Source organism: Sphingomonas canadensis, assembly GCF_026013525.1.
Classification (GTDB): domain Bacteria; phylum Pseudomonadota; class Alphaproteobacteria; order Sphingomonadales; family Sphingomonadaceae; genus Sphingomonas; species Sphingomonas canadensis.
This window is the reverse complement of the sequence record NZ_JAPDRA010000001.1, coordinates 888,003-999,307: the sequence shown is the minus strand read 5'-3', so window position 1 is coordinate 999,307 and position 111,305 is coordinate 888,003. Positions and strand designations below refer to the sequence as shown.

General features: G+C 69.2%; 109 protein-coding genes and 1 tRNA gene (2 of these 110 cut by a window edge). 60 read left to right on the top strand and 50 right to left on the bottom strand.

What is annotated here, in order from left to right:
• Positions 1-887 carry the 5' portion of a DNA-processing protein DprA gene (gene dprA / locus OM513_RS04850; RefSeq protein ID WP_264942985.1) on the bottom strand. 196 nt of this gene lie to the left of the window's left edge, so only the first 887 of its 1,083 coding nucleotides appear in the window; it begins with the start codon at positions 885-887; its stop codon lies off the left edge, out of view.
• On the bottom strand, positions 880-1,464 hold the full coding sequence (gene plsY / locus OM513_RS04845) for a glycerol-3-phosphate 1-O-acyltransferase PlsY (RefSeq protein WP_264943049.1): 585 nt from the start codon (positions 1,462-1,464) through the stop codon (positions 880-882). Before plsY ends, dprA begins: the two co-directional genes overlap by 8 nt.
• A 99-nt stretch (positions 1,465-1,563) precedes the next feature.
• Here plsY and murI point away from each other — a divergent pair, with 99 nt between their 5' ends.
• Positions 1,564-2,361 (top strand): glutamate racemase, encoded by a 798-nt coding sequence (gene murI, locus OM513_RS04840; protein ID WP_264942984.1) that lies wholly within the window; start codon positions 1,564-1,566, stop codon positions 2,359-2,361.
• A 59-nt stretch (positions 2,362-2,420) separates the two neighbouring features.
• Here the strand turns inward: murI and OM513_RS04835 are convergent, their stop codons facing one another.
• Positions 2,421-2,606, bottom strand: coding sequence for a hypothetical protein (locus OM513_RS04835; RefSeq protein WP_264942983.1), 186 nt, complete (start codon positions 2,604-2,606; stop codon positions 2,421-2,423).
• 238 nt (positions 2,607-2,844) lie between these two features.
• Between OM513_RS04835 and hemA the strand changes: the two genes are divergently transcribed.
• Both hemA and OM513_RS04825 read left to right on the top strand, forming a co-directional pair.
• Positions 2,845-4,089 carry a 5-aminolevulinate synthase gene (gene hemA / locus OM513_RS04830; protein ID WP_264942982.1) on the top strand — a complete coding sequence of 415 codons (1,245 nt, stop codon included), beginning with the start codon at positions 2,845-2,847 and terminating at the stop codon, positions 4,087-4,089.
• Between the two features lie 67 nt (positions 4,090-4,156).
• Positions 4,157-5,314, top strand: coding sequence for an endonuclease/exonuclease/phosphatase family protein (locus tag OM513_RS04825; RefSeq protein ID WP_264942981.1), 1,158 nt, complete (start codon positions 4,157-4,159; stop codon positions 5,312-5,314).
• 16 nt (positions 5,315-5,330) lie between these two features.
• Here OM513_RS04825 and OM513_RS04820 read toward each other — a convergent pair whose 3' ends face one another.
• The 3 genes from OM513_RS04820 to OM513_RS04810 all read right to left on the bottom strand — a co-directional run bounded on the left by OM513_RS04820 (position 5,331) and on the right by OM513_RS04810 (position 7,691).
• A complete protein-coding gene (locus OM513_RS04820) occupies positions 5,331-5,999 on the bottom strand; it encodes a class I SAM-dependent methyltransferase (RefSeq protein ID WP_264942980.1) in 669 nt (222 codons plus the stop codon).
• 5 nt (positions 6,000-6,004) lie between these two features.
• Positions 6,005-7,249: a DUF3419 family protein gene (locus tag OM513_RS04815; protein WP_264942979.1), complete on the bottom strand. Its 1,245-nt coding sequence runs from the start codon at positions 7,247-7,249 to the stop codon at positions 6,005-6,007.
• A 205-nt stretch (positions 7,250-7,454) separates the two neighbouring features.
• Complete coding sequence (locus OM513_RS04810; protein ID WP_264942978.1) at positions 7,455-7,691, bottom strand: hypothetical protein; 237 nt, start codon at positions 7,689-7,691, stop codon at positions 7,455-7,457.
• A 66-nt stretch (positions 7,692-7,757) separates the two neighbouring features.
• On the opposite strand from OM513_RS04810, the gene rpiB reads away from it, so the two are divergent.
• From rpiB to OM513_RS04750, 12 genes are all read left to right on the top strand, one after another.
• Positions 7,758-8,210 (top strand): ribose 5-phosphate isomerase B, encoded by a 453-nt coding sequence (gene rpiB, locus OM513_RS04805; RefSeq protein ID WP_264942977.1) that lies wholly within the window; start codon positions 7,758-7,760, stop codon positions 8,208-8,210.
• Positions 8,207-9,523 (top strand): serine hydroxymethyltransferase, encoded by a 1,317-nt coding sequence (gene glyA, locus OM513_RS04800; protein WP_264942976.1) that lies wholly within the window; start codon positions 8,207-8,209, stop codon positions 9,521-9,523. The genes rpiB and glyA overlap by 4 nt, the downstream gene beginning before the upstream one ends.
• Complete coding sequence (nrdR, locus tag OM513_RS04795; protein WP_264942975.1) at positions 9,523-9,984, top strand: transcriptional regulator NrdR; 462 nt, start codon at positions 9,523-9,525, stop codon at positions 9,982-9,984. Before glyA ends, nrdR begins: the two co-directional genes overlap by 1 nt.
• Positions 9,981-10,724, top strand: a complete 744-nt coding sequence (locus OM513_RS04790; protein ID WP_264942974.1) for an RNA methyltransferase — start codon at positions 9,981-9,983, stop codon at positions 10,722-10,724. Before nrdR ends, OM513_RS04790 begins: the two co-directional genes overlap by 4 nt.
• A 156-nt stretch (positions 10,725-10,880) precedes the next feature.
• Positions 10,881-11,081, top strand: a complete 201-nt coding sequence (locus OM513_RS04785) for a hypothetical protein (protein WP_264942973.1) — start codon at positions 10,881-10,883, stop codon at positions 11,079-11,081.
• A 204-nt stretch (positions 11,082-11,285) separates the two neighbouring features.
• Positions 11,286-11,900, top strand: coding sequence for a 30S ribosomal protein S4 (rpsD, locus tag OM513_RS04780; RefSeq protein ID WP_264942972.1), 615 nt, complete (start codon positions 11,286-11,288; stop codon positions 11,898-11,900).
• 145 nt (positions 11,901-12,045) lie between these two features.
• The gene (locus OM513_RS04775; protein ID WP_264942971.1) at positions 12,046-13,683 is read left to right on the top strand and encodes a M28 family peptidase; all 1,638 of its coding nucleotides are present in this window, start codon (positions 12,046-12,048) and stop codon (positions 13,681-13,683) included.
• Between the two features lie 131 nt (positions 13,684-13,814).
• Positions 13,815-15,458, top strand: a complete 1,644-nt coding sequence (locus tag OM513_RS04770) for a M28 family metallopeptidase (protein WP_264942970.1) — start codon at positions 13,815-13,817, stop codon at positions 15,456-15,458.
• Positions 15,459-15,534: 76 nt separating this feature from the next.
• The gene (locus tag OM513_RS04765) at positions 15,535-16,518 is read left to right on the top strand and encodes an agmatine deiminase family protein (RefSeq protein ID WP_264942969.1); all 984 of its coding nucleotides are present in this window, start codon (positions 15,535-15,537) and stop codon (positions 16,516-16,518) included.
• Positions 16,519-16,606: 88 nt separating this feature from the next.
• Positions 16,607-17,470 carry an N-carbamoylputrescine amidase gene (gene aguB, locus OM513_RS04760; protein ID WP_264942968.1) on the top strand — a complete coding sequence of 288 codons (864 nt, stop codon included), beginning with the start codon at positions 16,607-16,609 and terminating at the stop codon, positions 17,468-17,470.
• A gap of 96 nt (positions 17,471-17,566) precedes the next feature.
• A complete protein-coding gene (locus OM513_RS04755) occupies positions 17,567-17,722 on the top strand; it encodes a hypothetical protein (protein ID WP_264942967.1) in 156 nt (51 codons plus the stop codon).
• Between the two features lie 152 nt (positions 17,723-17,874).
• On the top strand, positions 17,875-18,531 hold the full coding sequence (locus OM513_RS04750) for a sulfite oxidase-like oxidoreductase (RefSeq protein WP_264942966.1): 657 nt from the start codon (positions 17,875-17,877) through the stop codon (positions 18,529-18,531).
• Here the strand turns inward: OM513_RS04750 and OM513_RS04745 are convergent.
• Positions 18,522-18,995: a DUF805 domain-containing protein gene (locus tag OM513_RS04745; protein ID WP_264942965.1), complete on the bottom strand. Its 474-nt coding sequence runs from the start codon at positions 18,993-18,995 to the stop codon at positions 18,522-18,524. The genes OM513_RS04750 and OM513_RS04745 overlap by 10 nt on opposite strands.
• A 98-nt stretch (positions 18,996-19,093) precedes the next feature.
• Here OM513_RS04745 and OM513_RS04740 point away from each other — a divergent pair, with 98 nt between their 5' ends.
• Positions 19,094-19,798 (top strand): VIT1/CCC1 transporter family protein, encoded by a 705-nt coding sequence (locus tag OM513_RS04740; protein ID WP_380916223.1) that lies wholly within the window; start codon positions 19,094-19,096, stop codon positions 19,796-19,798.
• Between the two features lie 27 nt (positions 19,799-19,825).
• Here OM513_RS04740 and OM513_RS04735 read toward each other — a convergent pair whose 3' ends face one another.
• Positions 19,826-20,485, bottom strand: coding sequence for a uracil-DNA glycosylase (locus OM513_RS04735; protein ID WP_264942963.1), 660 nt, complete (start codon positions 20,483-20,485; stop codon positions 19,826-19,828).
• Between the two features lie 23 nt (positions 20,486-20,508).
• Here OM513_RS04735 and folK point away from each other — a divergent pair, with 23 nt between their 5' ends.
• The 3 genes from folK to OM513_RS04720 all read left to right on the top strand — a co-directional run bounded on the left by folK (position 20,509) and on the right by OM513_RS04720 (position 23,395).
• Positions 20,509-21,009 (top strand): 2-amino-4-hydroxy-6-hydroxymethyldihydropteridine diphosphokinase, encoded by a 501-nt coding sequence (gene folK / locus OM513_RS04730; RefSeq protein ID WP_264942962.1) that lies wholly within the window; start codon positions 20,509-20,511, stop codon positions 21,007-21,009.
• A 36-nt stretch (positions 21,010-21,045) separates the two neighbouring features.
• Positions 21,046-21,121: transfer RNA gene (locus tag OM513_RS04725), tRNA-Lys, on the top strand.
• Positions 21,122-21,295: 174 nt separating this feature from the next.
• A complete protein-coding gene (locus OM513_RS04720) occupies positions 21,296-23,395 on the top strand; it encodes a TonB-dependent receptor (protein ID WP_264942961.1) in 2,100 nt (699 codons plus the stop codon).
• A gap of 45 nt (positions 23,396-23,440) precedes the next feature.
• On the opposite strand, the gene OM513_RS04715 is transcribed toward OM513_RS04720, so the two are convergent.
• The 3 genes from OM513_RS04715 to OM513_RS04705 all read right to left on the bottom strand — a co-directional run bounded on the left by OM513_RS04715 (position 23,441) and on the right by OM513_RS04705 (position 26,067).
• Positions 23,441-24,373: an SRPBCC family protein gene (locus OM513_RS04715; protein WP_264942960.1), complete on the bottom strand. Its 933-nt coding sequence runs from the start codon at positions 24,371-24,373 to the stop codon at positions 23,441-23,443.
• Between the two features lie 87 nt (positions 24,374-24,460).
• Positions 24,461-25,345 carry an AraC family transcriptional regulator gene (locus tag OM513_RS04710; RefSeq protein ID WP_264942959.1) on the bottom strand — a complete coding sequence of 295 codons (885 nt, stop codon included), beginning with the start codon at positions 25,343-25,345 and terminating at the stop codon, positions 24,461-24,463.
• Positions 25,346-25,425: 80 nt separating this feature from the next.
• Positions 25,426-26,067 carry a trimeric intracellular cation channel family protein gene (locus OM513_RS04705; RefSeq protein ID WP_264942958.1) on the bottom strand — a complete coding sequence of 214 codons (642 nt, stop codon included), beginning with the start codon at positions 26,065-26,067 and terminating at the stop codon, positions 25,426-25,428.
• A 105-nt stretch (positions 26,068-26,172) separates the two neighbouring features.
• Between OM513_RS04705 and OM513_RS04700 the strand changes: the two genes are divergently transcribed.
• From OM513_RS04700 to OM513_RS04690, 3 genes are all read left to right on the top strand, one after another.
• Positions 26,173-26,838 carry a DUF1275 domain-containing protein gene (locus OM513_RS04700; RefSeq protein ID WP_264942957.1) on the top strand — a complete coding sequence of 222 codons (666 nt, stop codon included), beginning with the start codon at positions 26,173-26,175 and terminating at the stop codon, positions 26,836-26,838.
• Between the two features lie 146 nt (positions 26,839-26,984).
• The gene (locus OM513_RS04695; RefSeq protein WP_264942956.1) at positions 26,985-27,242 is read left to right on the top strand and encodes a helix-turn-helix domain-containing protein; all 258 of its coding nucleotides are present in this window, start codon (positions 26,985-26,987) and stop codon (positions 27,240-27,242) included.
• Entirely contained in the window at positions 27,239-28,969 is a 1,731-nt protein-coding gene (locus OM513_RS04690; protein WP_264942955.1) for a SulP family inorganic anion transporter, read from the top strand. Before OM513_RS04695 ends, OM513_RS04690 begins: the two co-directional genes overlap by 4 nt.
• A 150-nt stretch (positions 28,970-29,119) precedes the next feature.
• Here OM513_RS04690 and lpdA read toward each other — a convergent pair whose 3' ends face one another.
• From lpdA to OM513_RS04655, 7 genes are all read right to left on the bottom strand, one after another.
• Positions 29,120-30,511, bottom strand: a complete 1,392-nt coding sequence (lpdA, locus tag OM513_RS04685) for a dihydrolipoyl dehydrogenase (RefSeq protein ID WP_264942954.1) — start codon at positions 30,509-30,511, stop codon at positions 29,120-29,122.
• A 97-nt stretch (positions 30,512-30,608) separates the two neighbouring features.
• The gene (odhB, locus tag OM513_RS04680) at positions 30,609-31,808 is read right to left on the bottom strand and encodes a 2-oxoglutarate dehydrogenase complex dihydrolipoyllysine-residue succinyltransferase (RefSeq protein WP_264942953.1); all 1,200 of its coding nucleotides are present in this window, start codon (positions 31,806-31,808) and stop codon (positions 30,609-30,611) included.
• A gap of 86 nt (positions 31,809-31,894) precedes the next feature.
• Positions 31,895-34,822, bottom strand: a complete 2,928-nt coding sequence (locus OM513_RS04675) for a 2-oxoglutarate dehydrogenase E1 component (RefSeq protein WP_264943048.1) — start codon at positions 34,820-34,822, stop codon at positions 31,895-31,897.
• Between the two features lie 62 nt (positions 34,823-34,884).
• Positions 34,885-35,775, bottom strand: a complete 891-nt coding sequence (gene sucD, locus OM513_RS04670; RefSeq protein WP_264942952.1) for a succinate--CoA ligase subunit alpha — start codon at positions 35,773-35,775, stop codon at positions 34,885-34,887.
• Positions 35,776-36,333, bottom strand: a complete 558-nt coding sequence (locus OM513_RS04665) for a hypothetical protein (RefSeq protein WP_264942951.1) — start codon at positions 36,331-36,333, stop codon at positions 35,776-35,778.
• The gene (gene mdh, locus OM513_RS04660; RefSeq protein WP_264942950.1) at positions 36,333-37,295 is read right to left on the bottom strand and encodes a malate dehydrogenase; all 963 of its coding nucleotides are present in this window, start codon (positions 37,293-37,295) and stop codon (positions 36,333-36,335) included. Before mdh ends, OM513_RS04665 begins: the two co-directional genes overlap by 1 nt.
• A 193-nt stretch (positions 37,296-37,488) precedes the next feature.
• The gene (locus tag OM513_RS04655; RefSeq protein WP_264942949.1) at positions 37,489-37,905 is read right to left on the bottom strand and encodes a VOC family protein; all 417 of its coding nucleotides are present in this window, start codon (positions 37,903-37,905) and stop codon (positions 37,489-37,491) included.
• A 78-nt stretch (positions 37,906-37,983) separates the two neighbouring features.
• Between OM513_RS04655 and OM513_RS04650 the strand changes: the two genes are divergently transcribed.
• A complete protein-coding gene (locus OM513_RS04650) occupies positions 37,984-38,526 on the top strand; it encodes a winged helix-turn-helix transcriptional regulator (protein ID WP_264942948.1) in 543 nt (180 codons plus the stop codon).
• Between the two features lie 136 nt (positions 38,527-38,662).
• On the opposite strand, the gene zapE is transcribed toward OM513_RS04650, so the two are convergent.
• The 6 genes from zapE to OM513_RS04620 all read right to left on the bottom strand — a co-directional run bounded on the left by zapE (position 38,663) and on the right by OM513_RS04620 (position 44,582).
• Entirely contained in the window at positions 38,663-39,772 is a 1,110-nt protein-coding gene (gene zapE / locus OM513_RS04645) for a cell division protein ZapE (RefSeq protein ID WP_264942947.1), read from the bottom strand.
• Positions 39,769-40,227 (bottom strand): PaaI family thioesterase, encoded by a 459-nt coding sequence (locus OM513_RS04640; protein WP_264942946.1) that lies wholly within the window; start codon positions 40,225-40,227, stop codon positions 39,769-39,771. The genes zapE and OM513_RS04640 overlap by 4 nt, the downstream gene beginning before the upstream one ends.
• Positions 40,228-40,309: 82 nt before the next feature.
• Entirely contained in the window at positions 40,310-41,095 is a 786-nt protein-coding gene (locus tag OM513_RS04635) for a succinate dehydrogenase iron-sulfur subunit (RefSeq protein WP_264942945.1), read from the bottom strand.
• 80 nt (positions 41,096-41,175) lie between these two features.
• Positions 41,176-42,543: a cell envelope integrity protein CreD gene (creD, locus tag OM513_RS04630; protein WP_264942944.1), complete on the bottom strand. Its 1,368-nt coding sequence runs from the start codon at positions 42,541-42,543 to the stop codon at positions 41,176-41,178.
• Positions 42,544-42,642: 99 nt separating this feature from the next.
• On the bottom strand, positions 42,643-43,554 hold the full coding sequence (locus OM513_RS20775; RefSeq protein ID WP_319951597.1) for an ATP-dependent Clp protease proteolytic subunit: 912 nt from the start codon (positions 43,552-43,554) through the stop codon (positions 42,643-42,645).
• 11 nt (positions 43,555-43,565) lie between these two features.
• The gene (locus tag OM513_RS04620) at positions 43,566-44,582 is read right to left on the bottom strand and encodes a C13 family peptidase (RefSeq protein WP_264942943.1); all 1,017 of its coding nucleotides are present in this window, start codon (positions 44,580-44,582) and stop codon (positions 43,566-43,568) included.
• Between the two features lie 174 nt (positions 44,583-44,756).
• On the opposite strand from OM513_RS04620, the gene OM513_RS04615 reads away from it, so the two are divergent.
• Positions 44,757-45,044 (top strand): type II toxin-antitoxin system RelE/ParE family toxin, encoded by a 288-nt coding sequence (locus OM513_RS04615; RefSeq protein ID WP_264942942.1) that lies wholly within the window; start codon positions 44,757-44,759, stop codon positions 45,042-45,044.
• Positions 45,044-45,346 (top strand): HigA family addiction module antitoxin, encoded by a 303-nt coding sequence (locus OM513_RS04610; protein WP_264942941.1) that lies wholly within the window; start codon positions 45,044-45,046, stop codon positions 45,344-45,346. Before OM513_RS04615 ends, OM513_RS04610 begins: the two co-directional genes overlap by 1 nt.
• A 383-nt stretch (positions 45,347-45,729) precedes the next feature.
• On the opposite strand, the gene sdhA is transcribed toward OM513_RS04610, so the two are convergent.
• From sdhA to sdhC, 3 genes are read right to left on the bottom strand one after another with little or no spacing between them, the layout of a single operon-like run.
• Positions 45,730-47,565: a succinate dehydrogenase flavoprotein subunit gene (gene sdhA, locus OM513_RS04605; protein WP_264942940.1), complete on the bottom strand. Its 1,836-nt coding sequence runs from the start codon at positions 47,563-47,565 to the stop codon at positions 45,730-45,732.
• A complete protein-coding gene (sdhD, locus tag OM513_RS04600; protein WP_264942939.1) occupies positions 47,565-47,948 on the bottom strand; it encodes a succinate dehydrogenase, hydrophobic membrane anchor protein in 384 nt (127 codons plus the stop codon). The genes sdhA and sdhD overlap by 1 nt, the downstream gene beginning before the upstream one ends.
• Positions 47,941-48,363, bottom strand: coding sequence for a succinate dehydrogenase, cytochrome b556 subunit (gene sdhC / locus OM513_RS04595; protein WP_264942938.1), 423 nt, complete (start codon positions 48,361-48,363; stop codon positions 47,941-47,943). Before sdhC ends, sdhD begins: the two co-directional genes overlap by 8 nt.
• Before the next feature lie 206 nt (positions 48,364-48,569).
• Here sdhC and OM513_RS04590 point away from each other — a divergent pair, with 206 nt between their 5' ends.
• Genes OM513_RS04590 through OM513_RS04575 form a run of 4 tightly spaced genes read left to right on the top strand, consistent with a single transcriptional unit; the run spans position 48,570 to position 52,982 of the window.
• Positions 48,570-49,958 carry a methyl-accepting chemotaxis protein gene (locus OM513_RS04590; protein WP_406701286.1) on the top strand — a complete coding sequence of 463 codons (1,389 nt, stop codon included), beginning with the start codon at positions 48,570-48,572 and terminating at the stop codon, positions 49,956-49,958.
• A 13-nt stretch (positions 49,959-49,971) separates the two neighbouring features.
• Positions 49,972-51,327 carry a methyl-accepting chemotaxis protein gene (locus OM513_RS04585; protein ID WP_264942937.1) on the top strand — a complete coding sequence of 452 codons (1,356 nt, stop codon included), beginning with the start codon at positions 49,972-49,974 and terminating at the stop codon, positions 51,325-51,327.
• 25 nt (positions 51,328-51,352) lie between these two features.
• Positions 51,353-52,057, top strand: a complete 705-nt coding sequence (locus tag OM513_RS04580) for an SDR family NAD(P)-dependent oxidoreductase (protein ID WP_264942936.1) — start codon at positions 51,353-51,355, stop codon at positions 52,055-52,057.
• The gene (locus tag OM513_RS04575) at positions 52,047-52,982 is read left to right on the top strand and encodes a 50S ribosomal protein L11 methyltransferase (RefSeq protein WP_264942935.1); all 936 of its coding nucleotides are present in this window, start codon (positions 52,047-52,049) and stop codon (positions 52,980-52,982) included. Before OM513_RS04580 ends, OM513_RS04575 begins: the two co-directional genes overlap by 11 nt.
• 200 nt (positions 52,983-53,182) lie before the next feature.
• Here OM513_RS04575 and galE read toward each other — a convergent pair whose 3' ends face one another.
• Positions 53,183-54,184 carry a UDP-glucose 4-epimerase GalE gene (galE, locus tag OM513_RS04570; RefSeq protein WP_264942934.1) on the bottom strand — a complete coding sequence of 334 codons (1,002 nt, stop codon included), beginning with the start codon at positions 54,182-54,184 and terminating at the stop codon, positions 53,183-53,185.
• Between the two features lie 68 nt (positions 54,185-54,252).
• Between galE and msrA the strand changes: the two genes are divergently transcribed.
• Positions 54,253-54,798: a peptide-methionine (S)-S-oxide reductase MsrA gene (msrA, locus tag OM513_RS04565; RefSeq protein ID WP_264942933.1), complete on the top strand. Its 546-nt coding sequence runs from the start codon at positions 54,253-54,255 to the stop codon at positions 54,796-54,798.
• Between the two features lie 13 nt (positions 54,799-54,811).
• Entirely contained in the window at positions 54,812-55,480 is a 669-nt protein-coding gene (locus OM513_RS04560) for an HAD-IA family hydrolase (RefSeq protein ID WP_264942932.1), read from the top strand.
• Between the two features lie 25 nt (positions 55,481-55,505).
• On the opposite strand, the gene aqpZ is transcribed toward OM513_RS04560, so the two are convergent.
• Together aqpZ and OM513_RS04550 are read right to left on the bottom strand one after the other, a co-directional pair.
• A complete protein-coding gene (gene aqpZ / locus OM513_RS04555) occupies positions 55,506-56,231 on the bottom strand; it encodes an aquaporin Z (RefSeq protein WP_264942931.1) in 726 nt (241 codons plus the stop codon).
• Between the two features lie 96 nt (positions 56,232-56,327).
• Positions 56,328-57,266 (bottom strand): L-threonylcarbamoyladenylate synthase, encoded by a 939-nt coding sequence (locus OM513_RS04550; protein WP_264942930.1) that lies wholly within the window; start codon positions 57,264-57,266, stop codon positions 56,328-56,330.
• A gap of 47 nt (positions 57,267-57,313) precedes the next feature.
• Here OM513_RS04550 and OM513_RS04545 point away from each other — a divergent pair, with 47 nt between their 5' ends.
• Positions 57,314-59,008, top strand: coding sequence for an acyl-CoA dehydrogenase (locus OM513_RS04545; protein WP_264942929.1), 1,695 nt, complete (start codon positions 57,314-57,316; stop codon positions 59,006-59,008).
• Here OM513_RS04545 and OM513_RS04540 read toward each other — a convergent pair.
• The 4 genes from OM513_RS04540 to OM513_RS04525 are packed head-to-tail and all read right to left on the bottom strand — an operon-like array spanning position 58,975 to position 61,917.
• The gene (locus OM513_RS04540) at positions 58,975-60,024 is read right to left on the bottom strand and encodes a hypothetical protein (protein ID WP_264942928.1); all 1,050 of its coding nucleotides are present in this window, start codon (positions 60,022-60,024) and stop codon (positions 58,975-58,977) included. The two genes, OM513_RS04545 and OM513_RS04540, sit on opposite strands and share 34 nt — an antisense overlap.
• A gap of 43 nt (positions 60,025-60,067) precedes the next feature.
• The gene (lepB, locus tag OM513_RS04535; protein WP_264942927.1) at positions 60,068-60,916 is read right to left on the bottom strand and encodes a signal peptidase I; all 849 of its coding nucleotides are present in this window, start codon (positions 60,914-60,916) and stop codon (positions 60,068-60,070) included.
• Between the two features lie 23 nt (positions 60,917-60,939).
• Positions 60,940-61,296: a GntR family transcriptional regulator gene (locus OM513_RS04530; protein WP_264942926.1), complete on the bottom strand. Its 357-nt coding sequence runs from the start codon at positions 61,294-61,296 to the stop codon at positions 60,940-60,942.
• An 18-nt stretch (positions 61,297-61,314) separates the two neighbouring features.
• Complete coding sequence (locus OM513_RS04525) at positions 61,315-61,917, bottom strand: nitroreductase family protein (RefSeq protein ID WP_264942925.1); 603 nt, start codon at positions 61,915-61,917, stop codon at positions 61,315-61,317.
• Positions 61,918-62,078: 161 nt separating this feature from the next.
• On the opposite strand from OM513_RS04525, the gene OM513_RS04520 reads away from it, so the two are divergent.
• On the top strand, positions 62,079-63,674 hold the full coding sequence (locus OM513_RS04520; protein WP_264942924.1) for a peptide MFS transporter: 1,596 nt from the start codon (positions 62,079-62,081) through the stop codon (positions 63,672-63,674).
• Positions 63,675-63,779: 105 nt separating this feature from the next.
• Here OM513_RS04520 and acs read toward each other — a convergent pair whose 3' ends face one another.
• On the bottom strand, positions 63,780-65,717 hold the full coding sequence (gene acs / locus OM513_RS04515; protein WP_264942923.1) for an acetate--CoA ligase: 1,938 nt from the start codon (positions 65,715-65,717) through the stop codon (positions 63,780-63,782).
• Positions 65,718-65,836: 119 nt separating this feature from the next.
• Here acs and OM513_RS04510 point away from each other — a divergent pair, with 119 nt between their 5' ends.
• Entirely contained in the window at positions 65,837-66,925 is a 1,089-nt protein-coding gene (locus OM513_RS04510; protein ID WP_264942922.1) for a glycerophosphodiester phosphodiesterase, read from the top strand.
• A gap of 14 nt (positions 66,926-66,939) precedes the next feature.
• A complete protein-coding gene (locus tag OM513_RS04505; protein WP_264942921.1) occupies positions 66,940-67,224 on the top strand; it encodes a hypothetical protein in 285 nt (94 codons plus the stop codon).
• Here OM513_RS04505 and OM513_RS04500 read toward each other — a convergent pair.
• Entirely contained in the window at positions 67,200-67,949 is a 750-nt protein-coding gene (locus OM513_RS04500; protein ID WP_264942920.1) for an esterase/lipase family protein, read from the bottom strand. The two genes, OM513_RS04505 and OM513_RS04500, sit on opposite strands and share 25 nt — an antisense overlap.
• A 68-nt stretch (positions 67,950-68,017) precedes the next feature.
• On the opposite strand from OM513_RS04500, the gene phhA reads away from it, so the two are divergent.
• Entirely contained in the window at positions 68,018-68,884 is an 867-nt protein-coding gene (phhA, locus tag OM513_RS04495) for a phenylalanine 4-monooxygenase (RefSeq protein ID WP_264942919.1), read from the top strand.
• The gene (locus tag OM513_RS04490) at positions 68,881-69,387 is read left to right on the top strand and encodes a DUF6882 domain-containing protein (protein WP_264942918.1); all 507 of its coding nucleotides are present in this window, start codon (positions 68,881-68,883) and stop codon (positions 69,385-69,387) included. Before phhA ends, OM513_RS04490 begins: the two co-directional genes overlap by 4 nt.
• A 16-nt stretch (positions 69,388-69,403) precedes the next feature.
• On the opposite strand, the gene OM513_RS04485 is transcribed toward OM513_RS04490, so the two are convergent.
• Together OM513_RS04485 and sppA are read right to left on the bottom strand one after the other, a co-directional pair.
• Positions 69,404-69,976, bottom strand: a complete 573-nt coding sequence (locus OM513_RS04485; RefSeq protein WP_264942917.1) for a GNAT family N-acetyltransferase — start codon at positions 69,974-69,976, stop codon at positions 69,404-69,406.
• A complete protein-coding gene (sppA, locus tag OM513_RS04480) occupies positions 69,973-71,871 on the bottom strand; it encodes a signal peptide peptidase SppA (RefSeq protein ID WP_264942916.1) in 1,899 nt (632 codons plus the stop codon). The genes OM513_RS04485 and sppA overlap by 4 nt, the downstream gene beginning before the upstream one ends.
• A 256-nt stretch (positions 71,872-72,127) precedes the next feature.
• Here sppA and groES point away from each other — a divergent pair, with 256 nt between their 5' ends.
• Positions 72,128-72,415: a co-chaperone GroES gene (gene groES, locus OM513_RS04475; RefSeq protein WP_264942915.1), complete on the top strand. Its 288-nt coding sequence runs from the start codon at positions 72,128-72,130 to the stop codon at positions 72,413-72,415.
• Positions 72,416-72,469: 54 nt separating this feature from the next.
• Positions 72,470-74,110, top strand: a complete 1,641-nt coding sequence (gene groL, locus OM513_RS04470) for a chaperonin GroEL (RefSeq protein ID WP_264942914.1) — start codon at positions 72,470-72,472, stop codon at positions 74,108-74,110.
• A 169-nt stretch (positions 74,111-74,279) separates the two neighbouring features.
• On the opposite strand, the gene OM513_RS04465 is transcribed toward groL, so the two are convergent.
• Positions 74,280-75,434: a FecR family protein gene (locus tag OM513_RS04465; protein WP_264942913.1), complete on the bottom strand. Its 1,155-nt coding sequence runs from the start codon at positions 75,432-75,434 to the stop codon at positions 74,280-74,282.
• Between the two features lie 187 nt (positions 75,435-75,621).
• Here OM513_RS04465 and pepF point away from each other — a divergent pair, with 187 nt between their 5' ends.
• The gene (gene pepF / locus OM513_RS04460) at positions 75,622-77,499 is read left to right on the top strand and encodes an oligoendopeptidase F (protein WP_264942912.1); all 1,878 of its coding nucleotides are present in this window, start codon (positions 75,622-75,624) and stop codon (positions 77,497-77,499) included.
• A 27-nt stretch (positions 77,500-77,526) separates the two neighbouring features.
• Here pepF and OM513_RS04455 read toward each other — a convergent pair whose 3' ends face one another.
• Positions 77,527-77,856, bottom strand: a complete 330-nt coding sequence (locus OM513_RS04455; protein WP_380916226.1) for an HNH endonuclease — start codon at positions 77,854-77,856, stop codon at positions 77,527-77,529.
• Between the two features lie 2 nt (positions 77,857-77,858).
• A complete protein-coding gene (locus OM513_RS04450) occupies positions 77,859-78,458 on the bottom strand; it encodes an aspartyl/asparaginyl beta-hydroxylase domain-containing protein (protein ID WP_264942911.1) in 600 nt (199 codons plus the stop codon).
• A 63-nt stretch (positions 78,459-78,521) separates the two neighbouring features.
• Between OM513_RS04450 and OM513_RS04445 the strand changes: the two genes are divergently transcribed.
• On the top strand, positions 78,522-79,460 hold the full coding sequence (locus tag OM513_RS04445) for a sulfotransferase family protein (RefSeq protein ID WP_264942910.1): 939 nt from the start codon (positions 78,522-78,524) through the stop codon (positions 79,458-79,460).
• Here the strand turns inward: OM513_RS04445 and OM513_RS04440 are convergent.
• Positions 79,447-80,532 (bottom strand): mannose-1-phosphate guanylyltransferase/mannose-6-phosphate isomerase, encoded by a 1,086-nt coding sequence (locus OM513_RS04440; protein WP_264942909.1) that lies wholly within the window; start codon positions 80,530-80,532, stop codon positions 79,447-79,449. The genes OM513_RS04445 and OM513_RS04440 overlap by 14 nt on opposite strands.
• A gap of 134 nt (positions 80,533-80,666) precedes the next feature.
• Here OM513_RS04440 and OM513_RS04435 point away from each other — a divergent pair, with 134 nt between their 5' ends.
• Genes OM513_RS04435 through OM513_RS04410 form a run of 6 tightly spaced genes read left to right on the top strand, consistent with a single transcriptional unit; the run spans position 80,667 to position 88,849 of the window.
• Entirely contained in the window at positions 80,667-82,055 is a 1,389-nt protein-coding gene (locus OM513_RS04435; RefSeq protein WP_264942908.1) for a TIGR03013 family XrtA/PEP-CTERM system glycosyltransferase, read from the top strand.
• Positions 82,055-84,100 carry an XrtA/PEP-CTERM system histidine kinase PrsK gene (gene prsK / locus OM513_RS04430; protein WP_264942907.1) on the top strand — a complete coding sequence of 682 codons (2,046 nt, stop codon included), beginning with the start codon at positions 82,055-82,057 and terminating at the stop codon, positions 84,098-84,100. The genes OM513_RS04435 and prsK overlap by 1 nt, the downstream gene beginning before the upstream one ends.
• Entirely contained in the window at positions 84,097-85,461 is a 1,365-nt protein-coding gene (prsR, locus tag OM513_RS04425) for a PEP-CTERM-box response regulator transcription factor (protein ID WP_264942906.1), read from the top strand. The genes prsK and prsR overlap by 4 nt, the downstream gene beginning before the upstream one ends.
• Positions 85,445-87,520, top strand: a complete 2,076-nt coding sequence (locus OM513_RS04420; RefSeq protein ID WP_264942905.1) for a tetratricopeptide repeat protein — start codon at positions 85,445-85,447, stop codon at positions 87,518-87,520. Before prsR ends, OM513_RS04420 begins: the two co-directional genes overlap by 17 nt.
• A gap of 40 nt (positions 87,521-87,560) precedes the next feature.
• On the top strand, positions 87,561-88,367 hold the full coding sequence (locus OM513_RS04415) for an ATP-binding protein (RefSeq protein ID WP_264942904.1): 807 nt from the start codon (positions 87,561-87,563) through the stop codon (positions 88,365-88,367).
• Positions 88,364-88,849, top strand: coding sequence for a hypothetical protein (locus tag OM513_RS04410; protein WP_264942903.1), 486 nt, complete (start codon positions 88,364-88,366; stop codon positions 88,847-88,849). Before OM513_RS04415 ends, OM513_RS04410 begins: the two co-directional genes overlap by 4 nt.
• 118 nt (positions 88,850-88,967) lie before the next feature.
• Here OM513_RS04410 and OM513_RS04405 read toward each other — a convergent pair whose 3' ends face one another.
• Entirely contained in the window at positions 88,968-89,387 is a 420-nt protein-coding gene (locus tag OM513_RS04405) for a GFA family protein (RefSeq protein ID WP_264942902.1), read from the bottom strand.
• Positions 89,384-91,168, bottom strand: a complete 1,785-nt coding sequence (locus OM513_RS04400) for an ABC-F family ATP-binding cassette domain-containing protein (protein WP_264942901.1) — start codon at positions 91,166-91,168, stop codon at positions 89,384-89,386. Before OM513_RS04400 ends, OM513_RS04405 begins: the two co-directional genes overlap by 4 nt.
• Before the next feature lie 74 nt (positions 91,169-91,242).
• Between OM513_RS04400 and OM513_RS04395 the strand changes: the two genes are divergently transcribed.
• From OM513_RS04395 to OM513_RS04385, 3 genes are all read left to right on the top strand, one after another.
• Positions 91,243-91,584: a hypothetical protein gene (locus OM513_RS04395; RefSeq protein ID WP_264942900.1), complete on the top strand. Its 342-nt coding sequence runs from the start codon at positions 91,243-91,245 to the stop codon at positions 91,582-91,584.
• Positions 91,585-91,612: 28 nt separating this feature from the next.
• The gene (locus tag OM513_RS04390) at positions 91,613-92,287 is read left to right on the top strand and encodes a response regulator transcription factor (RefSeq protein WP_264942899.1); all 675 of its coding nucleotides are present in this window, start codon (positions 91,613-91,615) and stop codon (positions 92,285-92,287) included.
• A 145-nt stretch (positions 92,288-92,432) separates the two neighbouring features.
• Complete coding sequence (locus OM513_RS04385) at positions 92,433-93,767, top strand: sensor histidine kinase (protein WP_264943044.1); 1,335 nt, start codon at positions 92,433-92,435, stop codon at positions 93,765-93,767.
• An 11-nt stretch (positions 93,768-93,778) separates the two neighbouring features.
• Here the strand turns inward: OM513_RS04385 and OM513_RS04380 are convergent, their stop codons facing one another.
• On the bottom strand, positions 93,779-94,765 hold the full coding sequence (locus tag OM513_RS04380) for an LLM class flavin-dependent oxidoreductase (protein ID WP_264942898.1): 987 nt from the start codon (positions 94,763-94,765) through the stop codon (positions 93,779-93,781).
• Positions 94,766-94,872: 107 nt separating this feature from the next.
• Between OM513_RS04380 and OM513_RS04375 the strand changes: the two genes are divergently transcribed.
• Positions 94,873-95,544: a pyrimidine 5'-nucleotidase gene (locus tag OM513_RS04375; protein ID WP_264942897.1), complete on the top strand. Its 672-nt coding sequence runs from the start codon at positions 94,873-94,875 to the stop codon at positions 95,542-95,544.
• Complete coding sequence (gene dapD, locus OM513_RS04370; protein WP_264942896.1) at positions 95,541-96,350, top strand: 2,3,4,5-tetrahydropyridine-2,6-dicarboxylate N-succinyltransferase; 810 nt, start codon at positions 95,541-95,543, stop codon at positions 96,348-96,350. Before OM513_RS04375 ends, dapD begins: the two co-directional genes overlap by 4 nt.
• Before the next feature lie 9 nt (positions 96,351-96,359).
• Here dapD and OM513_RS04365 read toward each other — a convergent pair whose 3' ends face one another.
• On the bottom strand, positions 96,360-97,340 hold the full coding sequence (locus tag OM513_RS04365; protein ID WP_264942895.1) for a hypothetical protein: 981 nt from the start codon (positions 97,338-97,340) through the stop codon (positions 96,360-96,362).
• A 170-nt stretch (positions 97,341-97,510) separates the two neighbouring features.
• Between OM513_RS04365 and OM513_RS04360 the strand changes: the two genes are divergently transcribed.
• Positions 97,511-98,665, top strand: coding sequence for an aminotransferase class V-fold PLP-dependent enzyme (locus OM513_RS04360; protein ID WP_264942894.1), 1,155 nt, complete (start codon positions 97,511-97,513; stop codon positions 98,663-98,665).
• Between the two features lie 403 nt (positions 98,666-99,068).
• Here the strand turns inward: OM513_RS04360 and OM513_RS04355 are convergent, their stop codons facing one another.
• Entirely contained in the window at positions 99,069-99,497 is a 429-nt protein-coding gene (locus OM513_RS04355) for a CoA-binding protein (RefSeq protein WP_264942893.1), read from the bottom strand.
• Positions 99,497-100,294, bottom strand: a complete 798-nt coding sequence (locus OM513_RS04350) for an Mrp/NBP35 family ATP-binding protein (protein WP_264943043.1) — start codon at positions 100,292-100,294, stop codon at positions 99,497-99,499. The genes OM513_RS04355 and OM513_RS04350 overlap by 1 nt, the downstream gene beginning before the upstream one ends.
• A 295-nt stretch (positions 100,295-100,589) precedes the next feature.
• Here OM513_RS04350 and hflK point away from each other — a divergent pair, with 295 nt between their 5' ends.
• The 7 genes from hflK to OM513_RS04320 all read left to right on the top strand — a co-directional run bounded on the left by hflK (position 100,590) and on the right by OM513_RS04320 (position 108,725).
• Positions 100,590-101,735, top strand: a complete 1,146-nt coding sequence (gene hflK, locus OM513_RS04345) for a protease modulator HflK (RefSeq protein ID WP_380916227.1) — start codon at positions 100,590-100,592, stop codon at positions 101,733-101,735.
• Complete coding sequence (gene hflC, locus OM513_RS04340; RefSeq protein WP_264942891.1) at positions 101,735-102,589, top strand: protease modulator HflC; 855 nt, start codon at positions 101,735-101,737, stop codon at positions 102,587-102,589. Before hflK ends, hflC begins: the two co-directional genes overlap by 1 nt.
• Before the next feature lie 93 nt (positions 102,590-102,682).
• Positions 102,683-104,188, top strand: coding sequence for a Do family serine endopeptidase (locus OM513_RS04335; RefSeq protein ID WP_264942890.1), 1,506 nt, complete (start codon positions 102,683-102,685; stop codon positions 104,186-104,188).
• A gap of 97 nt (positions 104,189-104,285) precedes the next feature.
• Positions 104,286-105,947 carry a DUF853 domain-containing protein gene (locus tag OM513_RS04330; protein WP_264942889.1) on the top strand — a complete coding sequence of 554 codons (1,662 nt, stop codon included), beginning with the start codon at positions 104,286-104,288 and terminating at the stop codon, positions 105,945-105,947.
• Between the two features lie 53 nt (positions 105,948-106,000).
• Positions 106,001-106,198, top strand: coding sequence for a hypothetical protein (locus tag OM513_RS04325; RefSeq protein ID WP_264942888.1), 198 nt, complete (start codon positions 106,001-106,003; stop codon positions 106,196-106,198).
• A 118-nt stretch (positions 106,199-106,316) separates the two neighbouring features.
• Complete coding sequence (locus OM513_RS20800) at positions 106,317-106,637, top strand: PIN domain-containing protein (protein WP_380916228.1); 321 nt, start codon at positions 106,317-106,319, stop codon at positions 106,635-106,637.
• Positions 106,638-106,775: 138 nt separating this feature from the next.
• Complete coding sequence (locus tag OM513_RS04320) at positions 106,776-108,725, top strand: OPT family oligopeptide transporter (protein WP_264942887.1); 1,950 nt, start codon at positions 106,776-106,778, stop codon at positions 108,723-108,725.
• Between the two features lie 59 nt (positions 108,726-108,784).
• Here OM513_RS04320 and OM513_RS04315 read toward each other — a convergent pair whose 3' ends face one another.
• Positions 108,785-110,065, bottom strand: a complete 1,281-nt coding sequence (locus OM513_RS04315) for a glycoside hydrolase family 130 protein (protein WP_264942886.1) — start codon at positions 110,063-110,065, stop codon at positions 108,785-108,787.
• Positions 110,066-110,088: 23 nt separating this feature from the next.
• Positions 110,089-111,305, bottom strand: the 3' portion of a protein-coding gene (locus tag OM513_RS04310) for a glycosyltransferase family 4 protein (RefSeq protein WP_264942885.1). The gene runs 1,054 nt beyond the window's last position; only the last 1,217 of its 2,271 coding nucleotides appear in the window; its start codon lies beyond the right edge, outside the window — the gene reads right to left on this strand; it ends in the stop codon at positions 110,089-110,091.

The window sequence follows — 111,305 nt, the reverse complement described above, 5'->3', positions numbered from 1 at the left end:
CCGAAGGCCACGGGCGGCGCGCGGAGCGCACGCGGATCGATCGGGCGAACCGCCTCCAGGATATCGTCGGCGCTCTGCACCAGCGTCGCGCCCTCGCGGATCAGCAGGTTGCATCCCTGCGCGCGCGGATCGAGCGGGGAGCCGGGCACCGCCATCACCTCGCGCCCCGCCTCTGCGGCGATTCGCGCGGTGATCAGCGATCCCGATCGCGGCGCCGCCTCCACCACCACCGTGCCCAGGCACAGCCCGGCGATGATGCGGTTGCGCGAGGGGAAGAAGCGCGCCAGCGGCTCCGTGCCCGGCGGCTGTTCGGCGACCAGCAGCCCATCCTGGGCGATGCGTTCCTGAAGCTCGCGGTTCTCGGGCGGGAAGGCGCGGTCGATGCCGCTGGCGATCACCCCGATCGTGCCCGTACCGATCGATCCGGCGTGCGCCGCGGTATCGATCCCGCGCGCCAGGCCGGAGACAACCGTCACCCCCGCCTCGCCCAGCGCATGGGCAAGCTGGCGCGCGAAGCGGCAGGCCGCTGCGGAGGCGTTGCGCGCACCCACCATCGCCACGCAGCTCCGGGCGGCAATCCCGCCGTCGCCGCGCACGATCAGCACGGGCGGCGCGCTGTCCAGCTCCGCCAGCAGCGCCGGATAGCCGGGATCGCCCAGGAACAGATAGCGCGCGCCCAGCCGCTCGACGCGGGCGATCTCGCGCAGCACCAGATCGCGATCGGCGATCTGCGGCGCCCGCCCCCCGCCGCGCGCGGCGAGCATCGGCAAGGCCTCCAGCGCCGCCGCCGCGCCGCCGAAGCGCGCGATCAACTGGGCATAGGTGACCGGACCGACATTGGCCGAACGGATCAGGCGGAGCCGGTCCTCGCGCGCGTCCTCAGCCACCCTTGGCGCCGACGCGCGGCTCGGTGCCGCTCAACAGCCGGTCGATGTTGGCGCGGTGGTTCCACACGGTGATCAGCGCCAGGCCGAGCAGCAGGAACACCAGTTCGAACCGCGCGAAGAAGGCGGCGCTGACCGGCGCGCTGACCGCCGCCGTCATCCCCGCCAGCGACGAGATGCGCACCAGCCCGAGCATCCCCAGCCACACCGCGGCATAGACCAGCCCACTGGGCCAGTGCAGCGCCAGCACCACGCCCATCAGCGTCGCCACGCCCTTGCCGCCGCGGAACTTGAGCCACACCGGGAAGCAATGGCCCAGAAAGGCGCCGAGCCCGCCCAGCATCGCCGTGCCCGGGAACAGCGCCTCGGCCAGCAGCACCGCCGCCGCGCCCTTGGCCATGTCCAGCAGCAGCGTGGCCGCGGCCAGCCCCTTGCGGCCGGTGCGCAGCACGTTGGTGGCGCCGATGTTGCCCGATCCGATCTGGCGCAGGTCCCCCGCCCCGCCCAGCCGCGTCAACAGCACGCCGAAGGGGATCGAGCCCAGCAGATAGCCGAGCAGCAGCGCTGCCGTGGCCGGCATCCAGACGACTTCGGTGGTCAAGCGCAATCCCCCTGCCTGTGCGTAGGAAGGCTAGGCGTTCGCATGGGCAAACGCAATGTTCTGAGTTACTTGGCCCGGATGAGCGATTCGCGGCCCGTGCTGTTCTTCGATTCCGGGGTGGGCGGGCTTTCGGTGCTGGCGCCGGCACGCGCGCTGCTGCCGCGGGCGCCGCTGGTCTATGTCGCGGATTCGGAGGGGTTTCCCTATGGCACGCGCAGCGAGGCCGAGATCGCGGCGCGCGTCCCCGCGCTGCTGGGGCGGCTGGCGGAGCGTTACGATCCGCGGCTGATCGTGATCGCGTGCAACACCGCGTCCACCATCGCGCTGGCCGGGGTGCGCGCCGCGCTGCACCTGCCCGTGGTGGGCACCGTGCCCGCGATCAAGCCCGCGGCGGAGATGAGCGTCACGCGCACGATCGGCGTGCTCGGCACCGAGGCGACGGTGCGCCAGCCCTATGTCGACGATCTGGCGGCGCGCTTCGCCGCGGACTGCACGGTACTGCGCCACGGATCGGCCGAGCTGGTGCAACTGGCGGAAGACAAGCTGCACGGGCGCCCCGTGCCGCCCGAACGGCTCCGCGTGGTGCTGGACGGGCTGTTCGGCCAGCCGGGCGGCGACAGGATCGACGTGATCGTCAACGCCTGCACCCATTTCCCGCTGCTGGCGGACGAGATGGCCGCCGTGGCGCCGCATCCGGTGCGCTTCGTCGACGGGGGGCCGGGGATCGCACGGCGCATCGCGCACCTGACCGAGGGGCAGGAATGGCCCGCCGTGCCGCCGCCGGGCCGCGCGGTCTTCACCCGGCTGGACGCGGACGCGCGCGCCCTTGCCCCGGCGCTGGCCCGCCATGGGCTGACGGAGATCGCGGCGCTTTAGGGCCGGTTCGCCTTTGGCGTAATCGGGGGCGGGCCGGCGCGGCCGAAACGGGACAGCCTCTACCGCCCCGGCACGTGCATCCGGACGAGACCTGCCGGCAAGGCGGCTTCCCCGCGCTGGAGCTCGGCATAGTGATCGGCCAGTTCCAGATGGGCCAGCCGCGCGGCGCAATCGGTGCAGCGCGCGGCGTTGCTCCGCTCCTGCCGCTCGCGCCGGGCATAATATTCCAGGTCCTGATCCGGCATCGCGCCGCTCCCATTGGCTGGCGGCGGAAACGGCTGCGCCCGGCTGCACCGATGCAGCCCCGAGGGGCGCGACTCGCCCGCGGCGATGCCATGGTACCACCGATCGCATCGCCCGCATAACGCGGCGCGGCGGCGGCGGAATCCGGGCCGCACGCCCTCGTCCGCGGGCTGCCCATTGGGACAATTACGCAGGCGCCACCCGCTGGTAATCCCCGGTTTTCCGGAGTAGGGAGCGCCCATGGGCACCAGGGACAGCGCGCCGGCGGGGGTCGATTACTCGCGGGTCTTCACGCAGGCGATCGACCGGCTCCATGCCGAGGGCCGCTATCGCGTGTTCATCGATATCCTGCGCAACAAGGGCATGTTCCCCAATGCGCGATGCTTCGCCGGGCACAACGGGCCGAAGCCGATCACCGTGTGGTGTTCGAACGACTATCTCGCCATGGGCCAGCACCCCAAGGTGATCGCCGCGATGGAAGAGGCGCTGCACGACGTGGGCGCGGGCTCTGGCGGCACGCGCAACATCGGCGGCAACACCCATTACCATATCGAGCTGGAACACGAGCTGGCCGACCTGCACGGCAAGGAAGGCGCGCTGCTCTTCACCTCCGGCTATGTTTCGAACGAGGCGACGCTCTCCACGCTCGCCAAGGTGCTGCCCGGCTGCATCATCTATTCGGACGAACTGAACCACGCATCGATGATCGCGGGCATCCGCAATTCGGGATGCGAGAAGCGCGTGTGGCGCCACAACGACGTCGCGCACCTGGAAGAGCTGCTGGCGGCGGACGATCCCGCGGTGCCGAAGGTGATCGCGTTCGAGAGCGTCTATTCGATGGACGGCGACATCGCCCCGATCCACGCGATCTGCGACCTGGCGGACAACTATAACGCGCTCACCTATCTGGACGAGGTCCATGCAGTGGGCATGTACGGCGCGCGCGGCGGCGGCATTTCGGAGCGCGACGACGCCGCGCACCGGCTGACCATCATCGAAGGCACGCTGGGCAAGGCGTTCGGCGTGATGGGCGGATATATCGCGGCCGACCAGACCGTGATCGACGTGATCCGCAGCTATGCGCCGGGCTTCATCTTCACCACCTCGCTCTCGCCCGTGCTGGTGGCGGGCGTGCTGGCCAGCGTGAAGCACCTCAAATCCTCCAGCGCCGAGCGCGACGGCCAGCAGGCCGCGGCCGCGAAGCTGAAGGAAATGATGCGCGACGCCGGGCTGCCGGTGATGGATTCGGTGACGCACATCGTGCCGCTGATGGTGGGCGATCCGGTGAAGGCCAAGCGGATCAGCGACATCCTGCTCGCCGAATATGGCGTGTATGTGCAGCCGATCAATTACCCCACCGTGCCGCGCGGCACCGAACGGCTGCGCTTCACCCCCGGCCCCGCGCATGACGAGGGCATGATGCGCGACCTGGTGGCCGCGCTGTGCGAGATCTGGGGCCGGCTGGAGCTGCGCAAGGCCGCGTAAGACGGCCGTCACATCGGCGTCGCACCTTCGCCCGGCCTGGCCCGGGCGGGACAGAGGGAGGCGACCGATGACGATCATCCGCACGCTGCGCTGGAAGGACGAGTTCCGCGGCAACCCCGCGCATCAGAAGTTCGTGGCCGAACGGCTGAAGGGGCTGAAGGCCGCGCTGCGCGCCCAGATCCACGACGGCACGGGCGAGCGCAGCCTGAGGCTGGCCACCTGGAACCTGATGCACTTCGGCGATGGCGGCGGATATGATCGCACCACCGAATCGATGCTCTACATCGCGGAGATCATCGACCATTTCGATCTGGTGGCGGTGCAGGAGGTCAATCGCGACCTTTCCAAGCTGCAGGAGCTGGTGGACGGCCACCTGGGCGGCGAGTGGGACTATCTGGTAACCGACACGGCGGGCGGGCACCGCGACAGCCCCGGCGCTGGCAACAGCGAACGGCTCGCCTTCCTCTACCGGCGCGCGAAGGTGCAGTTCTGCAAGGAAGCGGGCGAGATCGTGCTGCCCGAAGGACAGGAGATCGCCGCGCCCGGAGAAGCCGGGGGCAGCCGACCGATCCAGTTCGCGCGCACGCCCTTCACCGTGGCGTTCCGCTCCGCATGGCTGCGGTTCAAGCTGTGTACCGTCCACATCTTCTTCGGCGAGGGCGCGGAGGGGCTGGAGCAGCGCCGCCGCGAGATCGAGAAGATCGCGGGCTTCCTGGCGCAACGGCAGGAGGACGAGCGCGACGCGATGATCGCGCGGGCGGCCCAGAACAAATGGGTGCGCCCGGAAGACGCGGGCCGCGACGCCAACTATATCCTGCTGGGCGACTTCAACATCATCTCGCCCGAGCATAACACGATGCAGGCGCTGAAGGCCGCGGGCTTCGAGATACCCACCGCGCTGCAGAAGACCGATCTGGGCAGCAGCCACCATTACGACCAGGTCGCGATCAAGGCCGCGCACCCCGGATTCAAGGTGATCCAGTCGGGCGTGTTCGACATGCTGAAGCACGTCTATCGCGACGAGGACGCGGACCATTATCTGGACGTGGTGAAGCCCCGCCGCATCCTGGAGGACAGCGACGGCAACCCGCGCCCGCGCGACCGGCAGGCCGCCTATTTCAAGCAATATTTCCGCCGCCACCAGATGTCGGACCACAAGCTGCTGTGGTGCGAGATCGCGGTGGATTATTCCGACGATTATCTGGACGAGATCGCGGGCGGCTGATGCGGCGCGGCCGGCTTCAGCCCGCCGGCCTGATCAGCGACGCCCGCCAGAAATAGCCGCGCCACAGCGAACGGAATTCCATCGACAGGCCCTGTTCCCCGGCGATGCGCTTGAGCACCGCGGGCAGCTCGCGCCGCGGGAACACGTGGAAATCGTTGAGCGACTTGAAATGCAGCCGCTTCGCGAAGCCGGGCAGCCGTTCATATTGGCCGAAATCGACGATGTGCAGGCTGCCGCCCGGGGCCAGCGCCTTCGCGCCCAGCTCGATCGCCTCCACCCAGGGGGGGATCATCGACAGCGTGTAGCTCATGAACACGCGGTCCACCTGCGCCAGCCCGAACAGCGTCTGCAGATCGAAGGCGCCGGCATCGCCCTGCGCCAGCGTGATCCGGTCGCTCAGCCCGTGCTTCGCCACCGATTTGCGCGCGGTCTCCAGCATCGCCTCGCTGATGTCGAAGCCGTAGAGGCGGCAATCGGGAAAGCGTTTCGCGGTGAGGATCAGGTTGCGCGCGGTGCCGCAGCCGACCTCCAGCACGGTGCCGCCCCGGGGCACGTCCAGCTCGCGGATCAGCAGGTCACGGCCGATCAGGTAGAATTTGCGCGTGAAATCATAGATGTGGCGATGGAAGGCATAGACGCCGTCCATCAGCCGCTTCTGGTCGGCGCCCTGCTCCCCCCCGGCCATCGCGATCAGGCGTGCGGCTTGAGCGTGTAGAGGTGGATCGCGCCATAGACGGCCGAGCGATCGCGCTTCGTCCAGTCGTCAAGCTGCGCCTGGGGGGCATATTCCCACTGGTTCATCAGCTCGTCGGGGATATGGCCCTTCACCACGTCCGGCATGGCGGCGGTGCGATAGAGCACGCGCGCGCCGGGCTTGGCGGTGCGGGTGATCGCGGCCCACAGGCGGGTGAGCTGCTCGTCGGTCATCCAATCCTGCGCATCGAGCAGGATGTAGCGATCGAGCGACTGGGCCGGCATCGATTCGAGATAGTCGGCCATGTTCTCATGGCGGATCTCGACGCGGTTCGCGCGCGCGACGACATTGGCGTAATTCTCCGCGCGCAGATAGGGCGGCACGGGGGCGTCGGGCGCCTTGCCGTATCCGCGGCCGAACGCCTGCCACGCGAAATAATTGTCCTTCAGCTCGAAATCGCACGCCAGCTTCTCCAGCCGCACCTTCAGCGCGCCGGTGATGCCGCGATGATCGTCCACCTTCAGCAGGTCGTACTGCGCGGGCGGGATGCCGAAGCCGAACAGCGCGGCGGGCTGATCCACCAGCCAGCGCAGGAACTTCTTGTCGAAGAAGGGGGCGAACTTCGCCTCGAAGATCTCGCGCTGCTCCTCGACGGTCTTCGCCTTCAGGATTTCCGACGGATCGATGCGATAGAGGCGCGCGAGCAGGTGGACGAAGCCGATCAGCCCGCCCAGCAGCCCCTTCTTGTAGAAGCCGGTCTTGAAGCCCGAGATGCGCCGGCGGCCGCCCAGATCGCGGCCCTCCCAATAGCGGCGCGTCGCCTCGTCCAGATGCGGGCGGACATATTTCTTATAGGCCTCGATATTCTCGGGCTTGTCGGCCTCGCCGAAGAAGCGGCGGAAGCTGGCGTGATCGGGCAGGTTGAGCGCCGCCTGCTGCTTGAGCTTGTTGAGCGCGATATGCGCGGTGTTCAGGTCAACCGCGGTGACCTGCTTGGGGTCCGCGGTGAGATAGGAGAGCACGTTGCACCCGCCCGAGGCAATGGTGACGACATGGCAATCGGGGGTGATCGCCAGCGCCTCCATGTCCACCTCCGGGTCCTCCCAGATCTGGGCATAGACCAGCCCGCGGAAGGCGAAGGTGAACGCACGCTCCAGGATGCCCTGGCGCGAGAGCTGATCATGGCGCAGCACTGCGCCGCGGACCGCACTGTTCTTCCGCGGCTTGGCGATGGAACCCATCCTGAAACTCCCGGGACCTGTCGGCGCGCCCCCTGGCGCGCGGCGGCGCCGCTTTAGGCGCCGCATGTGACGAACCGGTGTCACTCTTGTGGCACGCGGAAGCCAGAATCAATCCCTGGTTACACCGCCTCCGCCCCCACCGCGGAGCAGCGGGGCGGCCGGCCGGCCGCCCCGGCTTCGAAACGGGCCGGAGCGGCGGCGCGGGTCAGTCGACCTCGTTCGCGATCGCCTGGGTGACGTTGCCGACCGACTCGCCCAGCTTGTCGGTGGCGTTGCCGATCTTTTCGCCCGCGCCGTCGAGCTTGTTGCCCAGCACCGCGCCGGTGTCTTCCATGGCGTTGCCGAAGGATTCGGCGCTGTTGGCCAGCTCGTTCTGCGCCTGCTGGGTGCAGGCCGCGAGCGCGAGGCCGAGGGGAAGGACGGCAAACAGGGTCTTTTTCATCTGCAACTCCATATTGATGTCGTTGGTCTAGCCAACGATACCCCTACGCGCGTAGGGAGCAGCGCCATGCTGCACCGCATCGTCATAGCATCGGATCATGCTGCCTTCAGCATGAAGTCTGAAATCGCCGATTGGTTGCGTGAACGCGGCCATGAGGTGATCGATCTGGGCACGAACGGCCCCGAGAGCGTCGATTATCCCGACTATGGCTATCGCATCGGCGATGCCATCGCCGCGGGCCAGGCGCAGTTCGGCGTCGCACTGTGCGGATCGGGCGTCGGCATCTCGATCGCCGCCAACCGCAACCCGGCGGTGCGCTGCGCGCTGGTGTCCGAGCCGCTGTCGGCGCGGCTGGCGCGCAATCACAACGACGCGAACGTGATCGCGCTGGGCGCCCGCCTGATCGGCATCGAGATGGCCAAGGCGTGCGTGCAGACCTTCCTCAACGCCGAGTTCGACGGCGGCCGCCACGAAGGCCGCGTCCGCAAGCTTACCCAACCGACAAGGAGCCCCGCATGACCAGCAGCGCACAGACCCTCGACGCAGGCGTGCCCGGCGGCGGTTTCTTCACCAGCACGCTGGCCCAGACCGATCCGGAGATCGCAGCGGCGATCGGCAAGGAACTGGGCCGCCAGCGCGACAAGATCGAGCTGATCGCCAGCGAGAACATCGTCAGCCGCGCCGTGCTGGAGGCGCAGGGATCGATCCTGACCAACAAATATGCCGAGGGCTATCCCGGCAACCGCTATTACGGCGGCTGCGAATATGTCGACATCGTCGAGACGCTGGCGATCGAGCGCGCCAAGAAGCTGTTCGGCAGCGCCTTCGCCAACGTCCAGCCGAACAGCGGCAGCCAGATGAACCAGGCGGTGTTCCTGGCGCTGCTCCAGCCGGGCGATGCCTTCATGGGCCTGGATCTGGCGGCGGGCGGGCACCTGACGCACGGATCGCCGGTCAACATGAGCGGCAAATGGTTCAAGCCGATCCCCTATGGCGTGCGGCGCGAAGACCAGTTGCTCGACATGGAAGAGATCGCCCGCATCGCGCGCGAGAACCGGCCGAAGCTGATCATCGCGGGCGGCACCGCCTATTCGCGCTTCTGGGACTTCGCCCGTTTTCGTGAGATCGCGGACGAGGTGGGCGCGCTGCTGCTGGTCGACATGTCGCACTTCGCCGGGCTGGTGGCGGGCGGCGCCCACCCCTCGCCCGTGCCGCACGCGCATGTGGTGACCACCACCACCCACAAGTCGCTGCGCGGCCCGCGCAGCGGCATGATCCTGACCAATGACGAGGCGATCGCGAAGAAGATCAATTCGGCGATCTTCCCCGGCCTTCAGGGCGGGCCGATGATGCACACGATCGCGGCCAAGGCGGTGGCCTTCCTGGAGGCGCTCCAGCCCGAATTCCGCAGCTATGCCGCGTCGATCGTGGAGAACGCCAAGGCGCTGTCGGAAAGCCTGAAGGAACAGGGGCTCGACATCGTTTCGGGCGGCACCGACAACCATCTGATGCTGGTCGATCTGCGCCCCAAGCAGACCAAGGGCAAATATGCCGAAAAGGCGCTCGATCGCGCCTTCATCACCTGCAACATGAACACCATCCCCTTCGATCCCGAGAAGCCGAAGATCGGATCGGGCATCCGGCTGGGCACGCCTGCCGGCACCACGCGCGGCTTCGGCCCGGCCGAGTTCCGCGCGATCGGCGTGATGATCGCCGAGGTGATGGAGGGGCTGCGCAAGAACGGCGAGGCCGGCGACGGCCAGGTCGAGGCGCATGTTCGCGAGCGCGTTTCCGCGCTATGCGCACGGTTCCCGATCTATCCGGAGATGTAATGCGCTGCCCCTTTTGCGGACATGAGGACAGCCAGGTGAAGGACAGCCGCCCCACCGAAGACGGGGCGGCGATCCGGCGCAGGCGGCAGTGCGAGGGCTGCGGCGCGCGCTTCACCACCTTCGAACGCATCCAGCTTCGCGACCTGACCGTGCTGAAGAGCGACGACCGGCGCGAGCCGTTCGAACGCGACAAGCTGGTCCGTTCGGTGTCGATCGCGTGCCGCAAGCGGCCGATCACCGGCGCGCAGGTGGAAAAGCTGGTGTCCGGCATCCAGCGCCAGCTCGAAACGCTGGGCGAGAGCGAGATCCCGTCGGACCAGATCGGCGCGATGGTGATGGACGGGCTGAAGGGGCTGGACCCCGTCGCCTACATCCGCTTCGCCAGCGTCTACAAGGACTTCCGCGAAGCCAAGGATTTCGAGGAATTCGCCGGGAACGTGAGCGAGGCGGGCAAGGGGTGAGCACGCCCGCCGATCCGCCGAGCGCCGCCCCCGTCATCGTTCTCGTCCGGCCCCAGCTTGGCGAGAACATCGGCAAGGCGGCGCGCGCGATGCTCAATTTCGGGCTGGTCGAGATGCGCCTGGTGGCCCCGCGCGACGGCTGGCCCAATCCCAGCGCCGGCCCGGCCGCCAGCGGCGCGGACATCGTGCTTTCCGGCGCGCGCGTGTTCGGCAGCGTGGCCGAGGCGGTGGCCGATTGCGCGCACGTCTTCGCCACCACGGTGCGCAAGCGCGGCGTGACCAAGCCGGTGCTGACGCCCGAAGAGGCCGCGCGCGACATCCGCACCGCCGCCGGGCGCTGCGCGATCCTGTTCGGCCCCGAGCGGTCCGGGCTGGAAACCGAGGACGTGGCGCTGGCGCGCGCGATCGTGACCGTGCCGATCAACCCCGAATTCGGATCGCTCAACCTGGCCCAGGCCGTGATCCTGATGGCCTATGAATGGTCCAAGTCGCAGGCGCTGGCGCAGCCGACGCTGGAGGCGATCGATCCACCCGCGCCGCAGGCCGAGCTGGAGGGGCTGTTCGGCCAGCTCGACACGATGCTGGATGCGACGGGCTTCTATCACCCCCCCGAGCGCACCCCCGCCACGCGGCGGACGCTGCGCACGCTGCTGACCAAACCGGGGTGGAGCGCGCAGGAGATACGCACGCTGCGCGGGGTACTCTCCGCGCTGGAAGGCAAGAAGCGACCACGCAACTGATCAACAGTTCGTCGTATTTGGTTGAATTTGCCAAAAAACGGCGCTGGACTTGTGCGACGCAGCATGGCTAGATCGCGGCATCCGGACGCTATCGCGGACGGTTTTTCCTTCCTCCTCCCATGTTCGGGGACCATCGCGCCCATGTTGTCTGTTGCGTTGCTGCTTTCGCTTGCCTTTCAGGATACTGACACCCGGCCCGCAGCTAAGCCCGAAAAGGTCTGCCGCATGATGGACCCTCCTATCGGATCGCGCCTTGGCCGTCGTAAAGTCTGCAAGACGCGCGAGGAATGGCAGGAGGCGGACCGCGACGCCGTGCGCGCCCTGCGCGATGCTTCGGCAAACCAGCGCCGCGACTGAGGCACGTCCCGGCCACACCGCCGGACGGCAGCAGCTTGACTCTGCGCCCCTGCGCCGCTAGGCGCGCGCCTTCGCAATCGGCCCCGCACTCCGGTGAAGCGGCGGCCCTGCATCTCCATGCGAGAGCAGGCGATACCGGAAACGCGATCAGGCGGCTTCCAGCCTCCGGGTCAACGTTATTGGCAATTGTGTGAAGGATTTCAAATGTCGAAGCGCTCCAGCGCCAAGTACAAGCTCGACCGCCGGATGGGCGAGAACATCTGGGGTCGCCCGAAGAGCCCGGTCAACAAGCGCGAATACGGCCCCGGTCAGCACGGCCAGCGCCGCAAGGGCAAGATGTCGGACTTCGGCCTCCAGCTCCGCGCCAAGCAGAAGCTGAAGGGCTATTACGGCGACGTCACCGAGAAGCAGTTCAAGAAGGCGTATGAGGACGCCTCGAAGATGAAGGGCGATACGTCGCAGAACCTCATCGGCCTGCTCGAGCAGCGGCTGGACATGATCGTCTATCGCGCCAAGTTCGCGCCGACGATCTTCGCGGCCCGCCAGCTCGTCAACCACGGCCACGTCCGCGTCGATGGCGAGAAGTGCAACATCGGTTCGCGCCGCATCAAGCCGGGCCAGGAAATCAGCCTGAGCCAGAAGGCGCAGGAGATGGCGCTGGTGATGGAGGCGCAGAGCCTGGCCGAGCGCGATATCCCCGAATATGTGACGCCCGACGGCGCCAGCAAGGTGACCTTCACCCGCGTGCCCACGCTGGACGAGGTTCCCTATCCGGTGAAGATGGAGCCGAACCTGGTCGTCGAGTTCTACTCGCGCTGATCCCGGCTTCCGGCGACGGAACGGACGAAGGGCGGTCCCGCGGGGCCGCCCTTCTTCGTTTCGGCGCCTGGCAGACGCGCCCGCGGAGCCGTTGCCCGGTGCCGCTACACCTGCCAGTCTGGCGCGAGGAGACGCGAGGAGGCCTATGCTGAAACCCCTGATTGCCGCTGCCGTGGCGCTGCTGGCCGCTGCGATGCCGGCGGGTGCGCAGACCGCCTCCCCCATCGCCGAAGCCACGCTGAGGCAGGTCACCGAGACGCTGGCGTCCGACGCATTCGAGGGGCGCGCGCCGGGCACGGCGGGTGAGGAGAAGAGCGTCGCCTATCTGATCGAGCGCTTCCGCGCCGCGGGCTTGCAGCCCGGATGGGCCGGGGAATGGGTTCAACAGGTGCCGATGGTGGAAACATCGGCGCGGAACATGTCGGCGTTGAAGTTGACGAAAAAAGGCGGATCGCTCGCGCTTTCGCCGGGCGCGGAGATGGTGGCCAACAGCTTCGGCACCGCGCCGCGAATCGCGCTGAAGGACAGCGAGGTCGTCTTCGCCGGATACGGCATCGTCGCGCCCGAACGGGGTTGGAACGACTATGCCGGGATCGACGTGCGCGGAAAGACCGTGCTGATCCTGGTCAACGACCCCGACTGGATGAGCGGCGGCCGCGACGGGCCGTTCGGCGGCGCGGCGATGACCTATTACGGCCGCTGGACCTACAAGTTCGAGGAGGCGGCGCGGCAGGGCGCGGCGGCGGCGATCCTGGTCCACGACCTGTTCTCGGCCGGATATGACTGGGACGTGGTGCGCTCCACCTGGTCGCGGCCCCAGGGCTCGCCGGGGTGGGAGGGCGCCGACGGCGCGATGCCCCCCGTCACCGGCTGGATCACGCAGGAGGCCGCGCAGAAGCTGGCCGCCGCCGCGGGCAAGGACCTGACCGCGCTGACCGTCGCCGCCGGGCAGGCCGGATTCCGCGCCGCGCCGCTGGGGCTGAAGGCCTCGCTGCGCTTCGACAATCGCGTGCGGCGCTTTTCCTCACGCAACGTGATCGGCATGCTGCCGGGCAGCGAGCGGCCGGGCGAGGCCGTGCTCTACATGGCGCATTGGGACCATCTGGGCCGGTGCGAGGCGGAGCTGGACGACACCATCTGCAACGGCGCGATCGACAATGCCGCGGGCACCGCCGGGCTGGTCGCGCTGGCCGAGACGCAGGCGAAGGCGGGGCCGGCGAAGCGCAGCATCATCTTCGCCGCCACCACCGGAGAGGAGGCGGGGCTGATCGGATCGCGCTATTATGCCGCGCACCCGGCCATCCCGCTGGCGGACACGGCGGGCGGGGTGAACCTGGACACGCTGGCCGTATATGGCGCGACGCGCGATTTCATGCTGGCCGGGCCGGGGCTGTCGGAGCTGGACGCGCTGGTCGGCCCGCTGGTGGCGGCGCAAGGGCGCGAGATGGCGGCGGACAGCGCGCCGGGCGCCGGGCTCTATTACCGCTCCGACCATTTCAGCCTGGCGCGGATGGGCGTGCCGATGCTCTACCCGCTGATGGGCGAGGACATGGCCGACGGCGGGCGCGAGGCGGGGATGCTGGCGGTGGGGGGCTATGCCGCCAGCCGCTATCACAGGCCGGGCGACGAATATGACCCCGGCTGGGACTGGGCCGGCGCGGTGCAGGACCTGGAGATCCATTACCGGCTGGGACGGCTGCTGGCGGACGGCACGATGTGGCCCGAATGGAAGCCGGGCGCCGAATTCCGCGCGATCCGCGAAGAGAGCCGGAAGGGGCGATAGGGCGCGCGATCCGGCTGGCCTGCGCCGGGGAAGCGCCCCCCGCCCGAGCGTGCCGCCCGCCCGCCGGGCCGCTTGCCCCGGCGCGCGGGCGCTGCCAGAACCTGCGCCATCCAAGGCTTTAAGGAACAGCCATGCGACTTCCCATGATCGCCGCCGCCGCGGCGCTGCTGGCGGGCACCGCCGCCTGCACCAAGGACAACAGCGCGCCCGCGATATCGGTCGACACGCTGAAGCAGGTCACCGAGAAACTGTCGTCCGACGAGTTCGAGGGCCGTGCCCCCGCGAGCGAGGGCGAGAAGAAGACGCTCGACTATCTGGTCGAGCGGATGAAGGCGGCGGGGCTGCAGCCCGGCAACAAGGGGAGCTGGTTCCAGGACGTTCCGCTGGTCGAGATGACCGCGAAGAACGTCAGCCCGCTGACCTTCACCGGCGGCAAGACGCCGATCAGCCTGACCTATCGTTCCGACATGGTGCTGGGCACCTATCAGGTGGTGCCCAAGCAGGAGGTGAAGGACAGCGACGTCGTGTTCGTCGGATACGGCATCCACGCGCCCGAGCGCGGGTGGGACGATTATGCCGGGGTGGACGTGAAGGGGAAGACGGTGGTCATCCTGATCAACGATCCCGACTGGCAGACGATGGAGCTGAAGGGCGATTTCGGCGGCCGGGCGATGACCTATTACGGCCGCTGGACCTACAAGTACGAGGAGGCCGCGCGCCAGGGCGCCGCCGCCGCGCTGATCGTCCATGATACCGAACCCGCCGCCTATGGCTGGGGCGTCGTCCAGTCGAGCTGGACCGGGCCGCAGCTCGAACAGGATACGCCGGGCGACCATATGGACCAGTCCAAGGCGATCGGATGGATCCAGCAGGACGCCGCCAAGGCGCTGTTCGCCAGCGCGGGCCAGGATTACGCCAAGCTGGTGGAGGCGGCGAAGCACAAGGGCTTCAAGGCGGTGCCCTTCACCGGGATGAAGGCCAATGTCAGCTTCGAAAACGACATCCGCCGCCAGGCTTCCAAGAACGTGATCGGCATCCTGCCGGGCAGCGAGAAGCCCGACGAATATGTGCTCTATTCGGCGCATTGGGACCATCTGGGCCGCTGCGACGCGGTGAACGGCGACGATATCTGCAACGGCGCGCTGGACAACGCATCGGGCACCGCCGCGCTGATCGCGCTGGCGGAGGCGCAGGTGAAGGCGGGGCCGGCGAAGCGCACGCTGGTGTTCCTGGCCGTCACCGCCGAGGAATCGGGGCTGCTGGGATCGAAATATTATGCCGAGAACCCGGTGTTCCCGCTGGCCCAGACGGTGGGCGGGGTGAACATGGACGGCGTGAACCTGGTCGGCCCGGCCAAGGATTTCGTGTTCATCGGCGTCGGCAAGTCCGAGCTGGAGGATTTGGTGAAGCCGCTGGTGGCGGCGCAGGGGCGCACCGTGGTTCCCGAGCCGACGCCCGAGAAGGGCTATTATTATCGGTCCGATCATTTCAGCTTCGCCAAGCTGGGCGTGCCGATGTTCTATGGCGAGAGCGGCGAGGACCTGGTGAACGGCGGCAAGGAGGCCGGAAAGAAGGCGTCCGACGATTATGTCGAGAACCGCTATCACAAGCCGCAGGACGAATATGATCCCAAGTGGAACTGGGACGGCGCGATTCAGGACCTGACGATCTTCTACCAGCTCGGCCGCCAGCTTGCCGACGGCGGCGCATGGCCCAACTGGTACAAGGACGCCGAGTTCCGCAAGATCCGCGACGATAGCCGGGCGGGGAAATAACCCGCCGGGCAGCAGGATTCCTCCCACCGTTCGGGCCCCCTCCCGTTCGGGGGGAGGAATTGCTAGAGCGCGCGGCATGACGCAGACGCTTCCCCCTCCCCCGCCCGAATGGGCGCCGCACGACGCGGTGTGGATCGGCTTTCCGAGCCATGCCGAGCTGTGGCTCGAAGACCTGGCCCCCGCGCGCGCAGAGGTGGCGATGTTCGCCCATGCCGTCCATGCCGGCGGCAAGGGCGAAAAGGTGATCCTGGTCGCCGCCGACAAGGAGGCCGGCGAGGCGGCACGGCGCCAGGCGGGCGACGTGGCGCGCATCGTGATCGAGCCCTTCGGCGACATCTGGCTGCGCGATACCGCCGCGATCATCGGCGGCGACGGCCGCGCGCACGACTTCGGCTTCAACGGCTGGGGCGGCAAATATGCGCTGGACGGCGACGACGACATCGGCGAGCGGCTGGCCCGGCGCGAGCATATCCCGGTCGAGACGCACGGATGGGTGCTGGAAGGCGGCGCGATCGACGGCGACGGCACCGGGCTGGTGGTGACCACCGAGCAATGCCTGATGAACCGCAACCGCAATCCGGGCCTGTCGATGTCCGAGATCGAGCGGCTGCTGCACCAGGACCTGGGGTATCGCCAGGTGCTGTGGCTGGGCGACGGGCTGCTCCATGATCACACCGACGGGCATGTCGACAATCTGGCGCGCTTCATCGGGCCGAACCGGCTGCTGATCCCGGAGGCGACCGACAACGACCCCAACTGGCGCGTGTACCAGGACGCCGCGACCCGCGCCGCGCGAGCGGGCGTGGAGGTGGTCCGCTTCCCCTCGCCGGGCCGCGTGCTCGACGAGGAGGAGGAGATCGTGCCCGCGAGCTACATGAACTTCTATATCGGCAACGCCGCGGTGGTGGTGCCGCAATATGGCCAGGCCAACGACGCCGCCGCCATCGCCGCGCTGGAGAAGCTGTTCCCCGGCCGCGCCGTGACCGGCATCCGCGCCGATCATGTGCTGACCGGCGGCGGCAGCCTGCACTGCATCAGCCAGCAGATCCCGCGGATCTGACGCATCCGCGCCTCCTCCCGCCGGGGAGGAGGACGCGGCCGGCGCGCGGGGGGTGCGAAACCGGGCAAAGCGCATTATGTCGCGCGCCATGACCCAGATCACCGTCGGAGCGCTCCAGCTCGCCTTCACCGATGACATCGACGCGAACATCGCGCGCGTGACCGAAATGGTGCGCGAGGCGGCCGGGCGCGGCGCCCAGGTGGTGCTGCCGCCCGAGCTGTTCGAGGGCGAGTATTTCTGCCGCGTCGAAGACGAGGGGCTGTTCGCCAACGCGAAGCCCGCCGCCGAGCACAAGGCGGTGAAGGCGATGCAGGCGCTGGCCGCCGAGCTGGCGATCCACATCCCCACCAGCTTCTTCGAGGCGGACGGACCGCACCATTACAACAGCCTGGCGATGATCGGCCCGGACGGCGCGATCGAGGGCATCTATCGCAAGAGCCACATCCCCGATGGCCCCGGATATGAGGAGAAATTCTATTTCCGGCCCGGCAATACGGGGTTCAAGGTGTGGAACGGCCCGGGGGCGAAAATCGGCGTCGGCATCTGCTGGGACCAATGGTATCCCGAAACGGCGCGGGCGATGATGCTGATGGGCGCCGAGCTGCTGTTCTTCCCCACCGCGATCGGCAACGAGCCGCACGACCAGAGCCTGGACACCGCCCGGCTGTGGCGCCGCGCGATGATCGGCCATGCGGTTTCCAACGTGGTGCCCGTGATCGCGGCGAACCGCGTGGGAACGGAAGGCGGCGAGAACGGACTGGGCCAGACCTTCTACGGCACCAGCTTCATCGCCGACGAGCGCGGCGACATCCTGGCCGAGCTGGACCGCGAGGAAGAGGGCGTGATCACCGCCGCGATCGACATCGCCCGGGTGAAGCGCCACCGCGCCGCCTTCGGCTTCTTCCGCGATCGCCGGCCGGAGCTGTACGGGCGGCTGGTGCAGGATATCTGAGCGCCGCCGGGGCGTCCCGTTCCTGGCCTCCCCTCGGGACAATCTCGTAGTATCTCCGGAATGGATTGGTGCGACAATGCGCGCATGGCCCGCCGCATGCTCTCACCGGAATATAATCTGCGACGCGCTCAGGAAGAGCGTGAGAAGGCCGCCCGCGCGCGCACCGCGAAGACGCGCGAGGCGCATCTGAAGCTCGCCGAGATATTCGAGCAGCGCGCCGTGGAAGGCATCGACCCGCGCGATATCCATTAAGGCCGGCCTGTTCAGGCGGCGCCGGCCCGCTCCTCCGCCCGGCCACCCATCGGCAGTATCTTGCGGGTGGCCGGGTGGGGGTGCGGGCCGGCGCCGCTTCCACGAATGCGAATCAGGCCATAGGATCGCCGCGATCCGATGCGGAGCGCGCCATGGACGATCCCGAGATTCCCGAAGCCAGCAAGCTCACCCGCTCCAAGCAGCGATGGGCGAGCGAGGGCAAGTTCCTGACCGGCCGGATCGCGCGACCCGGGAGCGAGCGGCTGCCCCCCGGCCAGCATCTTGTGAAGGACTGGCCCGTGCTCGACCTGGGGCGCCAGCCGGACGTTTCCACCGATCGCTGGCGGCTGGAGGTGAAGGGTCTGGTCGAACGGCCGCTGACGCTGGACTGGGCGGCCTTCCAGGCGCTGCCGCAGACGCGGGCGACGAGCGACATCCACTGCGTCACCACCTGGTCGCGCTACGACAACGAATGGCTGGGGGTGCGCACGCGCGACCTGCTGGAGCTGGTCCACCCGCGCGACGAGGCGGCGGCGGTGATGCTGCACGGCTATGACGGGTACACCACCAACGTGCTGCTCAGCGATTTCGCGGCGGAGGACGCGATGATCGTCCATGGCTGGGCTGGCAAGCCGCTGACGCGCGAGCATGGCGGGCCGGCGCGGCTGGTGATCCCCCACCTCTATTTCTGGAAGAGCGCCAAGTGGATCGCCGCGATCGAACTGCTGGGCGCCGACCGGCCCGGGTTCTGGGAGGTCAACGGATATCATATGCGCGGCGACCCATGGGCCGAGGAACGCTATGGCTGATCGGCACCCGGCACGCGCGGGCGATAGCGCGGATCGGGGCCATATGCGTTCTCGCCCGGATTGCCGCTGAACATCAGCCAGCAGAACAGCGCCATCCCGCCAACCACGGGCAGGAACAGCAGGAACAGCCCATGCGCTCCCGAGTCCTGATCGTGCAGCCGCCGCACGGCCGTGGCGAGCAAGGCGATCAACACCGGGATGATCAGGATCACGCCCGCCGCGGAGAGGACGGTCAACGGCACGCTATCGCCCGGGCCGAACAAAGGGCCGCTCTTGCCGCGCAGCAGATCGGCCGGAAGCATCGCGGCAAGGACGATCACCCAGCTCCACAGCAGCATCTCAAGATACTGGCGGCGGCAGGCGCGGCCGCGGAAGCTGAACGTCCCGCGCACCCGGCGCCATAGCTCGCGCCCGCCCGGCATCGTTCCGCCGCGCACATCGCCCCATCGCAAGTCTGCCGCCATCGCCGTTCCCCCCGCCCGATTCCCGGGCTATCCATCCCACAAGCCACCGCCCGGCCCAAGAGGCATGCGGCGACGGAAGGAATCAAAGGGGGACGGCGATGCGCGCGGTGAGCAAACATTCCGAACGGCACCGGGTTACCCGGATCGGCTGGCTGCGCGCCGCCGTGCTGGGCGCCAACGACGGGATCGTGTCCACCGCCAGCCTGCTGGTGGGCGTGGCGGCGGCGGAACCGGGGCGGCAGGCGATCCTGCTGGCGGGCGTCGCGGGGCTGCTGGCGGGCGCGCTTTCGATGGCGGCGGGCGAGTTCGTGTCGGTCAGCTCGCAATCGGACACCGAGAACGCCGATCTGGCGCGCGAGACCGAGGAGCTGCGCACCGAGCCCGACGCCGAGCTGGAGGAGTTGACCCAGATCTATGTCGCGCGCGGCGTGGAGGAAGCGCTGGCGCGGCAGGTGGCGCAGCAGATGATGGCGCGCGACGCGCTGGGCGCGCATGCCCGCGACGAGCTGGGCATATCGGAGGTGACCACGGCGCGGCCGCTGCAGGCGGCGGTGGCATCGGCGGCGACCTTCTCCGCGGGCGCGGCGGTGCCGCTGCTGGTGGCGCTGCTGGCGCCCGCGTCGCTGGTGGTGCCCGGGGTATTCGCGGCGTCGCTGCTGTGCCTGGGCGTGCTGGGCGCGGTGGGCGCGCGGGCGGGCGGCGCGCGCATCGGCCCGGCGGTGCTGCGCGTCACCTTCTGGGGCGCGGTGGCGATGGCGGTGACGGCGGGCGTGGGCAAGCTGTTCGGCACGGCCGTGGGATAGCGGCGGCACCCCGCCGGGCGTGGCACCTCAGCGCAGCGCCAGCGCGCGGACGAACACCTGATCGAACATCTCCGGCGTCAGCCGCCCGGTGTTCTGGTTGAGCCGCGAGCAATGGTAGCTGTCGATCAGCCGCATACCCGATGGCATGCGATGTTCCGCCAGATGGGCGAAGCGCGCCTTGGGCAGCTTGCCGCCCAGCGCCTTCACCGCCGACTGGTGCGCGATCTGGCCGAGCGCGATCACCACGCGCAGCCCCGGCAGCGCGGCGAGCTGATCCTCCAGGAACGGGCGGCAGGCGCGGATTTCCTCCGGCACCGGGCGGTTGCCGGGGGGCAGGCATTTGACCGCGTTGAGGATCATCGCGCCCTCCAGCCGCAGCCCGTCGCCCGGATCGCCGCCATAGACCCCCTGCGCTAGGCCGTGGCGCGCGAGCGCATCGAACAGCATCGCCCCCGATCCATCGCCGGTGAAGGGCCGCCCCGTCCGGTTGGCCCCCGTGCGCCCGGGCGCGAGGCCGACGACCGCCAGCCAGGCGCCGGAATCGCCCCAGGCGGGCACGGGCGCGTTCCACCAATCGGGCTGTTCCGCGCGCAACGCATCGCGCAGGCCGGCCAGCCGGGGGCAGCGCGGGCAATCGCGCGGCGGCTCCGTATCGGCGAGCGGCATCGGGGGGCTTGGCGCGTCCATCCGCGCCCGATAGGCGGTTGCACGTGCCGACGACAAGCTATGCCATCGCGCTGGGATCGAACCGCCCCGGCCGCCACGGGCCGCCCGAGCGGATGCTGGCGGCCGCGCTGGCGGCGCTGGGCGGGGTGATCGCGGCGTCTCCGGTGATCCGCACCGCGCCGATCGGCCCGTCGATCCGCCGCTTCGCCAATGCCGCCGCGATCATCGCGAGCGACGAGACGCCCCCTGCGCTGCTCCGGCGGCTGAAGCGGATCGAACGCGATTTCGGGCGGCGGCCCGGCCAGCGCTGGGGCGCGCGGACGATCGACCTGGACATCATCCTGTGGTCGGGCGGCACCTGGGCGGGCGATGGGAGGCGCGGCGGGGCCGGGCACGGGCTGATCGTGCCGCACACGGCCTTCCGCGAGCGGCGCTTCGTGCTCGATCCGCTGGCGGCGATCGCGCCGGACTGGCGCGATCCGGTGAGCGGGCTGAGCGTGCGCCAGCTCGCGGCCCGGCTGCGCCGTCCCCGGCCAGCCCGTTGACCCGCCGCGCCGCCACGCCTAGGTGCAGGCCCGGGCGGGCCCTTAGCTCAGTCGGTAGAGCAACTGACTTTTAATCAGTAGGTCGCTGGTTCGAATCCAGCAGGGCTCACCATTCCCCTCCCTCCACCGATACGGCCGCCGGGCGCATCGCTGCGCTTGCCCGTGCGAGGGAAACGGCACGCGGGACTTGATACTTTATATCATCACCGTTATTGCACCGCGGCATGGAGTCGCTTCGCGCGGCTCCGCAAATGATCCGCGTTCTTTCTCCAGGGGTTTTCGCCGCATGATCCGTAGCCTGTTGCTTGCCTCCGCCGCGTTTCTCGTGCCCGCCGCCGCGCTTGCCGCGCCCGCCGATGGCGAAGCCCCGGCCGCTCCCGCAGCCGACACCCCCGCCGCGCAGGCGCATGACGAGCCGCAGCCCGAGATCGTCGTCACCGGGCTGGTGGTGCGCAGCCAGGCGGACGTGCTGTCGGGCACCTCCGTCGTCACCGGCGAGGAGCTGACCCGCAACCTGGCGCCGACGATCGGCGAGACGCTTGCATCGCAGCCGGGCGTTTCCGCCACCTCGTTCGGCCCCAACGCATCGCGCCCCGTGCTGCGCGGCATGCAGGGCGAGCGCGTGCGCATCCTGACCGACGGCATCGGCAGCTTCGACGCATCCAACACCTCCGCCGACCATGCCGTGGTGATCAACCCGCTGACCGCCGAGCGGATCGAGGTGCTGCGCGGGCCGGCGGCGTTGCTGTTCGGCTCGTCGGCCGCGGGCGGCGTGGTCAATGTGTTCGACAGCCGCATCCCGCGATCGGTGCCCGAAGAGCTGGTGCATGCCGATTCGCTGTTCACCTATGGCAGTGCGGCCAACGAGCGCGCGGCGGGCGGCGCGATCGACCTGCCCGTGGCGGGCAAGCTGGTGCTGCACACCGACGCGAGCTGGAGCAAGACCGGCGACCTGCGCACCGGCGGCTATATCCTGACCCCAGCGCTGCGCGCCGCGGCGGCGGCGAGCGGCGATCCGGAGATCGCGGAGCTGGCGGACCTGAAGGGAAAGCTGCCCAATTCGGGCGCCCGCACCTGGGACGTGGCGGCCGGCGCGGCGGTGATCACCGACCGGGGCAACGTCGGCTTCTCCTACAGCCATTACGACAATCTCTATGGCGTGCCGGTCCGCTACTCGCTCGATCCCGCGATCGAGGCGGAGGCGGTACGCATCCATGTGAAGCAGGACCGCTTCGACATGCGCGGCGAGGTGGAGACCGGCGGCTTCATCGACAAGATCCGCCTGCGGCTGGGCGCGGCCGATTATCAGCACAGCGAGATCGAGGATACCGGCGCCATCGGCACCACCTTCTACAACCAGGGCTATGAGGGCCGGCTGGAGCTGGTGCAGGCCGAGCGCGGCGCCTGGCTGGGCGCGGTCGGCGGGCAGTTCTTCCTGCGCGACCTGAACATCGACGGCGACGAGAAATTCTTGCCGAAGAACCGCACGCAGCAATATGGCCTGTTCACGCTCCAGTCGCTCGATCTGGGCGCGCTGAAGGCCGAGGCAGGCGCGCGCGTGGAGCACAGCATCGCCACCGCCTTCGCCGACGCGGACCTGGGCAACCCGGACATGCGCCGCAGCTTCACCGCCGTCTCCGCCTCCGCGGGCGCGAGCTATGGACTGGCGGACCGGCTGCGCGTGGGCATCAACGTCTCCCGCACCGCGCGCGCGCCCTCGGCCGAGGAACTCTATGCCAACGGCCCGCACGCCGGCACCGCCGCCTATGAAATCGGCAACCCGGGCTTCGGCATGGAGAAGAGCTGGACGGTCGAGGGCACGATCAAGGGATCGGGCGAGGGCTGGAGCTTCCAGGGTTCGGTGTTCCAGAGCTGGTTCAACGGCTATATCTACGACTATCAGACCGGCGCGGTGATCGACGACCTGCCCGTGTTCCAGTTCGCCCAGGCCGACGCGCGCTATTTCGGCGTGGAGGGCGAGGCTTCGGTAACGCTGGGCCGCGCGGGCGGATTCGCCTTCAACGCCGATGCGCTGGCCGATTACGTCCGCGCCACCATCACCGGCCAGGGCCCGGCGCCGCGCATCCCGCCGCTGCGCATCCTGGGCGGGCTGGAGGCGCAGTCCGACCATCTCAACCTGCGCGTCGAGGCCGAGCGCAGCTTCGCGCAGGACCGCATCTCCGTCACCGAGACGCCGACCAAGGGCTTCACCCTGGTCAACGCCTCGCTCTCCTGGACGCCGCAGGGGGTGGAGGACAATGTCACCTTCACGCTTTCGGCCAACAACATCTTCGACGTCGAGGCGCGGCGCCACGCCAGCGTGCTGAAGGACTATGCCCCGCTGGCCGGGCGCGACATCCGCGTCACCGCGCGGCTGCGCATCTGACCGTGCGCCCCGGCCGGAGCCTTCCGGCCGGGGATGCGGCGCCGCTCACTCCACCCGCGTATAGCGCGTCGTGCGATCGAAAGCGGGCGCGGCGGGAGCCGAATCCACCGCGTCATAGGCGCCCGCGCCCGCCCGCATCCAGCGCGTGGCGATGGTGACCTTGCCGTCGCCGGAGCCATAATCGGCGGTGCCGAAATCGAGCCCGCCGGGGATCGCGCGGACATGGCCCCGGCCCACCTGCTTGCCGCCGCTCGAATAGACGAAGCCGATCGCCCCGGCCGCCGCATCCCAGGCATAGATCGTCTCGCCGCCATAGACCTCCGCCCCCTGGCGGAACACCTGGTGCCGGTCGCGCAGCTTGCCGGGCTGGCGATCGAAGCAATGGCGGTTGCGATCCCCGTTGGGCAGCGCGCCCTCCCAGCAATGGCCCGCCAGGAAATCGAGCGGGGCGAGGCGGAAGCGCCCGGCGAGCAGATCCAGCGTCATGCGGTTGCCGGGCTCGAAGAAGCCGAGCAGCGCATCCCCCACCGCGCCCGCCGGATAGCCCGTGCCGGTCAGCCGCACGCGCGTCCCCTCTCCCTCCGGCGCCAGCTCCAGGAACTGGGTGACGCCGGCGAACTCCGCCGCGTGGGGGAAGCCCGGCGGGGTCTTCACGTTGCGGAACACGATCAGGCGGCCCGGCAGCCGCGCCACCACCTGCTGGCGGATGTTGCCCGCGTCGCCGGGCTTCGCGGCGGGATCGTAGCTGGTCTCCAGCAGATCGGGCGCGACGAACCAGGCGGCGGGCACCGCCCAGCTCCGCCACCCCTCCGCCGTCGCCAGCGCCTGCCAGACCGCATCGGGCGCGGCGGGGATCAGCGCGTCCACCGCCATGGTGCGCGTGCCGTCCGCCTCCGTCACGGTCTGCGCGGCAGCCGGGGGCGCGCGAAGCGGCAGCACGGCGATCAGGGCGAGAGCGGCGGCGGGGAACATACGCATCGGCGAATCTCCGGAAGCGGGCGGCGCGATACTTGATTGAACGTTCAATCAAGTCAATCCCCGGCTCCACGCCGCCGGCCGGCGCGATCAGCGCAGCGGCAGGAACAGGTCGGTCACCGCCTCGTGCTCGGGCACGTCGGGGAAGAAGCGGACGCGCTGGCAATAGAGCGGGAAATCGCGCGGCTCCTCGCCGCTGGCGGGCAGCCAGTCGCGGTAGAGAAACAGCGCGGCGGGCTCCAGATCGTCGCTCGACCCGGTGACGCGCAGCACCGCGCAGCGCCCGCCGGGGATCAGCCCCGCCGTCACGCCATCGCCGTTGGGCTCCACCGCGCGGGCGGTGGCGGCACACAGATCGAGCCGGCATTCCCCGGGCGGCGTGGTGCGCGGATCATCGTGGAAGACGGTGAAGGTCGCGCTGCGCGACGGCGGCAGCCCGGCCCCACGGCGCCAGGCGATGAAGCGCCGGATCGTATCGCCGATCCGGGCGGGATCGCCGCGATGCTCCATCACCGCGACGGGGGTGCCGGGCATCTCACGGATCTCGACCTGGTCTGCATGATATTCGGGGGTCATCAGCTTGCTCCTTGCCTGGTTGAACGGCGCGAAGGCCGCAAGCCACGGTTCCCCGCCGGGGGACTTCCGGAATTCCGACGGCAGTTGCCCGAACAGGCGGCGGAAGGCGCGGGCGAAGCCCTCGGGCGCTTCATAACCGGCCTCCAGCGCGATCTCCGTCACGCTGCCGCTCTTGCCGAAGGCGAGGCGATAGGCCGCGCGCTTCATCCGGGCGAGCTGGACATAGCGATGCACGGGCATCCCCAGCGCCGCCGAGAACTGCCGGTGGAAATGATGGCGCGAAAAGGCCGCGACATCGCTGAGCGCGGCAAGGCTCAGGTCGCCGTCCAGGTGCCGGTCGATATGATCCAGCACCCGGCGCAGACGGGCCTTGTAGCGTTCGATCGCGGCTTCGGTCATCGTTCCTCCGTGGCCGCGCCAGCTAGCCGGAGCGTGCCGCGGGCCGCTCGACCGATGTTGCTTTCCTTGGCGGCGCCGGATCAATCGCCCCGCTTTCCCCCGCGATAGGCGGGCAGGCCCAGCCGCCAGACGATCGCCGCCGCGCGCAGCGCGAAGCCCGCCGCCACCGCGATCATCCCCGCCGCGAGCACCGGCAGCCCCGCCAGCGTGAGCCCCACCTGAAGCACCGCGGCCAGCGCCGCAGCGGTGACGTAAAGCTCCGGCCGCATCAGGATCGACGGCTCGCCCGCCAGCATGTCGCGGATGATCCCGCCCGCGCAGGCGGTGACCACGCCCATCACCATCGCCGGCACCGGCGGCACGCCATATCCCAGCGCCTTGGCCGCGCCGAACGCGGCATAGGCGGCAAGCCCGGCGGCATCGAGCCAGTCGAACGTCCGGTCGTTCCACCAGCGCTCCGGCGTGATCCACACCGCCAGCGCGACCGCCAGGCACAGCGCCGCCACCCGCGCGTCATGCACCCAGAATACCGGCGCCCCGATCAGCAGATCGCGCAGCGTTCCGCCGCCCACACCCGTGACCAGCGCGAAGAAGGCGGCGGTGACGAAGGTCTGGCGCCGCCGCGCCGCCGCCAGCACGCCCGTGGCGGCGAACACGGCGATGCCGAACAGATCGAGCCAGGGCAGGATGGGTCCGATATTGAAGGCGACTTCGGCGGGCATGGGCGCTCTGTTCCAGCTTGCGGGTGCGCCGTCAAACTGGGTACGGTCGGCGCCATGCAGCGGCCGTCCTTGCCCCCTGGCCTGTCCCCTGGCCTTCCCGGCGCCATGCCGCCGGCCGCGATCGCCGCGGGTCTCGCCGCGCTGGCGGGCTTCGTCGACGCGCTGGCGTTCCTGCGCACCGGCGGCTTCTTCGCGGCAACGATGAGCGGCAACGCGACCCGGCTGGGAACAGGGATCGGCGGCGGGCTGGCGGGCAATGCCGCGCTGGCGCTTGCGCTGGTGCTCGCCTTCGTCAGCGGGGTGATCGTCGCCAGCGTGATCTCGCGCGCCAGCCCGGCGTGGAAGGCACCGGCAGGCGCCGCCACGGTGGCGATGCTGCTCGGCGCGGCCGCGCTGCTCGATGGCGGGCCGGGACATGGAATCGCGGCGCTGGCGATGGCGGCGGCGATGGGCGCGGGCCATCTGGCCGCGCGGCGCGCCGCGGCGGAGGCGTTCGGGGGCGCATCGCTGACCGGCGCGCTGGTGGAGCTGGGCGAGCGGCTGGAAGGCGCGCTGGCGGGCGACGCGCCGCGCTGGGGCTGGACGCGCCCGCTGCTGCTGTGGGTCGCCTTCGCGGGCGGCGCCGTGCTGGGCGCGGGCGCGCTGGCGGGGATCGGCCCGGCGAGCCTGTGGCTGGCGGCGCTGGCGGCCGCGCTATCGGCGCTGTGGCTCCATGCCGGGGCGACGCGCAGGCCGCGCCCGGCCGCCGGGGACCACCCGGCCCAGCCCTGAACAGGGCATTCCGATTCCGGTGATCGTGACGGAGCCGCTTGTACGGCACCCGCCGCGCGCCCTTCTTGTCGCGGACAGAATAGGGTACAGACATGCAATAATGATGTACTGTACATCACTGTTGCTATGTGATAGATGATATCTCCATGATCACGGCCGGACAGATGCGCGCCGCCCGCGCGCTGCTGGGGATCGACCAGCGCCAGTTGGCCGAGATGGCCGGCGTGTCGCTGCCCACCATCCAGCGGATGGAGGCGAGCGAGGGCAATGTGCGCGGCGTGGTCGACACGCTGACCAAGGTGATCGAGGCGTTCGATCGCGCGGGCGTGGTGCTGATCGGCGAGGAAATGGCGAGCGCCGGCGGCGGGCGCGGAGTGCGGCTGAAGGAGCCTCGGCCGCGATGACCGCGCGCACGGCCCGGCGCCCCGCCTTCGCGGAGCTGTTCACGCCCAAGCTGGTGACGGTGCTGGGCGAGGGCTATCGCGCCGCCCATCTGCGCGCGGACGCGGTGGCGGGGCTGACCGTCGCGATCGTCGCACTGCCGCTGTCGATGGCGATCGCGATCGCATCCGGGGTGAGCCCCGATCGCGGGCTATATGCCGCGATCGTCGGCGGCTTCCTGGTCTCCGCGCTGGGCGGCAGCCGCTTCCAGATCGGCGGGCCGGCGGGCGCCTTCATCGTGCTGGTCGCCGCCACGGTGGCGCAGCATGGCGTCGACGGGCTGATCCTGGCGACCTTCCTTTCCGGCCTGATCCTGATCGCGGTGGGGCTGATGCGGCTGGGGACCTATATCAAATACATCCCCTATCCGGTGACGGTGGGCTTCACCGCCGGCATCGCCGTGATCATCCTGACCAGCCAGTTCAAGGACCTGCTGGGCCTGACGCTGACGGGGCCGGAACCGGGGCCGACCGTGCCCAAGGTGGAAGCGCTGGTAGCCGCGCTGCCCAGCCTGAACGCGGTTGCGGCGAGCATAGCGGCAGGGGTGATCGCGCTGGTGGCGCTGCTCCGCCGCTTTCGCCCGCACTGGCCGGGATTCCTGATCGCGGTGGCGCTGGCGGCGGTGGCGGCGGCGCTGCTCCATCTGCCGGTGGAGACCATCGGCACGCGCTTCGGCGGCATCCCGCAATCGCTGCCCAGCCCCGCCCTGCCCGATCTTTCGCCCGCGCGGATCGCCGCGCTGCTGCCCGCTGCGCTCTCGTTCGCGCTGCTGGGCGGGATCGAGAGCCTGTTGTCGGCGGTGGTGGCGGACAGCATGACCGGGCGGCGCCACCGGTCCAATTGCGAGCTGGTGGCGCAGGGGGTGGCCAACCTGGGCTCCGCGCTGTTCGGCGGCATCTGCGTCACCGGCACGATCGCGCGCACCGCCACCAACGTGCGGTCCGGCGCGCATGGGCCGGTGGCGGGGATGCTGCACAGCCTGTTCCTGCTCGCCTTCATCCTGCTGGCGGCGCCGCTGGCCAGCTATATCCCGCTCGCGGCGCTGGCGGGCGTGCTGGCGGTGGTCGCCTGGAACATGGCGGAAAAGCATGAGTTCGCGATCCTGCTGCGCGCGTCGCGCGGGGACGCGCTGGTGCTGCTCGTCACCTTCCTGCTGGTGGTGTTCCGCGATCTGACCGAGGGCATATTGGCCGGGTTCGCGCTGGGCACGCTGCTGTTCCTGCATCGCATGGCGCAATCGGTGGAGGTGGAGACCGGGCTGCCGCTGATCGCCGAGGACCGCGCCGATCGCGACGGCACCGACGGCTTCGATCCCGCGCTGGCGGGCGACGCTTCGGTGGCGGTCTATCGCATATCGGGCGCCTTCTTCTTCGGCGCGGCGGGAACGGTGGGCGCGGCGCTGGACCGGATCGGCGAGCATCCGCGCGCGCATGTGATCGATCTGTCCGCCGTGCCGCTGGCCGATTCGAGCGCGGCGGCGAGCATCGCGGGCTTCGCCAAGCGGGCGCAGCGGCAGGGGGCGCCGGTCTATATCTCCGGCGCGCGGCCGGCGGTGCGCCACCTGCTGTTCGTCCATGGCGCCCGCCCGCCGCTGGTGCGCTACCGCCCCGTGCTGGAAGACGCCGTGGCCGAGGCGCGCGCGGCGCTGGCGGGGGATGCGCCCCGCCCGGACGACGCCGGGGACGGATAGGGCGGGCGTTCTGCTTAAACGATGTCTTGGGTGGATGCGGGGCGGCGGTGTTGGTCCGCCGCTATTTGAATCACGCGAAGCCGGAACAGCACAGCGCGAACGGCAGCGGTAGAGCGGGAACGATGCCGGGACCCCGCCCCGCCCTCCGGATCAGATGTGGATCGGCTTGCCGGTCACCGCCATCGCGGCTTCCTTGATCGCCTCGCTGTGCGTCGGGTGCGCGTGGCAGGTGTAGGCGATGTCCTCGCTCGTCGCGCCGAACTCCATCGCCTGCGCGGCCTGGGCGATCATCGTGCCCGCCACGCTGGCGATACACCACACGCCCAGCACGCGATCCGACTTGGCGTCGGCGATCACCTTCACGAAGCCGTCGGGCTCGTGGTTGGTCTTGGCGCGGCTGTTCGCCATCATCGGGAACTTGCCGACCTTCACCTCGCCCTTCGCCTTGGCCTGCGCCTCGGTGAGGCCCACGCCCGCGATCTCGGGCATGGTATAGACCACGCTGGGGATCACATCATGGTTCACGATGCCGGTGAGGCCCGCGATATTCTCGGCCACGGCGATGCCTTCGTCCTCGGCCTTGTGCGCCAGCATCGGGCCGGGGATCACGTCGCCGACCGCCCAGACGCCGGGAACCTTGGTGCGGAAGCTGTGATCGGTCTCGATCTGGCCGCGCGCATTGGTCTCCACGCCCGCGGCGGCCAGGTTCAGCCCCTCGGTGTTCGGACGGCGGCCGATCGCGACGAGCACGGCATCCGCCTCGATCGTCTCGGCCGCGCCGCCCGCGGCGGGCTCGACGGTCAGCACCGCCTTGCCGTCCTTCACGGCGGCGGAGGTCACCTTGGTCGAAAGCTTGAACGCGATCCCCTGCTTCTTGAAGATCTTGTTGGCTTCCTTGCGGACATCGTCGTCCATGCCGGGCAGGATCTGGTCGAGGAACTCGACGACCGTCACCTTCGCGCCCAGGCGGCGCCACACGCTGCCCAGCTCCAGCCCGATCACGCCGCCGCCGATCACCACCAGATGCTCGGGCACCTTGGGCAGTTCCAGCGCGCCGGTGGAATCGACGATCACCTGCTGGTCCACCGTCACGCCCGGCAGCGGGGTGACCGAGGAGCCGGTGGCGATGACGATGTTCTTCGCGGTGACGGTCTGGTCGCCGACCTTCACCGTATGCGCGTCGACGAAGCTGCCGAAGCCCTTCAGCCAGGTCACCTTGTTCTTCTTGAACAGGAATTCGATGCCGCCGGTCAGGCCCTTCACGGCATCGACGCGCTGGCCGTGCATCGTGCCCAGGTCCAGCTCGACCTGCGCCTTGATGCCCAGCTTGGCGAGCTTGCCCGACGCCGCCTCGTCATACAGCTCCGACGCATGCAGCATCGCCTTCGAAGGGATGCATCCGACGTTGAGGCAGGTTCCGCCCAGCGTCTCGCGGCTTTCGACGCACGCGGTGTTCAGCCCGAGCTGCGCCGCGCGGATCGCCGCGACATAGCCGCCGGGACCGGCACCGATGATCAGGACATCATAGTCGTATTCAGCCATTTTTCGCTCCGTTGTGCCCCTGCGAAAACAGGGGCCAAGGGTTGCTGGGGGCGCCGCTCCTGGCACCGGGCTCCCGCTTTGGCAGGAGCGCGGGGCCTCACAGGTCGATCAGCAGCCGCGTCGGGTCCTCGATCGCGTTCTTCAGCGCGACCAGGAACGTCACCGCCTCGCGGCCGTCGATCAGGCGGTGGTCGTAGCTGAGCGCGAGATACATCATCGGGCGCACCACCACCTGGCCGTCGCGCACCACGGGGCGCTCCTCGATGCGGTGCAGGCCCAGCACGGCCGACTGCGGCGGATTGATGATCGGGGTGGACATCAGCGATCCGAACACGCCGCCGTTGGAGATGGTGAAGGTGCCGCCCTTCATCTCCTCCATCTTCAGCGTGCCGTCCTTAGCGCGCTTGCCGAAATCGCCGATCGTCTTCTCGATCGTCGCGACCGACATATCCTGCGCGTCGCGGATCACCGGCACCACCAGCCCCTGCGGCGCGGAGACCGCGACCGAGATATCGGCATAGTCGTGGTAGACGATCTCGTCGCCGTCGATCGACGCATTGACCGCGGGCAGGTCCTTCAGCGCCTGGCAGGCGGCCTTCACGAAGAAACCCATGAAGCCCAGCCGCACGCCATGCTTCTTCTCGAACAGATCCTTGTACTTGGCGCGCGCCTCCATCACCGCCGTCATGTCGACGTCGTTGAAGGTGGTCAGCATCGCCGCGGTGTTCTGCGCCTCCTTCAGGCGCGCGGCGATCGTCTGGCGCAGGCGCGTCATCCGCACGCGCTCCTCGCGGCGCGCACCCGCGGGGGCGGCGGCAGGGGCCGCAGCGGCGGGCGCGGGCGCCGGAGCGGCCTTGCCCTGCGCGGCGGCGACGACGTCCTCCTTGGTGATGCGGCCGTCCTTGCCGGTGCCCTGGATCGTCGAGGGATCGACGCCATGTTCCAGCACCGCGCGGCGCACCGAGGGGGAGAGCGCGGCGGCCTCCACATCGCCCGCGGGTGCGGCGGCGGGGGCCGAAGCTGCGGCCGGGGCGGCGGCGGCGGGTGCCGCGGCTGCGCCCGCGCCTTCCTCGATCGTCGCGATCACCGCGCCGACGTTGACCGTGTCGCCCACCGCCACGAGCTGCTGGCCCATCACGCCCGCGACGGGCGCATTGACCTCTACCGAGACCTTGTCGGTCTCAAGGCTGGCGATCGCCTCGTCGAGCGCCACGGGCTCGCCCGGCGCCTTCAGCCATTCGCCGACCGTCGCCTCGGTGATCGATTCGCCCAGCGTGGGAACCTTGACTTCTGCCATCTCTACCTCGTCGTCGCGGCCGCAGCCGTGATCTCAACCAATGATGCCCGGGCCGCCCGCCTGCGCCATGGCGGCGGGCGAAGCCCTCAACCCTTCCGCGACCTGCGGATCTCCTCGCGCACGCTGTGGCCCAGCGCGTCGGCGACCAGCGCGCCCTGTTCGATCTGGTGCCGCTTCATCAGGCCCGTGGCGGGCGACGCCGCCACCCCGCGCCCGGCATAGCGCGGCCGCAGCGGCTTCACGCCCGCGTCGATCAGGCATTGTTCGATGAAAGGCTCGACGAAGAACCAGTATCCGTTGTTCTTCGGCTCCTCCTGCGCCCACACCACCTCTTCCAGGTTGGTCATGCGCTTCAGGCGGATGGTGAGCGGCTCGCCCGGGAACGGATAGAGCTGCTCGATGCGGACGATCGCGGTGTTCTTGTCGCCCGCCGCGTCGCGCGCCTCGATCAGGTCATAGGCCACCTTGCCGCTGCACAGCACCAGCCGCTTCACGTCCTTGTCGGCCGGCGCGTTGGTATCCGAAAGGATGCGCATGAAGTGGCTCTGGCCCAGGAACTGATCGGCCGTAGAAACCGCCATCTTGTGCCGCAGCAGCGATTTGGGCGTCATCTGCACCAGCGGCTTGCGGAAGTTGCGGTGCATCTGGCGGCGCAGCAGGTGGAAGTAATTGGCAGGCGTGGTGACGTTCACCACCTGCATATTGTCGCCCGCGCAAAGCTGCAGGAAGCGCTCGGGTCGCGCCGAGCTGTGCTCCGGCCCCTGCCCTTCATATCCGTGCGGCAGCAGCATCACCAGGCCGTTGGCGCGCAGCCACTTAGCCTCGCCCGCGGCGATGAACTGATCGATCATGATCTGCGCGCCGTTGGCGAAATCGCCGAACTGCGCCTCCCACAGCACCAGGCTCTTGGGGTCGGCGCCGGCATAGCCATATTCGAAGCCCAGCACGCCATATTCGGACAGCGGGCTATCCAGCACCTCGAACCGGCCGTGCTCGACGGTGGCGAGCGGGATATATTTATGCTCGTCCTTCTGATCGACCCAGACGGCGTGGCGCTGGCTGAAGGTGCCGCGCCCCGAATCCTGGCCCGACAGACGCACGCCATAGCCTTCCGACAGCAGCGATCCAAAGGCCAGCGCCTCGCCCGTCGCCCAGTCGAAATTCTCGCCCGAACGGAACATCTCGCGCTTGGCGTCGATCACGCGGGCCAGCGTCTTGTGGATGTTGAATTCGTCCGGAACGGTGGTCAGCGTGCGGCCCAGGCTGTCGAACAGCTTCTTGTCGATGCCGGTTTCCACGTTGCGGCGCGCGGCCTCGCCCTCGGTGGGGGCGCCCAGCCCGCTCCATCGGCCGCCGAACCAGTCGGCCTTGTTCGCCTTATAGTTCGCGCCGGCGGCGAATTCCTCTTCCAGCAGCGCGGTGAACTCGCCGATCTTCGCTGCCGCGAAGCCGCCGTCGATCACGCCTTCGCGCTCCAGCCGCTTCGCATAGAGCTCGGCCACGCCCGGGTGGCCCTTGATCTTCGCGTACATCAGCGGCTGGGTGAAGCTCGGCTCGTCGCCCTCGTTGTGGCCGAAGCGGCGATAGCACCACATGTCGATCACCACGTCGCGCTTGAACTTCTGGCGGAACTCGATCGCCACCTTGCACGCGAAGGTCACGGCTTCGGGATCGTCGCCGTTGACGTGGAGGATCGGCGCCTGCACCCCCTTCGCCACATCCGACGGATAGGGCGAGGAGCGTGCGAACTGCGGGCTGGTGGTGAAGCCGATCTGGTTGTTGATGACGAAGTGGATGCAGCCGCCGGTATTGTACCCGCGGATGCCCGAGAAGCCGAGGCATTCCCACACGATGCCCTGGCCCGCGAAGGCCGCGTCGCCGTGGATCAGCACCGGCAGCACCTGCTGATGCTCGCCCAGATCGTTGCGCGTGGTCTGCTGCGCGCGGACCTTGCCCAGCACCACGGGGTCAACCGCCTCCAGGTGGCTGGGGTTGGCGACCAGCGACATATGGACGTTGATGCCGTCGAACTCGCGATCGGCGCTGGTGCCCAGATGGTATTTGACGTCGCCCGATCCGCCCACGTCCTCCGGGTTCGCCGATCCGCCGGCGAATTCGTGGAAGATGACGTGGAACGGCTTGGCCATCACATTGGCCAGCATGTTCAGCCGGCCGCGGTGCGCCATGCCATAGACGATCTCGCGCACGCCCGAGGCGCCGCCGTACTTGATGATCGCCTCCATGGCGGGGATCATCGATTCGCCGCCGTCCAGCCCGAAGCGCTTCGTCCCGACATATTTCTTGCCGAGGAACTTCTCCCACTGCTCGGCCTCGATGACCTTGGAGAGGATCGCCTTCTTGCCGTTGACGGTGAATTCGATCGCCTTGTCCTCGCCCTCCATGCGTTCCTGGAGGAAGCGGCGCTCCTCCACGTCGGAGATGTGCATGTACTCAAGGCCCACGTTGCCGCAGTAATTGGCACGCAGGATCGCGACGACCTCGCGCACAGAGGCGCGCTCCAGGCCCAGCGCGCCGCCCAGATAGATCGGGCGATCCAGGTCGGCCCCGGTGAAGCCGTGATATTCGGGCGTCAGATCGGCGGGCAGATCCTGCTTCGAAAGCCCCAGCGGATCGAGGTTGGCCGCCAGGTGGCCGCGCACGCGATAGGTGCGGATCAGCATCATCGCGCGGATCGAATCCGACGCGGCCTGGGCGATCGCCTCGGTCGAGAGCGCGGGCTGGGCGGGGGCGGCCGCCGCTGCCCGGGCCGGCTTGGCCGCAGGCTCCATCTGCGTCGGATCGAGCGCCGCGGTCAGCGCGTCGGTGTCGGCGGGCGGCCAGCCGGCGCGCGCCCAGCTCGGGCCGGAGGCGCTGCCTTCCAGTCCTTCGAACCAGCTACGCCAGCCGGGCTCGATCGCCGCGGGGTCGCTCTTGTACTTGCGGTACAGCGTCTCGACGAAGGCGGGGCTGACGCCGCCGGCGATGTCGTCGAAATCCAGGCCTTCGTAGCCCATGGTCATCTTCCGTTCGAGTTAGCGCTCACACCCCCGCAATATAAGCGCGCAAAGCTTGCGATTTAGCCCTTGAGCACGTCGACGAGCGTGGTGCCCAGTTCGGACGGGCTGGCGGCGACGCGGATGCCCGCGGCCTCCATCGCCGCGATCTTGTCCTCGGCGCCGCCCTGGCCGCCGGAAACGATCGCGCCGGCATGGCCCATGCGGCGGCCCGGAGGCGCCGTGCGGCCCGCGATGAAGCCGACCATCGGCTTCTTGCGGCCCTTCTTGGCCTCGTCCTTCAGGAACTGCGCGGCCTCTTCCTCGGCCGAACCGCCGATCTCGCCGATCATGATGATCGATTCGGTGGCGGGATCGCCCAGGAACAGCTCCAGCACGTCGATGAAGTTGGTGCCGTTCACCGGATCGCCGCCGATGCCCACCGCGGTCGTCTGGCCCAGGCCGGCGTTGGTGGTCTGGAACACCGCCTCATAGGTGAGCGTGCCCGAACGGCTGACGACGCCGACCGAGCCCTTGGAGAAGATGCTGCCCGGCATGATGCCGATCTTGCATTCGCCCGGCGTCAGCACGCCCGGGCAGTTCGGGCCGATCAGCCGCGACTTGGATCCGGAAAGCGCGCGCTTCACCTTCACCATGTCCAGCACCGGCACGCCCTCGGTGATCGCGACGATCAGCGGCACTTCGGCGTCGATCGCCTCCAGGATCGAATCGGCGGCGAAGGGCGGCGGGACATAGATCACGCTGGCGGTGGCGCCGGTCTTGGCGACCGCCTCGGCCACGGTATCGAAGTTGGGCAGGCCCAGCTCCTCATGGATCGTGCCGCCCTTGCCCGGGGTCACGCCGCCAACCATCTGCGTGCCGTAATCCAGCGCCGCCTTGGTGTGGAAGGTGCCGGTCTTGCCGGTCATCCCCTGGGTGATGACCTTGGTGTTCTTGTCGACGAGGATTGCCATTCAAAAGCCTCCGATGGCGGATGCCACAAGCACCACACCGCTCAAACCGGTCGCGTGGGCCTGGGCGCTGGATGCGGGAACATAGCTGAATTCAAAGGTGCGGCCGGAAACCCATGGCTCCCACAGCCGCCGGGTGATGCCCTGGCTCTCGACGACGCCGGTGGGCTCCTTGCCGATCCACGACTTCACGGTCGCGAAATCCATCGGCTCTGCCGCGTCGAAATCATAGAGGCGGCAGCCGTTGCCCCAATAGCCCTCGCCATCTTCGAAACGGCTGAGGAACAGGAACACCGCACGGCCCGAATGGGTGCGCTTGAACACCGATCCGGTGACCGTCCCCTCGCCCTCGGTCGCCTCGCGGCCGAGCTTGGCGAGCCGGGCGATGCGCGCGTCGTCGCCCTCGTCGATCGGGGTCCAGCCCGCCGCCGGAGCGGCCGCCCGGGCCGCGCCGATATCGGCGACCTGGCTGCACGGCGCCTCGAACGCATGCAGCAGCGCGAGGTCCGCGGACGGGTCCGCGGCCGCGGCGGCAAGCAGCGAGGCGGCAGCCAGCAGCATCAGGCCAGCGAGCTGTCGATGCCCTTGCAGGCGACCAGCAGTTCCTTGACCGCGTCGACCGAGACCTGGAAGTTCGCCTTGGCGGCGTCGTCCAGCGCGATCTCCACGACCTGCTCCACGCCGTCCTTGCCGATCACCGCGGGCACGCCGACGTACAGGTCGTCCACGCCATACTGGCCGGTCAGGTGGACCGCGCAGGGCAGCAGGCGCTTCTGGTCATAGAGATAGCTCTCCGCCATCGCGATCGCGCTGGTGGCGGGGGCATAGAAGGCCGATCCGGTCTTGAGCAGGCCGACGATCTCGCCGCCACCCGAACGGGTGCGCGCCACGATCGCGTCGATGCGCTCCTGCGTGGAGCGGCCCATCTTGATCAGGTCCGGGATCGGGATGCCCGCGACGGTGGAATATTCCACCACCGGCACCATCGTGTCGCCATGGCCGCCCAGCACGAAGCTGTTCACTTCCTTCACCGACACGCCGAATTCCCAGGCGAGGAAGGTGCTGAAGCGCGCACTGTCGAGCACGCCGGCCATGCCCACCACCTTGCTGTGCGGCAGGCCCGAGAATTCGCGCAGCGCCCAAACCATCGCGTCGAGCGGGTTGGTGATGCAGATCACGAAGGCGTCGGGCGCGTTGGCGGCGATGCCCTCGCCCACCGCCTTCATCACCTTCAGGTTGATGCCGAGCAGGTCGTCGCGGCTCATGCCCGGCTTGCGGGCCACGCCGGCGGTGACGATGATCACGTCGGCGCCCGCGATATCCATGTAATCGTTCGACCCGGTGATCGCCGCGTCGAAGCCCTCCACCGGGCCGCACTGCGAAAGATCGAGCGCCTTGCCCTGCGGCACGCCCTCCACCACGTCGAACAGCACGATATCGCCGAGGCCCTTGAGCGCGGCGAGATGCGCCAGCGTGCCTCCGATGTTGCCGGCGCCGATCAGCGCGATCTTCTTGCGGGCCATGGATCCTCCATCGGGCGTTGCAACGGCCAAGGGCCGCCAAAATTGGCCGCGCCTTAGGCCCATTGCCGCACGCCCGCAACCCGGGAAAAGTCGTGGAAGACCATTATCTTCGCAATTGCGATGCAATTGCAATAAAGCCCGTCAAACCGGCCCCGCGGCGCTCCGCCGCTACGGCAGCCGTGCCCGCCCGCCCCTATTGGCCGAAGGCGGGATCGACCTCGTAAAACATCAGCACGTTGCCGTCTGGATCGTAGAAGGTGAGCAGCTTCACCATGCCCGGGATTTCGTTGATCCCGCCGTCCTGCCGCACGCCCACCGCGTCCAGCGCCGCCTTTGCCGCGACGATATCCTTCACGCCGAAGGTCAGCGTGGCGCCGCCGCCCTGGGGCACGCTTTCGGCCTGGCCCAGCCCCAGATTGACGCGCGCCACCCCGGTCGTCAGCTCGCACCAGGCGATCGCGTCGGCGCGGTAGAGCAGCGTCATGCCCAGCACCTCCTGATACCAGGCGACCGCGCGATCGAGGCTGGTGACGCTGATCGCGCAGGTCAGCCCGCCGTCATATTCGATGCGCGCGGCGCCCTGGCCCGCCACTGCCGCTGCTGCGTCCATCGCCTTCGCTCCCTGCTTGCCGTCGCCGATATGCGACTCTATGCTACCGTTTATATAGTCGATATCAAATTGGACGGGATGTCAACGCCGCTCGACAACGACACGCTGCGCAAGCTGACCGCCAGCCGCTGGGCCATGCCGGTGCTGGCGCTGATCGCGCGCGCGGGCGGGGCGCGCTTCGCGGTGATCGCGCACCGCTTCGGCCTGTCGCCGCACAGCCTGACGCGGTGCCTGCAGCATCTGCGCGATTGCGGCTGGGTGATGCCCAATCCGGGCCACGGCCACCCGCTGCGGCCCGAATATGTGCCGAGCGCGGCGGGGCTGGCCGTCGGCGCGGCGTGCGAGCGGATCCTGGCCGCGCGCGAACGGCTGGGGCTGGGCACGGCCGACCTGCCGCGCTGGGGGCTGCCGGTGGCGGCGGGGCTGGACGCGGAATGGACGCGCTTCGGCACGCTACAGTCGCGCCTCTCCCCGGTCACCCCGCGCGCGCTCTCCACCACGCTGAAGGCGATGATCGGGCACGATCTGGTGCGCCGCCGGTTGGAGGACCGCTATCCGCCGATGCCGCTCTACGGGCTCACCGGGCGGGGACAGGATCTGGCCGGGGCGGTGCTGGGGTAGCCCCTGGAGCCGCGAACCCTATCCTCCCCCGCAAGGGGGAGGAAGCACGCCGGCCCGTCTGAAATCCGCCCCAACGTCACGCACCGCGCAACGCCCCCCAAGGCGGGGAAGCATCCAGGCGGCCGGTGCCGCCCCGCTATTTCTCGCCGTGGCCCAGCGCCAGATATTCGTCCGATCCCATCTCGTGCAGGCGGCTGGCGGTGCGCTGGAACTCGAAGGCACCGTCGCCCTTCGCATAGAGCGCGTCGGGCTCCGCATCGGCGGCGGCGAGCAGCTTCACCTTGTTCTCATAAAGCGCGTCGATCAGCGTAACGAAACGCGCCGCCTCGTTGCGGTTCTCCGGCCCCAGCAGCGGGATGCCGACGATGATCACGGTGTGGAAGCGCCGCGCGATCGCCAGATAGTCGGACGCGCCCCGCGCCTCCGCGCACAGCCGCTTGAACGAGAATACCGCCACGCCCTTCAGGCATTTGGGCACCGTCAGCGTGCGCCCGCCGGGCACCGGAATCTCGCATGCGGGCACGTGCGCGCGGTCCTCCGGCGGATAATCGGTGAGGCGGAAGAAGGCGGCCGAAAGCGCGGCGGTCGCCTCCGGCCCGTTGGGCACCAGCCAGGTGCGCATGCTGCCCAGCCGCGCCAGCCGGTAATCGGTCGGGCCGTTGAGCGCGACGACCTCCATCCGCTCCTCGATCAGCCGGATGAAGGGCAGGAACAGCTCACGGTTCAGCCCGTGCTTGTACAGATCCTGCGGCGGGCGGTTCGACGTGGCGACGATCGCGATGCCCTGGGCCACCAGCTCGGTGAACAGCCGCGCCAGGATGAAGGCGTCGGGCGGGTTGTTCACCACCAGCTCGTCGAAGGCGAGCAGGCGGATATCGGCGGCGATCGCCGCGGCCACGGCGATCACCGGATCGGCGCTGTCGCGCTCGCGCTCCGCCTTCAGCCGCTCGTGAACCTCCAGCATGAATTCGTGGAAATGAACCCGCCGCTTGCGCGCGATGCCGACATTCTCGAAGAACAGGTCCATCAGCATCGATTTGCCGCGGCCGACATCGCCCCACAGATAGATGCCCTGGGGCGCCTGGGGCTTGCGGCCCAGCCGCCACAGCACGCTGCCCTTGCGCGGGCCGGTCTCCAGCTCATGCGCCAGCCGTTCCAGCTTGCGCGCGGCCGCCGCCTGCTCCGGATCGGCGCGCAGCTCGCCGGCCGCGGCCAGCGCGTGATAGCGTTCGAGGACCAGCGTCATGCGGCGGCGGGGCTCGGCTTGCGCACGGTGCCGGAAAAGCTCGCGACGGTCGCGTCGTCCTGCACGATCAGCCCGCGCAGGAACAACAGCCGCCCGGTCTCGCGCAACAGCTCGACGCGCGCCTCCACCGGGCGTTCGATACTGGCCCCGGCGATGAACTGGATCGACAGGTCCAGCGTCGCGGCGGTGCCGAACTGGAGCACGCCGAACCCGCGGCTGGCGGCGAACAGCGCGACATCGATGAAGCCGCTCAGCGCCCCGCCATGGACATGGCCGCGCAGGTTCGCATGGCGCGGCGCCGGCTGCATCCGCACGCGCGCGATGCCGTCCTCCACCTTGACCAGGATCGGCCCCAGAAAGGCGTTGAACAGCGTAGGATCGGGCAGCGACCAGCGTTTCCAGCCGGGCGTGCCGGGATCGTCCTCATAGACGATCTTCGGGGGTTCGGGGTTCATCCGGCGGATCGCCCCGCGCCCGGCGCCCGCACGCCGAATCGGGGCGACGGCACCGCCGCCGCCCACGCCCGCGCGGCGCGCATCAGAGCGTGCGCTCGGCCTGGAGCTTCTTGATCTCGGCGATCGCCTTGGCCGGGCTCAGCCCCTTGGGGCAGGCGTTGGCGCAGTTCATGATCGTGTGGCAGCGATAGAGGCGGAACGGGTCCTCCAGCGCGTCCAGCCGCTCGCCGGTCATCTCGTCGCGGCTATCCGCCAGCCAGCGATAGGCCTGGAGCAGGATCGCCGGACCCAGGAACCGGTCCGAATTCCACCAATAGCTGGGGCAGGAGGTGGAGCAGCAGGCGCACAGGATGCACTCGTACAGCCCGTCCAGCTTGTTGCGGTCCTCCGGCGACTGGAGCCGCTCCTTGCCCGAAGGCGTGGTGGAAACGGTCTGCAGCCACGGCTTGATCGACGCATATTGCGCGTAGAAGTGCGTGAAATCGGGCACCAGATCCTTGATCACGTCCATATGCGGCAGCGGCGTGATGGTGATGTCGCCCTTCACATCCTCGATCGCGGTAGTGCAGGCCAGGCCGTTCTTGCCGTCGATGTTCATCGAACAGGAACCGCAGATGCCCTCGCGGCACGAACGGCGGAAGGTCAGGCCCGGGTCCACCTCCGACTTGATCTTGATCAGCGCGTCCAGGATCATCGGGCCGCAATCGTCCAGATCGACCTCGAACTGGTCGTAGCGCGGGTTTTGCCCGGAATCGGGATCGTAGCGATAGATCTTAAACTTGCGCGTGCGCGTGGCGCCCGCGGGGGCCGGATGCACCTTCCCCTGCTTGTTGACCTTGCTGTTCTTGGGCAGGAAGAATTCGGCCATTTGCGTGCGTTCCCCAAATGCTGGCCGGCGGATAGCGCTTCGCATCCGCCGGCTCAACACTCCTTAAGTCTGGGCGGCGTTCATGCCGCCGCTGGATGCGCCTCCTGCACCTCGCGGGCGTTCCATTCAAGGTTGCGCGTGAGATACATCACCGCCGCCAGCGCCAGGAACAGCAATCCGGAACCGATCAGCAGCGAATATGCCTCCAGGCTGAGCAGCACATAGAGCGCGCCGTAGAGCCCCGCGAGCAGCAGCGCGACCAGCAGCGCCCGGCCCCAACTGCGCAGCACCGCGGCCGAATAGGCGGTGAGCAGCGCCACGATCGCCCCCGCTGCGGCCAGATAGGCGGTCGCGAAGCCGATCACCTCCGCCATCGCCAGCAGCATGACGAAGAACAGTACCAGCCCCGCGCCGACCAGCAGATATTCCACCGGCGACACGCGATGCCCGCCCACCACATCGAACATCAGGAAGGCCAGGAAGGTGAAGCCGATGAACAGGAACCCGTATTTCGCCGCGCGGGTGACCTGCGAATAGACGTCCACCGGCTGGACCAGCGTGACGCGCGCATCGGCCGGCGGCTCGGCCGCGCCCGCCTGCCCCGCCGGCGCGGGATCGCCGATGCGGGTGAGCAGCGTGGCGCCCAGCGCCAGGTTGCTGATGCGATAGGTGGCCGCAAAGCCCGTGCCGTCGATCCGCGGGCTTTCAGGCAGGAAGCCGCCGGTGAAGCTGGGGTGCGGCCAGGATGATCGCACCGTCCATTCGGTCTGCCCCGCGCGGGGCACCAGCGTCAGCTCGGTATGGCCGCGGAAGCCGAGCTGGAACTCGGCGTCGATAGCGCCCTCGCGCAGCGCGGCGGCGTCCAGCGGAACGAAGAAGCCCGCCCCGCCCGTGGCCGCGGGGCCGTTGCCCGGCTGGGGCGCACGCGGCGTTCCGGCCACCACCAGGCGGCCGACCTGCGTCAGCGCGCGCGGATCGGACACGCCGAAGCGCAGCTCCGCGCGATCGAACGCGATCGTGGCCGGATCGACCTGCAGCCGCGCCAGATCGGCGGCGGGCAGCATGAAGCGCGCCCGCCCGCGCAGCTCCGCGCCATAGACCACCGTCTGATAGATCGATCGCGCCCGCCGCTCGGGCTGGAGCGCGGTATCCGCCTGCAAGCTGGCGGGGACGAGCTGGAGTTCGCCCTTCACGGTCACGGTGCGCGTCACGTCGCGCCCGTTCTCCTTCACGGTCACCGTCTCCGGGCGGCTGAAGGGCAGGACGATCACCGGCCCGGCGACGCGCTGCGGCCCGCCCCATCCTTCCGCGATCGAGCTGCGCGCGGTCTCCGACTGTTTCTCGCGATCGTAGACGAGCAGGAAGACCATGAAGAGCGGCACCGCGAGTATGGCGCCGACGATCGAGGTTATAAGCAGCTTGAGCAGCGGGTTCTGCGCGCTTTCCATGAATGCCTCCCATGATGCACGGCCCCTTCGAATAGGGATCGCGCGGGCGGCGGCCCAACCAGCTTGTCCGGGAATTTCGTTGCAGGAACGGTGCAGGCGTCAGATCACGTCGGCGACGATCCCCAGCGCGCGCGCCTCGTCGGCATCGAGGAACCAGCCCGCGGCGGCGCGGCGGCGCAGCTCCTCCGGCGCGACGCGCGTGCCCGCGGCCAGCGCGCGGAAGCCCTCTTCCTCCGCCCGCGCGGCCAGCTCGATCTCGTTCAGCCGCGCGCGCAGCGCATCGGCCACGCCGCGCAGCGGGCCGGCGAAGGCGACATGCGCGTCGGCGCTGCCTTCCTGGATCAACAGCCGCGTGCCGCGCGTCAGGAAACGGTCGGCGGGCGGAAAGGCCGCCATGAACGCGGTTCCCGCGGCATGCACCGCCACCTTGCCCAGGAACAGCAGCTCTCGCGCGCCATAATCGCGCAGCAGCCGCAGCTCGTCGGCCATCAGCCGCGCGACCTCCACGTCGCCGCCGTGGCTGGAGAGCGCGATCACCAGCGGGCCTTCGCGCGGGGCGGCGGCGATCTGGGCGCGGAAGGCGGCGTACATCGCCTGATCGACGCTGCCCGAAAGGCTGACGTGCGGCTCGCCGAGCAGCGCCAGCGTCTCCGCCGCAGCGGCGGGCGCGGGCGGCGGCGGGGGCGCGGGCACCGGCTCGGCCAGCGGCACCGGGGCGGGCTCCGGCGCGGCGGCGGCAAGCGGCAGCGGGGCGGCAGCCGCCGGGGCAACGGCTGGCGGCAGCGCGGGTGGGGCCGGGGCGGGCGGGATCGCCGGCCGCGTCCGCGCCTCGCGCAGGTCGATCAGCCGCTTGACCACGAACGACAAGCCGAACGCGATCAGCAGCGCCAGCCCGGCCTGGATCATCCGGTTCTTGAAGCCGCCCGGCAGCACCTTTTTCACGGCCGCCGGAATCTGATTCTCCAGATCGCCCGGGATCAGCCTGGCGATTAGGTTTTCCGGTTCGGCCATCGCACGGGCGCCTAGATGCCCGGCAACAGCGCGTCGGTCGCGGGGCGGCCGACGGGCTTGGACGCGGTCTTGGGCATCGCCGCCTCCAGCGGGGCGAGCCATGCCTTCACGTCATCGCCGATGCTTACCTGCGGATCGGACGGACGCAGCCCCGCGTCGCCTTCCCAGCGGCCGATCGTCGCCTGCGCCTCCGCCGCGGCATCGCCCAGCGGCTGGGGCTTGCGCAGCGCGCGGTTGATCAGCGCGTCGCCGAAGAAGGTCCAGTCGTTGTCGGCCCGGCATCCGAACGACGGGCGTTCGGAAGAGGCGGCGGTGAGCACCGCGGTGGTGGGGCTGGAAACCAGCGGCACGAACACGCCCGAATAACAGGCGCTGACGATCAGCAGCCGCCGCTTGATGCCCAGCTCGTCCAGGATCGACGCCAGCCGCACCGGCCCCAGCACGCCATAGCCCTCGTCGCCGTCATGATAGGCGATGCCAAACGGGGCGCCATGCGAGGTGACGTAGAGGACCAGCACATCCTCCTTGGGGTCCATCAGCTCGGCGACACGGGCCAGCGCCATCGTCAGCCCGGCGATCGTGCCGTTGGCCAGATCGGTGGGCTTCGAACCGTCGGTACCGGCCAGCACCAGCGTGCGGCCCGCCGCGCTATAGCGCGCCGACAGCACCTTGCCCGCCTCGCGCGCCTCGCGCCCGAACACGGGATCGCTGTCCAGCCCGACCGAGAGCACATAGGCGTCGACCACACCCGGCCGCTGCTTGCCCAGCGTGGCGAGCGCGCTGGTCAGCTTGCGGTGATCGGCCAGCATCGCGCGCGCCGGGCGGCCGCGCTGAAGCTCCGGCCCCAGCTCCAGGCTGCGTGACACCTCGTCGCGCGTCTCGCCCGATCCCAGGCCGGGCCAGTTGCCGCTATGCTCGGGGGGCTTGTAGCCGCTGCCCTGGGTCTGCGCGATCGCGGCGGCGGGCAGCGCCGCCATCCCCAGCGCCACGGCCAGCCCGAGCAGTCGATTCCCGAAACGCCTACGCATGCGGCACATTCCCCCGCGATCCCGAACGGGGCCAGTGTCGCCCCCGGCGAGGGGAAGTCAACCCGCGAGCGCAACGACGGGGTCCAAAGCCGGGACCATGGTTAACGCCGGACAGCGGGCGGCGGCCGTAAAGCGTAAATTGACACACTACGGCCTGATGCTATATCTGCCGCGGTGCAGATCGAGAGCATCCGCCACAAGGCGCTCCACCGTTTCGTCGAGACCGGCAGGCCCAGGGGGTTGGACGCCAGGCTCATCGGCCGGCTGACGAACATGATCGCCTATCTGGCCGCCATCGGATCGGTCGAGGAACTGTACGTGCCGCCGAACTGGGGCGCCCATGAATTGACCGGGGACCGGGCCGGAACCTGGTCGCTCACCGTGACCCGCAACTGGCGGCTCACCTTTCGGCTGAACGCGGACGGCGCGATCGCCGATTTGGACCTGGAGGATTATCACTGATGGCCATCGCGGTTTCTCCGGCCTTTGCGGTTCACCCCGGCGCATGGCTGCGCGCGGAGATCGTGGAGGCCCACGGCCTGAGCGTCACCGGCGCGGCCGAACATCTGGGCGTCACCCGTCAGGCGATGAGCGCGCTGCTCAACGCGCGCGCGGGCTTGTCTGCGGAGATGGCGATCCGCTTCGAAAAGGCGTTCGGCGTGAAGGCGGATACGCTGCTTCGGATGCAGGGCGCCTATGAACTGGCGCAGGCACGCGCCCGGGAAGCGGAAATCAGGGTGACGCGGTTCAGGGACGCCGCGTAAGAATGTTGTAGCCTTTGCTGCGATTTATTCATCGTCCGCATCGCGCTGTGCGAGATACCACTTCCACCCCATCAGAGGGGCATTTTCCTCATCAAAGGACCGCAAGTACCTGGACGCAGTTGTGTCATAGAGTCGCCGAAGATCTGAATTGATCGAAAGTAGCCTTTCCATCTTGTCCAATGGTAATAGCTCATTCTTACACACAGAGTGTGCGTAAGAACGAGTTTCTTTAGCAACTTCCGAAAGCCATGCTAAGATGGCCGGATTATCATGAAAATAGCCAGCTAACCCGCCCTCAGCCGCCGAAGAATTCTGATAAATCAGCTTGCGCTGCTCCAGTAACCTCCGGCGCCTCAGCCAGCCTAGCATTTAAGTTACCTCACTCAGTACACCCGCTTCTTCGGCTCGATATACGCCACCTCGTCGGTGAGCGTGTAATCGTGGACGGGGCGGTAATCGATCGCCACCGTGCCGCCCTTGCCGCCCCAGCCGCCGAAGCTGGAGATGGTGTGCTTCATCCAGTTCGCGTCGTCGCGATCGGGGAAGTCCTCGTGCATGTGCGCGCCGCGGCTTTCCTTGCGGTTTTCCGCGCTGCGCATCGTCACCACCGCCTGGCCGATCAGGTTGTCGAGCTCCAGCGTCTCGACCAGATCGGTGTTCCAGATCAGCGAGCGATCGGTGACGGCAACGTCCTCCATCCGCTTGTAGACCTGGTCCATCAGCGCCACACCCTCGGTCAGCAGCCCGCTGTCGCGGAACACGGCGCAGTGGCGCTGCATCGTGCGCTGCATGTCCTTGCGGATCTCCGCGGTGGGCGATCCGCCCTTGGCGTTGCGGAAATGATCGAGACGGCCCAGCGCGAACTCCTCGGAGCCCTTGGGCAGCGCGGCATGCGGCGTGTTGGGCTTCAGCGTCTCCTTCAGGCGCAGGCCGGTCGCGCGGCCGAACACCACCAGGTCGATCAGCGAGTTGGAGCCCAGGCGGTTCGCGCCATGGACGGAGACGCACGCCGCCTCGCCCACCGCGAACAGGCCGGGGACCACGGCGTCGGGCTCGTCCTTCGCGCCGCGGCCCTTGCCCTTCTTCAGGTACACGACCTCGCCGTGATAATTGGTCGGGATGCCGCCCATGTTATAGTGGACGGTCGGCACCACCGGCAGCGGCTGGCGCGTCAGGTCCACGCCCGCGAAGATCTTGCCGGTCTCGGTGATGCCGGGCAGCCGCTCGGCCAGGATCTTCGGATCGATGTGGTTGAGGTGAAGGAAGATATGATCCTTCTCCTTGCCCACCCCGCGGCCTTCGCGGATTTCCATCGCCATCGAACGCGACACCACGTCGCGGCTCGCCAGATCCTTGGCGCTGGGGGCATAGCGCTCCATGAAGCGCTCGCCCTCGGAATTGGTCAGATATCCGCCCTCGCCGCGCGCGCCCTCGGTGATCAGGACGCCGGCGCCGTAGATGCCGGTCGGGTGGAACTGCACGAACTCCATGTCCTGCAGCGGCAGGCCCGCGCGCAGCACCATGCCGTTGCCGTCGCCGGTGCAGGTATGCGCGCTGGTGGCGGAGGCATAGACGCGCCCGCCGCCGCCGGTAGCCAGCACCACGGCATGGCTGCGGAAGCGGTGGATGCTGCCGTCTTCCATGCACAGCGCGATCACGCCGCGGCACACCGGGCCGTCCGGCCCCTGTTCCATGATCAGGTCGAGCGCGAAATATTCGACGAAGAAGTCCGCGTCATACTTCAGGCTCTGCTGATACAGCGCGTGGAGCATGGCGTGGCCGGTGCGGTCCGCCGCGGCGCAGGTGCGCTGCACGGGCGGGCCGGCGCCCATGTTCTGCATGTGGCCGCCGAAGGGGCGCTGATAGATGGTGCCGTTGTCGTTGCGGCTGAACGGCACGCCCGCGTGCTCCAGCTCATAGACCGCGGCCGGGGCCTCGCGCACCATATATTCGATCGCGTCCTGGTCGCCGAGCCAGTCGGAGCCCTTGACGGTGTCGTACATGTGCCACGACCAGTGATCGGGCGTGTTGTTGCCCAGGCTGGCCGCGATGCCGCCCTGCGCCGCCACGGTGTGGCTGCGGGTGGGGAACACCTTGGTGATGCAGGCGGTCTTCAGGCCGCTCTCGGCGATGCCCATGGTCGCGCGCAGGCCGGAACCGCCCGCGCCGACAACGACGGCGTCATAGGTATGATCGATGATCTTGTAGGCGGGTGCCATCAGGCCGCTCCGGCAAAGGCGACCTTCAGGATGGAGAAGATCGCGAGCACAGCCCCGCTAAGGGCAAAGAAGTTGAGGAGGATCAGGAAGACGATGCGCGTTTCGTCGTGCTGATAATCCTCGATCACCACCTGGAGGCCCAGGCGCATGTGATAGAAGGTGCTGAACACCAGCAGGATCATCGGCACCGCCGCCCAGGGCGATGCCAGCCACTGGCTGACCGTGGCATAGTCATAGCCCGGCAGCAGCGCGAGCGAGACGACGAACCACAGCATCAGGACCAGGTTCGATCCGGCGGTCAGCCGCTGCTGCCACCAATGATGCGTGCCTTCCTTGGCCGATCCCAGGCCGCGCACCTTGCCGATGCTGGTGCCGTTACCCATTGCTCTTCTCCAGGATGAACACCCAGAAGCCGATCGTCGCCACCACCGAGAAGACGAAGGTGGCGAGCGCGGTGTTGCGGTTGCCCTTCAGCTCGAAATTGGCGCCCTGGTCCAGGAACAGGTGGCGCACGCCGCTGCCCATGTGCTGGAACAGCACCCAGGTGAGGCCAACGCCGGCGATCCAGCCGGCGATGTTCAGCCCGCCCGCCTCCACCGTGAAGACGTCGAGGAACAGGGCATAGGCGGGGCCGCCCGCGGCAAGCGCGGCGAGCCACCAGAGCAGGAGCAGCACGCCGCCGATCCCCAGCGCCGCGCCGGTGGCGCGGTGGATGATCGAAACGGCCATGTGCGGCCCCCATTTGTACGCGGTCAAATGCGGCGAGAGCGGACGCTTCTCATTGCGGACGTTGGCCAAGGGCAATCCTTTCGGGTCGTCGCGCGCTTCTTAGACGCGCGTGCCCGGGATGCAAGGGCGGAAGCAGCCGCCGCCGATTCCCGTACCGTCGCGGCAGAAGCGCACGCGCAAGGCAATGCCGGGAATTCCCGCGCCGTGGCTAACCGGCCCTTAACCGTTCGCGCATAGCTTCCCTTGCGCGAGTGCGTGCCGATTGCACGCCGCCGATGGGGGACCCCAGGATCGTGACGACCGTGGCAGACAACAGCAAGCTTCCGGGACCCGGGACGATGAGCGCGGCGATCGACGTCGCCGCGCGGCTGCGAATCTTCGATTTCGATGGATCGCTGGTCGTTTCGTCGCGCGATGCGTGGCAGGTGCTGGAACCCGAGATTCTCTCGATCTCCGAGGCTTACTGGCAGCAATGGCTGCGCTGCTTCTCCGACGAACGCACCTGGGCGCCGGCCGAGACCGCCAAGATGGTCGAGCTGGGCGTCGTCTTCCTGAAGAGCCGCTTCCTCGATACCGCCGGCCACGCCTGGATCGAATCGATCGAGCGTTCGGTCAGCGCCGCCTATGCCGCCGGGGTCCAGCCGATGGCGCTGCTTTCGATGATCAACGCCAGCGATCGCGCCGCGCTGGAGGTGCTGATGCGCCGCGTGGCGCCGGGCGATCCGCGCCTGCCGCTGCTGATCGATACGCTGCTGCGCCTGTCGGCGCTGGAAAGCGACATCACCGTCGAGCTCTACAATATGTATCGCGAGCATGCCGCGCAGGTCGATCGCGACCGGCTGGCCGCGCAGTTCCGCGACTCGATCGGCAACACCGTGGAGCGCGCCTCGCGTGAGGGCGATGCGCTGCGCGTGCAGGCGGTCCACACCTCCGCCTCGGCGCGTGGGATGCTGGGCAAGGCGTCGGAAGTCGCGGCGGCGGCGGAGCAGTCCGCGGTCGCGATGCGCGAGGCGGCGCAGACCGCCGCCGGGCTGATCCGCGCGATCGAGGACGCCCGCCAGGAGGTGGAGGCCGCCGCAGACATCGCCACCCGCGCGTCCAGCCAGGCCGGCACCGCCGTCGGCATGAGCGAGATGCTCTCCGAACATGCCAAGTCGATCGAATCGATCCTCGGCCTCATCCGCGACATCGCCGGGCAGACCAACCTGCTCGCGCTCAACGCCACCATCGAGGCCGCCCGCGCCGGTGACGCCGGACGCGGCTTCGCCGTCGTCGCGCAGGAGGTGAAGAGCCTCGCCAACCAGACCGCGCGCGCCACCGACGACATCGCCGCCAAGATCGCCGCCATCCAGTCCGCAACCCGTTCCACCGTCGAGACCAACGCCTCCATCCGCGCCACCGTCTCCGAGGTCCAGGAAAGCGCAAACCGCATCCGCTCCGCCATGGAAATCCAGGCCCAGACCGTCACCGCCATCACCGCCGCAGTCGACGAAACCGCACTCGCCGCAGACTCCATGTCCGCCACCATCGGCGCCATCCGCGAGGATACCGAGGCGGTGGCTTCCGAAATCGACCGGGTGGGTCAGGGCTTCTCCGCGCTCGACGCCCAGCTCGGCAACCTGAAAGGCAGCGCCGGCGATTTCATCGCCAAGGTAGCCGCATAGGAGAGACAGACCGATGGCCAGCCCCCGGCACAGCAAGCTCGGCGATTCGCGCGCCATCGTCGCGCGCCTGCGCGAATTCGATTGGGACGGAGCGATCGCCCCCGGCTGCGCGGAGATCGCGAGGCTGCTCGATGGCCATTTCCGCGAAATATCCGAATGTTTCTGGCACCATTATCTCGAGCTGCCCTCGTCCGGCCGGATGAAGGCCGCGCTGGAGCCGATGCGGCTGGAGGCGCTGATCGACGCCAGCGCGCGCTATACCCGGCTGAAATATGAGCGGCCGTTCAGCGAGGAATGGATCGAGACCAGCTTCCGCCAGGCCGAGAAGAATCATCGCGCCGACGTGCCGATGCCGGAGATGCTGACCTCCTTCGCCTATGCGCACAGCTTCGAGATGACGCTGCTCGCCCGCAAGCTGGGCGGCGACGCGGACCGGCTGGCACGGCTGACCGACGTGATGCAGCGCGTGTCGCTGTTCGAAGCGGACATGATGGCCTGGTATGTCGCGCCCGAGACGCGCGACGCCAAGGCGCACCGCGAGGCGCAGTCCCAGCTTTTCCGCGGCCGGATTTCCGAATCGATCGAGATCGCCACCTCTCTCGGCAACCGCATCCGCATGCAGGCGCAGGGCGCGTCCGCCTCGGCGCGTGGGATGCTGGGCAAGGCGTCGGAAGTCGCGGCGGCGGCGGAGCAGTCCGCGGTCGCGATGCGCGAGGCGGCGCAGACCGCCGCCGGGCTGATCCGCGCGATCGAGGACGCCCGCCAGGAGGTGGAGGCCGCCGCAGACATCGCCACCCGCGCGTCCAGCCAGGCCGGCACCGCCGTCGGCATGAGCGAGATGCTCTCCGAACATGCCAAGTCGATCGAATCGATCCTCGGCCTCATCCGCGACATCGCCGGGCAGACCAACCTGCTCGCGCTCAACGCCACCATCGAGGCCGCCCGCGCCGGTGACGCCGGACGCGGCTTCGCCGTCGTCGCGCAGGAGGTGAAGAGCCTCGCCAACCAGACCGCGCGCGCCACCGACGACATCGCCGCCAAGATCGCCGCCATCCAGTCCGCAACCCGTTCCACCGTCGAGACCAACGCCTCCATCCGCGCCACCGTCTCCGAGGTCCAGGAAAGCGCAAACCGCATCCGCTCCGCCATGGAAATCCAGGCCCAGACCGTCACCGCCATCACCGCCGCAGTCGACGAAACCGCACTCGCCGCAGACTCCATGTCCGCCACCATCGGCGCCATCCGCGAGGATACCAAGACCGTCACCAGCGAGATCGACACGCTGCAGCATGACGTGGCCGAGGTGGACGACCGGCTGCACCATCTGCGCGACGCGACCGAAAGCCTGTCGAGCTCGGTGGCGGCCTGACCCGCCAGCCGCTAGGGGGGAGCGGATGACCACCCCCCATATCCTCGTCACCGGCTCCAGCCGCGGCATCGGCGCGGCGATCCTTGCCGCGCTCCAGGCGGCCGGCGCGCGCGCCGCCGCGCACGGCACCGCCAGCGGCATCCCCGCCGATTTCGCCGATCCCGCCGCCCCCCGGGCGCTGTGGGCGCAGGCGCTCGACCAGCTCGACGGGCGGATCGACATCCTCGTCAACAACGCCGGCATCTTCGAGGCCGCGCCGATGGACCTGGAGCATGACGATTGGGTCGCCGCCTGGGAACGGACGATGCGCGTCAACCTCACCGCATCGGCGGAGCTTTCGCGCCTGGCCGTGCGCCACTGGCTGGCGGAGGGCCGCGGCGGGCGGCTGGTCAATATCGCCAGCCGTGCCGCCTATCGCGGCGACAGCCCGGCGCACTGGCATTATGCCGCGTCGAAGGCGGGAATGGTGGCGATGACCAAGTCGATCGCCCGCGCCTATGCCGCGCAGGGCATCCTGGCCTTCGCGATCTGCCCCGGCTTCACCATGACCGGCATGGCGGAGGAATATCTGGCCAGCCGCGGCGGCGACAGGCTGCTCGCCGATATCCCGCTGGGCCGCGTCGCCGGTCCGGAGGAGGTGGCGGCCGCCGCGAAATTCTGCGCGCTTGAGGCGCCGCCGTCGATGACCGGCGCGGTGCTGGATATAAATGGGGCGAGCTATGTCCGTTGATAGCTGGAAAGTGACCCTGCCCTGCACCCGTGCGGAGGCGGAGGCGATCGATGCCGGCGCGATCGAGATCGACGCCGTGCTGATGACCACCGAGGAGGTGGAGGACGATCGCGAGCATTGGCGGCTCGACGCCTATCTGGAGCATGAGCCCGACGCGGCGATGCTGGCGGCGCTGAGAGCGCTGGTGCCGAGCGCGGCGGGCGTGGAGCCGCTGATCGAGGCGCTGACCGCCGCCGACTGGGTGGCGATGAGCCAGGAGGGGCTGGAGCCGATCCGCGAGGGCCGCTTCGTCGTCCACACCAGCGCGCACCCGGTGCCGCCGCCGCCGGGCGGCCGGGCGTTCCTGATCGACGCCGGCCGCGCCTTCGGCACCGGGCACCACGCCACCACCTCCGGCTGCCTGGCGATGCTCGACCGGCTGGCGGAGCGCGGCTTCGCCAATGTGATCGACGTAGGCACGGGCACCGGCCTGCTCGCCTTCGCCGCGCGCGAGCTGTGGCCGCAGGCCGCGGTGATGGCCACCGATATCGACCCCGCCGCCGTGGACGTGACGCGCGAGAATGCCGCGCACAACGGCGTCGCCGGGATCGATCTGGTGGTGGCCGACGGCGCGCTTTCGAAGGCGATCACCGCGCGTGCGCCCTATGACCTGCTGATCGCCAACATCCTGGCCGGTCCGCTGGTATCGATGGCGCCGGAGCTGGCGGCGATCGCGGATACCGGCGCCACGATCCTGCTCGCCGGACTTCTGGAGACGCAGCGCGAGCAGGTGGTGGCGGCCTTCGCCGCCTGCGGCTGCACGCTCGACGCGATCGACCGGCGCGGCGACTGGACCATCCTGCGCCTCACCGCCGGAGCCGAACGCTACGTCCCCGCCACCCCGCCCGATCCCAAGGGCCGCGACGGCTGGGCGCTGGATATCTAGGCCGTCGCGCGATCGATCTGACCGGTTCTCTTTGTGCCCTCCGGGCGTGATTTATGTTTCACGCGAAGGCGCGAAGATTTGAAGGGAATCAGGTCCGCGCGGAGAGGGCTTTGCCGCGATAGCGGCCCTCCATTCCCGGCGCTGCACTCAACACCGCGTCAATCCGGCGAAGAACCCCACCCTGATCCGGGGCGCGCCGCTCAGCCCCGCCGTTCGGTGAGCTTGCGTTCCCATGCCAGCGCGTCCTGCACGATCGTGTCCAGGTCGTCGCGCTGCGGGCGCCAGGGCAGCGTCGCCAGGATCGCGCCATTGTCCGCCACCAGCTCGCCCGCGTCGCCGGGGCGGCGCTCGGCCATGCGGCGCTCGATCTTCAGGTTGGTCACCCGGTCCACCGCGTCCAGCACCTCCAGCACCGAATAGCCATGGCCATAGCCGCAGTTGAGCGTGTGGCTCTTCCCCGGCTCGGCGATCAGCAGGTCCAGCGCCTTCACATGCGCGTCGGCCAGATCGCTGACATGGATATAGTCGCGCACGCCCGTGCCGTCGGCGGTGGCGTAATCGGTGCCGAACACGGTGACGTGATCGCGCTTGCCCGTGGCGGCCTCCACCGCGATCTTGATCAGGTGCGTCGCGCCCGCGGTCGATTGGCCGGTGCGGCCCTTGGGATCGGCGCCCGCCACGTTGAAATAGCGCAGCGCGCAATAGTTGAACGGATGCGCGAAGGCGACGTCGGCCAGCATCAGCTCGGTCATCAGCTTCGACGTACCATAGGGGTTGATCGGCAGCTTCGGCATATCCTCGCGCACCGGCACCACCTCGGGCATGCCATAGGTGGCGGCGGTGGAGGAGAAGATGAAGTGGCGCACGCCGCTCACCACCGCGCTCTCGATCAGCGACCGGCTGGCGACGGTGTTGTTGCGATAATATTTGAGCGGATCGCTCACCGATTCGGGCACCACGATCGATCCGGCGAAGTGCATCACGGCCACCACGCCGTGATCGCGCATCGTGCCGCGCACCAGCGCCTCGTCCTCGATGTTGCCGGTCACCAGCGTGGCGCGCGGGTCCACCGCCCAGGCGAAGCCGGTGGTCAGGTTGTCGATCACCACCACCTTCCATCCGGCGTCGAGCAGCGCCAGCACCGCATGGCTGCCGATATAGCCCGCCCCACCCGTCACCAGCACCGTGCCTTCGCGTGCCATCGTCACCTTCCCCGCATTGCCGTTTCCCGGCGCAATCCTATCTTGGCGCCATAGACGAGGAGCGGTTAATGGCAATCGAAACGGCAACGCTGGCCGGCGGGTGTTTCTGGTGTACCGAGGCGGTGTTCAACGACGTGATCGGCGTGCAGTCGGTCACCAGCGGCTATATCGGCGGAACCAAGGCGAACCCGACCTACAAGGAGGTGTGCAGCGGCACCACCGGCCATGCCGAGGCGATCCGGGTGACGTTCGACACCGAAGCGGTCAGCTATGGCGACATCCTCGACATCTTCCTGGCGACGCACGACCCCACCCAGCTCAACCGCCAGGGCAACGATATCGGCACCCAGTATCGATCGGCGATCTTCCCGCATTCGGCGGAGCAGGAGGCCGGGGCGAAGGCCGCGATCGCGCGCGCCCAGCCGGATTGGCCGGCGCCGATCGTGACGAGCATCGAGCCGCTGTCCGACTGGTGGCCCGCGGAGGACTATCACCAGGAATATTGGCAGGGCGAAGGGCAGCGGAACCCCTATTGCCTGTCGGTGATCCCGCCCAAGCTGCGCAAGCTCCGCAAGAGCTTCGCCGCCCGCGCCAAGGCGGGGGCGGAAGCCTGAGGCACGCCCCGCGATGACGCTGCCGGATCGGCGCTTCGCCGCCTTTCTGTTCGATATGGACGGCACGCTGGTGAACAGCATCGCCGCCGCCAACCGCATCTGGCGGCGCTGGGCGCTCCGCCACGGCATCGATCCGGACGCGCTGATCGCGCAGATTCACGGCGTCCGCGCGATCGATACGGTGCGCCGCTTCGCCCCGCCGGGAACCGATGCGGAGGCCGAGGCCGCGCTGCTGACGCAGCAGGAGATCGACGATGTCGACGGCATCGTCGCGATCCGGGGCGCCGCCGCGCTTGTCGCCCGGATGCCGCCCAGCCGTTGCGCGCTGGTCACCTCCGCGCCGCGGGCGCTGGCGCTACGGCGGCTGGAGGCCGCGGGCGTTCCCGTGCCCGAAGTGGTGATCGCCGCGGAGGATGTGGCGCGGGGCAAGCCCGCGCCCGATCCCTTCCTGGCCGCCGCCGCCGCACTGGGCGTCGATATCGCCGACTGCCTGGTGTGGGAGGATACCGCCACGGGCCTTGCCGCCGCCGATGCCGCGGGCGCCGGCGGCGCCATCGCGATCAGCGAAACCCATCACCGGCCGCTCGACACGCGCCATCCCGTGCGCCGCGATTATCGCGGGCTGGACATCGCCATCGATGGCGACGGCATCCGCCTGGTCCTTTCCGCAGCCGGGGACTGAGCCCCGGCGCGGGCGGGCGCCGCGCTTACGGCAGCGCCTCGCCCTCCACCGGCGGCCGCGCGCCCGCATCGGCGCCCAGCACCTTATAGGCCAGGCCGGCCAGCAGCGCCCCGGCGATCGGCGCCACCCAGAACAGCCAGAGCTGCTCCAGCGCGATCCCGCCCTCGATCAGCGCAGGCCCCGTGCTGCGCGCCGGGTTCACCGAGGTGTTGGTGACGGGGATCGAGATCAGGTGGATCAGCGTCAGCGCCAGGCCGATCGCGATCGGCGCGAAGCCGGCGGGCGCGCGGCTGTCGGTCGATCCCAGGATGATCAGCAGGAACATGAAGGTCAGCACCACCTCGATCAGCAGGCCGGCCATCATCACATAACCGCCGGGCGAATGCGCGCCAAAGCCGTTCGACGCCACCCCGCCGGTATAGCCCGGCGCGCCGCTGGCGATGTGATAGAGCAGCGCCGCCGCGATCACCGCGCCGATCACCTGCGCGATGACATAGAGCGGGATGTCCTTCGCCGGAAAACGGCCGCCCGCCCACAGCCCCAGCGTCACCGCCGGGTTCAGGTGGCAGCCGGAGATATGGCCGATCGAATAGGCCATGGTGAGCACCGTCAGCCCGAACGCCAGGCTGACGCCCAGCAGGCCGATGCCCACGTCCGGAAAGGCGGCCGAGAACACGGCGCTGCCGCATCCGCCGAACACCAGCCAGAAGGTGCCGATCATCTCGGCCAGCCCGCGCTGCACATTGGTCATCGCTGATCCCCCGCCTTGCCCGCGCACCGTGCGGCGCGAGTCCCTGCGTCGTGGAGCTTAGGCTTCGTTACGCGGGTGTAAAGTTTTCCGGCAGTCTCAGCGCGGGTGCGCGGCGCGGCGCAGCCGGTCGTTGATCGCCACGCCGATGCCGGTTTCGGGCACCGGCGCCACCGCGATCGCCGCGGCGGGCGCCGCGTCGGCGCGGTGCAGCGCGTCGAACAGGGCAGCCGCCGCCTCGGTCAGGTCGCCCGCGGGCGACAGGCTGTCGTCGCCCGCCACCGGCCCGAAGCCGATCAGCCATTCGCCCGGCCGCGCGTCCCTGGCGTTCAGCCGCAGCGGCTTCGACGGGGCATAGTGGCTGGCGAGCTGGCCGGGCGCGACGATCCCGGTTGCGTCCGGGTCCGCCGCCGTTGCCGCGCCGCCGCCGGGGAACAGCGCCTCGGGCGTCAGCGGGCCGGGGCGCAGGATCGCATGGCCGCGCACGATGGTCGATTCGATCCCCGCGGGCGTCGCGCCGTCGTCGATGACAAGCGCGATGCGATCGCCAAGATTGGCGTCGACATGTTCCGCGCGGGTCGGGCTTATCGTCCCGCTGCGATTGGCCGACGGCGCCGCCAGCGGGCGCCCGCACGCCGCCAGCAGCGCCTGCATCGCCCGGTGGCGCGGCACCCGCACCGCCACCGTGTCCAGCCCCGCCGTCACCAGCGATGCGATCCCCGCATCGGGGCGCACCGGCAGCACCAGCGTCAGCGGCCCCGGCCAGAATCGCCGCGCCAGTTCGCGCGCCGCATCGTCGAACAGGGCGATCCGCTCGGCGGCGGCCAGATCGGGCACATGCACGATCAGCGGGTTGAAGCTCGGCCGCCCCTTCGCCGCATAGATGCCCGCCACCGCGCGCGAATCGGTCGCGTCGGCGGCCAGGCCATAGACCGTCTCGGTCGGCACGGCGACGCATCCGCCGGCGCGAATCACTTCCGCCGCGGCTTCGATCGCGGCCGTTCCGTAGGGTAAGATGCGCGGATTTGTCGGCTTCACGCACCCGGCGCTATAGCGCGCCGCAGACCCCCGCAAGAGAGGAAGCCATGTTCACGCCCGCCACCGCCGAACAGAAGTTCGTGCTCGATCACATCGTCCGCGTCGCGACGCTTTCGGACGACGCCACGCCCGACATGGTGGAGGCCGTGCTGGAAGGCGCGGGCGCCTTCGCAGCGGGCGAGTGGTTCCCGCTGGAACGCAGCGGCGACACGGTGGGCGCGCGCTGGACCGAGGGCGGCGTGGTGATGCCCGAGGGATATGCCGCCGCCTATCGCGCCTATGTCGACGGCGGCTGGGGCACGATCGGATCGCCGGTCGAATTCGGCGGCCAGGGGCTGCCGGTCAGCCTGGCCGCGGCGGTGCTGGAGACGATGGGCACCGCCAACATGGGCTTCGCGCTCGCCCCGATCCTTAGCGTCGGCGCGGTCGAGGCGCTGATGCACCACGGCACGCCGGAGCAGCAGGCGACCTGGCTGCCCAAACTCTCGACCGGCGAATGGACCGGCACGATGAACCTCACCGAGCCCCAGGCGGGCAGCGACGTGGGCGCGCTGAAGGCCAAGGCTGAGCCGCGCGCCGACGGCACCTGGTCGATCAGCGGCACCAAGATCTTCATCAGCTTCGGCGATCACGACATGGCGGACAACATCGTCCACCTCGTCCTGGCGCGCACCCCCGGGGCGCCCGCGGGCACCAAGGGCATCTCGCTGTTCCTGGTCCCCAAATACCGGCTGAACGCGGACGGCACGCCTGGCGAATTCAACGACGTCCGCGTCGTTTCGATCGAGCACAAGATGGGGCTGCACGCCTCGCCCACCTGCGTGCTCAGCTTCGGCGATAACGGCGATTGCCTGGGCGAGCTGGTGGGGCCGGAGATGGGCGGCATGCGCGCGATGTTCACGATGATGAACAACGCCCGGCTCAACGTCGGCCTCCAGGGCGTGCAGGTGGCCGAACGCGCCACCCAGCGCGCGGTGGCCTATGCCCGCGATCGGATCCAGGGCGTGCGTGCGGGCGCCCCCGCCGCGATCGTCGAGCATCCGGACGTCCGCCGCATGCTGATGCGGATGAAGGCGCAGACCATGGCGGCGCGCGCGCTCGTCTATCTGGCGTTCGGCGAGCTGGACCGGGCACGCGCGGGCGACGCTGCGGCGGAGGTGCGCGCGGGCCTGCTCACCCCGCTGGCCAAGGCGCACGGCACCGATCTGGGCAACGAGGTCGCCTCGCTCGGCGTGCAGGTCCATGGCGGCATGGGCTATATCGAGGAGACCGGCGCCGCCCAGCATTTCCGCGACGCGCGCATCACGCCGATCTATGAGGGCACCAACGGCATCCAGGCCGCCGATCTGGTCGGCCGAAAGCTGAGCATGGATGGCGGCGCCGCGCTGCTGGCGCTGATCGCGGAGATGCGCGGCGAGGCGGAGGACGCAGGGCTCATCGCGCTGATCGACGCCTGCGCGGAGGTGGTGCGCCACCTGCTTGCGGCAGAGGCCGACGACCGGCTGGCGGGCAGCTATCCGTTCCTGACGATGCTGTCGGTCGCGGTGTGCGGCTGGCTGATGGAGAAGCAGGGCCGCGCCGCCGCGGCGGCGGAGGGCGATCCCGCCTTCCTGGCGATGAAGCAGGCGGCGGTGCGCTTCTACCTGGCGCAGATCGTGCCGGAGGCGCTGGGCCTGAAGGCGGCCGCCACCGCCAGCGCGGCGATGCTCTATGCCGTGGGCGCGGAGGAATTCGCGGCCTGATCCGCGGGCGGCGGGGGAAAGGCGGCCAGGAACGCCGCTGCGTCGTCCAGGCGCAGCGCGATCCGCCGCACCGGCCGGCGGCGCGGTCCCGCCGGCATCGGCGCGGCCAGCTCCACGATCAAATTGGGCCAGGCGAGCAGCGCGGCGTTCAGCGTATCGCGCGCCTTCACCACGTCCCGGGTGACGGCGCCATGCACGCGCACGATCGCTTCGCGCGGGATGCCATGGTCGATCAGGATGCCCGCGCGCACCCGCAACGCGCCGTCGCCCAGCAACAGCACGGGCCGCAGCCGCAGCGATTTGACCAGCCCGATCATGTAGAGCAGCGCGATATCGCTGATCCCGAACAGCACCAGCGCCGCCATCGGGCTCCAGTGGCTGAGCAACAGGTGCGTCACGCCGATCTCGATCACCTGCAGCGCGATCATCGCGCTCATCATCGGCGCCAGATGGCGGTGATAGGCGAAGGCCGTGGCGCCCGCGGGCACGTCCGGCGCGGCGTTCCAGCGGAACAGCGCAAGCCGGAGCAGCGACAGCTCCGCCGCCGCCAGCCGGGCGAGCGGCCGGGGCATCAGTTCCGCCGCAACGTCGGTCCAGCCGCTTCCTCCACGCCGCACGGCCACCGCGCGGGCAATGCTCCAGCCGGTGTGGAGCGCGACGAGCGCGGCGATCGCGCCGATCGCCACCGGCATCGCCCACAGCGCCGCGCGGATCGGCTGGGGCAGGCCGATCGCCCCGGCGGCCCCCGCCGCCGCCAGCGCGGCCAGCGCGGGGCGCCACAGCGGCGCTCCCGCCTGCCGGCGCGCGCGGGCGACCACCGGCAGCGTCAGCGAATCGGCGGCGATCCACAGGAACAGCAGCGCGGCCGTGCGCGGATATTGCGCGGCGATGGGCGTCCGCACCGCGATCCAGGCGAGCGCGAGCGCGGCGAACGGAGCCGCCCGGGCCAGCAGCGCGCGCGGATCGCGGAGCAGGCCGGCGAAGCCCGCCGGGCCGGTAGGGGCCTGACCATCCATGAGCCGCGTCTGCGCCCGCGGCGCGCGCAGCGCAAGGCCGGGGTTACTTCCCCGCCTTCTCCGGCCTCAGGCTGGTCCAGGAACGGCCTTCGCGCGTGGTGGTGAACCAGCTTATCGGGTTCAGCCAGCTTCCGGTGCCGTCATAGCTGTGGGTGATCAGCTCCGCGCGGCCGCTGATCGTCTCGACCGGCACCGGGCCGCCCAGCCCCAGGTTGTCGAGCGGGAAGCGGCTGTCGGCCGATGCGTCGCGATTGTCGCCCATCAGGAACACATGGCCATCGGGCACGGTGACCGGCCCGTAATTGTCGCCGAAGCTTTGCTGCGACGGGTCCGCCGCGTCGGCGGTCAGGTCCACCGTGTCATAGCTCACGCCGTTGGGCAGCGTCTCGCGGAACAGCGGCAGGCGGCAATAGAGCTTGCCGTCCGGCCCCGCCAAACGGAAGCGCGCCAGCCGCGGCTCGTCGCACGGCAGGTTCTCGTCCACCGGCAGCGCCGCCGCGCCCACGGGCACGCGGCGCACCACCGCGCCGTTCAGGATCAGCCGGCCCTGGCGCACCTCGATCCGGTCGCCGGGCAGGCCGATCACGCGCTTGATCAGGTCCGCCCCGTCGCCGCGCCGCGCCACGGTCACGATGTCGCCGCGCTCGGGCAGGCGGCCGAACAGCTTGCCCGGGATCACCGTGGCCGGGTGGATCGCCAGCGAGGCATAGGACCAGCCATAGGGATATTTGCTGACGATGAGCTGATCGCCCTTCAGCAGCGTGGGCATCATCGAGCCCGAGGGGATGTACATCCTCCGCGCCGCCGCGCTCTGGAACAGGAAGATGCCCAGCACCAGCAGTGCCCAGCCCACGGCGGACCGCCATGGGCTCGTCTTCTGTTCGTCATCCATGTGCGGGTTCCCGTGGAGGAGGGTCAGGCCAGCTCGCGATCGAACAGGTCCTGCACGTTCAGGCCCAGCAGCGCGATATGATCGCGGATGCGCGGCCAATAGCCGTTCAGGAAGCGCTCGCGCTCGGCGATGCGCAGCCGCTCCACCGCGCCGGGCAGCACGAACATGCCCACGCCGCGGCGCACCTCGACATAGCCGTCGTCCTGAAAGCTTTGATAGGCCTTGGCCACGGTAAGCGGGTTGGCGCCATGTTCGGCGGCCAGCGCGCGCACCGAGGGGAGCTGATCGCCCGCGCGATATTCGCCGCGCAGAACCGCCGCCGCGATGCTTGCACGCAGCTTCAGATAGACCGGCGAGTCCTCATGCTCGAGCGCTGTCATGCTGCCATAATACAGCAATCAGCCTTCGCGTCCATACCCCGGATTCCACTTATGTGCGATTTCGGACAGTTCGGGACGCGGCCGTTCCTCCAGCGGCTTGGCCGGGGTGCCGATGAAGACGAAGCCGGCGATCCGCTCGCCCTCGCCGCCGAAGGCATCGCGCACCCGGTCCGAATAGGTTGCCCAGCCGGTCAGCCAGCCGCCGGCGAAGCCCAGCGCGTTGGCGGCGTGGAGCAGGTTCATGCACGCCGCACCCGCCGACAGCTCCTGCTCCCACACCGGGATCTTGCTGCCCGTGCGCGGCGTGGAGAGCACCACCACCAGCGCCGGGGCCTGATAGGCGAAATCGCGCACCGCCGCGTCGATGTCCGCGTCCGATGCGCCGGGCCGCTCGATCTTCAGCGCATCGCGCAGCAGCGCGGCGAAGGCGTCGCGCTGATCGCTTTCCACCGTCACGAAGCGCCAGGGCGCGAGCTTGCCATGGTCCGGCGTGCGCGCGGCGATGGCGATCATCCGGTCCATCTGCGCCGCGTCCGGCCCCGGCGCGGCCAGGTCGCGGGGCTTGCCCGAACGGCGGGTTGCGAGGAATGCGAGCGGCGTCGAGCGATCGTTGAGCGTCATGCCGCCCAGCTAGGCGGCGCGGCGGCGCATGACAATGCGCTTGGCAAGCCGGATTGCGGCGTTAGGTTCCCATGCCATTCATCGTTCTGTCACGGGCACTCGCACGGGCACGGAACGGACAGGCAATCAGAGGGGGTCGAACCTTGCCTCAATTCAAAGACATGTCGCTGTGGGTAGAGGGCGACTGGATCGCGGCGGCCGCCGTGGTCCTGCTCTTCGCCTTCCTCGCGGGCGGCGCGCTGATCGCGACCAGCCGCAAGCCCGAGTTCGCCGGCCATCCCAAGGGCCTCTACATGCTGTTCTTCGCCGAGATGTGGGAGCGTTTCTCCTACTACGGCATGCGCGCGATCCTGGTGTTCTACCTGGCGCAGCACTGGCTGTTCTCGGAAGCCAAGTCGAACGTGATCTACGGCGCCTACACCGCGCTGGTGTACATCACGCCGGTGCTGGGCGGCTATCTGGCGGATCGCTACCTGGGCCAGCGCAAGGCGGTTCTGTTCGGCGGGCTGCTGCTCGCGGCCGGCCATTCGCTGATGGCGGTCGAGGGGACGGGCGGACAGAATGATCCGACGATCAACGTCTTCTGGCTGGCGCTCGCCTTCATCATCGTCGGCTCGGGCTTCCTGAAGGCCAACATCTCGGTGATGGTGGGCCAGCTCTACAACCTGACCGACACGCGGCGCGACGCGGCCTATACGATCTTCTACATGGGCATCAACGTGGGCGCCGCGCTGGGCACCATCATGGTCGCCTATCTCGGCCAGACGATCGGCTGGGGCTATGGCTTCGGCCTGGCGGGCATCGGCATGCTGGCGGGCCTGGTCGTGTTCGTGCTGGGCAAGCCCGCGCTGCGCGGCGCCGGCGAGGCTCCGGCCCCGCTCGACCGATCGAAGGAGATGATGCTCTACGGCGTCGGCTTCGCCTCGGTCGCGGTGATCTGGGCGCTGGTGCAGTATCAGGACGTGATCCAGACGCTGCTCGCGGTCTCCGGCATCGCGCTGCTCGGCTATGTCCTCTACGAGAGCTTCAAGCTGCCCAAGGAGCCGCGCGAGCGCATGTTCGCGATCCTGTTCCTGATCTCCTTGAACCCGATCTTCTGGGGCCTGTTCGAACAGGCGGGCGGATCGATGAACCAGTTCACCGACAAGTTCGTCGATCGCAGCGGCGTTCCGGCGGGCATCTTCCAGTCGATCAACCCGATCTACATCATCCTCTTCGCGCCGCTGTTCGCCGGCTTGTGGCAGATGCTGGCGAAGCGCGGGCTGGAGCCTTCGGCGCCGGCCAAGTTCGGCATCGCGCTGCTCCAGATGGGCCTCGCCAACCTGGTGCTGGTGTGGGGTGCGAAGGCCTGGGGGATCGAGGCGATGACGCCCGTCATCCTGGTCTTCGCCTACTACCTCCTGGCCACCACCGCGGAGCTCTGCCTCTCGCCGGTGGGCCTGTCCGCGATGAACCGGCTGGCGCCGAAGTTCCTGGCGTCGCTGATCATGGGCGCCTGGTTCTACATGACGGCGGTCGGCAACTTCGTGGCCGGCAAGATCGGCGAGGCGACCGGCGGCCACGACGGCGCGATCACCAAGGACGGGCTGCTCCACATCTACGACCTGTTCGGCTGGATCGCGATCGGCGTGGGCGTGGTGGTGCTGCTGCTCAGCCCGATGGTGCGCAAGTGGATGCACCTCGACACGCTGCGCGACGACGGTGCGCCGATGGGCGCGGAGCCGGAGGGGCTGCGGCCTCCCAAGACCGACCTGTAGGCCGGACCTGAACCGGAAGAGGGGGCCGCGGCCCCCTCTTCTATTTCTGGGGTCACGCGACCGGGATCGCGCGACGGCGCCACGTCCCCGGAAGGAGCCCGGCGCTCATCCCACCCGGTTCGCCACCAGATCGTCGACCACCGCCGGATCGGCCAGCGTGCTGGTATCGCCCAGGCTGGTGACGTCGCCCTCGGCGATCTTGCGCAGGATGCGGCGCATGATCTTGCCGCTGCGCGTCTTGGGCAGGCCGGGGGCGAACTGGATCGCGTCGGGCGTGGCGATCGGGCCGATCTCGGTCCGCACCCATTTGACCAGCTCGGCCCGCAGCGCCTCGTCGCCCGTGCAGCCGGCGTTGAGCGTGACATAGGCGTAGATGCCCTGGCCCTTGATGTCGTGCGGCATGCCGACCACCGCGGCCTCCGCCACCTTGGGATGGAGTACCAGCGCGCTCTCCACCTCGGCGGTGCCCATGCGGTGTCCGCTGACGTTGATCACATCGTCCACCCGCCCGGTGATCCAGTAATAGCCGTCGGCATCGCGACGGCATCCGTCGCCGGTGAAATATTTGCCCGGATAGGTGCTGAAATAGGTCTGGAAGAAGCGCGCGTGATCGCCCCAGACGGTGCGCATCTGCCCCGGCCAGCTCCGCGCGATGACCAGGTTGCCCTCGGTCGCGCCGTGCAGCACCCGGCCGTCGGCATCGACGATCTGGGGATCGACGCCCGGGAAGGGCAGCGTCGCCGATCCGGGCTTCAGCGCCATCGCGCCGGGCAGCGGGGTGATCATGTGGCCCCCGGTCTCGGTCTGCCACCAGGTATCGACGATGGGGCAGCGCCCCTCGCCCACCACCTCGTGATACCAGCGCCACGCCTCCGGATTGATCGGCTCGCCCACCGTGCCCAGCAGGCGCAGCGACTTGCGGCTGGTGCGCGTCACATGCGCGTCGCCCTCGCGCATCAGCGCGCGCAGCGCGGTGGGGGCGGTGTAGAGGATCTCCACCTTGTGGCGGTCCACCACCTCCCAGATGCGGGCGGCGCTGGGCCAGTTGGGCACGCCTTCGAACATCAGCGTCGTCGCGCCATTCGCCAGCGGGCCATAGACGATATAGCTGTGCCCGGTGACCCAGCCGATGTCGGCCGCGCACCAATAGACCTGGCCGGGGCGGTAATCGAAGGTCAGCGCATGCGTCAGGCTGGCCCAGAGCAGATAGCCGCCGGAGCTGTGCAGCACGCCCTTCGGCTTGCCGGTGGAGCCGGAGGTGTAGAGGATGAACAGCGGATCTTCCGCACCCATCGCCACGGGCGGGCAATCGGCGGGCTCGCCCGCCGCCGCCTCGTGATACCAGATGTCGCGGCCCGGCTGCATCGGCACGTCGCCGCCGGTGGCCTTCACCACGATCACCTTCTCCAGCGCCGGGGCGTGGGCGGCGGCGGCATCGACGTTGGTTTTCAGCGGCACCTTCTTGCCGCCGCGCCGCCCCTCGTCCGCGGTGATCACGACGCTGCTGTCGCAATCGGTGATGCGCCCGGCCAGCGCCTCGGGCGAGAAACCGCCGAACACCACCGAATGGATCGCGCCGATCCGCGCGCAGGCCAGGATCGCGAACGCGGCCTCCGGGATCATCGGCATATAGACGGTGACGCGATCGCCCTTCTGCACCCCTTGCGCCTTCAGCACATTGGCGAAGCGGCAGACCTCCTCATAGAGCTGGAGATAGGTGTAGCTGCGCGGCGCCTCGGCGGGATCGTCGGGCTCCCAGATGATCGCGGTGTCGCCGCCGCGGCTGGCTAGGTGGCGGTCGATGCAGTTGGCGGCGACGTTCAGCTTCCCGTCGGCGAACCACTGGATGTGGAAATCGGCCTCGTCGAACGACCAGTCGCCCGCGATCTCCGGCCGCTTGATCCAGTCCAGCCGCCGCGCCTGCTCCAGCCAGAAGCTGCCCGGATCGGCCAGGCTGAGGCCGTGGAGCCGCTCATATCCCGCGGCATCGACGCGCGCGCGCCGCGCCCATTCCGCCGGCACCGGATAGATGCTGTCGCTCATGCGCCTCGCTCTCCTGTTTCTGCGCGCCCCCTTTGCCCGCCGCGCGGCGGGGGGTGCAAGCAAGGATTTCGCGGTCCGCCGCCTTCGTACCGTCACATGCCGCGGCTAGCGCGCACGGCATGATGCGGATGTTCCGATTGTCCCTGCTGCTGCCGTTCGCGCTGGCGCAGGGCTGCGCGCCGGGGCACAGCGTCGCCGTGACCAAGGATGCGGCGGAGGCAAGCCCAGTGATCATCATCGCCCATCGCGGCGCCAGCGGCGAACGGCCCGAACACACGCTGCTCTCCTATGAACTCGCCATCGCGCAGGGCGCCGACTTCATCGAGCCCGATCTGGTGCCGACGAAGGACGGCGTGCTGGTGGCACGGCACGAGAACAACATCACCGACACCACCGACGTGGCCGATCATCCCGAGTTCGCCGCGCGCAAGACCACCAAGACGATCGACGGCGAACGCCAGACCGGCTGGTTCACCGAGGATTTCACGCTGGCCGAGCTGAAGACGCTGCGCGCCAGGGAACGGCTGCCGATGCTGCGGCCGGGCAACAAGGCGTTCGACGGCCAGGCGCAGATCCCGACGCTGGACGAGATCATCGCGCTCGCCAGGCGCGCGAGCGCGGAGACCGGGCGCACGATCGGCATCTATCCGGAAACCAAGCACCCCAGCTATTTCGCGTCGATCGGCCTGCCGCTGGAAGCGCGGCTGGTGGCGGCGCTGGACGCGGCGGGATGGCGCACGGCGGCGGCGCCGGTGTTCATCCAGTCGTTCGAGGTGGCGAATCTGAAGCGGCTGCGCACGATGACCGGCGTGCGGCTGATCCAGTTGATGAGCGCGGCGGGCGGGCCGGCGGACGGCGCCGCGCCCAGCTATGCCGCGATGGCCACGCCCGATGGTCTGCGCGCGATCGCCGCCTATGCCTGGGGCATCGGGCCGGAAAAGGCGATGATCCTGGCGCCCGGCGCGGCGGCACCCTCCGCGCTGGTGGCCGATGCGCATGCCGCGGGGCTGAAGGTGCATCCCTGGACCTTCCGCGCGGAGAATTTCTTCCTGCTGCCGCAATATCGCACCGGCACCAATCCGGCCGCGCACGGCGATCTGGCGGGGGAGATCACGCAGTTTATCGGAATTGGCGTGGACGGTTTATTCACCGATTACCCTTATATCGCCGTCCAAGCGCGTGGTGCTGAGGGACGGCCCACCCGCTGACAGGGGGTCGATCTATGCGCGTTTCCGTTGCTCTTCCGGCGCTGGCCGGCGTTTCGCTGCTGCTTTCGGGCTGCGGCGCTCCTTCGGTGCTGGGTGTCGCCACCATGCCGTTCAAGGCGGGTGCGCAGGCGGCCGACTGGGCCACCACCAGCCAGGACGAATCCGATCGCAACTATGGCCGCAAGATGCGCAAGCAGGAGGCCCGCGACGCCAAGGCCCGCAAGGAGCGCGAGGCGGCCTGCCGCAAGAAGCCGCGCAACTGCGGCGGCGACGGTTACGAGACCTCGTTCGACCATTGACCGGTATCGCCGGCCAGCGTGCCGGCGACCGCGAGCAGCACCTCCGGCTTGAACTGTACCCACAGGTGGCTGCTCTCGATCTCGATCGATCGGCACGCGCCGTCGTGGCAGATCAGCCCGTTGACCAGCCCGTCGCTGCGGCTCCAGATCGCGGTGGCGGGCACGGGCAGCGGCGCGGCGGCCTCGGCCGAACGCTCCTGCACGCCGGGATCGCTGATCCGTTCGCCGCTCAGCAGCTCGAACGCGCGCCACACATTGGTTGACGTGGGCGGTCCGGCGAAGGGCGCGCTGATCGTGATCACCTCGCGCACCAGATCCGGCCGGCGCTGCGCCACGATCCGCGCCATGATCCCGCCGAGCGAGACGCCGACGAGCGTCACCTTTTCCCCCGCCTCCGCCGCCATCGCCTCCACCCGCGCGATCAGCCGCTCCGCCTCGCGCCCCACGGTGCGCGTGCCAAGGTTGGCGCCAAGCCCCCAGCCCCGGACATTGTAGCCCAGCCCCCGCAGGAACCGCAGCAGCGCCAGGTTCGAAAGATCGACGTTGCCCAGCCCCGGCAGCAGCATCACCGGCCGTCCGTCGCCGCGCGGGGCGGCGCGCAGCCTGCGCCCGCTGAGCGCGAGCGATGCCATGTTCCACGCCGCGCGCGGGGTTTCCGCCAGGAACGCCAGCCGCGATGGCGGCACGCCGGGCGAGGTGCTGACGAGCGCGGGGTTCACAGCCATGGAGACGCTTCAACTGGTTTCATATGTCACCAATTCACGCGATGCAGCGCCCATGCTATGCCGCGCGGATGACAAAGGAAACGCATATCCTGGAACGCCCGCCGGAGGGCGCCGCGGCCGACTGGACGATCCCGCAGCAATGGGAGCGCTATACCGCGGAGGAACATGCGACCTGGGACCGGCTGTTCGCGCGCCAGGCGAAGCTGCTGCCCGGCCGCGCCTCCCAGGCCTATCTGCGCGGGCTGGAGGCGCTGGAGCTTTCCAAGTCCGGCATCCCGGATTTCGAGGAGCTGTCGGAACGGCTGATGAAGCTTACCGGCTGGCGCGTGGTGGCGGTTCCCGGGCTGGTGCCCGACGATGTGTTCTTCGATCATATGGCCAACCGCCGCTTCGTGGCGGGCAATTTCATCCGCCGGGCCGACCAGCTCGACTATATCCAGGAGCCGGACGTCTTCCATGACGTGTTCGGCCATGTGCCGATGCTCGCCGATCCGGTGTTCGCCGATTATCTGGAGGCCTATGGCCGCGGCGGCATGCGCGCGCTGGATCTGGGGGCGCTCAAGCAGCTCGGGCGGCTCTATTGGTACACGGTCGAATTCGGGCTGGTGCGCGAGGCGGGCGGGCTGCGCATCTATGGCTCGGGCATCGTATCCAGCTTTGGCGAGAGCCTGTTCGCGCTCGACGATCCCAGCCCCAACCGTATCGGATTCGACATGCGGCGGGTGATGCGCACCGAATACCGGATCGACGATTTCCAGCAGAACTACTTCGTCATCCCCAGCTTCGAGGAGCTGCTGCGCCAGACCGTGGAAACCGATTTCGCCCCGCTCTATGAGGAGATCCTGCCGCTGCCGGACATCCCCGTCGCGGCGATCCTGCCGGGCGACGCGGTGATCACGCGCGGCACGCAGGAATATGCGAAGGGTCGGGCGTGAAGGAACGGATTTTCGGCATGATGTTCGGCGCCCGCGACGACGCCGAGGCGGAGGCCACCCTGCTCCGCGCGATGGAGGAACTGAAGGCGAAGACCGCCGCACACGACGCCACGTGGCATCTGGGCGAATCGCACTGGGCGGTGGACATGGAAACGGGCCGCATCACCTTCACCAACAGGCGCGGGATGGAGATCGTCGCGCCGATGCAGGTGATCGGCACCTTCAATACGCGCGACGACACCTGGCTGTGGGGTTGGGACCATCCATCGGTGCCGGAGCCGCTGGCCGAGCATGCCCGGCTGGCGCGCGCGTTCGGCGAGAAACACGGCCTGGAACGTTACACCACCCGCAAGATCGTCGCGAGCGAGGCCGAGGCATGGGAGTTCACCGCGCTCGCCTGCCACCTGGGGGGAGCGCAGGGCGCCTACCGGGGACCTGCGGGCACCACCCTGGTGTTCATGACCTTCGGCGAACTGACGATGCGCAAGTCGCCTGCGGACTGACCGCAGGCCTGCCCGCTCAATCGCGGACCACGCCCACCTCGGCGAAGGGCCGGGGCTCCACCGGGGGCACGGCCGGCTCGTTCAGCTCGCACTGCCACAGGCCCACGTCTATCCAGCGGCCGTGCTTGTACCCCACCTCGCGATAGACGCCGGTGCGGCGGAAGCCGACCGCCTCGTGCAGCGCGATCGATGCCTCGTTGGGCAGCGCCAGCGCGCCGATGGCGTGGACGAACCCCTGGGCGCGCAGCGTATCGATCAGCGCCTCGTACAGCAGCCGCCCCGCCCCCTGCCGCTGCGACACGTCCGCGACATAGATCGAGGTTTCGACGACATAGCGATAGGCCGGCCGCTCGCGGAAGCGGGTGGCATAGGCATAGCCGATCACGCCGCCCGATCCGGGAACGCCCTCCGGCCCGCTGGTCGCGACGATCCAGGGATACAGGCCGTCGCTGCCCGTCATCCGCGCGCGCATCGCCCGCGCGTCGGGCGGATCGATCTCGAACGTCGCCGTGCCGGTCAGCACGTGCGGGGCATAGATGGCGGCGATCGCGGCCGCATCCTCCGGCCGCGCGGCGCGGATGCCGATCATCCGAACAGCCGCGCCAGCACCAGATCGAGCAGGCTGCGGTCCTCGCGCGCCGGGGTCGCCGGGCCGAAGCCCGCGCATTCCAGGCAACGCGCCTGCACGCTGCCGCTGCCCATCACCAGCCGCCGCGCATCGCCCAGCGCCTGGGCCAGCACCAAGCGGCGCTCGCCTGCGATGCGGGCATAGGCATCCGGCCCGGCCGGCGTATCGACCCAGTCATGCTCGTCCTCGCCCCCGCCCGAGGTGAGATCGGAGATCAGCTTCATCCAGCCCGATTCCTCTTTCTCCAGGAACACCGGATGGACCTTGGCGGGATCCAGCTTGGCGCGGCGCGCGGCCTCGGCGATCGCGTCGTTCAGCCCGCCGAAGCGATCGACCAGCTTGAGCTGATGCGCCACCCCGCCGATCCAGACGCGGCCCTGGCCGATCTCATCCACGCGCTCGGGCGTCAGCTTGCGCGCGCCCGCGACCAGCCCGATGAACCGCTTGTACCCCTGCTCGATCATCGCCTGCAGGATACGGTCGGTCTCCGCATTGATGCCGCCCATCACGTCGGGCTGGCCCGACAGCGGCGTGGTGCGCACGCCATCGGTGGTGACGCCGATCTCGGCCAGCGACTTTTCGAAGCTGGGGATCACGCCGAAGATGCCGATCGATCCGGTGATCGTCCCCGGATCGGCGAAGATCGTGTCGCCCGCGGTGGACACCCAATATCCGCCGCTGGCCGCCAGGCTGCCCATCGATACCACCACCGGCAGGCCCTGCGCCTTGGCGGTGAGGATCGCCTGGCGGATGCGTTCGGAGGCGAGCGCCGAGCCGCCCGGCGAATCGACGCGCACCACCAGCGCCTTCAGGCTCTTGTTGGCCAACCCGTCGAGCACCAGCTTGGCGATCGTGTCGCCGCCCGCTGTACCGGGGCCGGCCTGGCCGTCCACGATCTCGCCCGCCACGGTGATCACGCCGATCGCGTCGCCGCCCTCCGGGGCGGGATTGGACGCCACCCAGTCGTTCCACTTGATCGCCTTGAACGTGCCCGCGGGCGCGCCGTTGCGCGCACCGGCCAGTTCGGCCACGCGCTTGCCGAACGCCAGCCGGTCGCCCGTCTTGTCGACCAGCCCGGTGGCCAGGTTGGCGGCGGCCAGGTCGCCCTGCGCGCCGGTCACCACCGCGTCCGGCGCGGTCAGATATTCGGCGATCTTCGCCTTGGGCCGCGCTTTGGCGATCGCTTCCTTCCACTGATCGAACATCGCGGAATAGAGCGCCTGGTTGGCCTCGCGCGCCTCGGGCGACATATCGGCGCGCGTCTGCGGCTCGACCGCCGACTTGAACTTGCCGACCTTGTAGACATGGATGTTGACCGACAGCTTGTCGGCCAATCCCTTGTAATAGAGCCGCGATCCGCCCGGGCCGGCGAACAGCGCGCCACCCATCGGATGCACCCAGACCTCGCTGGCGTTGGCCGCGATCTGATAGCTGTCGTCGGTGTAAGCGGTCGCATAGGCCAGCACCTGCTTGCCCGATGCGCGCACGCGGCCGACCGCCGCCGCCACCTCGCCCACCGCGGCCGGATAGCCGCCGGCGAAGCGATCGAGATCGAGCACCACCGCCTTGACACGATCATCGTCCTTGGCCGCGTCGATCGCGCGCACCACGTCGCGCAACCGCTGCTCGCGCATCACCTCGCCGCCGTTCAGCCCTGCGAGGGGATCGGCCTCGCGCGGCTGTTCCACCAGCGCGCCGTCGAGCGAGACGATCAGCGCGCCCGTGCCCACCGATGCCGCGTTGGGCCGCGCCGAAAGCGCCGCGAACAAAAGCCCGAAGAACAGCAGCATGAAGATAAGGACGAGCCCGTCCTTGATCGCCACGAGTATCTTCCATGCACCACGGACGAGATTCACGTTCGCGCTCCCAGAGATTGCGATTGCCCCGCGCCGATAGCTACCGGAACCGCGGGCGCGAGTAAACCGACTGTATTATTGCAACAATACAGAGCGTCCCGTTCCTGGGCGCGTCCCCCCGGGCATGCGGCGGCACGAAGATTTTTGTGGCCCGGCGCGGTTGACGGCGGCGGACCGCATACGCATATCCCCGCTCGTTAGCACTCGCCTGCGCTGAGTGCTAAGCTAGAGCAATCCAACTGGAGGGAACAGCGCAATGAACTTCCGCCCGCTGCACGATCGCGTGCTCGTGCGCCGCGTCGAGGCCGAGGAGAAGACGGCCGGCGGCATCATCATCCCCGATTCCGCCAAGGAAAAGCCGCAGGAGGGCGAGGTCGTCGCCGCCGGTGCCGGCGCCAAGGACGAGACCGGCAAGGTGACCCCGCTGGACGTAAAGGCCGGCGACCGCATCCTGTTCGGCAAGTGGTCGGGCACCGAGGTCAAGCTGAACGGCGAAGACCTGCTGATCATGAAGGAAAGCGACATCCTGGGCATCGTCGGCTGAGCCGCACCCGGGACATTCACCTTCCAACCACACAGCAATTGAAAGGGTAGCCAGATGGCAGCCAAGGACGTCAAATTTTCGCGCGACGCGCGCGAGCGGATCATGAAGGGCGTGGACATCCTCGCCGACGCGGTAAAGGTCACGCTGGGGCCGAAGGGCCGCAACGTCGTGATCGAGAAGAGCTTCGGCGCGCCGCGCATCACCAAGGACGGCGTCACCGTCGCCAAGGAGATCGAGCTCAAGGACAAGTTCGAGAACATGGGCGCCCAGATGATCCGCGAGGTCGCCTCCAAGGCGAACGACACCGCGGGTGACGGCACCACCACCGCCACCGTTCTGGCCCAGGCGATCGTTCGCGAGGGCATGAAGTCGGTCGCGGCCGGCATGAACCCGATGGACCTGAAGCGCGGCATCGATCTGGCCGTCGCCAAGGTGATCGAGGACATCAAGGGCCGTTCGAAGGCCGTCTCCGGCTCGTCCGAGATCGCCCAGGTCGGCATCATCTCCGCCAACGGCGACACCGAGGTCGGCGAGAAGATCGCCGAGGCGATGGAAAAGGTCGGCAAGGAAGGCGTGATCACCGTCGAGGAAGCCAAGGGCCTCGATTTCGAGCTCGACGTCGTCGAGGGCATGCAGTTCGACCGCGGCTACCTCAGCCCCTATTTCATCACCAACCCGGAAAAGATGCAGGTCGAGCTTTCGGACCCCTACATCCTGATCCACGAGAAGAAGCTGTCGAACCTCCAGTCGATGCTTCCGATCCTCGAGGCGGTCGTGCAGTCGGGCCGTCCGCTGCTGATCATCGCCGAGGACATCGAGGGCGAGGCGCTGGCCACGCTGGTGGTGAACAAGCTGCGCGGCGGCCTGAAGGTCGCGGCCGTCAAGGCGCCGGGCTTCGGCGATCGCCGCAAGGCGATGCTGGAAGACATCGCGATCCTGACCAAGGGCGAGGTGATCTCCGAGGATCTCGGCATCAAGCTGGAGAGCGTGACGCTGGGCATGCTGGGCACCGCCAAGCGCGTGACCATCGACAAGGACAACACCACCATCGTCGATGGCGCGGGCGATGCGGAGGCCATCAAGGGCCGCACCGAGCAGATCCGCAGCCAGATCGAGACCACCACCAGCGACTATGACCGCGAGAAGCTCCAGGAGCGTCTCGCCAAGCTGGCCGGCGGCGTGGCCGTGATCAAGGTCGGCGGCGCCACCGAGATCGAGGTGAAGGAGCGCAAGGACCGCGTCGACGACGCGCTGCACGCGACCCGCGCGGCCGTGGAAGAGGGCATCGTTCCGGGCGGCGGCACCGCGCTGCTCTATGCCACCAAGGCCCTGGACGGCCTGAAGGGCGCGAACGACGACCAGACCCGTGGCGTGGACATCGTCCGCAAGGCGATCACCGCGCCGCTCAAGCAGATCGCGCAGAACGCGGGCCATGACGGCGCCGTCGTCGCGGGCAAGCTGCTCGACGGCAACGACAGCACGCTGGGCTTCAACGCCTCGACCGACGTCTATGAGAACCTGGTTGCGGCCGGCGTGATCGACCCGACCAAGGTCGTGCGCACCGCGCTGCAGGATGCGGCCTCGGTCGCGGGCCTGCTCATCACGACGGAAGCCACCGTCGCCGAGCTGCCCGAGGACAAGGCTCCGGCCATGCCCGGCGGCGGCATGGGCGGCATGGGCGGGATGGACTTCTAAGTCCTTCCGTTCGCTCGGAAATGCGAAGGGCCGGGGAGCGATCCCCGGCCCTTTTGCTATGCGCGGAAGGCTGGGCGGCTCAGACGCCGCACCCCATCCTCCCCCTCCCGGTAGCCTGCGACCGCCAACTCCCCCTGGCGGAGGCCGACAATGGATCCCGGCGCCTACCCTACCCGATCGGGCGCGTCGGCTTGGGCGTCGGGCGCGGAGTGGCGCGCAGGCGCGTGGGCGTGGGGCTGGGCCGGGGCGTGACGCGGGTGACGGGCGCGCGCAACGTGGGCCGCGGCGTCGGACGGGGCGAGGCTGTCGGCTTCGGCGTCGGCCGTGGCGTCACCCGGGTCGTGGGCCGCGGTGACGGCGTGACACGCGGCGTGGGCGTGGGGCGCGACGTGGGCTTCGCCGTCGGCCGGGCCGTCGGGCGCGGGGTTGGGCTGGTCACCGGGCTCGGCCGCGTCCAGGGCGGGCGCCGGGTCGGCGAAGCGGACGGCGTGGGGCTGGGCGAGGGCGCCGGCGTCGCACTGGCGCTAGGCGACGGACTGGGCGTGGCCGCGGGCGGCGCGGTTGGCGGCGGCCCGCCCGATGGCGCGGGCGAAGGCGCCGGCGGCGGCCCTTCCTCCGATCCCAGGCTGGGCGGCGATCCCAGCGCCTCGATCTGCCCGCGCCGCCACGGCGTGACCAGGATCGGACCCAGCGGCTCGGCGCCCGGACGGCGGAAGAACAGCACCTGTCCCGGCGCGTCCAGCACGGTCACCACGCCCGATCCGTTGACGTCGATCGCGCCCTGGCCCAGCAGGATCAGCGTCGCCTGGTCCACCGGCCCGCCATCGGGCTTGTAGTTGGGATCGATCGCGGCCCAGATCGTCTCCGCTTCCGGCCCGATCACGCCGTTGAATGCGGTTCCGCGCACGCCGATCGTCGCCACTGGGGTCTTCACCGGCACCTGCCCCGCGTCGCGATGCAGCGCCACGCCCGAAACGAAGCGGAACGCGCCCTTGCCGAAATTGAGCGACATGCTGCTGGCGCTGCGCTGGGGATCATAGACATAGCTGTCGATCGTCACCGCCGAATTGGCGCCCATGCTGAACATCGTCGCATCGGTGAAGCGCACGCGGATCGCGCCGTCCGGCCCGGTCGCCAGCCGGTCGTTGGCGAAGACCGGGGTCTGCAGCTTCGCCTCGGTCGGCGGCGCGGGCGGGGTGGCGATCGTGGCGGCGGGGTCCACCGCCACGGCGGCGCCGATCTCCGCGGGTGTCTTGGCCGGTTCGGGCTGCGGCCCGCACGCAGCGAGCATGAGCACCGCCACCAGCCCCAGCGTCCTTCGCATCCCCGCTCTCCCGCGCATTGTCCGGATCGGCAGGGGATAGCAGCAATGGCGGCATGACGCACGCGGCCAGCGGCGGCGGGTGGGAAGCGCCTCGCGTGTCACCGCCCTAGCACAATAAAGCACTTCCCTTGCGCCGCGGATCGCGCCAGATTGGCGGCATCACGATTTTCCCGGGAAGCACAGCCACATGACCGAAATGACCCGCCGCGAAGCGCTGACCGCCGCCGCGCTTACCACCGCCGCGATCGCCACCGCCTCCGCCGCGCTGCCCGCCTGGGCGCAGGATGCCGCCGCTGCCGACGGGCCGATGTGGGACCTGACCGAGATATATCCGGACTGGGCGGCATGGGATGCGGCGCGCAAGACGGCGCTGGCCGCGGTGCCCGGGCTGAAGGACGCCCAGGGCAAGCTGGGCGAGAGCGCGGCGACGCTGGCCGGGGCGATGACCGCCCAGTCAGACCTGGGCCGCACGATCGCGCGCATCTTCGTCTACGCCAGCCTGAAGGGCGACGAGAATGTCGCCGACGCCGCCAACCAGGAACGGCTGGCGCAGGCGCGCGACCTGTTCACCGCCTATGGCGAGGCCACCGCCTGGACCTCGCCCGAGCTGATCGCGCTGGGCAAGGAGAAGATCGAGGGGTTCATCGCGCAGAGCGACGTGCTGCAGAAGCGTTTCGACTTCACGCTGCGCGACACCGTGCGCCAGGCCGATCACACGCTGTCGGCGGAGGGTGAGGCGCTGCTGGCCAGCGCGGGATCGCCGCTGGCCGCGCCGGGGCAGATCGCGGGCCAGCTCCGCTCGTCCGACATCCCCTGGCCCACCGTGAAGCTTTCGACCGGCGCCGAGGTGCGGCTGGACAGCCAGGGCTATACGCTCAACCGCGACGCCGCGAACCGCGCCGACCGCAAGACCGTGTTCGACAGCTTCTGGACCGCGCACGGCCAGTTCCAGAATTCGTTCGGCGCGACCTATGAGGCGAAGATCCGCGGCAACATCTTCTACGCCAAGGCGCGCAAATACCCGACCGCGCTCTCCGCCGCGCTTTCGGGCAACAACATCCCCGAAGCGGTGTACCGCACGCTGGTGGCGGAGGCGAACAACGGCCTGCCCCAGCTCCACCGCTATTTCGCGTTCCGGCAGAAGATGCTGGGGCTGCAGGACCTGCACTATTACGACATCTATCCGCCGCTGGTGCAGCTCGATCGCAAGTTCACGCTCGATCAGATGCGCGCGGTGACGCTGGAGGCGGTGAAGCCGCTGGGCAAGGACTATGGCGAGCGCATCGCCAAGGCGACGGCGGCGAAGTGGATGGACCCCTGGCCGCGCAAGGGCAAGCGGCCGGGCGCGTACATGCAGCCGGGCGCATATGACGTGCATCCCTTCCTGCTGCTCAACCTGTCGGAGAAGTACGACGGGCTCAGCACCTATGCGCACGAATGGGGGCATGCGCTCCATTCGCTGCTCGCCCAGTCGGCCCAGCCCTATGACAAGGCCGGCTATTCGATCTTCCTGGCGGAGATCGCCTCGACGCTGAACGAGGAACTGCTGGTCGCGCACATGCTGAAGCAGGCGAAGACCAAGGAGGAGAAGCTCTTCTACCTCGGCCAGCAGATGGAGAATTATCGCGGCACCTTCTTCCGCCAGACGATGTTCGCCGAGTTCGAGCTGAAGGTCCACGACATGGCCGAGGCGGGCGAGGGCCTGTCGGGCAAGAAATTCACCGCCGTCTATCTCGATCTGCTCAAGCGCTATCACGGCCCGGGCATGGAGATGAACCCGGTCTATGCCAACGAATGGGCGTATATCCCCCATTTTTACAACAGCTTCTACGTGTATCAATATGCCACCTGCATCGCCGCGGCGGGCTATTTCGCGCGGGCGATCCTGAAGGGCGGGGCCAAGGAGCGCGAGAATTACCTGTCGGTGCTGAAGGCCGGCGGATCGGACTATCCGGCCGAGGTGCTGAAGCGCGCGGGCCTCGATATGGCGAGCGCCGCGCCCTACCAGGCCCTTGTCGCGAACCTGAAGGATACGCTGGACCAGGCCGAGAAGCTGATGGCCTGAACCGCCGCTGGCGGCGGGGCCGGGACGCTATCCCCTGCCCCGCCGCGTCGGCGCGTGGAAATTGGCGTGCTTGCCCGCCACCCAGGCGAGGAAGCGCACGATATCCTCCCGCATGCGCAGCGCATCGAGCGTCGGATAATCGCGCGCCAGCTCCGCATTGGTGGCGCCGGCGTGGATCGCGCGGTGGCAGATCGGGTGGAGCGGCACGGTGTCGCGCCCGCCCTCGCTCTTCGGCACCAGATGGTGCCATTCGGTGCGGCGGCCCAGCGGACGGCGGCACAGTGCGCAGGGCGTATCGGCGGGTGGCGGCGCGGGCACGGCCGCGGCCATCGCCAGCTTGCGCCGCACGCGCCCCATGGTCAGTCGAGCCCCGCCTCCAGCTCGTCCACCAGCCAGCCGTTCACCTCGACATCCAGAACCAGGTGGACGCGGGTGGTGGCGCCCCGGTTCTCCACACGGTGCGGATCGGAAAGGCGCAGGTACCAGACCTCGCCCGGCCCCATCCACAAGGGCACGCGATTGAGGAAGAAAGTCACGTCCTCGTTCGTCACGATCGGCACATGGATGCGGGCCCAGCCCTGTTCGGGCGAAAGATCGGCGTCGCGATGTTCCTTGATCACCGATCCGGGCGCCAGCCGCATCAGCCGCACGCAGCGCACGGGGCATTGGAAGCTGCCGATCACCTCGCGCAGATAGGGCGCACGATCGAGCAGCGCGGTATCCACGAAATCGCGTGCGTCGGGGCGCGAATAGATCATCTGGATCGGATGATCGGCATCGGCGGGCGCGCGCAGCGGCATCGCGCTCCATTCGCCGTCGAAATTCTGGGGCACGAAATGGAGCGTCCATTCCTCCCCGCCCAGCGCCGCCAGATCGGCCTCCAGCCGCGCCGGATCGAATTCGAAGGGCAGCAGGATGCGATCGGGAAGGGTGCCCACATCTGCCGCCGTAATCGCCATCGCGCCAGCCTATCGCAGCGGCCGGGGATTGCAACGCGGGCGCGGGCGGGCGATCCATGGCGGATGCCCGATCCCATCCCCCCGGCAGGCTGGCTGCCGAGCGCGCTCATCCCCGGCCCCGTGCCGATGATCGAATGGTGCGAGTTCGGCGATGCGCCGCTGACTGAGCCCTTCTTCGGCGAATCGCTGCGCAAGGCCGAGGGACGTCCGGCCAACCAGGGGCAGCGCCCCGTTACCACGCTGGACGCGCTGATCGATGCGCCGCCTGCGGACGGAATCGTGCCTTCGGGCTTCACCTTCCACATGTCGCGCTGCGGATCGACGCTGGTTTCGCAGATGCTGGCGGCGTCCCCGCGCCACATCGCGATCTGCGAGGCGGAGCCGCTGGACGCGGTGGTGCAGTTGCAGGGGATGGACCCCGATCGCCACGCCGCCGCGCTGCGCGCGATCGTGCTGGCGCTGACCCGCAACCGGGCGGGTGCGGCGCATGCCTTCGTCAAGGCCGATAGCTGGCATGCCTTCGCGTTGCCGCTGTTCCGCCGCGCCTTTCCGGAGGTGCCGTGGATCTTCATCCACCGCGATCCGGTCGAGGTGCTGGTATCGCACGCACGCCGCGCGGGGATGCAGACGCAGCGCGGCGCGCTGCCGCCCGCGTTCACCGGCGGGACTGACCCCGCGCTGCCGCCGCTGGAATATGCCGCGCAGGCGCTGGCGCGCATTTGCGAGGCGGCGCTGGGCCATGCGGACGGCAAGGCGCTGTTCGTCGATTACGCGGACCTGGCGGACAATCTGTTCGATCGCATCCTGCCGCATTTCGGCGTCGAGCCCGATGCGGAGGAGACGGAAGCGATCGCGATGGCTTCGATGCGCAATGCCAAGGACCCGCGCAGCCTGTTCCTGGGCGACAGCGAGGCCAAACAGGCCGGGGCCACGCCCGAAATCCGCGAAGCGGCGGCGCGGGTGCTGGGGCCGGTGCGCGCGCGGCTGCTCAGCGCTTCCTGAGCGCCTCGACGATCTTCTTGACCTCCTGGCTGCGGCCGCGCGGCAGCACCAGGATATCGTCGCCATCGGCCACCACGATCAGGTCCTGGACGCCCACCAGCGCGACGCGCTTGCCCTCGCCCGCGCGGACCAGGCAATTGGCGGTGTCGATCGCCACCACATCGCCCGCGCAGGCGTTGCCCGCGCTGTCGCACCGGCTGATCGCGTGGAGCGCGTCCCAGCTCCCGACGTCGCTCCATCCCATCGCGACCGGCGCGACCGCGACGCGATCGGCCCTCTCCATCACCGCATAGTCGATCGAGTCGCTGGGGCTGGCGGCAAAGGCCTCGGCATCGGGCCAGATGCGCACGCCGTCGCGCCGCGCCGATGCCATCGCGCGCTCCGCCGCGTCGAGCATCGCCGGGGCGTGCGTCCGCAGCTCCTCAAGATAGCGGTCGGCGCGGAACAGGAAGATGCCGCCGTTCCAGCAATGATCGCCCGCCGCGAGCATCGCCTCCGCCTTGTCGCGCGGAGGCTTCTCGACGAAGCGGGCGACACGGTGGACGCCGGGCGCCAGCGCCTCGCCCACCTGGATCCAGCCATAGCCGGTCTCCGGCGCGTCGGGCGCGATGCCGAACGTGGCGAGCCATCCCGCCTCGACCAGCGACAGCGCCGCGGCGATCGCGGCGTGGAATGCGGGCACATCGGCGATCACATGATCCGAAGGCATCACCAGCAGCGGATCGGCCCCGCCGCCGGCCGCCAGCGCGGCGAGCGCGATGGCTGGCGCGGTGTTGCGCCCCACCGGCTCCAGGATCAGCGCGCTGGCCGCGGCGCCCACGGCCTCTAGCTGCTCCTCGATCTGGGCGGCGTGGGCGGCGTTGCCCACCACCACGGGCGCGGCAAAGCCCGAATCGGCGCCGGCACGCCGCGCGGTGAGCTGGAGCATCGTTTCCGGCGCCGTCAGCGCCAGCAACTGCTTCGGCCGCTCGTCGCGCGACATCGGCCACAGCCGGGTGCCCGACCCGCCCGAAAGGATCACCGGAACGATCGGCACCAGGGCCTCCTTTCTCAAACTGCCCGCTACCGGCATGGTCGATGAACGCCCCGCGCGTCAAACCGTGCCCGGCCACTATTCGCGCTTTGGTGCAGTTTTTGTGTAAAGCCGTCCGGCGGCCCCCGATGTGTCGGGTTCGTTTACACTTCGGCGCTAGGCTGGCCCGCGCCATGATCCGACTGTTCAAGCAATATGTGCCTAACGCCGTGCTGCTGCTCGGCCTGCTGGACCTCATCCTGCTCGTCGTAGCCGGCGAGATCGGCTGGGTGGTGCGATCGCATCAACTGGGCAGCCTGCCCGGGGCGATGCAATCGCGGCTGCCGCAGTTGCTGGCCTATGCCGTGGCGCTGGAAACCGCGATGATCGCGGTGGGCGTGTACGGCACCGAATCGCTCCAGTCGCTTCGCCATGCCACCGCGCGGCTGATCGTGTCGATCACGCTGGGGGTGATCTTCCTCAGCGCGCTGTTCTTCATGATCCCCCAGCTCGCCTTCTGGCGATCGAACCTGCTGTACGCGATGGGCGCGTCGATCGGGCTGCTGATCCTGCTGCGCATCCTGCTGGGCAAGACGCTGGGCAGCCAGGCGTTCAAACGGCGCGTGGTCGTGCTGGGCGCCGGTCCGCGCGCGGCGCGGCTGAAGGCGCTTTCCAAGGCGCCGGGATCGGGATTCGTCGTCGTCGGCTATGTCGCGATGAGCGAGGCGAACCGGGTGATCCCCGAAGCGATCGCCCGCGACGCGATCTACAATCTGGCGGACCATGTCGTGCTGCTCAACGCGAGCGAGGTGGTGCTGGCGCTGGAGGAGCGGCGAAACGCGCTGCCGATGAAGGACCTGCTGCGGATCAAGACCACCGGCGTCCACGTCAACGAGATATCGACCTTCCTGGAGCGCGAGACGGGGCGCGTCGACCTCCAGTCGGTCAACCCGAGCTGGCTGATCTTCTCCGACGGATTCTCGTCCGGCCGGATGCTGTCGAGCATGTTCAAGCGGCTGTTCGACGTGACGGCCAGCCTCGCGCTGCTGGTCCTGGCGCTGCCGCTGATCGTGCTGGGCGCGATCGCGGTGAAGCTCGATTCGAAAGGCCCGGCGTTCTACCGCCAGCGGCGCGTGGGGCTCTATGGCCAGGGCTTCGACATCATCAAGCTGCGCTCGATGCGCACCGACGCCGAGGTGGCCGGCCAGGCCGTGTGGGCGGAGAAGGACGATCCGCGCATCACCCGCGTCGGCCGCATCATCCGCAAGACCCGCGTCGACGAACTGCCCCAGTGCTGGAGCGTGCTGAAGGGCGAGATGAGCTTCGTCGGCCCGCGCCCCGAACGGCCCCAGTTCGTCGAGGATCTGGAGCAGCAGCTTCCCTATTACGCCGAGCGGCACATGGTGAAGCCCGGCATCACCGGCTGGGCGCAGATCAACTATCCCTATGGCGCGTCGATCGAGGATTCGCGGCAGAAGCTGGAATATGACCTCTATTACGCCAAGAACTACTCGCCCTTCCTCGATCTGCTGATCCTGCTCCAGACGGCGCGGGTGATCCTGTTCCCGGAAGGCGCGCGTTGATGCTTTCCGCGTCGATCCTGTGGACGCATGCCTTCGCCGCGCTGCTGTTCGGCGCGCTGGCGCTATGGGCATGGCGGCGGCGGGAGCCGGGGCTGCCGCGCCACCCGCTGGCGGTGGCGCTGGGGCTCACCGCGCTGTGGGCGCTGGCCGCGGCAGGCATCGGCGAAGGCGAATCGGCGACGCGGATCGCAGAGGCGATGCGCAACCTGGCCTGGTTCGCCTTCATGATCGCGATGCACCGGCGCGACGGCAGCGTGCGGCCGCCGGCGGCGCTGGGCACGGTCTATGGCGTCGCGGCGCTGGTGGTGGTGTTCGCGCTGCTGATCGGGCTGGGCGCGAACGCGGCCCCGCCCCAGTTGGCGCCGGGCATGGCGACGGCGGCGCTGCTGCTGCGCATGCTGGTGGCGGTGGCGGCGCTGGTGCTGATGCGGGCGCTGCATGCGGCGGTGGCGCCGGGGGCCAATGCAGGGCTGCGCTGGGTGGTGCTGGCGCTCGCCGGGCTGTGGCTGCTCGACTTCAACCTGTTCTGCGTCACCTATCTGACCGCGAGGCCCGCGCCCGAGCTGCTGGCGCTGCGCGGCGCGGGCATGGTGCTGGCGGCGCTGGCGATGGCCATGGGACTGCATCACAAGGGCGACTGGAACGTCCAGGTTTCGCGCACCGTGGCCTATCAGTCGCTCTCGCTGGTGGCGATCGGCGCCTATTTCGCGGTGCTGGCGCTGGTGAGCAGCGTGATCGCGACGGTGGGCGGCGCCAATGCGCGCGTGCTGCAGACCGCGTTCGTGTTCGGATCGACAGCGGCGATCCTGACGCTGGTTTCGTCGACCTGGCTGCGCGCCTGGGCCAAGGTGAAGCTGGCCAAGCATTTCTTCCGCCACCGCTACGACTATCGCAGCGAATGGATGCGCTTCACCGAGACGCTGGGCGTAGCCGAGGGCGCGGCCCCGCTCGACGAGCGCATCGTGAAGGCAATGGCGGACCTGACCGATTCGCCCGCGGGCGTACTCTTGGTACCGGAGGGGACCGGGCTGGGCGTGGGCTCCGCGTGGAACTGGAGCGGCGAGACCGGCCCGGCCGATGCCGCGCTGGCGCAGCATCTGGCCGCCACGGGCCGTATCCTGGAGTTGGACGAGCTGATCGAATCGGACAGCGTGGAGGCCGCGCTGCTGCCGCACTGGATGGCGCATCACCGCGATGCCTGGGCCGTGGTGCCGCTGCCGCACCTGGGCGGGCTGGCGGGCGCGATCCTGCTCGCCCGGCCGCCGGTGCGCCGCCCGCTCGACTGGGAGGATTTCGACCTGCTCAAGGTGGCCGGGCGCCAGGCCGGTTCCTATCTGGCCGAGGCGCGCGCGCAGGAAGCGCTGGCCGATGCCCAGCGGTTCGACGAGTTCAACCGCCGCTTCGCCTTCATCCTGCACGACATCAAGAATCTGGTCAGCCAGCTCACGCTGGTCGCCCGCAATGCCGAACGGCACGCCGGCAATCCCGAGTTCCGCGCCGATATGGTGAGCACGCTCAACGCATCGGCGGACAAGATGAACGCGCTGCTCGCCCGCCTGGCCCCGCACGGCCGCGCGCGTGCCGATGCGCCGCGCGCGACGATGGTGGCGCCGCTGGTCGATCGGATCGCCGCCGCGCGCCGGGGGCAGCATCCCGTGACGGTGACCGGCGCACAGGGCGCGGTGGCGCTGGCCGATCCCGCGGGGCTGGAACAATTGCTGGGCCATCTGGTCCAGAACGCGATCGAGGCGAGCCCGGCGCACGAGCCGGTGACGCTGGCGATCGGCGCCGATGGCGAGGCGGTGACCATCGACGTCGTCGATCGCGGCACCGGCATGTCGCCCGGCTTCATCCGCGACAAGCTGTTCAAGCCCTTCGTGTCGTCGAAGCCCGCCGGCTTCGGCGTGGGCGCGTTCGAGGCGCGCCAGTTGGCCCAGGCGATGGGCGGGCGCATCGAGGTTTCGTCGCGCGAGGGCGCGGGCAGCCGCTTCCGGGTGGTGCTGCGCGCGGCCCACGCCGCCGACGTCACAGAGAGGGCAGCATGACCGAAACCGCCAGGAAACAGTTGCCCAAGCTGCTGATCATCGAGGACGACGCCGGGCTCCAGCGCCAGTTGCGCTGGGCCTATGACGGCTATGAGATCCTGGCCGCCGGCGACCGCGAAGAGGCGATCGCCATGCTGCGCGCCGAGGAGCCGCCGGTCGTCACGCTGGACCTGGGCCTGCCGCCCGATCCCGATGGCACCAGCGAAGGGTTCGCCACGCTGGAGACCATCCTGTCGCTCCGGCCCGATACCAAGGTGATCGTGGCATCCGGCCATGGCGCGCGCGAATCGATGCTGCGCGCCATCGCGCTGGGCGCCTGGGACTTCTACCAGAAGCCGATCGACATCGACGCGCTGGGCCTGATCGTGGCGCGCGCCTTCCACGTCCATGCGCTGGAGGACGAGAACCGCCGCCTGGCCGAGCGCGTGGAGGCGGGCGCGGTGCTGGGCGGGATGATCACCGGCGCGCCCGAGATGCTGAAGGTCACGCGCACGATCGAGCGGGTCGCCTCCGCCGACGTTTCGGTGATGCTGCTGGGCGCCAGCGGCACCGGCAAGGAGCTGCTGGCGCGCGGGGTGCATGACGCATCGAAGCGCAAGGGCCAGTTCGTCGCGATCAACTGCGCCGCCATCCCGGAGACGCTGCTCGAATCGGAGCTGTTCGGGCATGAGAAGGGCGCCTTCACCGGCGCGGTGAAGACCACCGAGGGCAAGATCGAGCTGGCGCAGGGCGGCACGCTGTTCCTCGACGAGATCGGCGATGTGCCGCTGCCGTTGCAGGTGAAGCTGCTGCGGTTCCTGCAGGAGCGGGTGATCGAGCGGATCGGCGGGCGCAAGCCGATCGCGGTCGATACCCGCGTCGTCTGCGCCACCCACCGCGATATCGACGCGATGGTGGCCGACGGCAGCTTCCGCGAGGACCTCTATTATCGCCTCGCCGAGATCGTGGTGCGCATCCCCAGCCTGGCCGAACGGCCGGGCGACGCGGGGCTGCTCGCGCGCCATTTCCTGCGCAAATACGCCGCCCAGATGGGATCGGCGGCGCGCAGCTTCAGCCCCGACGCGCTGGCCGCGATCGACGCATGGAGCTGGCCCGGCAACGTCCGCGAGCTGGAGAACCGCGTCAAGCGCGCGGCGATCATGGCCGAGGGCAAGACCGTGACCGCCGCCGACCTGGACCTGGAGACCGCGGCCGAGACCGAGCTGGTGAACCTTAAGGCCGCGCGCGAGATCGCCGATCGCCGCGCGATCCGCCACGCGCTGGCCCGCGCCGAAGGCAATATCTCCGGCACCGCCCGGCTGCTCGGGATCAGCCGCCCCACCCTCTATGATCTGATGAAGAGCTATGACCTCCAGCCGTAAGCGCCCCCGCACCTTCGGGCTCCGCCGCATCGCGGTGATCGCCGGCGCGCTGGGCGTGTTCGGCTTCGCCGTCTACGCCTTCCTGTTCCTGTCGCCGCTGCGGCAGGACCCCGCCGCCGCGCGGCAGATGGCGGAGCGCAGCGGGCAGTTGCTCCAGGCCAGCAATCCCACCGCCGCGCGCGATGCCGCGCTGGAGGCGGTGCGCGCCGATCCCGATTGGGCGGACGGGCATGTCATCCTGGCCCGCGCGCTGCTGATGCTGGAGGACGGCACCGGTGCCGAGGGCGAGCTGCGCCGCGCGATCGACAAGGGCTTCGACGCGAAACAGCTCCATCACCTGCTGGCCCATGCGCTGCTGCTCCAGGGGCAGGTGGAACAGGCGGTCGCCGAGGTGGAGAAGACCGATCCGCGCTATCGCCCCTATGGCCTGCGCGTGCGCGCGCGGGCGATGACGGCGCAGGGCGATCTGGCCGCCGCCAACGCATCGCTGGACGAGGCGCGGCGCATCGCCCCCAACGATCCCGACGTATGGACCGACGTGGGCCGCTTCCGCTTCACCGCGGGCGACATGCTGGGCGCGATCGAGGCTTCGGAGCGCGCGGTGAAGCTGGCGCCGGGCAACATCGACGCGCTGGTGCTGCGCGGCGAGCTGGTGCGCGCGCAATATGGGCTGATCGCCGCGCTGCCCTGGTTCGAGGCGGCGCTGAAGCGCGATCCGGACTATCACGACGCGCTGATCGAATATGCCTCGACGCTGGGCGACGCCGGACGCAGCGTGGACATGCTGGCCGCCGTGCGCCGCGCCGCCGCGGCGCGGCCGGGCAGCCCCCAGGCCTTTTACCTCCAGTCCGTGCTGGCCGCGCGCGCGGGCAATTATGCGCTGGCCCGCGACGTGCTGGCGCACAGCGGGCCGGGGCTGGACCAGGTGCCCGGCGCGCTGCTGCTGGCGGGCGCGCTCGACATCCAGGCGGGCGATAGCGAGCAGGCGATCGCGCGGCTCCAGCAACTCGTCGCCGCGCAGCCGATGAACATCACCGCGCGCAAGCTGCTCGCCACCGCGCTGCTCAAGAGCGACGCGGCGCGCAACGCGATCGACGTGCTGCGCCCCGTGATCGCGCGCGGCGACGCCGACAGCTATGCGCTGACGCTGGTGGCGCGCGGATACGAGCGGATCGGCGAACGGGCCGAGGCCGCCCGGCTGCTCGATCGCGCCGCCTATCCGGTGCGCGGCCCGGCGGGCGCCTTTTCCGCCGACGACAGCGTCGCCGTGCTCGCCGGTCCGGCCTCCGCCCGCCCCGGCGATCCGCAGGCGATCGTGCCGATGATCCGCGCGCTGCTCGACAAGGGCGACAAGGCGGGGGCGCTGGCCGAGGCGCAGGCGATCGCGCGGCGCAACCCCGGTGCCCCGGGCGCGCATGTGGTGGTGGGCGACATGCTGATGCTGCTCGATCGCCCCGCGGATGCCGCCGCCGCCTATCGCAACGCCGCCGACCTGCGCTTCGACGAGCCGACGATGCTGCGGCTGGTGGACGCGCTGGACCGCGCCGGGCGCCGCACCGACGCCGCCAACACGCTGGCGCTGTTCCTGTCGCAGAACCCGGTCAACGTCGCCGCGCTGCGGCTGGCGGGGCACTGGCAGCTCGCGGCGGGCGAATATGAGGACGCGATCGAGACGCTGGAGGGCCTGCGCGAGCGCGTGGGCGATCGCGACGCGGCGCTTAACGCCGAGCTGGCCGCCGCCTATGCCGGCGCGGGCGAGACCGATGCCGCGGTGGAATATGGCGAGCGCGCCTACCGGCTGGCCCCGCTCAATCCGGCGGTGGCGGACGCCTATGGCTGGGCGCTCTATCTGGCGGGCGACGGACAGGCCGCGCTGGAGCTGCTGACCAAGGCGGTGTCGATCGCGCCGGGCCATGCCGGGCTGCGCTGGCACCTGGCCCAGGTCTATGCCGCCATGGATCGCAAGGACGACGCCCGCGCCCAGGCCGCGATGGCGCTGAAGGACCCGAGCTTCACCGAACGCGCCGCCGCCCAGGCGCTGGCGGGCAAGACGGGCTGACCCTTCCCCCGGCGGCCGCCGAGCCTCTATAGGCCCGGGCATGGACGCACTGGAACGTATCGCCGCCGCGCTGGAGCGGCTCGCGCCGCCGCTGCCCGCCGCCGCCGATCCGCTGGCGCACCCGGCCTATGTCTGGCGCCACGGCACGCTGATCGCGGCGCGCGCCTTCGCCCCGCTGCCGCTTGGCCGGCTGCAGGGGATGGACGCGCAGCGCGACGCGCTGGTCGCCAATCTGGCCCGGCTTGCCGCGGGCCACGCCGCGCAGGACGCGCTGCTGTGGGGCGCGCGCGGCACGGGCAAGTCGGCGCTGGTCAAGAGCGCGGTGGCGCATGTCCAGGCACAGGGCGGCGGCATCGCGCTGGTTGAGGCGGTGACGGACGAGCTGGCGAGCCTGCCCGATCTGTTCGCCGCCATCGCACCGGTGCCGCGCGCCTTTGCGATCTTCCTCGACGATCTGGGGTTCGACGCCGCGCGCGACGGCCGGGCGCTGCGTTCGCTGCTGGAGGGCGGGGCCGAGGCGCGGCCCGCCAATGCGCGGCTGATCGTCACCTCCAACCGCCGCCACCTCATCCCGCGCGACATCGCCGAGCAATCGAGCGCGATCAACCCGCGCGATTCGATCGACGACAATCTGGCGCTGGCCGACCGGTTCGGCCTGTCGCTGGGCTTCCACGCGATCGATCAGGACACCTATGTCGCGATCGTCCAGGCCTATGCCGCCGCCCATGGCCTGGACTTCGATCCGGCCGAGGCGATCAACTGGGCCACGCGCCGGGGCAGCCGCTCGGGCCGCGTCGCATGGCAGTATTTCGTCGAACTGGCGGGGCGGCACGGCCTGAAGCTGTGAAGCGCCGCCTCTCCATCCAGCATTGCCATATCCATTGGGACAAGGCCGCGCGCGGCATGCCCTGGTCCGGCGTGCGCAACGCGCTGCCCCGCGAGCTGCCGTTCCGTGCGCCGTTCGACAGCGATCCCGGCTGGTATCACCGCATCGACTACCGGGGCCGCAACCGCTTCGAGCCCGAGGAGGCGATGCGCGAGATCGCGAAGACCGAGGGCTCGCGCGTGCCCGTCACCACGCGGATCGACGGCGATTTCCTCGCGCTGCGCTTCGACGTGGGCGCGCGTACGCCCTATCGCCCGCATCTGGAGGGCTTCATCGCCCGCCTGCCGTTCGGCCAGCGCCTGACCTATCGTATCAACTGCAAGGCCGACGGCGATCACGACCGCTGGTATTTCGAGGATGTGTTCCACATCGGCTGGGCGGCCGAATCGACGCTGGACCTGCCGCTGTTCCGCGATATCGACGAGCGCGTGCTGCTGTATTGAACCCCTCCCGATCCTCCCCCGCCAGTGGGAGGTGGCAGCCGCAGGCTGCCGAAGGGGGAGGATACCGGAACGGAGCCGCGCGCCACCTCCCCCCTCCCCCCGGCGGGGGAGGATGTGCCTATTCCGCGCCCACGGCCCCAATAACCTCCGCGGGCCGCACATGGCCGAATTCGCCCGCGCCGTCCCAGTTGCGCCCGTCGGGGAAGCGCAGCTCGACGCCCGCCAGATCGGCCTCGTCCGCAAGCCACATGTTGACGCCCATCATCGTGTCGCCGAACTTCGCCAGCGCGCTTCCGGTCAAGCGGAAATGGGTGGTGGAGCCGCAGGCCGCGCAGAAATGCACGTCCACCGCGGGATCGGCCTTGTCCTTGCGGCGAAAGCTGCTGCCCGCGCCCGTCACGGTCACCTCGGACGGGTGGAAATAGCCCCAGAAGGCGCCCGATTTCCGGCACAGCGCGCAGTTGCAGGCGTTGATGAAGTCCGGCTTCTTCCTCGTCTCGATGCGGATCGCGCCGCAATTGCAGGAAAGTGCGATCATCCCAGCGCCTCCACCATCTCCGCCAGTTCCAGCCAGCGCTCTTCCGCCGCGTCCTTCTCCTCGCGCGCCCTGGCCACCGCCTTGCTCAGCGCGTCGAACTTCGCCGGGTCCTTCGTATAGAGCACCGGGTCCGCCATCGCCGCCTCGTCGCGGGCGATCGCCGCATCCAGTTCCTCGATCCGCCCGGGGAGCAGGTCATAGTCGCGCTGGTCCTTGTAGCTGAGCTTGGCCGCCTTGGGCTTCGGCGGCGCAGGCTCGGCCGGGGCGGCCTTGGGCGCGGGCTTCTTCGCCTCGGCGCGCGGGCGCCGCTTGGCCTCCCAGTCGGCATAGCCGCCCACCACGACATCGACCGTGCCCGATCCATCGAGCCCCAGCGTCACCGTGACGGTGCGGTCCAGGAAGTCGCGATCGTGGCTGACGATCAGGACGGTGCCCTCATAATCGGCGATCACCTCCTGCAGCAGGTCGAGCGTCTCGAGATCGAGGTCGTTGGTCGGCTCGTCGAGCACCAGCAGGTTCGAATGCCGGGCGAATTCGCGCGCGAGCAGCAGGCGCGAACGCTCGCCGCCGGACAGCGTGCCGATCTTCGCCTCCGCTATGGAAGGATCGAACAGGAATTCCTTGAGGTATCCGTGGACGTGCTTCTTCACGCCCAGCACCTCGATCCAGTCGCCGCCGTCGGCCAGCACCTGGCGCACCGTCTTGGCCGGGTCCATCAGGCTGCGCTGCTGGTCGATGATCACGCCGTCCAGCGTCTTGGCCAGCTTCACCTCGCCCTCGTCCGGCGCGATCTCGCCGGTCAGCAGCTTCAGCAGGGTGGATTTTCCGGCCCCGTTCGCGCCGACGATGCCGATCCGGTCGCCCCGCGTGACGCGGAAGCTGAAGTCGCGGATGATCGTGCGGTCCCCGTAGCGCTTGGTGACGTGCTTCGCGTCGATCACCACCCTGGTCTGGCTGTTGTCCGCGGCGGTGACCAGGTTCGCGGCGCCCTGCGGCCCCAGCATCGCGGCGCGCTGGGCGCGCATCTCCTTCAGCTTTTCCAGCCGGCCCTGATTGCGCCGCCGCCGCCCGGTGACGCCGCGCTGGAGCCAATGTTCCTCGATCTTCAGCTTGGCGTCGAGCCGCTGGGCGTTGCGCTCCTCCTCGGCATAGACCTGTTCGGTCCACGCCTCGAACCCGCCGAAGCCGATCTCCGCCCGGCGGATGCCGCCGCGATCGAGCCACAGCGTCTGGCGCGTCAGCCGCGTCAGGAAGGTGCGATCGTGGCTGATGACGATGAACGCGCCCGCGAAACGGCCCAGCCAGTCCTCCAGCCATTCGATCGCGCCCAGGTCCAGATGGTTGGTCGGCTCGTCGAGCAGCAGCACGTCCGGGTCCATCGCCAGCGCGCGGGCGATGGCGGCGCGGCGGCGCTCGCCCCCGCTGGCGGTGGCGCAGGCGCGGCCCATGTCGATGCCGAGCTGGCCCGCGATCGATTCCACCTCGTGCCGGGGCGGCGCGTCCGCGCCCGACAGCGCATAGTCCATCAGCGTGGCGAAGCCGTCGAGCCGCGGCTCCTGTTCCAGCATCACCACGCGCGTGCCGGGCACGATGGTGCGGCGGCCCTCGTCGCTGTCGATGATGCCGGCGATCAGCTTGAGCAGCGTCGTCTTGCCCGCGCCGTTGCGGCCGATCAGCGCCAGCCGGTCGCGCGCGCCGATATAGAGATCGAGCCCGCGGAACAGCCAGCCCGAGCCCTGGACAAGCCCAAGGCCTTCATAAGCGAGTACAGGTGCAGCCATCGCGCCCGCCTAGGGCCGCCGCCCCGCGCCCGCAAGCTGACACATGGCTGTCGACCATGTTCAGGGGCTATTCAATGCCCGATCCCTATGCCAGACCCATGAAGATGCTCGGACGGTCCCTGTTGTGCGCGTGCGCGTTCGCCCTTGCGGCGGGCGGCGGTGCCGCTGCGCAGCCGAACCGCGGCGGGCAGGACAGCAATCAGGAGGCCGCCCGCCAGCGCCAGCAGGCCGGCCGCAACCTGCCCGTGCGCGAGATCGAGCGGCGGATCGTGCCGACGATGCCCGGCTGGGATTATCTTGGTTTCGACTTCGATCCCCAGACGGACATTTACAGGCTCAAATTCCTGCGCAAGAAAGAGATGATCTGGATCGACATCGACGGCCGCACCGGCCGTATCGTGCGCCGCACCGGATGACGGCGCACCGCGCCTTCGGGGAAGATACATGCGAGTTCTGATCGTCGAAGACGAACCCAATCTGGGCAACCAGCTCCGCAACACGCTGGAGGGCGCGGGCTATGCCGTGGACCTGGCGCGCGACGGGGAGGAGGGCCATTTCCTTGGCTCTACCGAGACTTATGACGCCATCATCCTCGATCTCGGCCTGCCCGAGGTCGATGGGCTGACCGTGCTCGACCGCTGGCGCAAGGAGGGCAAGGCCACGCCCGTCCTGGTGCTCACCGCGCGCGATAGCTGGTCCGACAAGGTGGCCGGGCTGGACGCGGGCGCCGACGATTATGTCGCCAAGCCCTTCCAGACCGAGGAGCTGATCGCCCGGCTGCGCGCGCTGATCCGCCGCGCATCGGGCAACGCATCGGCGGAGCTGACCGCGGGCGACATCCGCCTCGACACGCGATCGGGCAAGGTCACCCGCGCGGGCGAGCCGATCAAGCTGACCGCGCAGGAATATAAGCTGCTCAGCTATCTGCTCCACCACAAGGGCAAGGTGGTGAGCCGCACCGAGCTGATCGAGCATATCTACGACCAGGACTTCGACCGCGATTCGAATACGATCGAGGTGTTCGTGACGCGCATCCGCAAGAAGCTGGGCCAGGACGTGATCACCACGATCCGCGGCCTTGGCTACAGCCTGGACGAGCCGGCCGAAACCGCGTCCTGAGAGCGTGAAGGCGATCGCATCCGCCCTGGGCGCGCTCGCCGGCCGCCTGCGCCTGCCCGGATCGGCGGCGCGTGCCCCCGTACCGGCGCCCGCGCCCCCTCCCGATGCCGCCGCCGCAGCGGGCGATCCGCCGCCGCGCGCCTATGTGCGCGTCACCGGATCGGTAAGCCGGCGCATGATCCTGATCGCGGCGGCGTGGATCACGCTGATGCTGACGGGCGGCGGCTTCGCGCTGGATCGCGTGCTGACCACCACCGTGACGCGCGGCTTCGACGAGCAGCTCGAACTGCTGATGCGCGTGATGATCCTGTCGTCCGAACTGGGTCCCGACGGCGAGGTGGTGCTAAGCCGCGAACTGGCCGACCAGCGCTTCCTGGAGCCCAATTCGGGCGCCTATTGGCAGATCAGCGGCAAGGGCTACGAAACCTTCCCCTCGCGTTCGCTGTGGGACCGGCGCCTCAAGACCGATCAGGCGCATACCGACGGCGAGCTCCACTTCTACAACAGCAACGAATTCGCGGACGAGCCGCTGCGCATCGTCGAGCGCGATCTGGAGCTGCCGGGATCGAAGGTGACGTGGCGGTTCCAGGTGGCCCAGCGGCGCAGCGTGCTGGACGAGCAGGTCGCCCAGCTCCGCCGCACGCTGGTGCGCAGCTTCCTGATGCTCGCCTTCGGCCTGATCGTGATGGCGGCGTTGCAGACCTGGTTCGGTCTGAGCCCGTTGCGCAAGCTGCGCGTGGAGATCGCGCGGCTGCGATCGGGCGATTCGGCGCGGATCGAGGGCGCAATGCCGGCCGAGGTGGCGCCGATGGTCGAGGAGCTGAACGGACTGCTGGAACATAACGACCGCCAGGCGGAGGAGGCCCGGCGCCACGCCGGCAACCTGGCGCATGCGCTGAAGACCCCGCTGAGCGTGATGATGAACGCCGCCGCCGCCGGCCAGCCGGACCTTCCCGACACGGTGATCCGCGAGGCGCGGACGATGCGGCGGCAGATGGACCACCATCTCGCCCGCGCCCGCGCCGTGGGCCGCCGCGGCAGCGCACACAGCCGCGCGGCCGTGTGGCCCGCGATCGAGGCAGTGGAGCGCGCGGTTGCGCGGCTTTATCCCAACGTCCGCATCGACATCGATGGCGACCAGGATCTGGTCGCCCGCATCGAGCGCCAGGATTTCGACGAGATGCTGGGCAACCTAGTCGAGAACGCGGCCAAATATGGCGGCGGCAGCGTGTTCATCACCGCGCGGCCGCAGATGGGCTTCGTCGAGATCATGGTGGAGGACGACGGCCGCGGCATCCCCGAATCGGAGCGCATCCGCATCTTCGATCGCGGCGTGCGGCTGGACACCGGCAAGCCGGGCACCGGACTGGGCCTCGCCATCGTCCGCGACGTGGCGGAGATCTACGACGGCACCGTCAGCCTGGAGGAGAGCGAGGACCTGGGCGGGCTGCTCGTGCGGCTGCGGCTTCCGGCGGCGTAGCAGGACCGCCCCTACAGCCCCTGCATCACCTCGGCTGCGATCGCCACGCTGCGCTTGCGGGCATCATGATCGAACATCGCGCTGCCGATGATCAGTTCGTCAGGCTGGGTCCGCGCCAGGAACGCCTGCACCTGATCGCGCACGCGATCCGGCCCGCCGATCGCACTGGCGGAGAGCACCTGGTTCAGGATCGCGCGCTGCTGGGGCGGCAGGCTGTCGAGATAGCCTTCCACCGGCGGCGGCATCCGGCCGGGATTGCCGGTGCGCAGCGCCACGAACGCCTGCTGCTGCGAGCTGGCGAGATATTCGGCCTCCGCATCGGTCTCGCCCGCGAAGATGTTGAAACCCAGCATCAGATAGGGCCGGTCGAACACCGCCGAGGGACGGAAGCGGGTCCGGTATTCGCGGATCGCCTCGTCGAGCAGGCCGGGCGCGAAGTGCGAGGCGAAGGCATAGGGCAGGCCCAGCGCCGCGGCGAGATGCGCGCCGAAGGTGCTTGATCCCAGGATCCACATCTCCGGCCGGGCGCCCGCGCCGGGGACCGCGCGGATGCCCGCCTGCCCGTCGTCCGCGAAATAGCTCTGCAGTTCCAGCACGTCGCGGGGAAAGGCACCCTCGTCGCTGTCCAGGTTGCGCCGGATCGCGCGCGCCACCCGTCCGTCCGATCCCGGCGCGCGGCCAAGGCCCAGGTCGACGCGGCCCGGGAACAGCGCATCGAGCGTGCCGAACTGTTCGGCGATGATCAGCGGCGCGTGGTTGGGCAGCATGATCCCGCCCGCGCCGATGCGGATCTTGCTGGTGGCGTGGCCGGCGTGCGCGATCACCACCGCGGTGGCCGCGCTGCCCACACCCTCCATGCCGTGATGCTCGGCCACCCAATAGCGGTTGTAGCCCAGCGCCTCCGCATGGCGGGCAAGATCGGCGGCATTGGCCAGCGCACCGGCAATGGTGCCGCCCTGCACCACCGGGACCAGATCGAGCAGCGAATAGCGTGTCATCGCCGCCAAGATGGGGCCGGGCAGGCCGCCGCGCCAGACCCGGCCCCAGCGCAACGCCGCCAACCCATGCTTGCCCGGTGCCGCGCCACCCCCTAGGGCGCAGCGCGATGCGTGCCGACCTCGCCCATGTCCGCAACTGGATCTTCGATCTGGACAACACGCTGTATCCGGCGCGTGTCAGCCTGTTCCCGCAGATCGACGTGCGGATGCGCGAATATATCATGCGGCTGACCGGGGCCGACGCCGATGAGGCGCACCGCATCCAGAAGGACTATTATTTCGGTCACGGCACCACGCTGGCCGGGCTGATGGCCAATCATGGCATCGATCCGCACGAATATCTGGACTTCGTCCACGACGTCGACCTGGACGTGCTGGAGCATGACGCCGCGCTGGTATCGGCGATCGCGCGGCTGCCGGGGCGCAAGCTGGTGTTCACCAACGGCGACGCCCCCTATGCCGCGCGCGTGCTGGACCGCATCGGGCTGGGCGGCACGTTCGAGGCGGTGCACGACATCCACGCCACCGGATACCGGCCGAAACCCGATCCGCACGCCTATCTGGGGCTGTGCGAGGCCTATGCCGTCGCGCCCGCCGAATCGCTGTTCGTCGAGGATCTGGCGCGCAACCTGCGCCCGGCCAAGGCGATCGGCATGACCACCGTATGGGTCGACAACGGATCGGAGCAGCCGCCCGAATGCGTCGACCGCAGCTTCGTGGACCATATCACAAACGATCTCGGCCGCTGGCTCGAGGAGATTCTGGAGGAAACCGCGTGACCAGTCTTGCCGCCACCATCGACGCCGCCTGGGAAGACCGCGCGAGCCTGAACACCGGCACGCAGGGCGCCGTGCGCGATGCGGTGGCCGAGGCGCTGGCGCTGCTCGACAGCGGCGCGGCGCGCGTGGCGGAGCCCGATGGCCAGGGCGGCTGGACGGTGAACCAATGGCTCAAGAAGGCGGTGCTCCTCAGCTTCCGGCTGAACGACAATGCGGTGGTGCCCGGCGGCTGGTTCGACAAGGTGCCGCTGAAGTTCGCCGATTGGGGCGAGAACCGGTTCCGCGAGGCCGGCTTCCGCGCGGTGCCCGGCGCGGTGGTGCGCCAGGGCGCCTTCATCGGCAAGGGCGCGGTGCTGATGCCCAGCTTCGTCAACATCGGCGCCTATGTGGGTGAGGGCACGATGGTGGATACCTGGGCCACGGTGGGAAGCTGTGCGCAGATCGGCGCCAACGTCCATATCTCCGGCGGCGCGGGCATCGGCGGCGTGCTGGAACCGCTCCAGGCCGATCCGGTGATCATCGGCGACGGCGCCTTCATCGGCGCGCGATCCGAAGTGGCCGAGGGTGTGCGCGTGGGCGAAGGCGCGGTGCTCTCGATGGGCGTCTATCTGGGCGCCTCCACCAAGATCGTCGACCGCGCCACCGGCCAGGTGCATCGCGGCGCGGTGCCCCCCTATGCGGTGGTGGTGCCGGGCAGCCTGCCCGATCCCAACGGCGGCCCCGGCCTCTACTGCGCCGTGATCGTCAAGACGGTGGACGCCCAGACCCGCAGCAAGACCGGCATCAACGAACTGCTGCGGGATTGAGGCGCCGGACTATCGGATGCCGATGATCGTCGCGGACACGGTCAGACGCTCGTCGGCCCCGCCTGTCAACGGCTCCGCCTTGTAGGTCAGCATTGCGCCGGTCTCCGCTCCCTGGGGTCCGAAGAAGCGGCCCCCGAGTTGCGCAAAGGTGCTGCGCCACGTGGAACTCGACCAATCGATGCTTTCGTGGCCGTAATAGCCGGCGGTGGGCGCATCGATCGAAGCCACGTTGGTGATCGTGCCGAGATCGACGGGCGCGCTGGAGCCGGCCGGGTCCACCTGAACACCCACCAGACGGATCGTCGTTGTCACTTTGCCCGTCGCCAGGTTTACCGAGATGGTGGCGGTGCTGTTGGCGTTCAGCGAATAGACCGTGGTCGCGAACCTCACCGTGCGATAGGCCGCACCCGATACGGCAGTCTTCGAATAGTTGATCGTCACTCCCGCCGGAACGTCGGTGGGCTTCGTGGAGACTCCCGTCACGCAGCTATATGCTCGCAGTCCATCGACGATGCTGAGAAGCCGGAAATACTCGATCGGACTGCCTCCCGCCGTTGCGGAATGAATCCGAAAGCGCTCAGCGGATCCCGGTACCGTGATCGTGTGTGCGTAATATTGGTTGCCCTCCGGAGCGGACGAATCAAGGTCGGCCGGACCGAAGCTGAGGTTCACGCCATAGCCTGTAAGGTCCCAGGTCCGGCTCGATGCCTGATAGGCGATGTCTATCCCGTTGCCCGGTGCGAAAACAGGAGCAATCGCGGGTGGGTCGAAATTGACCTCCATCGAGTTGCAGGTCGCCAGGAAGGTCTGGTCGCCGGTCAGCGCGGCGAATTTAGTGTAGCTGGCTGATGGCGTGGGTGTTGGGCTTGGCGAGGAGCTAGGGGTCGGGGTAGGCGTCACGACGGTACCGCCACCGCCTCCGGACGCGCCGCCGCTGGAGCAGCCGGTGGCAAGCAGCGCGCTGAGAATAACTGCACCCGGACGACGCATCGAAATCTCCCTGAAAAGAACGAACTGCAAATTATTCATATGCAGCAATATTTCGCCATAATGTCAAAAATCCCCCTCCGTCCATTTTTCGAAGCGGTGGATGGACTGGCTTGCTTGTCGAAGAATTCCCAAGTTCTTGTGACCCCGCACCCGTCGTCCCGGATACGGCCTTGAGCATTCCCACCTACAAGCATCTGTTCCAGCGCGCGATCGCGGCGGCGCCGGAGCGGCTGCATTTTGCCGCGCACGGGCATCATCTGTGGCCCGACGCATCCTATCTGGGCCATCAGGCCTATTGGCAGGATGCGGCGCGGATGGCCGATCGCAAGTGGCGCCGCGTGCTCGACGACATCTGGGTCGCGGGCCAGCGTCACGTGGCGTCCGAGCTGCGCCTGCCCGATCCGGACACGGTGGTGTTCGCCCAGAACACGCATGACCTGCTCCTGCGCCTGGTTTCGGCCTTTCCGCGCCGCCCTCTGCGCGTGCTGGCGAGCGACGGGGAGTTCCACAGCTTCGTCCGCCAGGCCGCGCGCTGGGCGGAGGCGGGCACGATCGCGCTGGAGCTGGTGCCTGCCGGCGCGGGTTTCGAGCAGCGGTTGCTGGATCGCGCCGCGTCGGGCGAGCACGACCTGATCTTCGTCAGCCAGGCGATGTACGCCAGCGGCCAGATATTCTCCGGCATCGCGGAACTGGCCGTGCTCGCCCGGCCGGAGGGACCGTGGGTGGTGATCGACGGCTATCACGGCTTCATGGCGCTGGAGACGGACCTGTCGGCGGTGGCGGACCGCGTCTTCTATCTGGCTGGCGGATATAAATATGCGATGTCGGGCGAGGGCGTGGCGCTGATGCACGCGCCGCCCGGATTCGGCCCGCGGCCGGAGGTGACCGGCTGGTACGCGGCCCCGCCGGGATCGGCGCCGGGGGCATGCGAATATCCTGCGGACGCGCGCCGTTTCCTGGGCGCGACCTTCGATCCATCGGGCCTCTACCGCTTCGTCGGGGTGCGCGAGATGCTGCGCGAGGAGGGGATCACCACCGCCACGGTCAACGCGCATGTCGCGCCGCTGCGCGATGCGCTGCTCGCCGGGCTGGGAGAGACGCCGCTGGCCGCGGCCGAGCTGCGCAACCCGCCGGGCGCCGGGCCGCAGGCACGGTTCCTGGCGTTCCGCCACCCGCTGGCGGCGCGCTGGCGCGACTGGCTGGAGGAGGACGAGGTGATCGTCAACGTGCGCGGCGACGTGCTGCGGATCGGGCTGGGCCTCTATCACGACGCGCGCGACATTCGCCGGCTGCTTGCGGCGCTGGCGGACCTGCCCGGGCGCTGATCCCCGCCCCGCCTGCCCAAGGGACGAAACCGGCGGCGGCGTCGGTGGGGTGGGGGGAGGGCGCCGCCGCCGCCGGAAGAGGATCCGGTCTCAAAACGCGAAGACGGAACCTGCTCTTATTTCCGCCGAGAGACGGAATTTCGCGAGTTCACGCGACATACGCACTCGAAAACCATCCCCTCATCTTTTTGACCCGGTGAAATACGTCCGATATTCTTATCTTGTTCATTTCAAGGTTATTAAACCCTGTTCATAGGAGCTATTTGATCGAATCTTCGTCCGCAATCGACTCGACTGCGAGTCGATTTACCACATTACAAGCCGGATTGTGAGTCGCCCCTTCTTCCCCCGGGCTCCGGGATGCGCCGCAATCGTTGCCGGAGTTTTGCTGGCGGCGGGAGAATCAGCCGCGCGGTGTGGCAACGCCCAGCCGGGGGATCTCGATCCTGGGGCAACGGTCCATCACAACCGCGAGCCCCGCCGCTTCGGCCCGCGCCGCGGCGGCGGCGTCGATCACGCCGAGCTGCATCCACACCGATCCGGCGCCCACCGCGATGGCGGCGTCCACCACCTCCCCCGCCGCATCGGAACGGCGGAAGACATCGACCATGTCGATCGGCCCTTCGATGTCGGACAGCGCCGCCGCCACGCGCTGGCCCAGTATCTCGCGCCCGGCGAGCTGGGGGTTGACCGGGATCACCCGGTATCCCTGCGCCAGCAGATAGGCCATCACGCCATGGCTGGGCCGGTCCGGCCGGTCCGACGCACCGACCAGCGCGATGGTGCGCACGCGCTCCAGCAGTGCCTTCACCTCCGCGTCATCGGCCGGCATCAGGGATTGGCCGCCAGCCATTCGAGCACCTGCGCCGCCAGCGCGGCGAACAGCGCCGCATCGGCGCCCTCGCCCGCCGCCGGCGGGCGGCCCGCGTCGCTCGCCTCGCGGATCGCCAGTTCCAGCGGCACGCGGCCCAGGAAGCCGATCCCCATCGCCGCCGCCGCCGCCTCCGCCCCGCCGCGCCCGAAGGGATCGGAAACCTCGCCGCAGTGCGGGCAGCGGTATCCCGCCATATTCTCGACCAGGCCGATCACCGGGACGCCAGTGCGCGCGAACAGATCGACCGCCCGGCGCGCGTCGATCAGCGCCAGATCCTGCGGGGTGGAGACGATCACCGCGCCCGCCGGCTTGTGCTTCTGCACCATGGTGAGCTGCACGTCGCCGGTTCCGGGCGGCAGATCGAGTACCAGCAGCTCGGCATCGCCCCATTCGGCATCGACGAGCTGGCCCAGCGCGCCGCCGGCCATCGGCCCGCGCCAGGCGATCGCCTGCCCCTCGGCTACCAGCCCGCCCATCGAGAGCAGCGGAACGCCATAGGGCGTCTCGACCGGCACCAGCTTCTCGCCCTCGGCGCGCGGGCGGATGCCTTCCACCGCCATCAGCCGCGTCTGCGACGGGCCGTAGATGTCGGCATCGACCAGCCCCACCTTGCGCCCGGCCCGCGCCAGCGCGATCGCCAGATTGGCGGCGACGGTGGACTTGCCCACCCCGCCCTTGCCGCTGGCCACCGCGATCAGCCGCAGGCGGCGGCGCTCGCTGGTCATCAGCACGCGCACCGATTCGATGCCCGGCATCGCCGCCACGGCAGCCTCAACGTCGCGCTCCAGCTCCTCGCGCGCAGCCGTGCCCAGCCCGCTGACGTCCAGCACCACGCGCGCCTTGCCCCCGTCCAGCCGCACGCTGGCACGCCCGGCGGCGAGGGGGGCGAGCGCGGCTTCGATTGCTTCCCGATCGGTCATGCGGCGGCTCATAGACTCGTTTTGCGCCGGACGGCACCTCCCGAGTGCAACCATGCGCCGCGCGCGGCCGCGATGCGCAATCGGCGCGCATGCCCCTGTAAATCCGCGGCGCGGCACCTATAAAGGCCGCATGGCAATAAGATTTGGCTGGCCGGTGAGCGGCGGCACCCTGAACAACGAACCGCCGAAAAGCCCCTGGGGCGGCGGTAGCGGCGGCGGCAACGGAGACGGCGGGAACGGCGGCGGACCGCGCAATCCCTGGTCCCTCCCGCCGGAGGGGCGGCGCGGCCGGCCCGGCGGTGGCGGCGGCGGAAATGGCGGCGGCAACGGCGGCGGCCCGTTCGACGATTTCCTGAAGCGCGCGCGCGGCGGCGGCTTCCCGGGCCTGCCCACCGGCGGCGCGCGAACCTGGCTGTTCGTCGCGGGCGGCCTGATCACGGCCTGGCTGCTCTATACCAGCATCCATGTGATCGGCCCGCAGGAACGCGGCGTCTCCACCCTCTTCGGGCGCTATTGGAGCACCATGTCGCCGGGCGTGAACATGACGCTGCCTTCGCCGCTGATGTCGGTCCAGGTGTTCGACGTGCAGAACATCCGCACCGAGAGCTTTCCGGAAAACAGCGGCGAGAACCTGATGCTGACGGGCGACCGCAACATCGTGGACCTCAGCTATTCGGTGCGCTGGGACATCAGCGACGCTCCCGATTTCGCGTTCCAGATCGCCGCCCCGCGCGATACCGTGCGCGCGACCGCGGAAACCGCGATGCGCGCGGTGATCGCCACCGCGACGCTGAACGACACGATCGGCGCCGGCCGATCGCAGCTCGAGGCGCGCGTTCAGGAGCTGATGCAGCAGATCCTGAACGAATATCATTCGGGCGTGCGCGTGCAGGGCGTGGCGATCAAGAACGCCAGCGCGCCCCAGGCCGTGGACGAGGACTTCAAGAAGGTGACCGCCGCGCAGCAGGAGGCCCAGGCGAACAAGAACAACGCCAACGCCTATGCCCAGCAGATCCTGGCCGCCGCGCAGGGCGAGACCGCGGAGTTCGACAAGATCTACGAACAATACAGGCTGGCGCCGGAGGTGACGCGCATGCGCCTCTATTATGAGACGATGGAGGCCGTGCTGGCGCGCACCAACAAGACGATCGTCGAGAGCGGGGGCGTGACCCCCTATCTGCCGCTGCCGGGCCTGCGCCCGAGCACCAGCGGCACGGCGCAGCAGGCCCAGCCCGCGCAACCCGCCCAGCCCGCCAAGCCGGAGGGAGGACGCTGATGCCCGCACTGCTCAAGAGCCCGGCCGCCGCGGCGGTGACGCTGATCGTCGCGGCGATTCTGTCGATCTCCACCTTCGCGATCGTCGACGAGACCGAACAGGCGGTGATCGTGCGGTTCGGCGTGCCCCAGCGCGTGATCAACCAGTATCAGCATGGCGAGCAGTTCGGCCGCACCGGCGCCGGCATCATCGCGCGCATGCCCTTCGTCGATCAGGTGATCCGCATCGACAAGCGCGTGCTCGATATCGATCTGCCCAACCAGCAGGTGCTCTCCACCGATCAGCTCCGGCTTGAGGTCGACGCCTTCGCGCGCTTCCGCGTCGTGGACCCGATCCGGCTGGTGGTTTCGGCCGGCTCCACCGAGCGCGTCGCCCAGCAGCTTCAGCCGCTGTTCGGATCGTCGCTGCGCAACGAACTGGGCAAGCGCCCGTTCGCCGCGCTGCTGAGCCCGGAACGCGGCGAGGTGATGGAGAATATCCAGCGCTCGCTCCAGCGGCTCGCCAGCCAATATGGCGTGGAGATCGTCGACGTCCGCATCAAGCATGCCGAGCTGCCCAGCGGCGCCGCGCTCGACAGCGCCTATGAGCAGATGCGCACCGCCCGGCGCCAGGAGGCCGCCACGATCCGCGCCCAGGGCCTGCGCGACGCGCAGATCATCCGCGCCAACGCCCAGGCGGAGGCTGCGCGCATCTATGCCGCCAGCTTCAACAAGGATCCAAGGTTCTACGACTTCTACCGGGCGATGCAGTCGTACCGGACGACGTTCCTGAACCAGGAGCCGGACAAGGGGGAGACCTCGATCATCCTTTCGCCGCAGAACAGCTATTTGCGCGAATTCATGGGGGGGCGGTGATCCTGTCTAACCGTTCATATTCAATCGGCGTTCAGGATTCCGGCGCGAGACTCCGGATCGGACGCGACTGATTCCATGAGAGGAAAAGCATCCGTGCGTTACGCCTATGCCCTTGCCACCGCGCTGCTGCTCAGCGGCACCGCGGCCACCCTTACGCTTCACCAGCCCGCCGGCGCGCAGACCGCGCAGAACGAGCCCGGCGCGATCCAGGCATCCGTGCCCCGTCCCGGCGCGCCGATGAGCTTCGCCGACATGGTCGCCAAGCTTCAGCCGGCGGTGGTCAACATCTCCACCACCCAGCGCGTCCAGGTGCAGCAGACCAATCCCTTCGCCGAGATGTTCGGCTTCGGCGGGCGCAGCCAGGGCGCGCCGCAGACGCGCAAGGCCGAATCGCTTGGATCGGGTTTCCTGATCTCGGCCGACGGTTATGTCGTGACCAACAACCATGTGGTCGCGGCCGGCGCGCGCGGCGCCGTGGTCGAATCGATCACCGTCACGCTGGCCGACGGGCGCGAGTTCAAGGCCAAGCTGATCGGCCGCGACGCCCAGTCCGACCTGGCCGTGCTGAAGATCGAGGGCAGCAACCTGCCCTTCGTGCGCTTCGGCGATTCGGCGCACACGCGCGTGGGCGATTGGGTGGTCGCGATCGGCAACCCCTTCGGCCTGGGCGGCACCGTGACCGCGGGCATCGTCTCCGCCGTCCATCGCGTGACCGGCCAGGGCGGCGCCTATGACCGCTTCATCCAGACCGACGCATCGATCAACCGCGGCAATTCCGGCGGCCCCATGTTCGACCTGAACGGCAATGTGATCGGCATCAACTCGCAGATCTATTCGCCGACCGGCGGCAACGTGGGCATCGGCTTCGCGATTCCGGCCGAAGAGGCCAAGCCGGTGATCGACCAGCTCATGAAGGGCCAGTCGATCGAGCGCGGCTATCTGGGCGTCGGCATGCAGGACCTGACCGACGACCTGGCCGAGGGGCTGGGCGTGCCCGCCGGGCGCGGCACGCTGATCCGCCAGGTCGAGCCCAACGAGGCCGCGGCCAAGGCGGGCATCCGCACCGGCGACGTGATCGTCAAGGTGGGCGACAAGGACGTGACCCCCGATCAGACGCTCAGCTATCTGATCGCCAACCTGAAGCCCGGATCGCGCGTGCCGCTGGAGCTGATCCGCGACGGCAAGCGCCAGACGGTGAACGTCACCCTCGGCAAGCGCCCGCCGGAGGAACAGCTCGCCCAGTTCGATCCCAATGACGAGAACAGCACGCCGCCGGAAAGCAGCTCCGCCGGCGCCTCGATCGGGCTCGCGGTGACGCCGCTCAACCCGCGCATCGCGCGCACGGTGGGCGCCGATCCCGACCGCCCCGGGCTGGTGGTGGTGGAGATCGATCCGTCGAGCGACGCCGCCGGCAAGGGCGTGCGCACCGGCGATGTGATCCGTGAGGTGGCGCGCGGCGCCACCCGCACCCCGGTGACCTCCGCCGACGATCTGGCCAAGGCAATCGCCGCCAGCAAGAGCGCGGGCAAGAGCTCGATCGTCCTCTTCGTCGAAACGCGCGGCGCCGGCCGCTTCGTCTCGATCGAGATCGCGAGCTAGAGTCAGTCCTGTTCAGGCAGCACCGGTCTTTCGGCCGGTGCCGCTGGATTTCCCGCCCGTTTCTCCCCTATCACGCTCCCCGGTCAGGGAGGTCGCGATGGCGGGAGAGACGGGCATTTTCATCGGCAGCGGCGGCGGCAAGCGCATCGAGCTGGTGCTGCGCCGCGCCAATCGCCACGGGCTGGTCGCCGGCGCCACCGGCACCGGCAAGACCGTGACGATCCAGGGCATGATCGAGGGGCTGTCGGCCGCCGGCGTCCCCTGCTTCGTCGCCGATGTGAAGGGCGACCTTTCCGGCATCGCCATGGCGGGATCGCCCGCCGCCAAGCTGCACGATATCTTCGCCGCGCGCGCGGCCGAGGTGGGCGACACCGGCTGGGCCTATGCCGACAATCCGGTGCAGTTCTGGGACCTGTACGGCGAGAAGGGCCACCCGATCCGCACCACCATTTCGGAGATGGGGCCGCTGCTGCTCGCGCGGCTGATGGACCTGAACGAGGTGCAGGAGGGCGTGCTGACCATTGCCTTCACCGTGGCGGACAAGGACGGGCTGCTTCTGCTGGATCTCGACGATCTGCAGGCGATGCTCACGCATTGCGCCGAGCGCGCGGACGAGCTGACCATAACCTACGGCAATATCTCCAAGGCCAGCGTGGGCGCGATCCAGCGCGCGCTGCTCCAGCTCCGCAGCCAGGGCGCGGCGGCCTTCTTCGGCGAACCCGCGCTGTCGATGGGCGACTTCATCCGCCACGACGACAAGGGTCGCGGCGTCGTCAACATCCTAGCCGCCGACAAGCTGATGGCCAGCCCGCGCCTCTACGCCACCTTCCTGCTCTGGCTGCTGAGCGAGCTGTTCGAGAGTCTTCCGGAGATCGGCGATCCCGACAAGCCGATCCTCGCCTTCTTCTTCGACGAAGCGCACCTGCTGTTCACCGACGCGCCCAAGGCGCTGCTTGAGAAGATCGAGCAGGTGGTGCGCCTGATCCGGTCGAAAGGCGTCGGCGTCTATTTCGTCACCCAGAACCCGATCGACATTCCCGATACGGTGGCGGGCCAGCTCGGCAACCGCGTCCAACATGCGCTGCGCGCCTTCACCCCGCGCGATCAGGCCGCGGTGAAATCCGCCGCCGAGACCTTCCGCGCCAATCCCGGCGTGGACGTCGCCACCGCGATCACCGAGCTGAAGGTCGGCGAGGCGCTGGTATCGCTGCTGCAGGAGGACGGCGCCCCCGCCCCGGTGGAACGCGCGCTGATCAAGCCGCCGCGATCGCGCGTCGGCCCGGTGACGCCCGAGGAGCGCAAGCTGCTGGTCGAGACCGACGCGATCGGCGCCAAATACGACACGCTCGCCGATCGCGAGTCGGCGGAGGAGCTGCTCACCGCCAAATCGGCCGAAGCCTCCGCCGCCGCCGCCGAGGCCGCCGCGAAGGACGAGGCCGAGAAGGCCGCCGCGGCCCAGGCCAAGCAGGACGCCCGCGCCGCCAAGGAGGCCGAGCGCGCGCGCATCGCCGCCCAGCGCGATGCCGACCGCGAGGCCCGGCTGGCCGAGCAGGAGCGCCGCCGCGCCGAGCGCGAGGCGGCCAATTCGCCATGGAACCGCGCCGTCACCTCGGCCACCCGCTCTGCCACCACCGCCGTCAGCCGCGAAGTGGCGACGCAGGTGACCAAGGCGGTGTTCGGCACCACCCGCGGCACAGGCGCCGGCTTCCTGGGCGGGCTGGTCCGTGGCGTGCTGGGGGGGCTGTTCAAGGGGCGCTGAGCCGGGCCAATGACCGGCTGGCGGCCCGGTGCTTTCCCGACTATATGTCCATAATGGCCAAACTGAAGGCAAGTGTGACGCAGACGGTGGTGCGGGATTCAAAGTCCGGGCGCCTTGTTACCGTGCGCGGAGCGGGATCGCTCAAGGGCAAGCTCAAGATCGACAAGGCCATCGACCTTACCAAGCCTATCGCCTCGCAGGCTACGAATGCAGACCGGCGGATGACCGCGTCCGCGCCGACCAAGCCCTGACGCTTGGCGGCATCCTGCTCGACACGCACGCGCTTTTTTGGCTCGTGAGCGGCGAGGAAAATCTCGCCGAAGAAGCCCTGATCGCAATCGGCGAAAATCAGGAAGCTAATACCCTTTTGTGTCACCGGTAACCGCATGGGAACTGTCGGTAGCAACGCGCAAGGCCCGAACCGCTGGACGCCTCCATCTGGGAGAGGAACCACCGGACCGCTGGTTTAGCGAGGCGGTGCGTGCCACTGCGGCCCGGATCATCCCCATTCGACAAAAGATTGCCATTGAAGCCGCGCGCGTCGTCGCGTCTACAGGCCACAAGGATCCGGGCGACTGTTTCCTGATCGCGACCGCGAGGGCAAAGGGAATTCCCATCGTAACCCGCGACGCCGCGATGCGAGGGTTCGCGGCGCGAGACCCGGATTATCTTAGCGTAATCGATTGTTGAGCCGGAACCGATGGCCGCTATTCCGAGGAAGGGCCACCGTGCAAGCGCGGGCGCCCGCACGCGGGAAACAGTCGTGACTTTTGCGACTTTCGGCTATCCCCGCGCCGAACGCATATCCGAAGCAGGAGCCCGCCGCCCATGACCACCGCCGCCCGCGCTCCGCTGGAGCTTACCGTCCGCGGGGTGATCCTGGGCGGGTTCATCACGCTGCTGTTCACGGCGGCGAACGTCTACCTGGGGCTCAAGATCGGGCTGACCTTCGCCACGTCGATTCCGGCGGCGGTGATATCGATGGCGATCCTGCGATTCCTGCCCAATTCGACGATCCTGGAGAACAACATCGTCCAGACCGTGGCCAGCGCCGCGGGAACGCTGGCGGCGATCATCTTCGTATTGCCGGGGCTGGTGATGATCGGCTGGTGGAACGGCTTCCCCTATCTGGAGACGGCGGCGATCACGATGCTGGGCGGCATATTGGGCGTGATGTTCTCGGTGCCGCTGCGCCGCGCGCTGATCGTCGATTCGCCCGAGCTTCCCTATCCGGAGGGCCGCGCCGCCGCCGAAGTGCTTCAGATCGGCGCGGGCAGCCGCGCGGGCGCGGAGGAAAGCGCCAAGGGGCTGGCGGTAATCCTGGTCACCGCGCTCGTTTCGGCGGGCTTCGCACTGCTCACCCGCATGAAGCTGGCCGCCGAGGAAGGCGCCGCCTTCTTCACGGCCGGGGCAGGATCGACCGGCATCGTCGGCGGGCTTTCCTTCGCGCTGATCGGCGCGGGGCACCTGATCGGGCTGACCGTGGGCATCGCGATGCTGGTCGGCATCGCCATCGGCTGGTGGGTGGCGCTGCCGGTCCTGACCGCAGGCATGCCGGGCGCGGCCGAAGAAGTGGCGAGCGCGGTGTTCCGCAGCGAGGTGCGCTTCCTGGGCGCGGGCACCATCGCCGTCGCCGCGATCTGGACGCTGCTCAAGATCGCCGGGCCGGTGGTGGGCGGGGTGCGCTCCTCGCTCGCCGCATCGCGCGCGGCACGCGCCGGGGCCGACATCGCCGATACCGAGCGCGATCTGCCGATCGGCTGGATCGGGCTGGGCACGCTGGCCGTGCTGGTGCCTATCGCCTGGCTGTTGTGGGACGTGCTGGCGGGCGGGCCGCTGGCGGGATCGGCGGCGTTGCTGGTCGCGGGATCGCTGCTGTTCGTCCTGGTCATCGGCCTGGTGATCGCGTCGGTCTGCGGATACATGGCCGGGCTGATCGGCGCGTCGAACAGCCCGGTGTCGGGCATCGGCATCCTTTCGATCCTGGCCGCGTCGCTGCTGCTGGTCGCGATGTTCGGCCGCGGGCAGGATGCGGGGACCACGCAGGCGCTGGTCGCCTATGCGCTGATCGTCACCGGCATCGTGTTCGGCGTCGCCACCATCTCCAACGACAATCTCCAGGACCTGAAGACCGGCCAGCTCGTCGGCGCGACGCCGTGGAAACAGCAGCTCGCGCTCGTCTTCGGCGTGATTTTCGGCAGCCTGGTGATCCCGCCGGTGCTGAGCGTGCTCAACGCCTCGTTCGGCTTCGCGGGCGTGCCTGGCGCCAGCGCCGATGCGCTGCCCGCGCCCCAGGCGGCGCTGATCTCGTCGCTGGCCAAGGGCGTGCTGGGCGGTGACCTGAACTGGGCGATGATCGGCGTCGGCGCGCTGGTGGGCGTGGGCGTGGTGGCGGCCGACGAACTGCTGGCGCACACGCGCGAAGGGCGCTTCCGCCTGCCGCCGCTGGCGGTGGGGCTGGGCATCTACCTGCCGATGGCGGTGACGCTGACGGTGGTGGTGGGCGCGGCGATCGGCTGGTTCTACGATCGCGCTGCCGATCGCGCGCGCGATCCGGAATTCGCCAAGCGCATGGGGGTGCTGATGGCGACGGGCCTGATCGTGGGGGACAGCCTGTTCGGCGTGCTCTACGCCGGCATCGTCTATGAATCCGGATCGGAATCGCCGCTGGCGGTGGTTGGCCCCGATTTCGCGGGATGGGCGCTGGGCGGCGGCACGATCGCCTTCCTGGCGCTCACCGCGCTCCTCTACGCCTATACCCGGGCCAAGGCGCGCTAAAGTCTTCCCGCCAACCCGCCGTTCGCGCTGAGCTTGCCGCGCCCAAGGGCGCCGCCCGGTCACATCAGCGCGAGCAGCGACCGGATCGGCACGAAGGCGAAGGCGACCGAGCTGTCCGCCACGCCATAGGGGATGAACAGCGTGTCCCCATGGCGGATCGCGCCGCAGGTATAGACCACGTTGGGCACATAGCCTTCGCGGTCCTGGTCGGCGGCGGCCAGGATCGGTTCCTTGGTCCGGCCGATCACCTTCGACGGATCGTTCTTGTCCAGCAGCGCGGCGCCGATCGAATATTTGCGCATCGCCCCAACGCCATGGGTGAGCATCAGCCAGCCCTCGTCGATCTCGATCGGCGGGCCGCAATTGCCCATCTGCACCAGCTCCCACGGGTAACGCGGGGTGATCAGCAGCTCGCCGCCCTCCCAATGGGTGATGCTGTCGGAGCTGTGGAGGAAGATGTTCTCGCCATCCTGGCGCCCCAGCATCATGTAGCGGCCGTCCACCTTGCGCGGGAACAGCGCCATGCCCTTGTTGCGCGCGGCGCTGCCGGTCATCGGCACCAGATCGAACGCCCGCCAGTCGCGCGTGCGCAGCAGCTCCGACTGGATCTGCGATCCGTTATAGGCGGTGTAGGTGCCGATCCACTCGTGACACCCGTCGTCGTGCAGGAAATGGCAGAGGCGCAGGTCCTCCAGCCCGTTGGACTGCGCCCGCGTGATCGGGAAGATCACCGTGCCCGACAGCGTCGAATCGCGGTGGCGATAGACGGTCACCGGTCCCTCGGGCACATGCTCCTCGTCCTCATGCGCGTCGGCGGCGGTGGCGAAGGGCGGCTCGGGCGCCAGCGTCATGTCGCCCTTGTCGGTGATGATGCCTTCGCGGAAGGCGACCGAGGAGATGTGCCCCTCGCCCACCGCTCGCAGGCTCATCAGCATGCGCAGCGATCCGGCCGGCATGCCCGACTGGTCGTAATGCGGCACCGCGCTGGGGTTCATCAGCGCGGCGGCGGCATAGCTATATTCGTGACAGAAATAGGCGCCGATGAGCTGGCGCTTCTCGTCACCGATCTGGCTGCCGTCGAGGCCCAGCAGGCCCTCGATCTCCTCATAGCGGGTCATGAACACCCGGCGCGTCTGCCAGTGGCGTGCCTCGAAATCCTTGAGCACGGCCTCCAGCTCGGCACGTGCCTGGCCGGGCGACATCTCCAGCACCTCGCGCACCAGCCGCTCGGTGCGGCTCGGCGCGCCGCCATGGGCCTGCCACGCGATGTGGAAGGGGCGCACCACGACGCGCGAAGGGTCTGCCCGCAGGCGAAGCGCGTGTTGATGCAGTTCCAGCATTCACCCCCCTGGGAAATCGGCCGCTATGCCAAGGCTATCCGGGGTGTTGCCACGATTTGCCGCGCCTTTGAAAGAGCCGAAATGGCGCAATTCGCAAGCTGGAGTGCCAGAATCGATTCGGCGCCCTGGTTGCGGTTCAAACCGGTGGGCATCAGGCCGTCGAAACAGCCGCCGTCCTGCGCGCTCGCCAGCGGCAGATCCAGGTCGTTGTGGCCCAGATACCAGCGATATGCGCGCATCGCCTCGTCTATCCAGCGCGCATCGCCGGTCGCGGCATGGGCGGCCTCGCACGCATCGATCGACGCCTGCGCTTCCAGCGGCTGCTGGTCGAACGGCATGGGATCGGCATAGGGGCGGCCGAAGCTCTCCGTACCCACCGCGCGGAAGCGGCCCTCCGGCGAGGTCTGGCGCGCGCCGATCCACTCCAGCGTTTCGAGCCCGACCGCGACGAAATCGGGCCGGTCCAGGATCATGCCCGCGCGCAACAGCGCCTCCGGCAGGCGCGCATTGTCATAGGCCAGGACGATCTCGAACCAGCTCCATTCGGGCCGCCGCGCCGAATCGAGCAGCGCGATCAGCTCCTCGCCAAAGCGGGTGAGGATGTTGAGCGACAGCGCATGGCCGGGATGCGCCTGGGCCATCGCCGCGGCGCCCAGCATCGCGAAGGCATGCGCGCGCGGGCTGCCCAGCTCCAGCGCGATCGAAGCGGTGGTATCGAACATCGAAGCCGCCCAGTCGCGATGCTTCTGGGCATGCGCGTCGCGCGCGGTGACGCCCAGCGCCCAGATCGCGCGGCCGTTCGAATCCTCCGATCCCGCGGCCTCGTTCCAGCTCCGGTCGAAATTCATGAAATTGCGGAAACGGCGCAGCTCGCGGTTCCAGGCGAACTGGACGAAGCCGGCGTAAACGCTGGTCCATCTGTCGCGCACCACCGGGTCCACATCGGGCATGCGGCACATCAGGATCAGCGCGCGGGCGTTGTCGTCGATGCAATATCCGTGATGCCGGTCGGGCACCGAATAGTGCGAATGCTGGAGCATGCCGGTGGAATCGCTCATCCGCTCGACCGCGGTGAAATCAGGCGCCAGCGGCGCGATCTCGGCGCTGGATCGGGCGATGCGGGGCGGGGCGCGATGGCCCAGCACGGCGCACAGCTCCGCCGCCGCCGATTCGGCCAGCCGCGGCCACAACATGGTGCGCCCGCGGGCATAGGCGCGTCCGGAAATCAGCGCCCGTTCGG

What these genes read in the sequence shown, in the direction of transcription:
- OM513_RS04715 (WP_264942960.1), bottom strand. Translation starts at nt 24,373, where the DNA reads ATGCGTATGTTCCCCGCCGCCGCTCTCGCCCTGATCGCCGTGCTGCCG.
- OM513_RS04525 (WP_264942925.1), bottom strand. Translation starts at nt 61,917, where the DNA reads ATGACGCTCAACGATCGCTCGACGCCGCTCGCATTCCTCGCAACCCGC.
- hemA (WP_264942982.1), top strand. Translation starts at nt 2,845, where the DNA reads ATGGGCACCAGGGACAGCGCGCCGGCGGGGGTCGATTACTCGCGGGTC.
- OM513_RS04810 (WP_264942978.1), bottom strand. Translation starts at nt 7,691, where the DNA reads ATGAAAAAGACCCTGTTTGCCGTCCTTCCCCTCGGCCTCGCGCTCGCG.
- OM513_RS04415 (WP_264942904.1), top strand. Translation starts at nt 87,561, where the DNA reads ATGGACGCACTGGAACGTATCGCCGCCGCGCTGGAGCGGCTCGCGCCG.
- mdh (WP_264942950.1), bottom strand. Translation starts at nt 37,295, where the DNA reads ATGGCCCGCAAGAAGATCGCGCTGATCGGCGCCGGCAACATCGGAGGC.
- OM513_RS04825 (WP_264942981.1), top strand. Translation starts at nt 4,157, where the DNA reads ATGACGATCATCCGCACGCTGCGCTGGAAGGACGAGTTCCGCGGCAAC.
- OM513_RS04765 (WP_264942969.1), top strand. Translation starts at nt 15,535, where the DNA reads ATGACGCAGACGCTTCCCCCTCCCCCGCCCGAATGGGCGCCGCACGAC.
- OM513_RS04835 (WP_264942983.1), bottom strand. Translation starts at nt 2,606, where the DNA reads ATGCCGGATCAGGACCTGGAATATTATGCCCGGCGCGAGCGGCAGGAG.
- aguB (WP_264942968.1), top strand. Translation starts at nt 16,607, where the DNA reads ATGACCCAGATCACCGTCGGAGCGCTCCAGCTCGCCTTCACCGATGAC.
- creD (WP_264942944.1), bottom strand. Translation starts at nt 42,543, where the DNA reads ATGGAAAGCGCGCAGAACCCGCTGCTCAAGCTGCTTATAACCTCGATC.
- pepF (WP_264942912.1), top strand. Translation starts at nt 75,622, where the DNA reads ATGACCGAAATGACCCGCCGCGAAGCGCTGACCGCCGCCGCGCTTACC.
- OM513_RS04465 (WP_264942913.1), bottom strand. Translation starts at nt 75,434, where the DNA reads ATGCGAAGGACGCTGGGGCTGGTGGCGGTGCTCATGCTCGCTGCGTGC.
- OM513_RS04650 (WP_264942948.1), top strand. Translation starts at nt 37,984, where the DNA reads ATGTCAACGCCGCTCGACAACGACACGCTGCGCAAGCTGACCGCCAGC.
- OM513_RS04705 (WP_264942958.1), bottom strand. Translation starts at nt 26,067, where the DNA reads ATGCCCGCCGAAGTCGCCTTCAATATCGGACCCATCCTGCCCTGGCTC.
- OM513_RS04610 (WP_264942941.1), top strand. Translation starts at nt 45,044, where the DNA reads ATGGCCATCGCGGTTTCTCCGGCCTTTGCGGTTCACCCCGGCGCATGG.
- OM513_RS04665 (WP_264942951.1), bottom strand. Translation starts at nt 36,333, where the DNA reads ATGCTGCTGGCTGCCGCCTCGCTGCTTGCCGCCGCGGCCGCGGACCCG.
- OM513_RS04400 (WP_264942901.1), bottom strand. Translation starts at nt 91,168, where the DNA reads ATGGCTGCACCTGTACTCGCTTATGAAGGCCTTGGGCTTGTCCAGGGC.
- OM513_RS04750 (WP_264942966.1), top strand. Translation starts at nt 17,875, where the DNA reads ATGGACGATCCCGAGATTCCCGAAGCCAGCAAGCTCACCCGCTCCAAG.
- OM513_RS04325 (WP_264942888.1), top strand. Translation starts at nt 106,001, where the DNA reads ATGGCCAAACTGAAGGCAAGTGTGACGCAGACGGTGGTGCGGGATTCA.
- OM513_RS04380 (WP_264942898.1), bottom strand. Translation starts at nt 94,765, where the DNA reads ATGACACGCTATTCGCTGCTCGATCTGGTCCCGGTGGTGCAGGGCGGC.
- OM513_RS04720 (WP_264942961.1), top strand. Translation starts at nt 21,296, where the DNA reads ATGATCCGTAGCCTGTTGCTTGCCTCCGCCGCGTTTCTCGTGCCCGCC.
- OM513_RS04390 (WP_264942899.1), top strand. Translation starts at nt 91,613, where the DNA reads ATGCGAGTTCTGATCGTCGAAGACGAACCCAATCTGGGCAACCAGCTC.
- OM513_RS04375 (WP_264942897.1), top strand. Translation starts at nt 94,873, where the DNA reads ATGCGTGCCGACCTCGCCCATGTCCGCAACTGGATCTTCGATCTGGAC.
- OM513_RS04820 (WP_264942980.1), bottom strand. Translation starts at nt 5,999, where the DNA reads ATGGCCGGGGGGGAGCAGGGCGCCGACCAGAAGCGGCTGATGGACGGC.
- OM513_RS04530 (WP_264942926.1), bottom strand. Translation starts at nt 61,296, where the DNA reads ATGACAGCGCTCGAGCATGAGGACTCGCCGGTCTATCTGAAGCTGCGT.
- glyA (WP_264942976.1), top strand. Translation starts at nt 8,207, where the DNA reads ATGACCAGCAGCGCACAGACCCTCGACGCAGGCGTGCCCGGCGGCGGT.
- OM513_RS04435 (WP_264942908.1), top strand. Translation starts at nt 80,667, where the DNA reads ATGATCCGACTGTTCAAGCAATATGTGCCTAACGCCGTGCTGCTGCTC.
- OM513_RS04620 (WP_264942943.1), bottom strand. Translation starts at nt 44,582, where the DNA reads ATGCGTAGGCGTTTCGGGAATCGACTGCTCGGGCTGGCCGTGGCGCTG.
- prsK (WP_264942907.1), top strand. Translation starts at nt 82,055, where the DNA reads ATGCTTTCCGCGTCGATCCTGTGGACGCATGCCTTCGCCGCGCTGCTG.
- OM513_RS04365 (WP_264942895.1), bottom strand. Translation starts at nt 97,340, where the DNA reads ATGCGTCGTCCGGGTGCAGTTATTCTCAGCGCGCTGCTTGCCACCGGC.
- odhB (WP_264942953.1), bottom strand. Translation starts at nt 31,808, where the DNA reads ATGGCAGAAGTCAAGGTTCCCACGCTGGGCGAATCGATCACCGAGGCG.
- nrdR (WP_264942975.1), top strand. Translation starts at nt 9,523, where the DNA reads ATGCGCTGCCCCTTTTGCGGACATGAGGACAGCCAGGTGAAGGACAGC.
- OM513_RS04755 (WP_264942967.1), top strand. Translation starts at nt 17,567, where the DNA reads ATGCTCTCACCGGAATATAATCTGCGACGCGCTCAGGAAGAGCGTGAG.
- hflK (WP_380916227.1), top strand. Translation starts at nt 100,590, where the DNA reads ATGGCAATAAGATTTGGCTGGCCGGTGAGCGGCGGCACCCTGAACAAC.
- OM513_RS04505 (WP_264942921.1), top strand. Translation starts at nt 66,940, where the DNA reads ATGCGCGTTTCCGTTGCTCTTCCGGCGCTGGCCGGCGTTTCGCTGCTG.
- hflC (WP_264942891.1), top strand. Translation starts at nt 101,735, where the DNA reads ATGCCCGCACTGCTCAAGAGCCCGGCCGCCGCGGCGGTGACGCTGATC.
- OM513_RS04510 (WP_264942922.1), top strand. Translation starts at nt 65,837, where the DNA reads ATGATGCGGATGTTCCGATTGTCCCTGCTGCTGCCGTTCGCGCTGGCG.
- OM513_RS04440 (WP_264942909.1), bottom strand. Translation starts at nt 80,532, where the DNA reads ATGCCGGTAGCGGGCAGTTTGAGAAAGGAGGCCCTGGTGCCGATCGTT.
- groES (WP_264942915.1), top strand. Translation starts at nt 72,128, where the DNA reads ATGAACTTCCGCCCGCTGCACGATCGCGTGCTCGTGCGCCGCGTCGAG.
- lpdA (WP_264942954.1), bottom strand. Translation starts at nt 30,511, where the DNA reads ATGGCTGAATACGACTATGATGTCCTGATCATCGGTGCCGGTCCCGGC.
- OM513_RS04455 (WP_380916226.1), bottom strand. Translation starts at nt 77,856, where the DNA reads ATGGGGCGCGTGCGGCGCAAGCTGGCGATGGCCGCGGCCGTGCCCGCG.
- rpiB (WP_264942977.1), top strand. Translation starts at nt 7,758, where the DNA reads ATGCTGCACCGCATCGTCATAGCATCGGATCATGCTGCCTTCAGCATG.
- OM513_RS04700 (WP_264942957.1), top strand. Translation starts at nt 26,173, where the DNA reads ATGCCGCCGGCCGCGATCGCCGCGGGTCTCGCCGCGCTGGCGGGCTTC.
- OM513_RS04540 (WP_264942928.1), bottom strand. Translation starts at nt 60,024, where the DNA reads ATGGATGGTCAGGCCCCTACCGGCCCGGCGGGCTTCGCCGGCCTGCTC.
- OM513_RS04580 (WP_264942936.1), top strand. Translation starts at nt 51,353, where the DNA reads ATGACCACCCCCCATATCCTCGTCACCGGCTCCAGCCGCGGCATCGGC.
- OM513_RS04520 (WP_264942924.1), top strand. Translation starts at nt 62,079, where the DNA reads ATGTCGCTGTGGGTAGAGGGCGACTGGATCGCGGCGGCCGCCGTGGTC.
- OM513_RS20775 (WP_319951597.1), bottom strand. Translation starts at nt 43,554, where the DNA reads ATGGCCGAACCGGAAAACCTAATCGCCAGGCTGATCCCGGGCGATCTG.
- murI (WP_264942984.1), top strand. Translation starts at nt 1,564, where the DNA reads ATGAGCGATTCGCGGCCCGTGCTGTTCTTCGATTCCGGGGTGGGCGGG.
- sdhA (WP_264942940.1), bottom strand. Translation starts at nt 47,565, where the DNA reads ATGGCACCCGCCTACAAGATCATCGATCATACCTATGACGCCGTCGTT.
- OM513_RS04710 (WP_264942959.1), bottom strand. Translation starts at nt 25,345, where the DNA reads ATGACCGAAGCCGCGATCGAACGCTACAAGGCCCGTCTGCGCCGGGTG.
- aqpZ (WP_264942931.1), bottom strand. Translation starts at nt 56,231, where the DNA reads ATGACCAATGTGCAGCGCGGGCTGGCCGAGATGATCGGCACCTTCTGG.
- OM513_RS04315 (WP_264942886.1), bottom strand. Translation starts at nt 110,065, where the DNA reads ATGCTGGAACTGCATCAACACGCGCTTCGCCTGCGGGCAGACCCTTCG.
- OM513_RS04320 (WP_264942887.1), top strand. Translation starts at nt 106,776, where the DNA reads ATGACCACCGCCGCCCGCGCTCCGCTGGAGCTTACCGTCCGCGGGGTG.
- OM513_RS04590 (WP_406701286.1), top strand. Translation starts at nt 48,570, where the DNA reads ATGGGGGACCCCAGGATCGTGACGACCGTGGCAGACAACAGCAAGCTT.
- OM513_RS04560 (WP_264942932.1), top strand. Translation starts at nt 54,812, where the DNA reads ATGACGCTGCCGGATCGGCGCTTCGCCGCCTTTCTGTTCGATATGGAC.
- OM513_RS04405 (WP_264942902.1), bottom strand. Translation starts at nt 89,387, where the DNA reads ATGATCGCACTTTCCTGCAATTGCGGCGCGATCCGCATCGAGACGAGG.
- OM513_RS04355 (WP_264942893.1), bottom strand. Translation starts at nt 99,497, where the DNA reads ATGCCGGCCGATGACGCGGAGGTGAAGGCACTGCTGGAGCGCGTGCGC.
- msrA (WP_264942933.1), top strand. Translation starts at nt 54,253, where the DNA reads ATGGCAATCGAAACGGCAACGCTGGCCGGCGGGTGTTTCTGGTGTACC.
- zapE (WP_264942947.1), bottom strand. Translation starts at nt 39,772, where the DNA reads ATGACGCTGGTCCTCGAACGCTATCACGCGCTGGCCGCGGCCGGCGAG.
- galE (WP_264942934.1), bottom strand. Translation starts at nt 54,184, where the DNA reads ATGGCACGCGAAGGCACGGTGCTGGTGACGGGTGGGGCGGGCTATATC.
- OM513_RS04655 (WP_264942949.1), bottom strand. Translation starts at nt 37,905, where the DNA reads ATGGACGCAGCAGCGGCAGTGGCGGGCCAGGGCGCCGCGCGCATCGAA.
- OM513_RS04770 (WP_264942970.1), top strand. Translation starts at nt 13,815, where the DNA reads ATGCGACTTCCCATGATCGCCGCCGCCGCGGCGCTGCTGGCGGGCACC.
- OM513_RS04500 (WP_264942920.1), bottom strand. Translation starts at nt 67,949, where the DNA reads ATGGCTGTGAACCCCGCGCTCGTCAGCACCTCGCCCGGCGTGCCGCCA.
- OM513_RS04635 (WP_264942945.1), bottom strand. Translation starts at nt 41,095, where the DNA reads ATGGCCGAATTCTTCCTGCCCAAGAACAGCAAGGTCAACAAGCAGGGG.
- plsY (WP_264943049.1), bottom strand. Translation starts at nt 1,464, where the DNA reads ATGCCGGCCACGGCAGCGCTGCTGCTCGGCTATCTGCTGGGCTCGATC.
- OM513_RS04735 (WP_264942963.1), bottom strand. Translation starts at nt 20,485, where the DNA reads ATGGACGCGCCAAGCCCCCCGATGCCGCTCGCCGATACGGAGCCGCCG.
- rpsD (WP_264942972.1), top strand. Translation starts at nt 11,286, where the DNA reads ATGTCGAAGCGCTCCAGCGCCAAGTACAAGCTCGACCGCCGGATGGGC.
- OM513_RS04815 (WP_264942979.1), bottom strand. Translation starts at nt 7,249, where the DNA reads ATGGGTTCCATCGCCAAGCCGCGGAAGAACAGTGCGGTCCGCGGCGCA.
- OM513_RS04585 (WP_264942937.1), top strand. Translation starts at nt 49,972, where the DNA reads ATGGCCAGCCCCCGGCACAGCAAGCTCGGCGATTCGCGCGCCATCGTC.
- phhA (WP_264942919.1), top strand. Translation starts at nt 68,018, where the DNA reads ATGACAAAGGAAACGCATATCCTGGAACGCCCGCCGGAGGGCGCCGCG.
- OM513_RS04450 (WP_264942911.1), bottom strand. Translation starts at nt 78,458, where the DNA reads ATGGCGATTACGGCGGCAGATGTGGGCACCCTTCCCGATCGCATCCTG.
- OM513_RS04485 (WP_264942917.1), bottom strand. Translation starts at nt 69,976, where the DNA reads ATGATCGGCATCCGCGCCGCGCGGCCGGAGGATGCGGCCGCGATCGCC.
- OM513_RS04740 (WP_380916223.1), top strand. Translation starts at nt 19,094, where the DNA reads ATGCGCGCGGTGAGCAAACATTCCGAACGGCACCGGGTTACCCGGATC.
- prsR (WP_264942906.1), top strand. Translation starts at nt 84,097, where the DNA reads ATGACCGAAACCGCCAGGAAACAGTTGCCCAAGCTGCTGATCATCGAG.
- OM513_RS04445 (WP_264942910.1), top strand. Translation starts at nt 78,522, where the DNA reads ATGCCCGATCCCATCCCCCCGGCAGGCTGGCTGCCGAGCGCGCTCATC.
- acs (WP_264942923.1), bottom strand. Translation starts at nt 65,717, where the DNA reads ATGAGCGACAGCATCTATCCGGTGCCGGCGGAATGGGCGCGGCGCGCG.
- OM513_RS04545 (WP_264942929.1), top strand. Translation starts at nt 57,314, where the DNA reads ATGTTCACGCCCGCCACCGCCGAACAGAAGTTCGTGCTCGATCACATC.
- groL (WP_264942914.1), top strand. Translation starts at nt 72,470, where the DNA reads ATGGCAGCCAAGGACGTCAAATTTTCGCGCGACGCGCGCGAGCGGATC.
- OM513_RS04330 (WP_264942889.1), top strand. Translation starts at nt 104,286, where the DNA reads ATGGCGGGAGAGACGGGCATTTTCATCGGCAGCGGCGGCGGCAAGCGC.
- sucD (WP_264942952.1), bottom strand. Translation starts at nt 35,775, where the DNA reads ATGGCAATCCTCGTCGACAAGAACACCAAGGTCATCACCCAGGGGATG.
- OM513_RS04575 (WP_264942935.1), top strand. Translation starts at nt 52,047, where the DNA reads ATGTCCGTTGATAGCTGGAAAGTGACCCTGCCCTGCACCCGTGCGGAG.
- OM513_RS04675 (WP_264943048.1), bottom strand. Translation starts at nt 34,822, where the DNA reads ATGGGCTACGAAGGCCTGGATTTCGACGACATCGCCGGCGGCGTCAGC.
- OM513_RS04745 (WP_264942965.1), bottom strand. Translation starts at nt 18,995, where the DNA reads ATGGCGGCAGACTTGCGATGGGGCGATGTGCGCGGCGGAACGATGCCG.
- OM513_RS04690 (WP_264942955.1), top strand. Translation starts at nt 27,239, where the DNA reads ATGACCGCGCGCACGGCCCGGCGCCCCGCCTTCGCGGAGCTGTTCACG.
- OM513_RS04395 (WP_264942900.1), top strand. Translation starts at nt 91,243, where the DNA reads ATGCCCGATCCCTATGCCAGACCCATGAAGATGCTCGGACGGTCCCTG.
- OM513_RS04420 (WP_264942905.1), top strand. Translation starts at nt 85,445, where the DNA reads ATGACCTCCAGCCGTAAGCGCCCCCGCACCTTCGGGCTCCGCCGCATC.
- OM513_RS04695 (WP_264942956.1), top strand. Translation starts at nt 26,985, where the DNA reads ATGATCACGGCCGGACAGATGCGCGCCGCCCGCGCGCTGCTGGGGATC.
- sdhD (WP_264942939.1), bottom strand. Translation starts at nt 47,948, where the DNA reads ATGGGTAACGGCACCAGCATCGGCAAGGTGCGCGGCCTGGGATCGGCC.
- lepB (WP_264942927.1), bottom strand. Translation starts at nt 60,916, where the DNA reads ATGGATGACGAACAGAAGACGAGCCCATGGCGGTCCGCCGTGGGCTGG.
- OM513_RS04350 (WP_264943043.1), bottom strand. Translation starts at nt 100,294, where the DNA reads ATGCCGGGCATCGAATCGGTGCGCGTGCTGATGACCAGCGAGCGCCGC.
- OM513_RS04640 (WP_264942946.1), bottom strand. Translation starts at nt 40,227, where the DNA reads ATGAACCCCGAACCCCCGAAGATCGTCTATGAGGACGATCCCGGCACG.
- OM513_RS04775 (WP_264942971.1), top strand. Translation starts at nt 12,046, where the DNA reads ATGCTGAAACCCCTGATTGCCGCTGCCGTGGCGCTGCTGGCCGCTGCG.